This window comes from Pseudomonas monteilii NBRC 103158 = DSM 14164, assembly GCF_000730605.1.
In the GTDB taxonomy this organism is placed as follows: Bacteria; Pseudomonadota; Gammaproteobacteria; order Pseudomonadales; family Pseudomonadaceae; genus Aquipseudomonas; species Aquipseudomonas monteilii.
Window position 1 is genome coordinate 1 of record NZ_BBIS01000040.1, and the last position, 112,811, is coordinate 112,811.

110 protein-coding genes and 1 pseudogene (1 of these 111 running past the window's edge) are annotated in these 112,811 nt (G+C 62.0%); 57 read left to right on the forward strand and 54 right to left on the reverse strand.

Annotated features, from left to right (window positions below):
* Nucleotides 1-95: 95 nt before the first annotated feature.
* Nucleotides 96-1,316: a CaiB/BaiF CoA transferase family protein gene (locus tag PM2_RS20160; protein ID WP_016712876.1), complete on the reverse strand. Its 1,221-nt coding sequence runs from the start codon at nt 1,314-1,316 to the stop codon at nt 96-98.
* Between the two features lie 14 nt (nt 1,317-1,330).
* Nucleotides 1,331-2,512 (reverse strand): acyl-CoA dehydrogenase, encoded by a 1,182-nt coding sequence (locus PM2_RS20165; RefSeq protein ID WP_016712875.1) that lies wholly within the window; start codon nt 2,510-2,512, stop codon nt 1,331-1,333.
* Nucleotides 2,513-2,673: 161 nt separating this feature from the next.
* On the opposite strand from PM2_RS20165, the gene PM2_RS20170 reads away from it, so the two are divergent.
* The 10 genes from PM2_RS20170 to PM2_RS20215 all read left to right on the forward strand — a co-directional run bounded on the left by PM2_RS20170 (nt 2,674) and on the right by PM2_RS20215 (nt 12,505).
* The gene (locus tag PM2_RS20170) at nt 2,674-3,573 is read left to right on the forward strand and encodes a LysR family transcriptional regulator (protein ID WP_028699519.1); all 900 of its coding nucleotides are present in this window, start codon (nt 2,674-2,676) and stop codon (nt 3,571-3,573) included.
* Between the two features lie 434 nt (nt 3,574-4,007).
* Nucleotides 4,008-5,129 carry a Re/Si-specific NAD(P)(+) transhydrogenase subunit alpha gene (locus PM2_RS20175; RefSeq protein ID WP_028699520.1) on the forward strand — a complete coding sequence of 374 codons (1,122 nt, stop codon included), beginning with the start codon at nt 4,008-4,010 and terminating at the stop codon, nt 5,127-5,129.
* Between the two features lie 11 nt (nt 5,130-5,140).
* Complete coding sequence (locus tag PM2_RS20180; RefSeq protein WP_016484308.1) at nt 5,141-5,455, forward strand: NAD(P) transhydrogenase subunit alpha part 2; 315 nt, start codon at nt 5,141-5,143, stop codon at nt 5,453-5,455.
* Nucleotides 5,456-5,457: 2 nt separating this feature from the next.
* Nucleotides 5,458-6,894, forward strand: a complete 1,437-nt coding sequence (locus PM2_RS20185) for an NAD(P)(+) transhydrogenase (Re/Si-specific) subunit beta (protein ID WP_016712873.1) — start codon at nt 5,458-5,460, stop codon at nt 6,892-6,894.
* A 186-nt stretch (nt 6,895-7,080) separates the two neighbouring features.
* Complete coding sequence (gene scpC / locus PM2_RS20190) at nt 7,081-8,574, forward strand: succinyl-CoA:acetate CoA-transferase ScpC (protein WP_028699521.1); 1,494 nt, start codon at nt 7,081-7,083, stop codon at nt 8,572-8,574.
* A 403-nt stretch (nt 8,575-8,977) separates the two neighbouring features.
* Complete coding sequence (locus tag PM2_RS20195) at nt 8,978-9,193, forward strand: DUF1127 domain-containing protein (RefSeq protein ID WP_003256968.1); 216 nt, start codon at nt 8,978-8,980, stop codon at nt 9,191-9,193.
* 304 nt (nt 9,194-9,497) lie between these two features.
* A complete protein-coding gene (locus tag PM2_RS20200) occupies nt 9,498-9,815 on the forward strand; it encodes a DUF2388 domain-containing protein (protein WP_016712871.1) in 318 nt (105 codons plus the stop codon).
* Nucleotides 9,816-9,902: 87 nt separating this feature from the next.
* Nucleotides 9,903-10,196, forward strand: a complete 294-nt coding sequence (locus tag PM2_RS20205) for a DUF2388 domain-containing protein (protein ID WP_016712870.1) — start codon at nt 9,903-9,905, stop codon at nt 10,194-10,196.
* Between the two features lie 36 nt (nt 10,197-10,232).
* Nucleotides 10,233-10,553 carry a DUF2388 domain-containing protein gene (locus PM2_RS20210; protein ID WP_012316830.1) on the forward strand — a complete coding sequence of 107 codons (321 nt, stop codon included), beginning with the start codon at nt 10,233-10,235 and terminating at the stop codon, nt 10,551-10,553.
* Entirely contained in the window at nt 10,550-12,505 is a 1,956-nt protein-coding gene (locus tag PM2_RS20215) for a DUF7844 domain-containing protein (protein WP_016712869.1), read from the forward strand. Before PM2_RS20210 ends, PM2_RS20215 begins: the two co-directional genes overlap by 4 nt.
* Before the next feature lie 6 nt (nt 12,506-12,511).
* Here the strand turns inward: PM2_RS20215 and PM2_RS20220 are convergent, their stop codons facing one another.
* Nucleotides 12,512-12,913 (reverse strand): GFA family protein, encoded by a 402-nt coding sequence (locus PM2_RS20220; protein ID WP_016712868.1) that lies wholly within the window; start codon nt 12,911-12,913, stop codon nt 12,512-12,514.
* Nucleotides 12,914-13,180: 267 nt separating this feature from the next.
* Here PM2_RS20220 and PM2_RS20225 point away from each other — a divergent pair, with 267 nt between their 5' ends.
* From PM2_RS20225 to PM2_RS20265, 9 genes are all read left to right on the forward strand, one after another.
* On the forward strand, nt 13,181-14,488 hold the full coding sequence (locus tag PM2_RS20225) for a CitMHS family transporter (RefSeq protein ID WP_016712867.1): 1,308 nt from the start codon (nt 13,181-13,183) through the stop codon (nt 14,486-14,488).
* A 71-nt stretch (nt 14,489-14,559) separates the two neighbouring features.
* A complete protein-coding gene (locus tag PM2_RS20230; protein ID WP_016712866.1) occupies nt 14,560-15,330 on the forward strand; it encodes a TerC family protein in 771 nt (256 codons plus the stop codon).
* A 198-nt stretch (nt 15,331-15,528) separates the two neighbouring features.
* Nucleotides 15,529-17,187 carry a Na/Pi cotransporter family protein gene (locus PM2_RS20235; RefSeq protein ID WP_016712865.1) on the forward strand — a complete coding sequence of 553 codons (1,659 nt, stop codon included), beginning with the start codon at nt 15,529-15,531 and terminating at the stop codon, nt 17,185-17,187.
* 28 nt (nt 17,188-17,215) lie between these two features.
* Nucleotides 17,216-18,622 (forward strand): M16 family metallopeptidase, encoded by a 1,407-nt coding sequence (locus PM2_RS20240; protein ID WP_016712864.1) that lies wholly within the window; start codon nt 17,216-17,218, stop codon nt 18,620-18,622.
* A gap of 94 nt (nt 18,623-18,716) precedes the next feature.
* Entirely contained in the window at nt 18,717-19,739 is a 1,023-nt protein-coding gene (locus PM2_RS20245) for a DUF5924 family protein (RefSeq protein ID WP_016712863.1), read from the forward strand.
* Nucleotides 19,740-19,853: 114 nt separating this feature from the next.
* Nucleotides 19,854-20,987: an ABC transporter permease gene (locus PM2_RS20250; RefSeq protein ID WP_016712862.1), complete on the forward strand. Its 1,134-nt coding sequence runs from the start codon at nt 19,854-19,856 to the stop codon at nt 20,985-20,987.
* A complete protein-coding gene (locus PM2_RS20255; protein WP_016712861.1) occupies nt 20,984-21,775 on the forward strand; it encodes an ABC transporter ATP-binding protein in 792 nt (263 codons plus the stop codon). Before PM2_RS20250 ends, PM2_RS20255 begins: the two co-directional genes overlap by 4 nt.
* A gap of 3 nt (nt 21,776-21,778) precedes the next feature.
* Nucleotides 21,779-22,717, forward strand: coding sequence for an MlaD family protein (locus PM2_RS20260; RefSeq protein ID WP_016712860.1), 939 nt, complete (start codon nt 21,779-21,781; stop codon nt 22,715-22,717).
* On the forward strand, nt 22,714-23,349 hold the full coding sequence (locus PM2_RS20265) for an ABC-type transport auxiliary lipoprotein family protein (protein ID WP_016712859.1): 636 nt from the start codon (nt 22,714-22,716) through the stop codon (nt 23,347-23,349). The genes PM2_RS20260 and PM2_RS20265 overlap by 4 nt, the downstream gene beginning before the upstream one ends.
* Here PM2_RS20265 and PM2_RS20270 read toward each other — a convergent pair.
* From PM2_RS20270 to PM2_RS20295, 6 genes are all read right to left on the reverse strand, one after another.
* Complete coding sequence (locus PM2_RS20270; protein WP_016712858.1) at nt 23,331-24,560, reverse strand: nucleoside recognition domain-containing protein; 1,230 nt, start codon at nt 24,558-24,560, stop codon at nt 23,331-23,333. The genes PM2_RS20265 and PM2_RS20270 overlap by 19 nt on opposite strands.
* Before the next feature lie 121 nt (nt 24,561-24,681).
* The gene (gltP, locus tag PM2_RS20275) at nt 24,682-26,010 is read right to left on the reverse strand and encodes a glutamate/aspartate:proton symporter GltP (RefSeq protein ID WP_016712857.1); all 1,329 of its coding nucleotides are present in this window, start codon (nt 26,008-26,010) and stop codon (nt 24,682-24,684) included.
* A gap of 744 nt (nt 26,011-26,754) precedes the next feature.
* Nucleotides 26,755-27,225 carry an inhibitor of vertebrate lysozyme family protein gene (locus tag PM2_RS20280; protein ID WP_028699523.1) on the reverse strand — a complete coding sequence of 157 codons (471 nt, stop codon included), beginning with the start codon at nt 27,223-27,225 and terminating at the stop codon, nt 26,755-26,757.
* 2 nt (nt 27,226-27,227) lie between these two features.
* A complete protein-coding gene (locus PM2_RS30245; RefSeq protein WP_003252966.1) occupies nt 27,228-27,389 on the reverse strand; it encodes a DUF1328 domain-containing protein in 162 nt (53 codons plus the stop codon).
* Nucleotides 27,390-27,431: 42 nt separating this feature from the next.
* Nucleotides 27,432-27,722 (reverse strand): hypothetical protein, encoded by a 291-nt coding sequence (locus PM2_RS20290; protein WP_016712855.1) that lies wholly within the window; start codon nt 27,720-27,722, stop codon nt 27,432-27,434.
* 174 nt (nt 27,723-27,896) lie between these two features.
* Complete coding sequence (locus PM2_RS20295) at nt 27,897-28,718, reverse strand: BON domain-containing protein (protein ID WP_028699524.1); 822 nt, start codon at nt 28,716-28,718, stop codon at nt 27,897-27,899.
* 212 nt (nt 28,719-28,930) lie between these two features.
* On the opposite strand from PM2_RS20295, the gene algB reads away from it, so the two are divergent.
* Both algB and PM2_RS20305 read left to right on the forward strand, forming a co-directional pair.
* Entirely contained in the window at nt 28,931-30,277 is a 1,347-nt protein-coding gene (algB, locus tag PM2_RS20300; RefSeq protein WP_016712853.1) for a sigma-54-dependent response regulator transcription factor AlgB, read from the forward strand.
* Entirely contained in the window at nt 30,274-32,055 is a 1,782-nt protein-coding gene (locus PM2_RS20305; RefSeq protein ID WP_016712852.1) for a KinB sensor domain-containing domain, read from the forward strand. The genes algB and PM2_RS20305 overlap by 4 nt, the downstream gene beginning before the upstream one ends.
* A gap of 39 nt (nt 32,056-32,094) precedes the next feature.
* Here PM2_RS20305 and PM2_RS20310 read toward each other — a convergent pair whose 3' ends face one another.
* From PM2_RS20310 to PM2_RS20340, 7 genes and pseudogenes are all read right to left on the reverse strand, one after another.
* Entirely contained in the window at nt 32,095-33,699 is a 1,605-nt protein-coding gene (locus tag PM2_RS20310; protein WP_016712851.1) for an EAL domain-containing protein, read from the reverse strand.
* A 78-nt stretch (nt 33,700-33,777) separates the two neighbouring features.
* Nucleotides 33,778-34,566, reverse strand: a complete 789-nt coding sequence (locus PM2_RS20315; RefSeq protein ID WP_016712850.1) for an N-acetylmuramoyl-L-alanine amidase — start codon at nt 34,564-34,566, stop codon at nt 33,778-33,780.
* An 81-nt stretch (nt 34,567-34,647) separates the two neighbouring features.
* Nucleotides 34,648-36,576: a GGDEF domain-containing protein gene (locus PM2_RS20320; protein ID WP_028699526.1), complete on the reverse strand. Its 1,929-nt coding sequence runs from the start codon at nt 36,574-36,576 to the stop codon at nt 34,648-34,650.
* 27 nt (nt 36,577-36,603) lie between these two features.
* Nucleotides 36,604-37,436 (reverse strand): annotated as a pseudogene (locus PM2_RS20325) (endonuclease/exonuclease/phosphatase family protein).
* Between the two features lie 34 nt (nt 37,437-37,470).
* Complete coding sequence (gene dsbA / locus PM2_RS20330; protein ID WP_019099201.1) at nt 37,471-38,103, reverse strand: thiol:disulfide interchange protein DsbA; 633 nt, start codon at nt 38,101-38,103, stop codon at nt 37,471-37,473.
* A gap of 151 nt (nt 38,104-38,254) precedes the next feature.
* The gene (locus PM2_RS20335; RefSeq protein ID WP_016712846.1) at nt 38,255-38,872 is read right to left on the reverse strand and encodes a c-type cytochrome; all 618 of its coding nucleotides are present in this window, start codon (nt 38,870-38,872) and stop codon (nt 38,255-38,257) included.
* A gap of 31 nt (nt 38,873-38,903) precedes the next feature.
* Nucleotides 38,904-39,206 carry a c-type cytochrome gene (locus PM2_RS20340; RefSeq protein ID WP_016712845.1) on the reverse strand — a complete coding sequence of 101 codons (303 nt, stop codon included), beginning with the start codon at nt 39,204-39,206 and terminating at the stop codon, nt 38,904-38,906.
* Between the two features lie 201 nt (nt 39,207-39,407).
* Between PM2_RS20340 and yihA the strand changes: the two genes are divergently transcribed.
* Complete coding sequence (yihA, locus tag PM2_RS20345; protein WP_003252993.1) at nt 39,408-40,040, forward strand: ribosome biogenesis GTP-binding protein YihA/YsxC; 633 nt, start codon at nt 39,408-39,410, stop codon at nt 40,038-40,040.
* 401 nt (nt 40,041-40,441) lie between these two features.
* Here the strand turns inward: yihA and polA are convergent, their stop codons facing one another.
* On the reverse strand, nt 40,442-43,189 hold the full coding sequence (gene polA, locus PM2_RS20350; protein WP_028699528.1) for a DNA polymerase I: 2,748 nt from the start codon (nt 43,187-43,189) through the stop codon (nt 40,442-40,444).
* Between the two features lie 75 nt (nt 43,190-43,264).
* On the opposite strand from polA, the gene PM2_RS20355 reads away from it, so the two are divergent.
* Together PM2_RS20355 and PM2_RS20360 are read left to right on the forward strand one after the other, a co-directional pair.
* A complete protein-coding gene (locus tag PM2_RS20355; RefSeq protein ID WP_013970316.1) occupies nt 43,265-43,552 on the forward strand; it encodes a DUF2782 domain-containing protein in 288 nt (95 codons plus the stop codon).
* Nucleotides 43,553-43,621: 69 nt separating this feature from the next.
* Nucleotides 43,622-44,572, forward strand: a complete 951-nt coding sequence (locus PM2_RS20360; RefSeq protein WP_016712843.1) for a homoserine kinase — start codon at nt 43,622-43,624, stop codon at nt 44,570-44,572.
* 111 nt (nt 44,573-44,683) lie between these two features.
* Here the strand turns inward: PM2_RS20360 and PM2_RS20365 are convergent, their stop codons facing one another.
* Complete coding sequence (locus tag PM2_RS20365; RefSeq protein ID WP_042132349.1) at nt 44,684-45,640, reverse strand: zinc ABC transporter substrate-binding protein; 957 nt, start codon at nt 45,638-45,640, stop codon at nt 44,684-44,686.
* A gap of 18 nt (nt 45,641-45,658) precedes the next feature.
* Here PM2_RS20365 and zur point away from each other — a divergent pair, with 18 nt between their 5' ends.
* The 4 genes from zur (at nt 45,659) to PM2_RS20385 (ending at nt 48,524) form a co-directional block, all read left to right on the forward strand.
* Nucleotides 45,659-46,144, forward strand: a complete 486-nt coding sequence (gene zur / locus PM2_RS20370) for a zinc uptake transcriptional repressor Zur (protein WP_003253002.1) — start codon at nt 45,659-45,661, stop codon at nt 46,142-46,144.
* Nucleotides 46,141-46,914: a zinc ABC transporter ATP-binding protein ZnuC gene (gene znuC, locus PM2_RS20375; RefSeq protein ID WP_016712841.1), complete on the forward strand. Its 774-nt coding sequence runs from the start codon at nt 46,141-46,143 to the stop codon at nt 46,912-46,914. Before zur ends, znuC begins: the two co-directional genes overlap by 4 nt.
* Nucleotides 46,907-47,689, forward strand: a complete 783-nt coding sequence (znuB, locus tag PM2_RS20380) for a zinc ABC transporter permease subunit ZnuB (RefSeq protein WP_003253007.1) — start codon at nt 46,907-46,909, stop codon at nt 47,687-47,689. The genes znuC and znuB overlap by 8 nt, the downstream gene beginning before the upstream one ends.
* A gap of 127 nt (nt 47,690-47,816) precedes the next feature.
* A complete protein-coding gene (locus PM2_RS20385; RefSeq protein WP_016712839.1) occupies nt 47,817-48,524 on the forward strand; it encodes a PA5502 family lipoprotein in 708 nt (235 codons plus the stop codon).
* 114 nt (nt 48,525-48,638) lie between these two features.
* On the opposite strand, the gene katE is transcribed toward PM2_RS20385, so the two are convergent.
* A complete protein-coding gene (gene katE, locus PM2_RS20390; RefSeq protein WP_016712838.1) occupies nt 48,639-50,774 on the reverse strand; it encodes a catalase HPII in 2,136 nt (711 codons plus the stop codon).
* Nucleotides 50,775-51,000: 226 nt separating this feature from the next.
* Here katE and PM2_RS20395 point away from each other — a divergent pair, with 226 nt between their 5' ends.
* From PM2_RS20395 to PM2_RS20405, 3 genes are all read left to right on the forward strand, one after another.
* The gene (locus PM2_RS20395) at nt 51,001-52,008 is read left to right on the forward strand and encodes a methionine ABC transporter ATP-binding protein (RefSeq protein ID WP_016712837.1); all 1,008 of its coding nucleotides are present in this window, start codon (nt 51,001-51,003) and stop codon (nt 52,006-52,008) included.
* Entirely contained in the window at nt 52,008-52,679 is a 672-nt protein-coding gene (locus PM2_RS20400) for a methionine ABC transporter permease (RefSeq protein ID WP_010951513.1), read from the forward strand. The genes PM2_RS20395 and PM2_RS20400 overlap by 1 nt, the downstream gene beginning before the upstream one ends.
* 64 nt (nt 52,680-52,743) lie before the next feature.
* Nucleotides 52,744-53,514 (forward strand): MetQ/NlpA family ABC transporter substrate-binding protein, encoded by a 771-nt coding sequence (locus PM2_RS20405; RefSeq protein WP_016712836.1) that lies wholly within the window; start codon nt 52,744-52,746, stop codon nt 53,512-53,514.
* Nucleotides 53,515-53,571: 57 nt separating this feature from the next.
* On the opposite strand, the gene PM2_RS20410 is transcribed toward PM2_RS20405, so the two are convergent.
* From PM2_RS20410 to PM2_RS20430, 5 genes are read right to left on the reverse strand one after another with little or no spacing between them, the layout of a single operon-like run.
* Complete coding sequence (locus PM2_RS20410; RefSeq protein ID WP_016712835.1) at nt 53,572-54,204, reverse strand: SCO family protein; 633 nt, start codon at nt 54,202-54,204, stop codon at nt 53,572-53,574.
* Nucleotides 54,201-55,094 carry a heme o synthase gene (gene cyoE / locus PM2_RS20415; protein ID WP_016712834.1) on the reverse strand — a complete coding sequence of 298 codons (894 nt, stop codon included), beginning with the start codon at nt 55,092-55,094 and terminating at the stop codon, nt 54,201-54,203. The genes PM2_RS20410 and cyoE overlap by 4 nt, the downstream gene beginning before the upstream one ends.
* On the reverse strand, nt 55,079-56,158 hold the full coding sequence (locus tag PM2_RS20420) for a COX15/CtaA family protein (RefSeq protein ID WP_016712833.1): 1,080 nt from the start codon (nt 56,156-56,158) through the stop codon (nt 55,079-55,081). The genes cyoE and PM2_RS20420 overlap by 16 nt, the downstream gene beginning before the upstream one ends.
* 9 nt (nt 56,159-56,167) lie before the next feature.
* On the reverse strand, nt 56,168-56,749 hold the full coding sequence (locus PM2_RS20425) for a PA_0111/PP_0108 family redox-active disulfide protein (RefSeq protein ID WP_016712832.1): 582 nt from the start codon (nt 56,747-56,749) through the stop codon (nt 56,168-56,170).
* The gene (locus PM2_RS20430; RefSeq protein ID WP_028699530.1) at nt 56,718-57,455 is read right to left on the reverse strand and encodes an SURF1 family protein; all 738 of its coding nucleotides are present in this window, start codon (nt 57,453-57,455) and stop codon (nt 56,718-56,720) included. Before PM2_RS20430 ends, PM2_RS20425 begins: the two co-directional genes overlap by 32 nt.
* Before the next feature lie 51 nt (nt 57,456-57,506).
* On the opposite strand from PM2_RS20430, the gene PM2_RS20435 reads away from it, so the two are divergent.
* Nucleotides 57,507-57,710 (forward strand): twin transmembrane helix small protein, encoded by a 204-nt coding sequence (locus PM2_RS20435; protein WP_003253030.1) that lies wholly within the window; start codon nt 57,507-57,509, stop codon nt 57,708-57,710.
* A gap of 24 nt (nt 57,711-57,734) precedes the next feature.
* Here the strand turns inward: PM2_RS20435 and PM2_RS20440 are convergent, their stop codons facing one another.
* Genes PM2_RS20440 through coxB form a run of 4 tightly spaced genes read right to left on the reverse strand, consistent with a single transcriptional unit; the run spans nt 57,735 to nt 61,976 of the window.
* Complete coding sequence (locus tag PM2_RS20440; RefSeq protein ID WP_028699531.1) at nt 57,735-58,622, reverse strand: cytochrome c oxidase subunit 3; 888 nt, start codon at nt 58,620-58,622, stop codon at nt 57,735-57,737.
* A gap of 16 nt (nt 58,623-58,638) precedes the next feature.
* Entirely contained in the window at nt 58,639-59,205 is a 567-nt protein-coding gene (locus tag PM2_RS20445) for a cytochrome c oxidase assembly protein (RefSeq protein WP_028699532.1), read from the reverse strand.
* A 10-nt stretch (nt 59,206-59,215) separates the two neighbouring features.
* Nucleotides 59,216-60,805 (reverse strand): cytochrome c oxidase subunit I, encoded by a 1,590-nt coding sequence (gene ctaD / locus PM2_RS20450; RefSeq protein WP_016497403.1) that lies wholly within the window; start codon nt 60,803-60,805, stop codon nt 59,216-59,218.
* 43 nt (nt 60,806-60,848) lie between these two features.
* Complete coding sequence (coxB, locus tag PM2_RS20455) at nt 60,849-61,976, reverse strand: cytochrome c oxidase subunit II (RefSeq protein ID WP_016712828.1); 1,128 nt, start codon at nt 61,974-61,976, stop codon at nt 60,849-60,851.
* Nucleotides 61,977-62,345: 369 nt separating this feature from the next.
* On the opposite strand from coxB, the gene PM2_RS20460 reads away from it, so the two are divergent.
* Entirely contained in the window at nt 62,346-62,987 is a 642-nt protein-coding gene (locus PM2_RS20460; RefSeq protein WP_016712827.1) for a hypothetical protein, read from the forward strand.
* A gap of 70 nt (nt 62,988-63,057) precedes the next feature.
* On the opposite strand, the gene PM2_RS20465 is transcribed toward PM2_RS20460, so the two are convergent.
* From PM2_RS20465 to prlC, 6 genes are all read right to left on the reverse strand, one after another.
* Nucleotides 63,058-64,590 carry a SulP family inorganic anion transporter gene (locus PM2_RS20465; protein ID WP_016712826.1) on the reverse strand — a complete coding sequence of 511 codons (1,533 nt, stop codon included), beginning with the start codon at nt 64,588-64,590 and terminating at the stop codon, nt 63,058-63,060.
* Between the two features lie 190 nt (nt 64,591-64,780).
* Nucleotides 64,781-65,500, reverse strand: a complete 720-nt coding sequence (locus tag PM2_RS20470) for a carbonic anhydrase (RefSeq protein WP_016712825.1) — start codon at nt 65,498-65,500, stop codon at nt 64,781-64,783.
* 273 nt (nt 65,501-65,773) lie between these two features.
* Entirely contained in the window at nt 65,774-66,832 is a 1,059-nt protein-coding gene (locus tag PM2_RS20475) for a PA0069 family radical SAM protein (protein WP_016712824.1), read from the reverse strand.
* Nucleotides 66,833-66,902: 70 nt separating this feature from the next.
* A complete protein-coding gene (locus PM2_RS20480; RefSeq protein WP_028699533.1) occupies nt 66,903-68,897 on the reverse strand; it encodes a M3 family metallopeptidase in 1,995 nt (664 codons plus the stop codon).
* A 110-nt stretch (nt 68,898-69,007) separates the two neighbouring features.
* On the reverse strand, nt 69,008-69,289 hold the full coding sequence (locus PM2_RS20485; protein ID WP_016712822.1) for a YheV family putative zinc ribbon protein: 282 nt from the start codon (nt 69,287-69,289) through the stop codon (nt 69,008-69,010).
* Nucleotides 69,286-71,337 carry an oligopeptidase A gene (prlC, locus tag PM2_RS20490; RefSeq protein ID WP_232890132.1) on the reverse strand — a complete coding sequence of 684 codons (2,052 nt, stop codon included), beginning with the start codon at nt 71,335-71,337 and terminating at the stop codon, nt 69,286-69,288. The genes PM2_RS20485 and prlC overlap by 4 nt, the downstream gene beginning before the upstream one ends.
* A gap of 102 nt (nt 71,338-71,439) precedes the next feature.
* On the opposite strand from prlC, the gene PM2_RS20495 reads away from it, so the two are divergent.
* Together PM2_RS20495 and PM2_RS20500 are read left to right on the forward strand one after the other, a co-directional pair.
* Nucleotides 71,440-71,988 (forward strand): gamma carbonic anhydrase family protein, encoded by a 549-nt coding sequence (locus PM2_RS20495; RefSeq protein ID WP_016712820.1) that lies wholly within the window; start codon nt 71,440-71,442, stop codon nt 71,986-71,988.
* Between the two features lie 20 nt (nt 71,989-72,008).
* The gene (locus tag PM2_RS20500) at nt 72,009-72,659 is read left to right on the forward strand and encodes an HAD family hydrolase (protein WP_028699535.1); all 651 of its coding nucleotides are present in this window, start codon (nt 72,009-72,011) and stop codon (nt 72,657-72,659) included.
* A 34-nt stretch (nt 72,660-72,693) separates the two neighbouring features.
* Here the strand turns inward: PM2_RS20500 and PM2_RS20505 are convergent, their stop codons facing one another.
* Nucleotides 72,694-73,767 carry an aminopeptidase gene (locus tag PM2_RS20505; RefSeq protein WP_028699536.1) on the reverse strand — a complete coding sequence of 358 codons (1,074 nt, stop codon included), beginning with the start codon at nt 73,765-73,767 and terminating at the stop codon, nt 72,694-72,696.
* Nucleotides 73,768-73,852: 85 nt separating this feature from the next.
* On the opposite strand from PM2_RS20505, the gene PM2_RS20510 reads away from it, so the two are divergent.
* Together PM2_RS20510 and PM2_RS20515 are read left to right on the forward strand one after the other, a co-directional pair.
* Complete coding sequence (locus PM2_RS20510; RefSeq protein WP_016712817.1) at nt 73,853-74,266, forward strand: PA0061/PA0062 family lipoprotein; 414 nt, start codon at nt 73,853-73,855, stop codon at nt 74,264-74,266.
* 55 nt (nt 74,267-74,321) lie between these two features.
* Nucleotides 74,322-74,735, forward strand: coding sequence for a PA0061/PA0062 family lipoprotein (locus tag PM2_RS20515; protein ID WP_028699537.1), 414 nt, complete (start codon nt 74,322-74,324; stop codon nt 74,733-74,735).
* A 35-nt stretch (nt 74,736-74,770) separates the two neighbouring features.
* Here PM2_RS20515 and PM2_RS20520 read toward each other — a convergent pair whose 3' ends face one another.
* Together PM2_RS20520 and PM2_RS20525 are read right to left on the reverse strand one after the other, a co-directional pair.
* On the reverse strand, nt 74,771-75,004 hold the full coding sequence (locus PM2_RS20520) for a DUF1161 domain-containing protein (protein WP_016712815.1): 234 nt from the start codon (nt 75,002-75,004) through the stop codon (nt 74,771-74,773).
* Nucleotides 75,005-75,077: 73 nt separating this feature from the next.
* On the reverse strand, nt 75,078-75,503 hold the full coding sequence (locus PM2_RS20525) for an OsmC family protein (protein WP_016712814.1): 426 nt from the start codon (nt 75,501-75,503) through the stop codon (nt 75,078-75,080).
* 154 nt (nt 75,504-75,657) lie between these two features.
* Between PM2_RS20525 and PM2_RS20530 the strand changes: the two genes are divergently transcribed.
* The gene (locus tag PM2_RS20530; protein ID WP_016712813.1) at nt 75,658-76,662 is read left to right on the forward strand and encodes an LLM class flavin-dependent oxidoreductase; all 1,005 of its coding nucleotides are present in this window, start codon (nt 75,658-75,660) and stop codon (nt 76,660-76,662) included.
* 37 nt (nt 76,663-76,699) lie between these two features.
* Here PM2_RS20530 and PM2_RS20535 read toward each other — a convergent pair whose 3' ends face one another.
* Nucleotides 76,700-76,921, reverse strand: a complete 222-nt coding sequence (locus PM2_RS20535; protein ID WP_016712812.1) for a DUF1161 domain-containing protein — start codon at nt 76,919-76,921, stop codon at nt 76,700-76,702.
* A 101-nt stretch (nt 76,922-77,022) separates the two neighbouring features.
* Entirely contained in the window at nt 77,023-77,238 is a 216-nt protein-coding gene (locus PM2_RS20540) for a dodecin (protein WP_003253076.1), read from the reverse strand.
* Nucleotides 77,239-77,389: 151 nt separating this feature from the next.
* On the opposite strand from PM2_RS20540, the gene PM2_RS20545 reads away from it, so the two are divergent.
* A complete protein-coding gene (locus PM2_RS20545; protein ID WP_016712811.1) occupies nt 77,390-77,713 on the forward strand; it encodes an ElaB/YgaM/YqjD family protein in 324 nt (107 codons plus the stop codon).
* On the opposite strand, the gene PM2_RS20550 is transcribed toward PM2_RS20545, so the two are convergent.
* A complete protein-coding gene (locus PM2_RS20550) occupies nt 77,710-78,606 on the reverse strand; it encodes a LysR family transcriptional regulator (RefSeq protein ID WP_028699538.1) in 897 nt (298 codons plus the stop codon). The two genes, PM2_RS20545 and PM2_RS20550, sit on opposite strands and share 4 nt — an antisense overlap.
* A gap of 110 nt (nt 78,607-78,716) precedes the next feature.
* Between PM2_RS20550 and trpB the strand changes: the two genes are divergently transcribed.
* Nucleotides 78,717-79,934 (forward strand): tryptophan synthase subunit beta, encoded by a 1,218-nt coding sequence (trpB, locus tag PM2_RS20555; RefSeq protein ID WP_016712809.1) that lies wholly within the window; start codon nt 78,717-78,719, stop codon nt 79,932-79,934.
* Nucleotides 79,931-80,740 carry a tryptophan synthase subunit alpha gene (gene trpA / locus PM2_RS20560; RefSeq protein WP_028699539.1) on the forward strand — a complete coding sequence of 270 codons (810 nt, stop codon included), beginning with the start codon at nt 79,931-79,933 and terminating at the stop codon, nt 80,738-80,740. The genes trpB and trpA overlap by 4 nt, the downstream gene beginning before the upstream one ends.
* A gap of 43 nt (nt 80,741-80,783) precedes the next feature.
* Here the strand turns inward: trpA and PM2_RS20565 are convergent, their stop codons facing one another.
* Entirely contained in the window at nt 80,784-81,116 is a 333-nt protein-coding gene (locus tag PM2_RS20565) for a DOPA 4,5-dioxygenase family protein (RefSeq protein ID WP_016712807.1), read from the reverse strand.
* A gap of 23 nt (nt 81,117-81,139) precedes the next feature.
* The gene (locus PM2_RS20570; protein ID WP_016712806.1) at nt 81,140-82,039 is read right to left on the reverse strand and encodes a choline sulfate utilization transcriptional regulator; all 900 of its coding nucleotides are present in this window, start codon (nt 82,037-82,039) and stop codon (nt 81,140-81,142) included.
* Nucleotides 82,040-82,147: 108 nt separating this feature from the next.
* On the opposite strand from PM2_RS20570, the gene betC reads away from it, so the two are divergent.
* The 3 genes from betC to PM2_RS20585 all read left to right on the forward strand — a co-directional run bounded on the left by betC (nt 82,148) and on the right by PM2_RS20585 (nt 86,327).
* Complete coding sequence (betC, locus tag PM2_RS20575) at nt 82,148-83,665, forward strand: choline-sulfatase (RefSeq protein WP_016712805.1); 1,518 nt, start codon at nt 82,148-82,150, stop codon at nt 83,663-83,665.
* Nucleotides 83,666-83,679: 14 nt separating this feature from the next.
* Complete coding sequence (gene choX / locus PM2_RS20580) at nt 83,680-84,603, forward strand: choline ABC transporter substrate-binding protein (protein ID WP_016712804.1); 924 nt, start codon at nt 83,680-83,682, stop codon at nt 84,601-84,603.
* Nucleotides 84,604-84,761: 158 nt separating this feature from the next.
* Nucleotides 84,762-86,327, forward strand: a complete 1,566-nt coding sequence (locus PM2_RS20585; protein WP_016712803.1) for a SulP family inorganic anion transporter — start codon at nt 84,762-84,764, stop codon at nt 86,325-86,327.
* Between the two features lie 304 nt (nt 86,328-86,631).
* Here PM2_RS20585 and aroE read toward each other — a convergent pair whose 3' ends face one another.
* Together aroE and hemF are read right to left on the reverse strand one after the other, a co-directional pair.
* On the reverse strand, nt 86,632-87,456 hold the full coding sequence (aroE, locus tag PM2_RS20590; protein WP_028699540.1) for a shikimate dehydrogenase: 825 nt from the start codon (nt 87,454-87,456) through the stop codon (nt 86,632-86,634).
* A gap of 25 nt (nt 87,457-87,481) precedes the next feature.
* Nucleotides 87,482-88,393, reverse strand: coding sequence for an oxygen-dependent coproporphyrinogen oxidase (gene hemF / locus PM2_RS20595; RefSeq protein WP_016712801.1), 912 nt, complete (start codon nt 88,391-88,393; stop codon nt 87,482-87,484).
* 135 nt (nt 88,394-88,528) lie between these two features.
* Here hemF and PM2_RS20600 point away from each other — a divergent pair, with 135 nt between their 5' ends.
* Nucleotides 88,529-89,506, forward strand: coding sequence for an NADPH:quinone reductase (locus PM2_RS20600; protein WP_028699541.1), 978 nt, complete (start codon nt 88,529-88,531; stop codon nt 89,504-89,506).
* Nucleotides 89,507-89,585: 79 nt separating this feature from the next.
* On the opposite strand, the gene tsaC is transcribed toward PM2_RS20600, so the two are convergent.
* Complete coding sequence (gene tsaC, locus PM2_RS20605) at nt 89,586-90,143, reverse strand: L-threonylcarbamoyladenylate synthase type 1 TsaC (RefSeq protein ID WP_016712799.1); 558 nt, start codon at nt 90,141-90,143, stop codon at nt 89,586-89,588.
* Nucleotides 90,144-90,185: 42 nt separating this feature from the next.
* Nucleotides 90,186-91,283 carry a DNA-processing protein DprA gene (gene dprA / locus PM2_RS20610; protein WP_016712798.1) on the reverse strand — a complete coding sequence of 366 codons (1,098 nt, stop codon included), beginning with the start codon at nt 91,281-91,283 and terminating at the stop codon, nt 90,186-90,188.
* 206 nt (nt 91,284-91,489) lie between these two features.
* Here dprA and def point away from each other — a divergent pair, with 206 nt between their 5' ends.
* From def to PM2_RS20635, 5 genes are read left to right on the forward strand one after another with little or no spacing between them, the layout of a single operon-like run.
* Nucleotides 91,490-91,996, forward strand: coding sequence for a peptide deformylase (gene def / locus PM2_RS20615; RefSeq protein ID WP_016712797.1), 507 nt, complete (start codon nt 91,490-91,492; stop codon nt 91,994-91,996).
* Between the two features lie 60 nt (nt 91,997-92,056).
* A complete protein-coding gene (gene fmt / locus PM2_RS20620; RefSeq protein ID WP_028699542.1) occupies nt 92,057-92,989 on the forward strand; it encodes a methionyl-tRNA formyltransferase in 933 nt (310 codons plus the stop codon).
* The gene (gene rsmB / locus PM2_RS20625; protein WP_028699543.1) at nt 92,986-94,296 is read left to right on the forward strand and encodes a 16S rRNA (cytosine(967)-C(5))-methyltransferase RsmB; all 1,311 of its coding nucleotides are present in this window, start codon (nt 92,986-92,988) and stop codon (nt 94,294-94,296) included. Before fmt ends, rsmB begins: the two co-directional genes overlap by 4 nt.
* 23 nt (nt 94,297-94,319) lie before the next feature.
* A complete protein-coding gene (gene trkA / locus PM2_RS20630; RefSeq protein ID WP_016712794.1) occupies nt 94,320-95,693 on the forward strand; it encodes a Trk system potassium transporter TrkA in 1,374 nt (457 codons plus the stop codon).
* An 11-nt stretch (nt 95,694-95,704) separates the two neighbouring features.
* Nucleotides 95,705-96,019, forward strand: a complete 315-nt coding sequence (locus PM2_RS20635) for a tetratricopeptide repeat protein (RefSeq protein WP_016712793.1) — start codon at nt 95,705-95,707, stop codon at nt 96,017-96,019.
* Between the two features lie 97 nt (nt 96,020-96,116).
* Here the strand turns inward: PM2_RS20635 and PM2_RS20640 are convergent, their stop codons facing one another.
* Both PM2_RS20640 and PM2_RS20645 read right to left on the reverse strand, forming a co-directional pair.
* Nucleotides 96,117-97,004 (reverse strand): lysophospholipid acyltransferase, encoded by an 888-nt coding sequence (locus PM2_RS20640; protein ID WP_016712792.1) that lies wholly within the window; start codon nt 97,002-97,004, stop codon nt 96,117-96,119.
* 41 nt (nt 97,005-97,045) lie between these two features.
* Entirely contained in the window at nt 97,046-97,597 is a 552-nt protein-coding gene (locus PM2_RS20645) for a DNA-3-methyladenine glycosylase I (RefSeq protein ID WP_016712791.1), read from the reverse strand.
* An 84-nt stretch (nt 97,598-97,681) separates the two neighbouring features.
* Here PM2_RS20645 and glyQ point away from each other — a divergent pair, with 84 nt between their 5' ends.
* Genes glyQ through PM2_RS20665 form a run of 4 tightly spaced genes read left to right on the forward strand, consistent with a single transcriptional unit; the run spans nt 97,682 to nt 102,039 of the window.
* Nucleotides 97,682-98,629 (forward strand): glycine--tRNA ligase subunit alpha, encoded by a 948-nt coding sequence (gene glyQ / locus PM2_RS20650; protein ID WP_003253126.1) that lies wholly within the window; start codon nt 97,682-97,684, stop codon nt 98,627-98,629.
* Nucleotides 98,626-100,677: a glycine--tRNA ligase subunit beta gene (gene glyS, locus PM2_RS20655; RefSeq protein ID WP_016712790.1), complete on the forward strand. Its 2,052-nt coding sequence runs from the start codon at nt 98,626-98,628 to the stop codon at nt 100,675-100,677. Before glyQ ends, glyS begins: the two co-directional genes overlap by 4 nt.
* A gap of 3 nt (nt 100,678-100,680) precedes the next feature.
* Nucleotides 100,681-101,208, forward strand: coding sequence for a D-glycero-beta-D-manno-heptose 1,7-bisphosphate 7-phosphatase (gene gmhB / locus PM2_RS20660; protein ID WP_016712789.1), 528 nt, complete (start codon nt 100,681-100,683; stop codon nt 101,206-101,208).
* Between the two features lie 45 nt (nt 101,209-101,253).
* The gene (locus tag PM2_RS20665) at nt 101,254-102,039 is read left to right on the forward strand and encodes a lysophospholipid acyltransferase family protein (RefSeq protein ID WP_016712788.1); all 786 of its coding nucleotides are present in this window, start codon (nt 101,254-101,256) and stop codon (nt 102,037-102,039) included.
* A gap of 177 nt (nt 102,040-102,216) precedes the next feature.
* On the opposite strand, the gene PM2_RS20670 is transcribed toward PM2_RS20665, so the two are convergent.
* On the reverse strand, nt 102,217-103,836 hold the full coding sequence (locus PM2_RS20670) for an MFS transporter (RefSeq protein ID WP_028699544.1): 1,620 nt from the start codon (nt 103,834-103,836) through the stop codon (nt 102,217-102,219).
* 96 nt (nt 103,837-103,932) lie between these two features.
* Nucleotides 103,933-105,579: a GMC family oxidoreductase gene (locus PM2_RS20675; RefSeq protein WP_028699545.1), complete on the reverse strand. Its 1,647-nt coding sequence runs from the start codon at nt 105,577-105,579 to the stop codon at nt 103,933-103,935.
* A 170-nt stretch (nt 105,580-105,749) separates the two neighbouring features.
* On the opposite strand from PM2_RS20675, the gene PM2_RS20680 reads away from it, so the two are divergent.
* Nucleotides 105,750-106,637 carry a LysR family transcriptional regulator gene (locus PM2_RS20680; RefSeq protein ID WP_016712785.1) on the forward strand — a complete coding sequence of 296 codons (888 nt, stop codon included), beginning with the start codon at nt 105,750-105,752 and terminating at the stop codon, nt 106,635-106,637.
* Here the strand turns inward: PM2_RS20680 and PM2_RS20685 are convergent.
* From PM2_RS20685 to PM2_RS20695, 3 genes are read right to left on the reverse strand one after another with little or no spacing between them, the layout of a single operon-like run.
* Complete coding sequence (locus PM2_RS20685) at nt 106,626-107,444, reverse strand: sulfite exporter TauE/SafE family protein (protein WP_028699546.1); 819 nt, start codon at nt 107,442-107,444, stop codon at nt 106,626-106,628. The genes PM2_RS20680 and PM2_RS20685 overlap by 12 nt on opposite strands.
* Nucleotides 107,441-108,712: an NAD(P)/FAD-dependent oxidoreductase gene (locus PM2_RS20690; RefSeq protein ID WP_016712783.1), complete on the reverse strand. Its 1,272-nt coding sequence runs from the start codon at nt 108,710-108,712 to the stop codon at nt 107,441-107,443. Before PM2_RS20690 ends, PM2_RS20685 begins: the two co-directional genes overlap by 4 nt.
* Nucleotides 108,713-108,751: 39 nt before the next feature.
* Entirely contained in the window at nt 108,752-109,636 is an 885-nt protein-coding gene (locus PM2_RS20695) for an MBL fold metallo-hydrolase (RefSeq protein ID WP_016712782.1), read from the reverse strand.
* Nucleotides 109,637-109,858: 222 nt separating this feature from the next.
* On the opposite strand from PM2_RS20695, the gene PM2_RS20700 reads away from it, so the two are divergent.
* Both PM2_RS20700 and PM2_RS20705 read left to right on the forward strand, forming a co-directional pair.
* A complete protein-coding gene (locus PM2_RS20700) occupies nt 109,859-111,151 on the forward strand; it encodes a sigma-54 interaction domain-containing protein (RefSeq protein ID WP_016712781.1) in 1,293 nt (430 codons plus the stop codon).
* Nucleotides 111,152-111,280: 129 nt separating this feature from the next.
* Nucleotides 111,281-111,688, forward strand: a complete 408-nt coding sequence (locus PM2_RS20705; RefSeq protein WP_016712780.1) for an RcnB family protein — start codon at nt 111,281-111,283, stop codon at nt 111,686-111,688.
* A gap of 61 nt (nt 111,689-111,749) precedes the next feature.
* On the opposite strand, the gene gyrB is transcribed toward PM2_RS20705, so the two are convergent.
* Nucleotides 111,750-112,811, reverse strand: partial view of a DNA topoisomerase (ATP-hydrolyzing) subunit B gene (gene gyrB, locus PM2_RS20710; protein WP_016712779.1) — the final stretch only. The gene runs 1,359 nt beyond the window's last position; 1,062 of the gene's 2,421 nt are visible here — the last part of the coding sequence; its start codon lies beyond the right edge, outside the window — the gene reads right to left on this strand; its stop codon occupies nt 111,750-111,752.

A 112,811-nucleotide genomic window follows, 5' to 3' on the forward strand; every position in this document is an offset into this window, starting at 1 on the left:
GCGTCAACCGTTAATTTCAAGAAACCTTAACATCGCTGAAAAGCAAAGCGGGGAGGCCTGACGGCCTCCCCGCTTTTCAGCAACACCGGACAGCTCTACAGCACGCCCGCATCACGCAAGCGCCGCACCTCTCCCGCTTGCAGCCCCAACACCTCCCCCAGCACCAACTCAGTGTGCTCACCCAACAGTGGCGGCGCCAGGCGATACTCCACTGGCGTCTCCGACAACCGTATCGGGCTTGCCACCTGCGGAACGCTACCCGCCAAAGAATGGGGAATGCTCACCGCCAACCCCCGAGCCAGCACCTGAGGGTCCTGAAACACCTGCGCCAGGTCATTGATCGGCCCACATGGCACGCCCGCAGCTTCCAACTGGCTTACCCACTCGGCCGTGGTCTTGAACACCGTTGCCTGGCGGATCAAAGGAATCAGCTCCGCCCGGTTGGCCACCCGCAGCTTATTAGTGGCGAAACGCGGATCATCCGCCCATTGTGACTGCCCGGCCACTTCGGCGAACTTGCGGAACTGACTGTCGTTGCCCACGGTAAGAATGAAGTCACCATCCGCCGTCGGGAAATCCTGGTAGGGCACTATATTAGGATGCGCATTACCTAGCCGGCGAGGCGGGGTTCCCGTAGTCAGGTAGTTCATTGCCTGGTTCGCCAGGCAAGCCACCTGCACATCGAGCAATGCCATATCGACATGTTGCCCCACCCCGGTCTGATCCCGGTGGGCGAGGGCAGCGAGCATCGCCACCGTGGAATACAGCCCGGTAAGAATGTCGGTAAGCGCCACACCCACCTTGACCGGCCCTGCGCCTTCCTCGCCCTCCGGGCGGCCAGTCAGGCTCATCAGCCCGCCCAGCCCCTGGATCATGAAATCGTAACCCGCACGCTTGGCATAGGGTCCAGTCTGGCCAAACCCCGTAATGGAGCAATAGATAAGCCGTGGATTGACCGCCTTCAGGCTCTTGTAGTCCAACCCATAAGCAGCCAGACCGCCCACCTTGAAGTTCTCGATGACGATATCGGACTTGGCTGCCAGCTCACGCACCAGGCGCTGCCCCTCAGGCTGGGTGAAGTCGATGGTCACCGAGCGCTTGTTACGGTTGGCTGACAGGTAATAAGCCGCCTCGCTGGTATTGTCACCCGCAGCATCCTTCAGGAAGGGCGGGCCCCACGCGCGCGTATCGTCACCACTGCCCGGGCGCTCGACCTTGATCACGTCAGCGCCCAGGTCAGCGAGAATCTGGCCAGACCATGGGCCAGCCAACACGCGCGAAAGGTCCAGCACCCGCAGATGTGATAGCGCGCCCATGGGCTGGCTCCTTATTAATAGAAGGCCTGGATACCGGTTTGCGCACGCCCCAGGATCAATGCATGCACGTCGTGCGTGCCTTCGTAGGTGTTGACGACCTCCAGGTTGACCAGGTGACGGGCCACGCCGAACTCGTCGGAGATGCCATTACCACCCAGCATGTCACGCGCCATGCGGGCAATATCCAGCGCCTTGCCGCAGGAGTTGCGCTTCATGATCGAAGTGATCTCCACCGCAGCCGTCCCTTCGTCCTTCATGCGCCCCAAGCGCAGGCAACCTTGCAGTGCCAGGGTGATTTCGGTCTGCATGTCAGCCAGCTTCTTCTGGATCAGCTGATTGGCAGCCAGCGGGCGACCGAATTGCTGGCGATCCAGCGTGTACTGACGCGCAGTGTGCCAGCAGGCTTCCGCAGCACCCAGCGCCCCCCAGGAGATGCCATAACGGGCTGAGTTAAGGCAAGTGAACGGGCCTTTGAGGCCACGCACATCCGGGAAGATGTTCTCTTCTGGCACGAACACATTGTCCATGACGATTTCACCGGTGATGGAGGCGCGCAGGCCAACCTTGCCATGGATAGCCGGCGCACTCAGGCCTTCCCAGCCCTTTTCCAGCACAAAGCCGCGGATATCACCGGCATCGTCCTTAGCCCAGACCACGAATACATCAGCGATTGGGCTGTTGGTAATCCACATCTTGCTGCCGGTCAGCCGGTAGCCGCCATCTACCTTCCTGGCGCGGGTAATCATCGAACCTGGATCAGAACCGTGGTTAGGCTCAGTCAGGCCGAAACAACCGATCCACTCACCACTGGCCAGCTTGGGCAGGTATTTCTGCTTTTGTGCTTCGGTACCAAACTCATTGATCGGGACCATGACCAGCGACGACTGCACACTCATCATCGAGCGGTAGCCCGAGTCGATACGCTCCACTTCACGCGCAATCAGGCCATAGCACACGTAGTTCAGGCCGCTGCCACCGTACTGCTCAGGGATGGTGGCCCCCAGCAGGCCGACTTCACCCATCTCGCGGAAGATCGCCGGGTCAGTCTGCTCGTGGCGGAACGCTTCAAGTACACGAGGGGCCAGCTTGTCCTGGGCGAACTGATAAGCGCTGTCACGCACCATGCGCTCTTCTTCAGTGAGCTGCTGATCCAGCAGCAGCGGGTCGATCCAGTTGAAGCTTGCTTTACCGGCCATGAGCGAAATCCTCGAAATAGGGGGCAGTTTCTTGTGCCTTTGAGCCTAGGCCTGATCGGCGCCCGGGACAAACGAGGATTGCGCACCAATTAGTGATAATTTGTCACTCCGTAAATCGGCAAAACGCCTTATTGAAAGCCTTACAAGTGAGGTTGACGTACATGCGCCGCAAGATCCCCAGTACCGCTGCCCTGGTTTGCTTCGAGGCGGCAGCACGCAACGAGAGCTTTACCAAGGCCGCCCAGGAACTGGCCCTGACCCAGGGCGCCGTTTGTCGCCAAATTGGCGGCCTGGAGGCCTTTCTCAATGTGGAACTGTTTCGCCGCTCGCGCCGCGGCGTGAAGCTGACCGAAGCCGGCCTTTCCTATAGCCGTCAGGTGGCCGCCCAACTGGACGCCGTGGAGCGCGATACCTTGTCGGTGATGGGCCAGCAGGGGGCCAGCGTGATCGAACTGGCAGTGGTGCCTACCTTCGGCACTCAATGGCTGCTTCCGCGCCTCAAGGACTTCCAGCAACGCCACCCAGAGGTCACGGTCAACCTCACCAACCGAACTCGGCCATTCCTGTTCGCCGACACTTCGTTCGATGCCGCGATCTATTTCGGTGATGCCGACTGGTCCGGCACCCAGTCTCACCGGCTGATGGGGGAAAACCCTGTCCCCGTCTGCAGCCCGGCATTGCTGGCCGGGCAGGGCACGCTTGAAGCACAGTGCATCGCCCAACTACCCCTGCTGCAGCAAAGCACGCGCCCCTATGCCTGGCGGCAATGGTTCGGCAGCTTGGGGATGAATGTGGAGCGCGACATGACAGGCCCGCGTTATGAACTATTCTCGATGCTCTCCCAGGCGGCCATACATGAAATGGGGATCGCGCTGATTCCGCCGTTCCTGATCCAGCGCGAACTGGAGGAGGGTAGGCTGGTGGTCGCTAACAGGCATGCCCTCGACAGCGACAAGGCCTACTATCTGATGATTCCGGAGCGCAAGGTGGAATCGGCATCACTACGCGCCTTCCGGGACTGGCTGGTAAGCCAGGCCCACGCCTACATTGCAAGAAAATGAGTAGTGCGACAAATTGACCCTGTAGTCAATTATTTTAAACACCTACAGATATATGGATTTGTCGCATATCCGTAAACTGTTATGCAAGCCAGAAAATACCCTTTAACCCTGCTAAGCACGCGGCCTTGCGGGTTATTTTGCGACACTCAGCGTGCCGTAAGCGAAATGACCGAAAAATTTTTGTTTTTTTCTCCTAATCTGCCAATAGCCCATGCTTGACGGGCTACAGCCTTACTACTGCGACAAGCGGTCACAGGGTGACTTGTAGTTTTAACTTCGTTTCGCTCCAGAACCGGTTGAAGGCCCCTTGGTTCGTCTGCAAAATGCTTCGCCCGCCCGGGAACTGGCGGGTCGGCGCTCCACAGCCGCCCCAGTGCACCATCCGAAGTGTGCTGGCTTTTACAAAGACAAAAGGTCACCGCAGGAGAAAAGTCGTGCACATTGGTGTTCCTCTCGAGACGCAGACCGGTGAGACAAGGGTCGCTGCGACCCCGGAAACCATCAAGAAACTGATTGGCCAGGGCCATCAGGTCACCGTCCAACGGGGGGCAGGGCTAAACGCCGCCATTCCGGACAGTGCCTATGAGGCCGTGGGTGCTTCCATGGGGAATGCCGCCGACGCCTACGGCGCCCAATTGGTACTCAAAGTGGTCGCCCCCAACGACCAGGAACTGGCCCTGATCAACAGTGGCAGCCTTCTGGTGGGCATGCTCAACCCCTTCAACAGCGAACTGATCGGCAAAATGGCCGAACGCGGTATTACCGCCTTCGCCCTGGAAGCCGCACCGCGTACATCGCGGGCGCAAAGCCTGGACGTGCTGTCGTCGCAAGCCAACATCGCCGGTTACAAGGCTGTGTTGCTGGCGGCCCATCACTACCCGCGCTTCATGCCCATGCTGATGACCGCTGCCGGTACCGTTAAGGCCGCGCGCGTGTTGATTCTGGGTGCGGGCGTTGCCGGCCTGCAGGCCATCGCCACGGCCAAGCGCCTGGGCGCAGTGATCGAAGCGTCCGACGTACGCCCGGCCGTGAAAGAGCAGATCGAGTCGCTGGGCGCCAAGTTCATCGACGTGCCCTACGAGACCGATGAGGAGCGCGAATGCGCCGAAGGGGTGGGGGGTTACGCCCGCCCGATGCCTGCCAGCTGGATGCAACGCCAGGCCCAGGCCGTGCATGAGCGCGCCAAGCAGGCGGATATCGTCATCACCACCGCACTGATCCCCGGCCGCAAGGCTCCGACCTTGCTCAGCGCCGAAACCGTCGCGCAAATGAAGCCTGGCTCGGTGGTCATCGACCTCGCTGCAGCCCAGGGTGGCAACTGTCCGCTGACGGTTGCTGACCAGGTCGTGCAGGAAAACGGCGTGACCATTGTCGGCCCGACCAACCTGCCTGCCCAAGTGGGTGCCGATGCCTCGGCGCTGTATGCACGCAACCTGCTGGACTTCATGAAGCTGCTGTTCGACAAGGACGGCGCACTGGTCATTAACCTCGAAGACGACATCGTCGCGGCCTGCCTCATGTGCCGCGATGGCCAGGTCGTCCGCAAGAACGGCTAAGGAGCACGACAATGGAAGATATGCTGATTTCCCACGGCATCTACAACCTGATCATCTTCGTGCTGGCCATCTATGTGGGCTACCACGTGGTCTGGAACGTCACCCCGGCATTGCACACCCCATTGATGGCGGTCACCAATGCCATCTCGGCAATCGTAATCGTCGGCGCCATGCTGGCCGCGGCCCTAACCGTTACCCCGGCAGGCAAGCTGATGGGCACCCTGGCCGTGGCCCTGGCCGCAGTCAACGTGTTCGGTGGCTTCCTGGTCACCCGCCGCATGCTTGAGATGTTCAAAAAGAAAGCCAAGAACGAGGGGCAGAAGTAAGCATGAGCATGAATCTGGTAACACTTCTGTACCTGGTTGCGTCGATCTGCTTCATCCAGGCGCTCAAGGGCCTGTCGCACCCGACCACTTCGCGGCGCGGCAACCTGTTCGGCATGATCGGCATGGGGATCGCCATCCTCACGACCGTCGGCCTTATCTATAAGCTTGGGGCAGAGCTCGCTACTGCCGGCATCGGCTACGTGATCGTCGGCCTGCTGGTTGGTGGTACCGCCGGCTCGATCATGGCCAAGCGCGTCGAAATGACCAAGATGCCGGAGCTGGTCGCCTTCATGCACAGCATGATCGGCCTTGCTGCGGTGTTCATTGCCATCGCCGCCGTGTTGGAGCCGCAGTCGATGGGCATCGTTGCCGCCATCAGCGACCCGATCCCTACCGGCAACCGCCTGGAGCTGTTCCTGGGTGCTGCAATCGGTGCCATTACCTTCTCCGGCTCGGTAATCGCCTTCGGCAAGCTGTCGGGCAAGTACAAGTTCCGCCTGTTCCAGGGCGCACCAGTACAGTTCGCCGGCCAGCATAAGCTGAACCTGATCCTCGGCCTGACCACCATTGCCCTAGGCCTGCTGTTCACCTTCACCGGCCACTACAGTGCCTTCACCTTGATGCTGGTTTTGGCCTTCATCATGGGTGTGCTGATCATTATTCCGATCGGTGGCGCCGACATGCCGGTGGTGGTGTCGATGCTCAACAGCTACTCGGGCTGGGCTGCGGCCGGCATCGGTTTCTCGCTGAACAACTCGATGCTGATCATTGCAGGTTCGCTGGTGGGTTCGTCCGGTGCCATCCTCTCGTACATCATGTGCAAGGCGATGAACCGTTCGTTCTTCAACGTCATCCTTGGCGGCTTCGGCGCTGACACCGATACGGGTGCGGCGCAAGGCTCCAAAGAGCAGCGCCCGGTGAAGTCCGGCTCGGCCGACGACGCCACTTTCCTGCTCAGCAACGCCGACAGCGTAATCATCGTGCCGGGATATGGCCTGGCGGTGGCCCGTGCCCAGCACGCGCTGAAGGAGCTGACCGAAAAGCTGACCCACAACGGCGTAACCGTGAAGTACGCGATCCACCCAGTGGCAGGCCGCATGCCCGGGCACATGAACGTATTGCTGGCCGAGGCCGAAGTACCTTACGACCAGGTGTTCGAAATGGAAGACATCAACGCCGAATTCGGTCAGGCCGACGTGGTGTTGGTGCTGGGTGCCAACGACGTGGTCAACCCGGCGGCGAAGAACGATCCGAAATCGCCCATTGCCGGCATGCCGATCCTCGAAGCCTTCAAGGCCAAGACCATCATCGTCAACAAACGCTCCATGGCCAGCGGCTATGCCGGCCTGGACAACGAACTGTTCTACCTGGACAAGACCATGATGGTGTTCGGTGACGCCAAGAAAGTGATCGAAGACATGGTCAAGGCTGTGGACTGATATCCACTGCTGAAAACCAGCGGATATAAAGGAAGCCCCGGTCAGAATCTGCCGGGGCTTTTCTTTTATTGATCCGGATCAACGGCTCTACTTCAGGGCTTCTCATACGACCATGGTCGTGGGACGGCAATGGGCGAAATCTCTAGACTGCGCTGCAGTAGTTTCAGTAGCCCGAGATAACAATCCATGTACCGTGATCGTATCCGCTTGTCCTCCCTGCACAGCAAGGTAATGAGTGCGGCTGATGCCGCTGGTCTGATCGAGGACGGCATGACCGTCGGCATGAGCGGTTTCACCCGCGCCGGTGAAGCCAAAGCCGTACCGCATGCACTGGCCGAACGTGCCAAGCAGTCGCCACTGAAAATCAGCCTGATGACCGGCGCCAGCCTGGGCAACGACCTGGACAAGCAACTGACCGAGGCCGGCGTGCTGGCTCGCCGCATGCCATTCCAGGTCGACAGCACTCTGCGCAAGGCCATCAACGACGGCCAGGTGATGTTCATCGACCAGCACCTGTCGGAAACCGTCGAGCAACTGCGCAACCAGCAGCTGAAACTGCCGGACATCGCCGTCATCGAAGCCGTGGCCATTACCGATCAAGGCCACATCGTGCCAACCACGTCGGTAGGCAACTCGGCCAGCTTCGCGATCTTCGCCAAGCAGGTGATTGTCGAGATCAACCTCTCGCACAACCCCAACCTGGAAGGCCTGCACGACATCTATATCCCGACCTACCGCCCGACCCGCACGCCAATCCCGCTGGTCAAGGTCGATGACCGTATCGGCAGCACCGCCATCCCGATCGACCCGGCCAAGATCGTCGGCATCGTCATCAGCGACCAGCCGGACTCCCCATCCACCGTGCTGCCGCCGGATGACGAAACCCAAGGCATTGCCGACCACCTGATCAACTTCCTCAAGAAAGAAGTTGAAGCTGGTCGCATGACCAACAAGCTCGGCCCGCTGCAGGCCGGTATCGGCAGCATTGCCAACGCCGTGATGTGCGGCCTGATCGAATCGCCGTTCGAAGACCTGACCATGTACTCCGAAGTACTGCAGGACTCCACCTTCGATCTGATCGATGCCGGCAAGCTGAGCTTCGCTTCGGGCAGCTCGATCACCTTGTCCACTCGCCGTAATGCCGACGTATTCGGCAACCTTGAGCGCTACAAGGACAAGCTGGTGCTGCGCCCGCAAGAGATCTCCAACCACCCGGAAGTGGTGCGTCGCCTGGGCATCATTGGTATCAACACCGCACTGGAGTTCGATATCTACGGCAACGTCAACTCCACCCACGTGTGCGGCACCAAAATGATGAACGGCATTGGTGGCTCGGGTGACTTCGCCCGTAACGCCCACCTGGCTGTGTTCGTCACCAAGTCGATTGCCAAAGGCGGCGCGATTTCCAGTGTGGTGCCGATGGTCAGCCATGTCGACCACACCGAGCACGACGTGGACATCCTGGTGACCGAGCAAGGCCTGGCCGACCTGCGTGGCTTGGCACCACGCGAGCGGGCACGGGCGATTATCGACAACTGTGTGCACCCAGACTACCGCGCTGCGCTGAACGATTACTTCGATCGTGCCTGCCAGCGTGGCGGCCATACCCCGCACATTCTGCGTGAAGCGCTGAGCTGGCACGAAAACCTGGAAGAAACCGGGCGCATGCTGGCTAGCTGATCAATTCGTGATCCGGAACAGCGTGTGCTGTTCCGGTCACGCGCTCTGCAGGAGCGGCTTTAGCCGGGAATACCGGCACAGCCGGTGCCATCCTCCGTGTCGCCTGTTCCGCGGGCAAGCCCGCTTCCGCAACACCCTTACAATCTCCATTAAAAACTGTTCTACTGTACTGGTATTTCTGCCAGTCCCTTCCTCCTGAAATCCCCCCATCAGTCGAAAACGCACCAATAGCGTGCAGACCAGTACAGTTGCGCTTGTTTCGGGTGCAACAGTAGGGTTACACAGTTAACTGAGTCATCGTCTTTCAACTGAACTGTATCTACTGTTATGGACGACAGAGGAGGATCATTGGCATCAGTTAAATCACTACCTAATCCCGCCATAAGCGGAAGGATGAAGCATCATGGAACGTACCCTCAGTTCCGGTCTGGTTTTTGAAAGCAACGCCCAGCAATCCAACGCCTCGCTGCCGCTGCGCGCACTGTCCACCCTGCTGCTGTGGCAGCGCCGTATGGCTAGCCGCCGTCAACTGGCTCGCCTGGACGCCCGTCTGCTGGCCGACGCCGGTATCAGCGAGTCGCAGCGTTACGAAGAGCTGAGCAAGCCTTTCTGGCGCTAAGCACCGGCTTGCCGGCTTCGGCCGGCACCGCGAATTCCCGAAACCCGTTGCAGGTAACTGCAACGGGTTTTTTGCATTCAGGCCGCATGCTAGAGCCTCTCGCAAACAAATATGTACAGTTTTGATAATCCAAAAAAACATAGATACAGTTTGTTGGCGCGCTTTTCATTAACATCCAGAAACACCGGCGCGTGATACGCTTGGCTTCACAGTCTGGTAGAACCCACTGTTAAAAGTACCGTGACGAGCTGTGCGAGCGTCCGATAAGCAGAACCACCCGACCCTAGTCCAGGAGTCCACGATCATGTCCCGTAAATACCTGATTGGCGCCGCCCTGATGCTGAGCCTGGCCGGCACCGCAAACGCCACCAGCTTCGTTGTCACCACCGACGCCGTCGTTGGCGCGGTAGCCGCGTCCACCGATGCCACTTCCGATATCTCCTCCTCGTTCAAAGACGACAAGATCGTCAAGGCCGCCCGCGACGACGCCGCTGCCTTTGTTGGCAGCCAGGGCGACATCCGCGGTGCCAAACTGGAAAGCGCCTTCTTGCACATCCGCTCGCAAGCACCCGCGTTGCAGGCCAGCGATGCGCAACTGGCCCAGGCCATCCTGGCACTCTGACGCCAGCTGAGCCCTCTAGCTGTGCTGGTGGCTACCAGCACAGCCATCCAACCTTTGCGCCCCACCTTTCCAGCTGTTGTAGAGCCCATGCGTTATCTGTTGCCGCTGCTGTTTTCCGTTGCAGGCATGGCCAGCGCCCATGCCATGGATACCACCACGCAAAGCCTGGTCATTACCGGCTATGTCACCAGCCAGGTCACCACTGCACCCTTCGATCGCAAACTGGTCCGCCAGGCGCGCGACGATGCGGCGGCCTTCGTGGCCAGCGACGGCCAGATCCGCGGTGTGCGGCTGGAAGCTGCGCTGGAATCATTACGCCACAATTGTGCACGGCACGCCGTCGGCGACCTGGAACTGGCGCAGGCAATTCTCGTCCAATAACTACATCTGACTCCCTGTATTTTTCGGAGATGCTCCATGCGTAAACCGCTGATTGCCGCTACCCTCGGCATGCTGCTGCTGGCCGACCTGGCCCAGGCACAGACCCTGGTGGCCACCAGCAATATCATCGTGCGTGCCTTTGGCCGCTCGATCGACTTCACCTCGGACACCACCACCTCGATTCGCGACTCCAAAGTGGTGCGCGAAGCCCATGACGACGCTGCCAGCTTCGTCGCCAGCAACGGTGACATTCGCGGCGCCCAGCTTGAGGCGGCCTTCAACACCCTGCGCGAGCGCGTGCCAGAAGCGCGTGGCGCCAGCGATCAGGTATTGGCCGAAGCCATTCTCGCACTGTGAAACGCGTGCGTGCCTGGCTGCTCGGCTGCGCCCTGACGCTGCCCGGCACGCCCGTATTGGCCGACCTGCAGCTTCAGCTGCAGGCAACCGGCCTGGACCCGCAGCAAACCCAGGCCACCCAGGCCCTGCTCGATGAGGCCTTGGGCAAGCTGCCCCCCCGATTCAAGCAGCAGCTGGACCGCCGCGTGCGGGTCAGCTGGAGCGACAGCATGCCGGCAGATGCCTACGGCCAGGCATCGCTGGTGTCCACCCTTGAGCTCAATCGACGCCTGCTGCCCGGTCTCACCGACGGCAGCGCTGCTACCGAACGCACCAACCGCCCCCATGGCACGGTGCGCGAAGAATTGCTGGCCACCGTGCTGCACGAGCTTACCCATATCTACGACCGTGCCCGGCTGTGGCCCGCTGCCGAGCATTCGCTGATTACCCGCTGCAAGCGCCAGCAAGGCACGCTGGGCAAAATCGGCCTGCCCGAAGCGTGCCGGGGCCAGGCCGAACGCCGCTTCACCCTCAGCGACGACCCGCGTTTGCTCGACCTGGCGGGTTGGCAACAGTACGTAGGCCGTCGTGGCGAGCGCGAGCAGCACAATGGTCAGTTCGTGCGCAGCCCCGACAGTTATGAACTGAGCAGCCCCAAGGAGTACATCGCGGTCAACATGGAGTACTTCCTCCTCGACCCGAGCTACGGTTGCCGCCGCCCGGCGCTGAACCAGTACCTGCGCGAGCACTTCGGCTGGGCACCGCAACAGGACACCTGCGCCAAGGGCCTGCCGTTCATCAATGCCGGCAGCGACTTTGCCCGCCAGCCGCTGGGTGAAATCGACCCTGAGCGGGTCTATGAAGTGGACTACCTGCTGGCCGAAGCCAACCAGAATCTGGTCAGCCGCTGGGGCCACAGCATGCTGCGTCTGGTGATCTGCAAGCCGGGCCGCCCACGCGGGCCGGACTGCCGCCTGGACCTCGACCAGAGCCTGGTGCTGTCGTATCGCGCTTTCGTCAACGATGTGCAGCTGTCCAGCTGGGACGGCCTGGTCGGCAACTACCCCTCGCGGCTATTCGTGTTGCCGCTGGGCCAGGTAATCGACGAGTACACCAAGACCGAGCTGCGCAGCCTGGCTTCCGTGCCCTTGAGGCTAAACCGCGACGAAATCGAGCGCCTCGTACGCCAGGCCGCCGAAATGCACTGGAGCTACGACGGCAATTACTGGTTCCTGTCCAACAACTGTGCCGTGGAGTCGTTGAAATTGCTGCGCAGCGGTACCGCCAACCCACGCCTCAACGACCTCGACAGCATCATGCCCAACGGCTTGCTGGCAGTACTCAAGGGCAGGGGGCTGGCAGACACCAGCGTGCTGGATGACCCGCGTGAGGCGCTGCGCCTGGGCTACCGGTTCGATTCCTATCGCGACCGCTACCAGGCCATGTTCGAGGTGCTACGCAAACAGCTGCCGATCAAGCAGGCCCTGGTCGAAGACTGGCTGGCACTGGATGCCGAGCAACGCCGTCCATGGTTTGCCAAGGCCGACCTGCGCACCAGCGCCGCGTTACTGCTGCTCGAACAGGCCAGCTTGCGCCGGCAACTGCTGCTAGCCCAGGACGAGGTCAAGCAGCGCTACCTGAATGCCGCTGCCTTGAAAGATGGCAGCGTCAGCAAGGCCGATGCGACCCTCAAGCAGATGCTCGCCAACAGCGGTTTTCTCAGCCGCCCGGCAGAACTGCTCGATGCCAAGGGCTACGGGCTGCCGCAGCCCGAGGAGCGCATGCACCTTGAGCAGGTCAGCAGCGAACGCCAGGCACAGTTGTTGCGTTTGAGCACCAGCCTGGACAAAGAGGTGAGGGCGCTGCTGGAGCCGTCTCGGGCCAAGGAAATTGCGGCTGTCGAGGCCAATGTGAAGCAGATTGGCGAACATTTGCGGGCACTGCACAAGGCAGCGGGAGGCCTGCAGTTGTGATGTTGCCTACAGTTTCTCTTCTGCCTGCGAAGGCAAATCCTCATCCAGGTGCAACCAAGGCAACCGGCTACCCACCCAGATATGCCGGTTGGCCCTGACCCGCTCCGGGTGATCCAGCGTCGCCACCGTCACATCGACCGTTTCCGGGCTATGGGTAGTCATCAGCGCCACATGCGCCCCGCACTGCCCACAGAAGTACCGGCTGCAACTGGCCGGCGCCACATAGCAGTTCGGCTCACCCGCCAACCACTGAAACCCCGCGCGGGGCAGGGTGAGCCAGGTCACCACCAACCCACCGCTTACCCGCCGGCAAATCGAACAATGGCAGTGGGCGATGTCTGTCAGGTCACCCACCAGCCGGTAACGCAAGGCGCCACAATGGCAGCCCCCTTCGGTCACATCCTGCATCACCTACCTCTCGTCGCCTTTGCTTCGGCGAAAGCTGGCTGAAAGCTTGCGCTCATAGGATAGCCCCCACTACCGGCACAAGACCGGTCAGCCAGGGCACCCGGTAATTACCGAGCCCGGCCCAATCAACAACAACAATGGTGATTCTGATGTATTCCTGTGCCCGCCTTTCTGTAGTCCCCCTCCGCATGCTCCCTGCGCAGCGCCCGACGCGCTGATCCGCCCGAATCGACATTCCTTTCGCCGCGCCACGCCTGGAGTATTGCCATGCTGACCTTCCTCGGCTTTGCCATGGTCATCACCTTCATGTACCTGATCATGACCAAGCGCCTGTCGGCCTTGATCGCGCTGATTCTGGTACCGATCCTGTTCGCCCTGTTCGGCGGTTTCTCCGCCAAGATCGGCCCCATGATGCTCGAAGGCATCAGCAAGCTCGCGCCTACCGGTGTGATGCTGATGTTCGCCATCCTCTATTTTGCCTTGATGATCGACTCCGGCCTGTTCGATCCGGCCGTGCGCAAGATCCTCAAACTGGTCAAGGGCGACCCGCTTAAAGTCTCTGTCGGTACCGCCGTGCTGGCCCTGGTGGTCTCGCTCGACGGTGACGGCGCCACCACCTACATGATCTGCTGCGCCGCCATGCTGCCGATGTACAGCCGCCTGGGCATGAGCCCGCGGATCATGGCCGGCCTGATCATCCTGGCCGGCGGGGTGATGAACATGACGCCGTGGGGTGGCCCGACCGCCCGCGCCGCCAGTGCCCTGCACGTAGACCCGTCGGACATTTTCGTACCGATGATCCCGGCCATGCTGTTCGGCGTGCTGGCAATTCTGGCCATCGCCTACATGTACGGTAAACGTGAACGTGCCCGCCTGGGTGAACTGCACCTGCCGACTGACGACATCGACCACAGCGAAATCACCGTTTCGCAGTACCCTGACGCGCGACGGCCCAAACTGCTGTACTTCAACGGTGCCCTGACAGCCGCCCTGATGGTCGCGCTGATTGCTGGTGTGCTGCCGCTGCCCGTGCTGTTCATGATTGCCTTCAGCATCGCCATGATCGTCAACTACCCGTGCCTGCAGCAGCAAAAGGATCGCATCGCCGCCCACGCTGGCAGCGTGCTGGCCGTGACCGGGCTGATCTTCGCCGCCGGTATCTTTACTGGTATCCTGTCGGGTACCGGCATGGTCGATGCCATGTCCAAAAGCCTGCTGGCCGTCATCCCCGAAGCACTGGGCCCTTACCTGGCGGTGATCACCGCGATCGTGAGCATGCCGTTCACCTTCTTCATGTCCAACGATGCCTTCTACTACGGCGTGCTGCCGGTACTGGCCGAAGCCGCCAGCCACTACGGCATCACCCCGGTGGAAATGGCCCGTGCATCGATCGTCGGGCAACCGGTTCACCTGCTTAGCCCGTTGGTGCCGTCGACCTACCTGCTGGTGGCCCTGGCCGGAATCGAGTTTGGCGATCATCAGCGCTTCACGCTCAAGTGGGCAGTGCTGGTATGCCTGTGCATAATGTTCGCCGCGCTGCTGATGGGCATTTTCCCGCTGTTCAGTAGTCTTTAATAAACACGTATTAGTCTGACGCGACGCGCCTCGACCGAGGCGCGTTGCCATTACCGCTCGAAGGAAAATACATGGAATGGCTGACCAGCCCGGAAATCTGGGTTGCCTTTTTCACCCTTACCGCGCTTGAGATTGTCCTCGGTATCGACAACATCATCATGATCTCGATCCTGGTCAGCCGCATGCCCAAGCACATGCAGCCACGCACCCGGATCTTCGGCCTGGCCCTGGCCATGGTCACCCGTATCATGCTGCTGCTATCGATTACCTGGGTCATGCGCCTTACCGCCGACCTGTTCGTGGTATTTGGCCAAGGCATCTCCGGACGTGACCTGATCCTGTTCTTCGGTGGCCTGTTCCTGCTGTGGAAAAGCTCGCAAGAGATCTACCACGGCCTGGAAGGCGAGGACGAAAACGCCGAAGAGCCGAAAGGTGCTGGCGGCAAGTTCTTCTACACCATCATCCAGATCGCCATCATCGACATCGTGTTCTCGCTGGACTCGGTAATTACTGCGGTGGGTATGGTTTCCCACGTACCGGTGATGATTGCCGCTATCGTCGTTGCCGTGCTGGTGATGATGTTGTGCGCCGGCGCCATCAGCAATTTCATCGACAAGCACCCGTCGCTGAAGATGCTCGCGCTGTCGTTCCTGATCGTGGTAGGTACCGTGCTGATCGCCGAAGCGTTCGAGGTGCATGTGCCGAAGGGCTACGTCTACTTCGCCATGGCCTTCTCGCTGGCGGTGGAAGCCATCAACATCCGCATGCGCACCGCCCTGGCCCGCAAGGAAGGCAAAGAGCATGAGCCGGTGAAACTGCGCAAGGACATTCCGGGTCAGTAAGACCAGGAAGCGCAAAACACAAAGGGTCCTTCGCAGGGCCCTTTTTCATGTCTGATCGGTTTCAAACACATGACAGCCATGCGAAGCTGGCGACAGCTGCGCAAAACAACTAAAGCTTTGAGTGAGCACCGAAAATTCTTCAAACGCTCACGTTTCTTTTCTTGGCCCGCTGGGCCAGTGCAACAGGGGGCTTTCGCCATGCTGACCCTGCTCAACCTGCTCTCGGCCGTGACGCTTCTGGTCTGGGGCACCCACATCGTACGTACCGGCATTCTCCGCGTGTTCGGCTCGAACCTGCGGCGCATCATCAGCCAGAACATGGACAAGCGCCCGCTGGCGTTCATTGCCGGCATACTGGTCACGGCCATGGTGCAGAGCAGTAACGCCACGGCCATGCTGGTCACGTCCTTCGTCGGCCAGGGCCTGATGGCCATGACCCCGGCCCTGGCGATCATGCTGGGTGCCGATGTGGGTACCGCGCTGATGGCCCGGGTACTCACTTTCGACCTGTCCTGGCTATCACCCCTGCTGATATTCCTGGGCGTGATCTTCTTCCTCTCACGTAAGCAGACACGGGCTGGCCAACTGGGCCGTGTCGGTATCGGGCTTGGCCTGATCATCCTGGCACTGGAGCTGATCGTGCAGGCAGCTGCGCCGATCACCCACGCCCAAGGCGTGAAAGTGCTGTTTGCTTCGCTGACCGGCGACATCATGCTCGACGCCTTGGTCGGCGCCATGTTCGCCATGATTTCCTATTCCAGCCTCGCCGCCGTGCTGCTTACCGCAACATTGGCCGGTGCCGAGGTCATCAGCCTGCCGGTGGCCATTGGCCTTGTGGTCGGTGCCAACATCGGTAGCGGCTTACTGGCCTTCATCAGCACCAGCATGCAGAACACTGCCGGGCGCCGTGTGGCGTTGGGCAGCTTGCTCTACAAGCTGATCGGCCTGCTGCTGATCATCCCTGTGCTGCACCCATTGGTGGAGTGGATGGACTCGCTCAGCTTCAGCCCGCAAGAGCTGGTCATCGGCTTCCACCTGCTCTACAACACCCTGCGCTGCCTGCTCATGCTGCCCACGGTCAAACTCATGGGCCGGCTGTGCAACAGCCTGCTGCCCGAGCGGGAAAACGGCAACGGCCAGATCCGACCGCGCCACCTCGACGCCTCGGCGCTGGAAACACCCAGCCTGGCGCTTGCCAACGCTGCCCGCGAAACCCTGCGTCTGGGCGATATCGTCGACAGCCTGCTTGAAGCCATGCTGGGGGCCCTGCGCGGCACCCAGACCGCCCTACCACAGCAGGTTCGCGCCCTGGGTGAGGATGCCGAGGCCCTGTACAGCGCCATCAAGCTATACCTTGCGCAGATGTCGCGCGAAGACCTCAGCGTGCAGGACAACCGCCGCTGGGCCGAGATCATCGAGCTGGCCATCAACCTCAAGCTCGCCTGCGACCTCATCGAGCGCATGTTGCGCAAGGTCCAGCAGCAGAAAACCAGCCAGCGCCGGGAGTTTTCCCAGGTGGGGCTGGAAGAACTGACCGGGCTGCAAGAGCAATTGTTAGCCAACCTGCGCCTTGGCCTGTCAGTATTCCTTAGCGCCGATCCGGAAAGCGCCCGCTTGCTACTCAAGGAAAAACGCCGTTTTCGCGCCCAGGAACGGCGCCTGGCGCATGCCCACGTCAGCCGCTTGCAGCGTAAGGTGGTGCAAAGCATCGAAACCAGTTCGCTACACTTGGAGCTGATCGCCGACATGAAGCGGTTGAACTCTTTGTTCTGCAGCAGTGCCTATGTGGTACTGGGCGGCTCCGACACCGGCGGGCTGATGCTCGACAGTGTGCCGGACGAAGCTCGCCTGCCGTGAATGCCTACCTGAGGACCGAAGCTCGCCCATGCGTTGCCTGATGTTCATTTGCCTGCTGATCTGCAGCCTGCCCTCATTGGCCCTCGACCGCTCGCGGGTTGAGGGCTACCTGCTACCCAACGGCCTGCAGGTCATTCTGAAAAACGGCTACGAGCGCGACCATGTGGCGATTCGCCTGGTGGTCGGGGTGGGCCTGGACGACTTCGATTGCGAACAGAAAGAGCTGCCGCACCTGCTTGAGCACCTGCTGTTCAGCGGCATCGACGAAACCGGCGAGGGCGGCCTGGAAGAGCGCATGCAATCGCTCGGCGGCGAGTGGAATGCCTACACCAGCAGCGCCGACACCACGTTTGTCATCGAAGCCCCCGCACGCAACCAGCGCAAAGTGCTCGACCTGCTGCTGGCGATAATCCGCGACACCCGTATCGATGCCAAAGCCCTGGCCACCGCCAAGCGCATCATCGAGCGAGAAGATGGCGGCCACTATGGGCACCTGCAGCGCTGGCTCGACCGCCAGGATATCGGCCACCCTGCCAGTGACCAGCTGGCGACCGAGCTGGGCCTGAAATGCCCCGAGCGCTCCAACATCGACGACATGACCCAGGAGCAGGTACAAGCCTTGCGTGACCGCTGGTACGCCGCCAACAACATGACCCTGATCATGGTCGGCGGCCTTGATCGCTTGCTGCCAGCCTACCTGGAACGCACCTTTGGCGAACTGCCAGCCACCGAGCCGGAAGAACGCCGCAACCTGGAAAGCATCACCCATCAGGCCGAGCAGCGCCGCGACCTGACCCGGGGCTGGTTGGGCGATAGTGTCAAGCTGCATTGGCTGTTCATCGAGCCGGTGCTGGACAACGACCATCAGGCCACCCTCGACCTGCTGTCGCGTTACCTGGACTGGGCGCTGTACGACCAGCTACGCCTGCGCAACGGGCTGTCCTACGGGCCATCGGTGCAGCGTGAAAGCTTTGGCGATACCGGCCTGCTCAGCCTCAATGCCGACCTGGAACGCGACGACATCGACAAGGCGGTGAAGGTGATGCAGGCGTTGTTCGAGCAGCTGCGCAAGGAAGGCCTCGACCCGGACACCTTCGCCCGCATCAAGGACGCCAGCGTTGCCAAGGAAAGCTGGAGCACCCAGGGCAATAGTGCCTTGGCCGACTACTACTGGGGGGCGCTGAACGACTACACCGACGGACGCTTTGCCAACCCGGTGCGCAAGTTGCGACAGGTTAGCCTGGAGCAGGCCAATGAGGCGCTAAAGGCATTGCTGAAGGAAGAGGGTTACCTGCGTATCGAGAAGCCATTGCTCGGCTATGACGAGCTGTACGGGCTGGCCGCCTTGCTGATGGGCCTGGTCCTGGCGGCGGGGCTGCTGCGTTGGCGACGGCATGGCCCTGAACGGCCCAGTGGTGCTACACGACAGCGGTGAATCGGCGGTATCCTTTTGCCAGTACCGGCCCTTTCGCGGGTAAACCCGCGAAGAGGCCGGCACAGCCACCTAATCCTCTCCTGTTGCAGACCCAATGCCCCAAATCCCCCATATCGTCCTACGCATCATCGAACTGCTCAAACGCTACCCCGGCATCATCGCGCTCTGTGGTTTCCTCTCTGGTATCGGCAGCTTCATCCTGGTCGACCGCCAGGCCGGCCTGGCCAGTTGGGTAGCTGTGCTTATGCTGGTCAGCTGGGTCTGGCTGATGCTGGAGAACACCCTGACCGGCCTCTTCGCCCGCACCTTCAATCGCGAAATCCCGCAGCCGCTGCTGCGCTACGCGACGCAGATGATCCACCAGGAAACGCTGTTCTTCGTGCTGCCGTTCTTCTTCATCACCACCACCTGGAACAGCGGCCAGCTGGTGTTTACCGGTTTGCTCGGCGCCGCAGGCCTGATTTCGATCACCGACCCGCTGTACTACAAGTGGCTGGCGCCCCGGCGCTGGCTGTTCCTGGCGCTGCATACCCTGACATTGTTCGCCGCCCTGCTGACCGCGTTGCCGATCATCCTGCACCTGACCACCGCGCAAAGCTTCAAGCTGGCCCTGATCGCCGCCATGGCCCTGTCGTTCCCCAGCCTGGCCAGCAGCTTCCCGATTAACACCTGGCGGCGCGGCGTCGCCTTGGTGCTGGTTACCCTGTCGGTGGGTGCCGGGGGCTGGCTGCTGCGTTCCTGGGTACCGCCGGCTACCCTGTGGATGACCGAAGTGGCGGTGAGCACCGAAGTGCTTAATCGCCAACCGGGCGATTCGCTGGACGAGATTGCCGCCAGCCGCATTCGCAGCAGCGGCCTGTATGCCTACACCGCCATCAACGCACCACGCGGCCTGAACGAGCGGATTTACCACGTGTGGCAGAAGGACGGCAAAGAGGTCGACCGCATCGCTCTGGACATCCACGGCGGGCGCAAGGAAGGCTACCGGGCCTGGACCCACAAGCAGAACTTCCCGCCAAACCCGGTGGGCAAATGGCAGGTGCGGGTGTTGACCGAGGATGGCCAGGTGATTGGCGTGCTGCGCTTCAAGGTGGTCGATGACGCACCGGCACAGTGATTGAAAGGGGGCCGCTTTGCGGCCTCCAAACCCAACAGACAGCACATAATCACCAAACAGCCCATGCCTGCTGCGCTATGATCAGCCCCAAAGCCTTAGCGCCGAGTCAGTAGCATGGAGCCAATGACCACCCCCAGTGCCACCCTGGACACCAGCAGCCAACCGGCCTGCCTGCGTATAACCGGTGACTGGACCCTGGCGCACTACGCCAGCCTCAAGCGCGAGAGCGAACGCCTGCGAGCGCAGTCCACCCCCGACACAGTCGCCGACCTCAGCCAGCTGGGCCGCCTGGACACCGCGGGCGCCTCGTTGCTGGCCGAACTGCTGGGTTCCGAGCGCCTGTCCCACTGCACCCAAGACCTGCCCGAAGCCAGCCGTGCGCTGCTCAAGAACGTTTACTGTTCGGTGCAGGACTACTGCATCCCGGTCAAGGAACCCGAGCGCAATGTGCTGATCTTGCTGCTGGAACGCATCGGCCGCGCCGTCGGCACGTTGTGGCAGGACAGCATGCAATTGCTGGGCTTTGTCGGCGTGATCCTCGAAACCTTGCTGCGTCGAGCCCTGCAACCACACCGCTGGCGCATTACCCCGGTTGTGGCCCACATCGAGCAGACCGGCCTGGACGCCGCCCCTATCGTCGCCTTGCTGACCTTTCTGGTGGGTGCGGTGGTGGCCTTTCTCGGCGCCACGGTGCTGGCCGACTTCGGGGCAACGGTCTTCACGGTCGACCTGGTGGCATTCTCGTTTCTGCGCGAGTTCGCCGTGCTGCTCACCGCCATCCTAATGGCCGGCCGCACCGCCAGCGCGTTCACCGCGCAGATCGGCTCGATGAAAGCCAACGAGGAAATCGACGCCATCCGCACCCTGGGCCTGAACCCGATGGAACTGCTGGTGGTTCCACGGGTACTTGCACTGCTGATCTCACTGCCACTGCTCACCTTCGTCGCGATGATTTGCGGCATTGTCGGTGGCGCAGTGGTATGCGCCCTGACGCTGGATATTTCACCGGCCATGTTCCTTTCACTGCTGCAAAGCGACATCGGCGTGCAGCACTTCCTGGTGGGCCTGGCCAAGGCGCCGTTCTTCGCCTTCCTTATCGCGGCCATCGGCTGCTTGGAAGGCTTCAAGGTCAGTGGCAGCGCCGAGTCGGTAGGCGCGCATACAACATCGGCAGTGGTGCAATCGATTTTCGTGGTCATCGTGCTGGACGCGGTGGCTGCCCTGTTCTTCATGGAGATGGGCTGGTGAGTGGCCAGGAAACCGTTATCGAGGCGCGCGGCATCTGCAACCGCTTCGGCCGCCAGGTGGTGCATGAAAACCTCGACCTGGACTTGTACCGCGGCGAAATCCTCGCCGTGGTAGGCGGTTCGGGCAGCGGCAAGTCGGTGCTGCTGCGCAGCATCATTGGCCTGCGCCGGCCCAACGAAGGGCAGATCAAGGTGTTTGGCCAGGACCTCGCCGGCCTGCGTGAAGCGCAGCGCTCCCTGGTCGAGCGGCGCTTTGGCGTGTTGTTCCAGAAGGGCGCGCTGTTCTCTTCGCTGACCGTTACCGAGAACGTGGCCTTGCCGCTGATCGAACACGCCGGGCTGTCCCGCGCCGACGCCGAACACCTGGCCGGCGTGAAGCTGGCCCTGGCCGGGCTGCCGATATCCGCCGCCGACAAGTACCCGTCTTCGCTGTCGGGGGGCATGATCAAACGTGCCGCGCTGGCCCGAGCCCTGGCACTGGACCCTGACATACTGTTCCTCGATGAACCCACCGCAGGCCTGGACCCGATCGGCGCTGCCGCGTTCGACCAGCTGATCCTTACCCTGCGCGATGCCCTTGGCCTGTCGGTGTTCCTCATCACCCACGACCTCGACACCCTGTACACCATCACCGACCGCATCGCGGTGCTGTCACAAAAGAAGGTTTTGGTGGCCGGCCCGCTGGCTGAAGTCGAGCAGACCAACGACGCCTGGATTCAAGAATATTTTCATGGCCCCCGCGGGCGTGCAGCCGAGCAGGCCGCCACCCGTGCCGGGCAGGAGCGCTGAGCAATGGAAACGCGAGCCCATCACGTATTAATCGGCCTGGTCACCGTCCTGGTGGTGGCCGGCGCCATGTTGTTTGGCCTGTGGCTGACCAAGTCCAGTGTCGATGACGCGTTCAAGGACTACGAAGTGGTGTTCAACGAGGCCGTTTCCGGCCTGTCCCGTGGCAGCCCGGTGCAGTACAACGGCATCAAGGTGGGCGATGTGTCCACCTTGCGCCTGGACCCGAAAGACCCGCGCCGGGTACTGGCCCGCGTTCGTCTGAGCGGCGATACCCCGGTGAAGGAAGACACCCAGGCCAAGCTGACCCTGGCCGGCGTGACCGGCAACGCGTTCATCCAGCTCAGCGGCGGCACGCCACAGAGCCCCGAGCTGAAGGGCAAGGACGGCAAGCTGCCGGTCATCATCGCCTCGCCGTCGCCTATCTCACGCCTGCTCAATGACAGCAGCGACCTGGTCACCAACATCAACATGCTGCTGCACAACGCCAACCAGATGTTCTCCGAAGACAATATCGGCCACCTCAGCAGCACCTTGGCCAACCTCGACAAGACCACCGGCGCCTTCGCCGGCCAGCACGGCAGCATCGCCGAGGCCATCGAGCAACTGGTGCAGGTAGGCAAGCAGGCCAGCGCCACCCTGGCCGAAACCCAAACGCTGATGCGCAATGCCAACGGGCTGCTGGGCAGCGAAGGCAAACAGGCGATCGGCAGCGCCGAGCAGGCCATGCAGTCGCTGGCCGAAAGCACTGCCACCATCAACAATCTGCTGAAAAACAACAGCGAGGCCATCGGCGACGGCGCCCAGGGCCTGAACCAGCTCACACCTGCCATTCGCGAACTGCGCGAAACCCTTAACGCACTCAAAGGTATTTCCCGGCAACTGGAGGCCGACCCCAGCGGCTATCTGCTCGGCCGCGACAACAACAAGGAGTTCCAGCCATGAAACCGTCGCTGCGCCTGCTGGCCCTGGCGGCCGCGCTGAGCCTGGCCAGTGCCTGCTCGATCCTGCCCAAGAGCGAGCCCGTCGACCTCTATCGCTTACCGGTTAACCAGCCCAGCCGCACCGCAGCGCCGATGGACTGGTCATTGCGGCTGAACAAGCCGCTGGCCAGTGAAGTGCTGGCCGGCCCGCGCATTGCCGTGATTCCACAGGGCGATGTGGTCAGCAGCTACAAAGGTGCACGCTGGAGCGATGCCGCCCCGGTGCTGCTGCGCAATCGCCTGCTCGATGGCTTCCAGCGTGATGGCCAGGTACAGCGCCTGAGCGCCGACGACAGCAACCTGCAGGCCGACTACGAGCTGGCTGGCGAGCTGCAGGCATTCCAGAGTGAGTACCGCCCGGGCGGCGCGGTGGAGGTGGTGATTCGCTATGACGCTCGGCTGGTTCAGGGCCGTAACCAGCGCATCCTCGCCAGCAAGCGTTTCGAGGTCCGCCAGCCGCTGGCCGACAAGCAGGTGTCAGCGGTGGTCGCCGGTTTCGGCCAGGCCAGCGACCAGCTGGTGGGGCAAGTTGTGACCTGGACCGTCGACCAGGCCAGCCAGGCACAGCGCAAGGTTCAGGCGAAGAACCAGTAGCAGACGAAGATCGCTGCGACCACGCCAGAGAACTCGGCCAGCAGTGCGCAACCGACCGCGTGGCGCACGCGCTGGATACCCACCGCGCCAAAGTACACGGCCAGCACGTAGAAGGTCGTTTCAGTACTGCCCTGGATGGTCGCCGCTACCAGGGCCGGGAAGCTGTCTACACCCTGCGTCTGCATGGTCTCGATCAGCATGGCCCGCGCTGCGCTGCCGGAGAACGGCTTGACCAGCGCTGTGGGCAGGCCCTCGACGAAGCGGGTGTCCAGGCCCAGCCAGTTCACCGCATGGCGGATACCGTCCAGGGCCAGCTCCAGCGCGCCTGAAGCACGCAGTACACCCACCGCTACCAGCATCGCCACCAGGTAGGGCAGCAGGTTCTTGGCCACATCGAAGCCTTCCTTGGCCCCATCGACAAAGGCTTCATACACCTTGACCCGCCTCAGGGCGCCAATCACCAGGAACAGCATGATCACGCCAAACAGTGTGAGGTTGCCCAGGACCGACGACAGGCTGGCCAGCGCGGCGGCCGACAGGGTGCCGAGAAACGCCATGAAGCCTCCCAGCAGCAACGCGCCGGGAATGAAGTAGGCGAGCACCACCGGGTCCCACAGACGCAGGCGCTGCATCACCGCCACCGACAGCAGGCCAACCAGGGTCGAGACACTGGTGGCCAGCAGGATGGGCAGGAACACCATGGTCGGGTCTGGTGCGCCTTGCTGGGCCCGGTACATGAAGATGGTCACCGGCAGCAGCGTTAGCGACGAGGCGTTGAGCACCAGGAACAGGATCTGCGCGTTGCTGGCTGTGGTGCTGCTGGGGTTGAGCTCCTGCAGCGCACGCATGGCCTTCAGGCCAATCGGCGTGGCGGCGTTGTCCAGCCCCAGGCCGTTGGCCGCGAAGTTCATGGTGATCAGGCCCAGGGCAGGGTGGCCGGGCGGCACTTCCGGCATCAGGCGGGCGAACAGCGGGCCTAATACCTTGGCCAGCCATTCGACGATACCGGCCTTTTCGGCGATCTTGAGAAAGCCCAGCCACAGGGTCAGTGTGCCGAACAGCAGCACCATCACCTCGACCGACAGCTTGGCCATGGCGAAAATGCTTTCGACCATTGCCGCGAAGATCCCGGCATTACCACCCACCAGCCATTGGGCCAGGGCGGACACTGCCGCCACCAGGAAAAAGCCAAGCCAAAGGCCGTTGAGCATCCGCGTATTCCCCCTGAAAAATGCCCGAATGATAGCGGAAGTTGCTTGTACCGGGGCCTGCGATCCAGACAGACAACAAAAAGCCCCGACAAGGCGGGGCTTTTTAGGACAGCACTCAGGTTCAGCGCTTGGCGGCTTCGCCAACCACTGCGGCTTCCTGCTTGTCGGCCATCAGCGAGGCGTAGTACTTCTCGCCCTTGGCGGCATCGTACATGCCTTCCCAACGCGCGATGACCAGTGCTGCCAGGGCGTTGCCTACAACGTTCAGCGCGGTACGGGCCATGTCCATGATGCGGTCGACACCGGCGATGAAGGCCAGACCTTCCAGCGGGATACCCACGCTGCCCAGGGTGGCCAGCAGCACCACGAACGATACGCCCGGCACACCAGCGATGCCTTTGGAGGTGACCATCAGGGTCAGCACCAGCAGCAGCTGCTGGCTCCACGACAGGTCAATACCGTAGAGCTGGGCGATGAAGATGGCCGCGATGCTCTGGTACAGGGTCGAACCGTCGAGGTTGAAGGAGTAGCCGGTCGGTACCACGAACGAACAGATCGACTTCGGCGCGCCGTACTTCTCCATCTTCTCGATCACGCGCGGCAGCACGGTTTCGGAGCTGGAGGTGGAGTAGGCCAGAATCAGCTCATCTTTCATGATGCGCATGATCTTGATCACCGAGAAGCCGAACACGCGGGCAACCAGGCCCAGCACCATGAAGGCGAAGAAGGCGATGGCGAAGTACACCAGCAGTACCAGCTTGGCCAGCGGCAGCAGCGAGCTGAAGCCGAAGTTGGCCACGGTCACGGCGATCAGGGCGAACACACCGATCGGGGCGTAGTTCATGATCATGTGGGTGACCTTGAACATGGTTTCCGATACGGCCTGGAAGGTGCGTACCAGCGGGTCGCGCAGCTCGGCCTGCAGGCTCGACAGGCCCAGGCCGAACATGACCGAGAAGAAGATGATCGGCAGCATTTCGCCACGCATCAGCGCTGCGAAGATGTTCGACGGGATCAGGTTCAGCAGGGTTTCGATGAACGCGTGCTCATGCTGTACCTCGGCCGCAGTAGCCTGGTACTTGGAGATGTCCACGGTACCCAGGGTGCTCATGTCGATGCCGGCGCCCGGGTGGAACAGGTTGGCCAACACCAGGCCCACGACAATGGCGATGGTGGTCACCACTTCGAAGTAGATGATGGTCTTCAGGCCGATGCTGCCCAGTTTCTTCGCATCGCCAACCCCGGCGATACCCACGATCAACGACGAAATCACGATCGGGACGACGATCATCTTGATCAGGCGAATGAAGATGTCACCGGCGGGCTGGAGGACGTTGCTGATCCACCATGCCTTTTCTGCACTGAAATGATTCAGTAGCGCGCCGATTGCAACGCCCAGGACCAGACCGATGACGATCTGCCAGGCGAGGCTCAGTTTTGCCTTCTTCATGTCTTTACCCTTTGTTCTAGTGGTCATGGCACCCGACGAAACACGCGTAACAGAGCCATCGGCAAAGCCTCTGGCTTCAAGCGCACCCGTCTGGCGACTTCATGTAAGGACACCGCAGGCGAGCGACAGGGCGCTCTGACCAGCGAAAAAGGCGGCAACTATTGCGATGGGAAAGGGGGAAATCTAATGCCGGAAGCGCATGACCCATACCAATTATGCATAATGTTTCATGCCAAAACAGGGGGTTCGCAAGTGCTTGATTTATAACGTTCGGAATCCCGAACAAGACCAAACCGCCATATTTCGGCAGATTTGACGGTACACAAAGGGCATGAAAGATGGCTTGTTCGACAATCCGAATGGCCGAAATACCACTTGAAGAAGGGCTCGCAAGGCGGAAAAAAATTTGATGTACGGTCGAGACAAAATGTGTCTTAGGGATGAAATCGCGCAAGGAAGAGGGCGATGCCTACATGGCTCCTCGGAAGTCAGGTCTGGTCAGGTATCCCTGTGACACCGCCGACCTGATACTTCCGATTCCGCCTTTCCTGACCCGGCCCATCGCTGGAGGCACTCCCTGTACCCCTAGGCCACTCCGATCCTGCAACAATCAGAACAGCCCGGCCCCTTGGTCATGTGCTGCCCCTCCTCGGGGCGGCGCATCATAGAAGGCTGAAATATAGAAAGGTTCAGCTTCTATTACGTGACAGTCGATGACCATTCATCCGTACCGGCAATAAATGCTCAGTACCAGTTCGGGTCACGCTTTAGCTGCTCCTGCAGCATTGCCTTCATGCCGTCGTCAGGGTCGCCCAGCCAGCGATATTGCGCATGGCGTGTAGGCGACTTGTCGCTCGGCAAGCCTTCAGGTACCTCCACGAGCATCCCGTAGGCATCCTCCTTGTCCCAGCTGAACGCAACGATCAGCCGCTTGTAGGTGCAGTTGTCCTGTGCTTCGCACAACGCACCGACCAGGTACTTGTCGCCATCTTCGGTAGTGGCGGACATCTGCTGCTGGGAACTGCCGGTCAGATTGACCACCCAATCGGGCAGGCGTTCCTCGCCTTTGATCGTGTCCTGCCAGGTTTCCCGGTACTCCGGGTCCGAGCCGAGCAACTGGTCGACCCGGACCTGGCCGTCATTGGCCGCCATCGCCGCCGCGCTGCCACCCAGCAGCAGGGCGGCAGCCAGGGCTGTACAAAGCTTCCTGCCCATCTTTAACCTCGTCCACGTCCAAAGAAGAAGGAGGCTACGAACAACACAAGGAAGACAATGAACAGGATCTTCGCGATACCCGTCGCAGCGCCCGCGATACCACCGAAGCCCAGTACGGCAGCGACAATGGCGATGATGAGGAAAGTGATAGCCCAGCTCAGCATGGTGGTTCTCCTTTCTTTTTCAGAATCGGTGCGGCCGGCAGGTCAGAAGACCCAACGGTCCTGGGGTACGACATGTTCCAGGGTGGCCGGTGAGGCAGAGGCCTGGCCGGCAGGCAATGAGTCAGCTGCCTTGACCAGGGTATTGGCACGGGTTGCCTGAATCTGCGTCAACAGCGCAGTCTGCGCTGCCACTTGCTCAGCCAGACGCGCGGTCTGCCAGCTGTAATAAAAGAGGCCAGCGGCCAAGGTCAGCAGCAGCGCCATGCCGACAGACAACATCTGGCGCAGGGACAGGGCGACGTTCTGCGAGCGGTTGACGGATTGGCGGTTCATGCCGGCTCCTCCTGCTGTAATTTTTGTTCAAACCTGAACAGGTAATTGCAGCCTGCATGCCAGCCTTTTGATTTTTAAAAATACCTTTAAAATCAATAATTTAGCTTTTACATAAACGTTCAACAGGGACGTATCCTGCACGATGCCGTCTGTGTAGTCGTGCGAATTGCACGATCAGCCTTCCGCTTTCGTCGCCACTTTGAGCAGGTCGGCATCCACCCCGCGCACGCCAATGATCTGCCGGGCGATCTCCACGGCGATGGTTTTCTGCTCAGCGCTGACCACCTCGCCCGACAGCCGCACCATGCCCGCTTCACTGGCAACTTTCAGCTTCAGGCCATCGAGGTTGCGGCTGAAGCGGTAGCTGTTCTGGATCTTGTCGATGATCCAGCTGTCGCCTGGCTGCGGACCCGTTGGTGCCCCTACCGGTGTCTCGCGGGGCTTGGCCATGGCGGCGGTATCGAGGCTGACCAGGTTGTTGACCAGGTACACACCGTCGGTGGTACGCGCTATCACGCCGGCCAGCTCCTTGGCTTCGGCGCTGTCGACCTTGCCGCGCAAGGTCACCACGCCTTCGCTACTTTGTACCTCTATAGGCGCCTTCTCGGTGGTTCGGCTCCACAACAGCCGGGCACGGATCACCGCCGCCAGGGTGGCGTCCTCCAGGCGTTGGGCGTAGGCACGTAGCTCCAACGGGCGGTCAACCAGTCGGGCGTTGACCTGCAGCTGGTTTTCCACGTGTTCGATGCCCCGTGTGGCACGGGCCACATCTTCGGCCAGCTGCCGCTCTACCTCGTTCTCCACCTCGCCGGAAAGCCGTGCATGCTTGCCGTCTACATCAACCCTGATACGGAACGGGTCAAGCATGCGGTTCAAAGACAGGGCGGTTTGCAGGGCGCCTTCCAGGCGCGCGTCCCGCACAGGGTCGGCGATAGCCGGGGTGAAAACGGGCAGCAGGGCGGCTGTCAACACGGCTGTACGCAAGGAAAAGAGCATGGCAGTGCCTCCTGTTTTTAGGCAAAAGGTAAAAACCTTCGCAACCAATGTGCCACTGAGTACCTCTAAGCAAATCAATGGAATTTCACGGCCTGCAGTAAGCATCAGGCCATTGGCTAGCATGCAAAGGGCAGAATCCTTCAGAATTGACCATGCAACTTGCCCGATTTTTCCCACACTAAATGAAGATCTATCCCTAAGGAGCGCAGGAAATGGAATCAGCCCAGGACAACCAAGGCCGCATTCTGCTGGTGGATGACGAGTCCGCGATCCTGCGCACCTTCCGCTACTGCCTTGAAGACGAAGGCTATAGCGTGGCCACAGCCAACAGCGCGGCCCAGGCCGAAACGCTGTTGCAGCGCCAGGTGTTCGACCTTTGCTTCCTGGATTTGCGCCTGGGCGAGGACAACGGCCTGGACGTACTGGCGCAGATGCGCATCCAGGCACCCTGGATGCGTGTGGTGATCGTGACCGCGCACTCGGCAATCGATACAGCGGTAGATGCCATCCAGGCAGGCGCCGCCGACTACCTGGTCAAGCCATGCAGCCCCGATCAGTTGCGCCTGGCCACCGCCAAGCAGCTGGAAGTGCGCCAGCTTTCAGCACGCCTGGAGGCCCTGGAAGGCGAAATGCGCAAACCCAAGGACGGCCTGGACTCGCACAGCCCAGCCATGATGGCGGTGCTGGAAACTGCCCGCCAGGTCGCCACCACCGACGCCAACATCCTCATTCTTGGCGAGTCCGGTACGGGTAAAGGCGAGTTGGCCCGGGCCATCCATGGCTGGAGCAAACGTGCCCGCAAAGCCTGCGTGACCATCAACTGCCCGTCGCTGAACGCCGAGCTGATGGAAAGCGAACTGTTCGGCCACACCCGCGGCGCCTTTACCGGTGCCAGCGAAAGCACGTTGGGGCGGGTCAGCCAGGCTGATGGGGGTACGTTGTTCCTCGACGAGATCGGCGACTTCCCGCTGACCCTGCAACCCAAGTTGCTGCGGTTCATTCAGGACAAGGAATACGAGCGCGTGGGCGACCCCGTGACACGGCGTGCAGATGTACGCATCCTGGCCGCCACCAACCTCAACCTCGAAGAGATGGTGCGCGAAAGCCGCTTCCGCGAAGACCTGCTATACCGCCTGAACGTCATCACCCTGCACCTGCCGCCCCTGCGCGAGCGCAGTGAAGACATCCTGACCCTGGCCGACCGCTTCCTTGCCCGCTTCGTCAAGGAATACTCCCGCCCCGCCCGGGGCTTCAGCGACGAAGCGCGCACCGCCCTGCTCAACTACCGCTGGCCCGGCAACATTCGCGAACTGCGTAACGTGGTAGAGCGGGCCAGTATCATCTGCCCGCAGGAGCGCGTGGAAGTCAGCCACCTCGGGATGGGCGAACAACCGGCTGGCAATGCCCCGCGCGTGGGTGCCGCGCTGAGCCTGGACGAGCTGGAGCGCGCCCACATCGGCGCGGTGCTGGCTGCCAGCGACACCCTCGACCAGGCCGCCAAAACCTTGGGCATCGACGCCTCCACCCTGTACCGCAAGCGCAAGCAGTACAACCTATGAAGTGGCCGCCCATGAAGCTGCGCACGCGGCTTTTCCTGAGTATCTCGGCACTGGTCACGGTGGCCTTGCTCGGGCTGCTGCTGGGCCTGGTCAGCGTGCTGCAGATGGCTAGCGCGCAACAGCAGCTGGTGCGTGACACCACCCACGTCCTGGAAGTGGGGCTGAAGTTGCGGCAGAACCTTGGCGAACAGTTGACCCTGATCCTTGATGAAGGCACGGCCCCGGAAAACCTGCGGCTGCTGCAAGAAAACTTTCAGGCCTTGCTGAACCAAGGCCTGGAGCAAGGCGGAGAGCGCAACGGCTTCAGCAAGGCCAGCAGTAACTACCAGACGTTCCTGCAAGCCTACCGTGACAGCCCCGCGCCCGCTCGTAGCATGGGTGTCGACCAACCCTTGGGGGCCGCCTTCAACCAAGTGCGTACCGACCTGATCGATTCCCACAAACAGGCGCTGGACCTCATCACCCGCAGCGAGGAATACAGCCGTGACCACGCCCTGCTGGTCAGCGGTGTGCTTGGCCTGATGGGCCTGGTGGTGCTGGTGCTGGGCTTCATTACTGCGCACAACATCGCCCGACGTTTTGGCCAACCGATCGAAGCCTTGGCCAAAGCAGCCGACCAGCTGGGCAAGGGCAACTTTGACGTCACCCTGCCGGTCACCCAGGCCACCGAGCTGAACCAGCTGACCCGCCGCTTTGGCCTCATGGCCGATGCCTTGCGCAAGCACCAGGCCACCAACGTCGACGAACTGCTGGCCGGGCAGCAGCGCCTGCAGGCCGTGCTCGACAGCATCGACGATGGCCTGCTGATCATCGACCGCCAGGGCCGCCTGGAACACCTCAATCCGGTGGCGCAGCGCCAGCTGGGCTGGAATGATAGCCGCGTGGGCAGCAGCCTGGCCGAGGCCCTCCGACGGCCGGAGCTGGAGCAGCAGCTGCGTCAGGTGCTGCGCGGTGGCAATCTGGACCGCCCGCCGGAAGACCTGACCATGGAGGTGGATGAAGAAACGCGCTTGCTGACCTACAGCCTGACCCCGGTGAGCCACCCGCAAGGGCCGATTCTTGGCGCGGTGATGGTGCTGCACGATGTAACCGAGCAACGGGCCTTCGAACGCGTGCGCAGTGAGTTCGTGCTACGCGCGTCCCACGAACTGCGCACCCCGGTAACCGGCATGCACATGGCCTTCGGGCTGTTGCGCGAGCGGGTCAAGTTTCCGCCTGAGGCACGCGAGAATGACTTGCTGGAAACCATCGGTGAAGAAATGCAGCGGCTTACCCAGCTGATCAACGACCTGCTCAACTTCTCGCGTTACCAGAGCGGGCTGCAGAAACTCGACCTGGCTCCCTGTGCCATCGACGAATTGCTGGAGCGCGCACAACTGCGTTTTGCCGAGCAGGCGGCAAACAAGCAGGTTGAACTGGTCAAGGCACTTGAGCCACCGCTCCCGCGTATTCAGGCCGACGTTGCGCAACTTGATCGGGTTCTGGACAACCTGCTGCACAACGCCATCCGCCATACCGCCAACGGCGGGCGTATCCGCCTGCATGCGCGGCGGCATGCGGAGCGGGTGATCATCAGCGTCGAGGACACAGGCGAAGGGATTGCCTATGGGCAGCAGGGGCGCATTTTCGAGCCGTTTGTGCAGGTAGGGCGCAAGAAGGGTGGTGCAGGGCTTGGATTGGCACTGTGCAAGGAAATCGTGCAGCTGCATGGCGGGCGCATGGGCGTGTTTTCCCGGCCAGGGCAGGGGACACAGTTCTACATGGCGCTGCCGGTTTGAGTATTGTCTGTGCCGGCCTCTTCGCGGGCGCAGGACTTCTCAATGTTCAACCCGACGCGGCAGCTGCCCGCGGGTCACCAGCTCGGCAAACTGCCGGGCGTTTAGCGGTCGGGCAAACAGCCAGCCCTGGCCGTAATTGACCCCTTCACTGTTCAGCAACACCGCCTGGTCCTCGCATTCGATGCCTTCGGCAATCACCCGCAGGTGCAGGTCATGGGCCATGCGAATGATATGCGGGGCAACCCCGCTGCTGGCGGCATCGTGGCCCAGCGCATCGATGAAGGCCTTGTCGATCTTCAGGCAGTCCACCGGCAGGGTTTGCAGATAGGCCAGGCTGCAATAGCCGGTACCGAAGTCGTCGATCAGCACCTGATGCCCCACGGCGCGTAGCGCCTGCAGATTGTCACGTGCCACCACCACGTCGATCAAGCCGCGCTCGGTCACCTCAAACGCAATCTGGCTAGCGGCCACCCGGTGCAGGGCCAGCAGGCGTGCCGCCACTCGGCCAATACGCGGCACCATCACATCGCAGGCGGCCAGGTTCACCGATATGTACAGTTTGGGGTGCGAGCGCAGCAACTGCCCCAGCTGTTCGAGGACGCGCTGCAGGACAAAATCCGTGATCTGGCGTATCTGCCCGGTGTTTTCCGCCAACGGGATAAACAGGTCCGGGCTGGTCAGCGTGCCATCCGGGCGGCGCCAGCGCACCAGGGCCTCGGCGCCTACACAGCGCCGTGTGTCGAGTTCGAAGATCGGCTGGTAGAGCACCTGCAGCTCTCCCCGGCGCAAGGCATTCTGCAACTCCGAACTCATCGACCGCCGTTGCAGGATCAACTGCAGCACCAGCCAGCCGATGCAGCAGGCAGCCAACACGCTGCCAGGGAACAGCAGCCAGAGCATGCCATTCATTCTCAACGGCAGGCTGGCCCGTGGGGCAATCAGCACCAATTGGTAATCCGGCGACTTGGTGGGCATGCGGTAGATCAGCCGGTCACTGAGTTCGAGCAACGACTTGTGGCTGGTCGACCAGGCCGAGGGCGGCGGCCACACCTGTGGCGGGCCGAGCACGGGTATGGCCCGGGCACCGTTGTCCAACACCACCACCAGGCTGCCGCCCGGTGGCAGGTCGACCACGTCGGTCAGGTGCCCACGCGAGGTGGAGACCACGAACTTGCCCCGGCCCAGCATCAACGCAGCCAGGTTCTCGTTCGGCTCGGTCGTGGTGTTCAACCAGTAGCTGTAGGTCGGCCCCTGGATGTCGGGTGCCCGCAAAGGCTCGAATGCCCGCTCATCGCCACGGTTGGAGCAGGCGACTTCACCATCCACATAGGCCGCTTCATAAATGAACCGCGAACTCAGGCCAACCTGCTGCAACGCCGCCAACATCGCCGGGCTGCAGCCACGCAAGGGCTGGGCTTGCAGCAGGTCGACCCCTTCGCGCAACTGGCCGAATACCTGTTCGAGGCGGTCGAGAAAACGCTCGCCCTGGGCGTTCATCTGTTCGCTCTCGCTTTGCTTCATCTGCTGCAGGGCAATGCCGATGCTGGCAGTAAGCAAAAGTGCTGCGCTGGCCAATGCTGCCAAGGTGGCCAGCATCCAGGGACGGTAAAAAAATTGGCGCAGCGTAGAAATGAGAGCTGACATCGAAGGCATCCAGTTGATTACCAAGGTATAGCAACTGGATCAAGAATCATCCTCGCCGTTTAGCGCCTCGCTGCAGGCTCAACGCATCCGGTTGAGCACCTGCAGCATCGCCGCCGTCTGTGCATCGGGCATGCCGTCGAAACGCTGCGGACGGAAGCGCATCTGGAACGCAGCAATCACGTGGCGGGTGGCGACATCCAGCACCCCAGTCTGCTCGACTTGATAGCCAAACCGCGCCAGTTCCTGCTGGTACCAGCCAACGCTTGGCGGGTTGACGCTGAAGTAGGCCTGTTGGCGTGCCACGGCATTGGCATCAGGCCAGATACCCAGCCCGGCATCGGCCAGGCGTTTCCACGGGAACAGCGGGCCCGGGTCCAGCTTGCGTGATGGTGCGATATCACTGTGACCAATGATGTGCCGAGGCTCGATGTTGTTACGTTTGACGATGTCCTTGAGCAGCGCGATCAGCGACTGAACCTGCGCTTCGCTATAAGGATGCCAGACCCGGCCATTCGGCGTGTCGGTGAAGCCCGGGTTGACGATCTCGATCCCGATGGACGACGAGTTCAGCCAGGTGCGCCCTTGCCACTGGCTGTCGCCGGCATGCCAGGCACGACGGTTTTCATCCACCAGTTGATACACCGTGGCCGGGCCGTCGCCGATCAGGTAATGGCTGCTGACCTCGCCCTGGGTAAGCAACGCCAGGGAGCGCTCCAGGGACGCATTGGTGTAATGCAGTACAACGAACTGGATGCGGTTGTCCTGGTTGGACGAGGGGTGGCTGCGGTCGATGCGCAACCCCGTCGAACATCCGGCAACAGACAACAGCAAAAAGGAAATCAGCGTTTTTTTAAGCGTGGAAAGCACGTCAGTGGCCTCAGCGAATGAGCGCTACAGTATAACGTGCTCCCCATGGCCGCGCTTACCGTGGGTCAGTGTTAGCAAACGCTAGCTCTGCTCGACGCGGTTACGCCCCAGCTCCTTGGCCCGGTACAGCGCCGCGTCGGCGCGCTTGAGCACCTGGTCGCCACGCTCGCCAGAGCGAAACGCCCCCAGACCGATAGAAGTGGTGATCACCACCCGCTCGCCCTTGAAGTGGAACGGGCAGGCCTCCACCGTGGCGCGCAGTACTTCCGCCATCTGGGCCGCTGCCGCGGGTGACGTCTGCGGCAGCAACAGGACAAACTCCTCGCCCCCGAAACGGGCAATGAAGTCACGACCACGCAGGCGTTTGCGCAGCTGGTCAGCAACAATCTTGAGTACCTTGTCCCCGGCCAGGTGCCCATAGCTATCGTTTATGCGCTTGAAGTGGTCCAGGTCGAGAATCGCCATGGCCAGATGGCCGCCGGCCTCTTGCCATTCGAGTATTTCGCGCTCTACCCGCTCGCTCCAGGCCGCACGATTGGGCAAGCCGGTGAGCGGGTCGAGCAGGGCTTTCTGCCGTTGCTCTTCCAGGTGTTCACGGTAGCCGAGCGCTTCATGCTCCATGTTCGCCACCCGCTCCGACAAGCCTTGCAGGCGGCCTGCCAGTTCCTGCTCGCGGCGATCACGCTCAAGCTTATGCTCGTCCATGGTGACCAACAGGCCTTCCAGCCGGTTTTCCAGGATGTGCTTGAGGCTGTCCACATCGGCGGCGCCTTGCACACTGCTTTGCAAGCCGTCGACGTGCTCGCGCAGCTGGGTATCCAGTTCGCGGGCAGCGCTGCTGTTGTCGGCATGGCCGGCGCTGGCCTCCTGCAGGTGGCTCTGGAAGCCTTCCAGGCGTTCGTTGAGCTGTTGCAGGTAGGTTTCGAATTCGTGCTGGCCACTGTCGGTTATTGCCAGCATCAGCACAGCCAGGTCATCCAGCACCGGGATCAGCTCGTACCAGTTCAGGCCACGGGCAACGCGCTCGCGCATTTCCAGCGCCTGGGCCTTGTGCCGCTCGGGCAGGCTGAGGTCGTCGAGCAGGCCGATCAGGGTCTGCTCGATGTGCGCGGCAACCTGGCTGTAGGGTGGCTCGACGGCATAAGGCAGGGCATAGGGGCCGTCTTCGCCGAACGTCTCTTCGAGCGTGGGTGCCGGTTGTGCTGCAGCCACAGGTTCGCTGGCGGTCGCGTCGGGCTCCAGCACGTCCTCCTGCAGCGGTTGCTGGACGGCGGGTGTTTCAGCCGTTTCGATCAGCGATGGGCCCTGTAGCTCCGGCTCGGATTCGGCCGCTGCGCTCGCTTCGGGGACAAGTGCCGGCAACGGTTGCAGCGCATCCACATCGTCGGGCTGCGGGGCTTCAATAGGGGGCTGCGCAACCTGAGGCGGCGCTTCGGCAGCAGACACTGCCACCGGTTCAGGTACTGGCTCGCCTTGTGGGTCATCCTCGCGGCTACCGAACAAGCGCTGCAAGAAACCAGGCCGGGCTTCATCCTCCGGTTTACCAAGCGCCGACAGGGCACGGCCCTGCAAGCCACTCAACTCGCCCAGCAGCGGCGGCAGATCGCGGGACTGGGCAACTCCACCCTCGAGCTTCTTCGCCAGTTTTTTCAGCGGACGCGAGATATCGCTGGGCAGCGACAGGCCTTGCAATTGGCCAACCAGCGCGGCAAGCGCATCGCTGACCTGGTTCATGCGGGTTTCACGGCGCTGTTCGGAGTCCAGCACCGCCTTTTCAAGGCGCGGGATCAAACCGGCGAGGCCGGCGTCCATGTTGTCACCGCGGATGACTTCGCGCATTTCCTTCATGCACGCGTCTACCACCTTGTCACTGCCTTCTGCAGCCAGGCTGCTGCGCACCAGGCCACGACGAAGCAGGTCGAGACGGGCGTCCCACCGGCGTTCGAGCTTTTCTTGCTGCTCGATGCTTTTAAGGTATTTTTCTTTCCAGCGCTCAGCGTCTTCAGTCATGCCCGGGTCCGCAAACGGTGATGGCAATTAGCTCAAGACCGGCAGCGTATCCACAGTCAATGCATCAGGCAATCGAATCTCGACTGCAACGGGAAGGTGGTCGGAAATTGGTCGCGCCAGCACCTCGACACGCTCCAGCGTGAGGCTTGGGCTGAGCAGGATATGGTCCAGGCAACGCTGTGGTCGCCAGCTGGGGAAGGTGGCCTCGACTTGCGGGGCAATCAGGCCCAGGTCGCGCAGCGGCGAGTGCTCCAGCAGGTCGGTGGCATGGGTGTTCATGTCGCCCATCAGCACCTGATGACGATAACCACCAATCAGCTCGCGGATATAACCCAGTTGCAGGGCACGCGTCTTGGCGCCAAGCGCCAGGTGCATCATCACCACGATCAACGCATCCTCGCCCTCACCAAAACGCACCAGGATCGCCCCACGGCCGGCTGGGCCTGGCAACGGGTGGTCTTCGAGCAACTGCGGCTTCAGGCGACTGAGCACGCCATTGCTGTGCTGGGCGAAACGCCCGAGGTTGCGGTTGAGTTGCTGGTACCAGTAGGGGAAGGCCCCCAATTGAGCCAGGTGCTCGACCTGGTTGATGTAACCCGAGCGCAGGCTGCCACCGTCGGCCTCCTGCAAGGCCACCAGGTCGAAGTCGCCCAGCAGTTCGCCGATTTTCTGCAGGTTGCCGGCCCGACCGTTGTGCGGCAGCAAGTGCTGCCAGCTGCGGGTCAGGTAATGCCGGTAGCGCTCGGTGCTGATGCCGACCTGAATATTGAAACTGAGCAGCCGCAGCCGACCATCCTCGGGCAGGCCAGAGGCCTGCAGGTGATGCTCGTTGACCTGCGGCTGGTGCAGGCCAATGCCACGCGTGGGTCGGAAGCGGGGCATGGGTTACGCCGCTTACTTAGCGGCGCGCTCCTTGTCGATCAGCTGGTCGGCAACGTTCAGCACGCCTTCCGGCCCGCCAGCGGTGCCCAGATCGAAGCGGTACTTGCCGTTGACCACCATGCTGGGTACGCCGGTGATTTCGTACTTTTTCGCCAGCTCTTTGGCCTGGTTGACCTGGCCCTTGATGGCGAATGAGTCGAAGGTAGCGAGGAACTTGTCCTTGTCCACGCCTTGGGTGGCGAGGAAGTCGGCCATGTCGTTCTTGTCGGTCAGGCGTTTGTGTTGGTTCTGGATGGCATCGAACACTGCCGCGTGAACCTTGTGCTCGACGCCCATGGCTTCGAGGGTGAGGAACATCTGGCCGTGGGCGTCCCATGGGCCGCCGAACATGGCCGGTACGCGCTTGAAGTTTACGTCCTTGGGCAGTTTTTCGACCCATGGGTTGATGACCGGTTCGAAGTGGTAGCAATGTGGGCAGCCGTACCAGAACAGCTCGACCACTTCGACTTTGCCAGGCACGGAAACCGGAACAGGGTTGCTCAGCTCGATGTATTCCTTGCCGGCGACAGGCTCGGCGGCCTGGACGGCAGTCATACCGAACACGCTGGCGGCGACCAGCGCAGCGCTGAGAATCAGTTTACGCATGCTTTACTCCTGAGCAGTCATGGGTCGCCACGACGCGACCTGCACTAGGACAGGCCGGGAAGGGCTCGAGTTCTGTAGTGTAACGGCTGCGGACTGAAAAAAGGGCGGCCCGGCCGCCCTTTCATCATTGGCCTACAACATTAACTGAAAGTTAATGCAGGCCCTGGATATAGCTGGCCAACGCTTCGATGTCGTGGTTGCTCAGCTTGCCGGCGATGGTGCGCATGGTCATCGCATCGCCATCGTTGGTGCGGTTGCCTTCGCGGAAGTCCGTGAGCTGCTTGGTCACGTACTGCGAATGCTGCCCGCCCAGGTGCGGGAAGCCAGCCAGGGCGATGCCCGCGCCATTCGGTGAGTGGCAGCCTGTGCAGGCCGGCATGCCTTTTTCCAGGTCGCCGCCGTTGAACAGCGCACGGCCACGCTCGACCAGCTTGGGATCGGCGGCCCCCACGCTGCCTTTCTGGCTGGCGAAGTAGGCGGCAATGTCAGCCAGGTCCTGGTCGCTGAACGCGGCCAACATGCCGGTCATTTCCAGCACGGTGCGCTTGCCCGACTTGATGTCGTGCAGTTGTTTTTCCAAGTAACGCTGGCCTTGGCCGGCCAATTTAGGGAAGTTCGGTGCCAGGCTGTTGCCGTCGGGGTTGTGGCAGGCGCCACAAACGGCCGTCTTGGCCTGGCCGGCGGCGGCATCGCCTTTGATAGGTTGCGCAGCAGTGGCCGCACCTGCGACACCCAGGGTCAACAGCAGACTCACGACTAGTTTGTTCATCAGCTAATCCAACACGGCTAAGGGTGAAATGTTATGTATCGGGACTGCCGCTCATCCAAAGGATGACCAAACGGTAGTCCTCGGCACTGCAGTCCATGCACAATCCACGCGGCGGCATAGCCTTGAAACCCTGGGTCACGTGCTTCACCAGTACCTCCATGCCTTGCGCCAGCCTTGGCTCCCATGCTGCCCGGTCACCCCGTCTGGGTGCCTGTGGCAACTGCCCGGTGTGACAGGCCGCACACGTGCGGTTGTACAACACCTCGGGATCCTGTGTAGCCTGTGCGCTGAAAACCGGCAGGAACATACCGACAGCAAGCAGCCATTTCGCCATGCGGAACGACCTTCAGGGTTGGGGGCCGCGCTGCGTTCTGTTGCGCGAGCTATTGTTCGACACCCCATGCTCCTTCCCCTTCGCTGGGAGAATGAGCACACAAAAACTGGGGCATTATATACTTCCGCCATCCAAACGGAAACGACACCGCTTGCCAGGCTCGGGCCTTCAGAGTCAGGCAACACCCACATCGGATATCCCATGCAAGTCAAGAACCCCATCCTCGGCCTCTGCCAGAAAGCCAAATTCGCCCTCAGCGCAGCCAAGGTCGAACAATGCCCGGACGACCAGGGTTACGAGGTGGCTTTCGCCGGCCGCTCCAACGCCGGCAAATCCAGCGCCCTCAACACCCTGACTCATGCCAGCCTGGCGCGTACCTCGAAAACCCCTGGGCGCACCCAGCTGTTGAATTTCTTCAGTCTGGACGATGAACGGCGTTTGGTCGACCTGCCGGGCTACGGTTATGCAAAAGTGCCGATTCCGCTCAAGCAGCATTGGCAGAAACACTTGGAAGCCTACCTGGGCAGCCGTGAGTGCCTGCGTGGCGTGATCCTGATGATGGACGTGCGCCACCCGATGACCGACTTCGACAAAATGATGCTCGACTGGGCCAAGGCCAGCAGCATGCCGATGCACATCCTGCTGACAAAGGCTGACAAGCTGACCCACGGCGCGGGCAAGAACACCCTGCTCAAAGTGCAGTCGGAAATCCGCAAGGGCTGGGGTGATGGCGTGACCATCCAGCTGTTCTCGGCGCCCAAGCGCCTGGGCGTGGAAGACGCCTACCGGGTGCTGGCTGACTGGATGGAGCTGGAAGACAAGCCAGTTATTTGAAGGCTTACTCGTAACCTGTGGGAGCGGGATTACCCGCGAATGCGGCGGTGCATCTGGCATCGCATTCCGGGGTAAACCCGCTCCCACAGGATTCTCTACAACCCATAAGGCAAATTCCGGGCAAAAAAAACCCCGGACTTCGTATGGGGAGGGGGAAGTTCGGGGTCCAAGTCCGGACCGCTAGGGCGGGGTCCAGATATCTGCCAACACTTAACACAACATAGGAGCATCGAAGGGCTTCACCAGCCATTCAGTTACTCTGAGTTCCACTTCACCGGTTTAGTTCCAAAGCCCTCAAAACTATTTGCGATAGTTTCATGAAACTCCAGTACCCATGGCACTGAGCGGTGCCAGGATCCGCGTCACTACGTCGCAGATCCTACACAGCTTTCCCCGCTCAATCAGTGAGCTTCGTCCCAATTCGCGCCAATTCCTGCTTCCACCAGCAGCGGCACATCCAGTTCCGCCGCCTTGCTCATGTGCTGGCGAATTTCATCTTTCACCTGCTGAACCAGGTCTTCACGCACCTCAAGCACCAATTCGTCGTGCACCTGCAGGATCACCCGGGCATCCAGCCCGCTCTCGGTCAGCCAGTTGTCCACGTTGACCATGGCCCGCTTGATGATGTCGGCCGCCGTGCCCTGCATTGGCGCGTTGATCGCCGTGCGCTCGGCGCCTTTGCGCAGGGCCGGGTTCTTGGCGTTGATGTCCGGCAGGTACAGCCTGCGGCCGAACAGGGTTTCGACAAAGCCTTGCTCGGCGGCCTGGGCGCGGGTGCGCTCCATGTAGGCCAGCACGCCCGGGTAGCGGGCGAAGTAACGGTCGATGTAATCCTGCGACTGTTTGCGGTCGACACCGATCTGCTTGGCCAGGCCGAAGGCGCTCATGCCATAGATCAGGCCGAAGTTGATGGCCTTGGCCTTGCGGCGTTGGTCGGTTGTGACGTCTTCCAGGGCCACACCGAACACTTCCGCCGCCGTGGCGCGGTGAACGTCCAGGTCATTGCGGAAGGCGTGCAACAAGCCTTCGTCCTTGGCCAGGTGGGCCATGATGCGCAGCTCGATCTGCGAATAGTCCGCCGCCAGCAGCTTGTAGCCGGGGCTGGCAATGAAGGCCTGACGGATGCGGCGGCCTTCGGCAGTGCGGATCGGGATATTCTGCAGGTTCGGGTCGCTGGACGACAGCCGGCCGGTCGCAGCCACCGCCTGCTGGTAAGAGGTGTGGATACGCCCGGTGCGCGGGTTGATCTGGCCCGGCAGCTTGTCGGTGTAGGTGCTCTTGAGCTTGCTCAGGCTGCGGTACTGCATCAGCACCTCAGGCAGCGGGTAGCCTTGCTCGGCCAGCTCGTCGAGCACGGCTTCGGCAGTGGATGGCTGGCCTTTGGCCGTCTTGCTCAGTACCGGCATGCCCAGTTTGTCGTAGAGGATCGAACCCAGCTGCTTGGGCGAGCCGAGGTTGAATTCCTCACCGGCCAGCTCATAGGCGCGCTGTTCCAGCTCGGCCATCTTCACGCCCAGTTCACCACTCTGTACCTGCAGCAGTGCGGCATCGACCAACGCACCCTGGCGCTCGATCTTGGCCAGCACCGGCACCAACGGCATTTCGATGTCCATCAGCACCGGCTGCACACTCGGCGTCTGCGCCAGGCGCGCTTGCAGGGCGTGATGCAGGCGCAGGGTGATGTCGGCATCTTCGGCGGCATACGGGCCGGCCTTGTCCAGGTGGATCTGGTTGAAGGTGAGCTGCTTGGCGCCCTTGCCGGCGATGTCCTCGAAGGCGATGGTGGTGTGGTCGAGGTACTTCTGCGCCAGGCTGTCCATGTCGTGGCGGGTAGCCGTGGAGTTCAGCACATACGACTCGAGCATGGTGTCGTACGCCACGCCGCGCATGTCGATGGCAGGCGAGCCGTTGGCCAGGATGTTGATGTCGTACTTGGCGTTCTGCCCGACCTTGGCCTTGGCCGGGTCTTCCAGCAGCGGCTTCAGGGCCAGCAGCACGGCCTCGCGGTCCAGCTGGGCCGGCGCGCCTTCGTAATCGTGGGCCAAGGGCACATAGGCTGCTTCGTGTGGCTCTACGGCGAACGACAGGCCAACCAGCTGTGCCTGCTGGGCGTCCAGGCCGGTGGTCTCGGTGTCGAAGGCAAACAACGGCGCCTGGCGCAGCTTCTCCAGCCAGGCATCGAAACGGACCTGGTCGAGGATGGTTTCGTACTTGGGTTCGGCCTTGGCGGCTGGCGCCTCTACCGGTGCCACGTCATCACCGGCCTTGGCCGCGTCACGCTGCACCTCGGCGACCCAGCTCTTGAACTCCATCTCGGTGTACAGCGCCAGCAGCGCTTCACGGTCCGGCTCACCGCACACCAGTGCATCCACTTCGACATCCAGCGGCACGTCGACTTTGATGGTGGCCAGCTCATAGGACAGGAACGCCGCATCGCGGTGCTCTTCGAGCTTGGCCGGCAAGGTCTTGGCGCCCCGAATGGCCAGCGCCGGGACCTTGTCCAGGTTGGCGTACAAGTCGCTGAGGCCGCCGCCGATGCCGGTCAGCAGGCCCACGGCGGTCTTTTCGCCCACACCCGGCACGCCTGGAATGTTGTCGACCTTGTCGCCCATCAGGGCGAGGAAGTCGATGATGTGTTCCGGGCCGACGCCAAATTTCTCGTGCACGCCAGCCACGTCCAGCACACTTCCGGTCATGGTATTGACCAAGGTAATGTGCCCGTCCACCAGCTGTGCCATGTCCTTGTCACCGGTCGAGATGATCACCGGGCGCCCTTGGGCGGCGCTGCTGCGGGCCAGGGTGCCGATGACGTCGTCAGCCTCGACACCCTCGACGCACAGCAACGGGTAGCCCAGCGCCCTCACGCTGGCATGCAGCGGCTCGACCTGCACGCGCAGGTCGTCCGGCATGCTGGGGCGGTTGGCCTTGTACTCGGCGAACATGGCATCGCGGAAAGTGCCGCCTTTTGCGTCGAACACCACTGCGAACAGGCTGTCGGGGTATTGCTTGCGCAGGCTCTTGAGCATGTTCAGCACACCCTTCACCGCACCGGTCGGCATGCCCTTGGACGTGGTCAGCGGCGGCAGCGCGTGGAAGGCGCGGTACAGGTAGGAGGAACCGTCCACCAGGACGAGGGGCGCTTGGCTCATGAGCAGAATCAACCTTTTCGACGGGTCCGGCGCTAGAATAGCCAGAATCATTGACGACAAAGGGACTAGGTTATCATGCGTACACTCAATCGCCTGTTACTGCTCGGCCTGTTGGCAACCATGCCTGTCGTTACCCTGGCGGCGGACGACGCCCCCTCGGCCGATCCCGAGGTGACCATTCGCACGGAAGGCGACAAAACCATCCAGGAATACCGGCAGAACGGCTTCCTGTATGCGATCAAGATCACGCCGAAAAACGGCAAGCCTTATTTCCTGGTACGCGCCGATGGCTCTGATGGCAATTTCATTCGTTCCGACCAGCCGGACATGCTGATTCCGTCCTGGAAGATCTTCGAGTGGTAATCTGACGCGCACCGTTCACATCAACCCGGCACTTCCCGGCGGAAGTGCCCGTATGGGCAATTTTTCATCATGTCAGTCTTCACCCCCGTGACCCGGCCTGAGCTGGAAACCTTTCTGGCGCCGTACGAGCTGGGCCGTTTGCTCGACTTCCAGGGCATTGCCGCCGGCACCGAGAACAGCAATTTCTTCGTCAGCCTCGAACAGGGGGAGTTCGTCCTGACGCTGATCGAGCGTGGGCCGAGCGAAGACATGCCGTTCTTCATCGAGCTGCTCGACACCCTGCACGCTGCCGACATGCCGGTGCCCTATGCCATTCGTGACCGCGACGGCAATGGCCTGCGCGAACTTTGCGGCAAGCCTGCGCTGTTGCAACCACGCCTGTCGGGCAAGCACATCAAAGCGCCGAACAACCAGCACTGCGCCCAGGTCGGCGAGCTGCTGGCGCACATCCACCTGGCCACCCGCGAGCACATCATCGAGCGCCGCACCGACCGTGGCCTGGACTGGATGCTGGCCTCGGGTGCCGAGCTGCTGCCACGCCTGACTGCCGGGCAAGCCGCACTGCTGCAGCCGGCGCTCGATGAAATCACCGCGCACAAGGCGCAGATCCTGGCCTTGCCACGGGCCAACCTGCATGCCGACCTGTTCCGCGACAACGTGATGTTCGAAGGCACCCACCTGACCGGTGTGATCGACTTCTACAACGCCTGCTCGGGGCCGATGCTGTATGACATCGCCATCACCGTGAACGACTGGTGCCTGGATGAACACGGCGCGATCGATGTGCCACGCGCCCAGGCGCTGCTGGCAGCCTATGCGGCGCTGCGGCCGTTCACGGCGGCCGAGGCCGAGCTGTGGCCGGAAATGTTGCGGGTAGGGTGCGTGCGCTTCTGGCTGTCGCGCCTGATTGCGGCGGAATCGTTTGCCGGGATGGATGTGATGATCCATGACCCGAGCGAGTTCGAGGTGCGTCTGGCGCAGCGCCAGCAGGTGGCTTTGCACCTGCCGTTCGCCCTCTAGACCGCGCCTGCTTCTTCGCGAGCAAGCTCGCTCCTACAGGTACAGCGACAGCCCTTTCGGTTTGCGCTATCCCTGTAGGAGCGAGCTTGCTCGCGAAGGGCCGGAACAGGCTTACAACTGCTCCAGGCACCCAGCCAGGTCACCACCCAGCCTCTCCAGCAAACGCTCATACCCTTTGCCATCCACCGGGTCTGTCCCGCCCAGTGCATCCAGCTCGGCCAGGCGCACCGGCAGCCCGGCGGTCAGGGTCTCGGCCAGTCGCGGCCGCAGCGGCGGTTCGCTGAACACACAGGTTTTCCCCACTTCCTGCAAGCGCTTGCGCATGGCAGCAACATGCTGCGCGCCCGGCTGCACCTCGGAGGCCACGCTGAACACGCCCGTGTGTTTCAGGCCGTACTCGGCCTCGAAGTAGTCGAACGCTTCGTGGAACACGAAGTACGGCTTGTCGGCAATACCGGCCACACGCGCCTTGATTCGCCCATCCAGCGCATCCAGGCGCTCATCGAACGCCTTGAGGTTGCTCTGGTAGCGGGCAGCGTTGGCCGGGTCAACCTGAGCCAGGTCAGCGGCCATTTTCGCCGCGATTACCCGCGCATTGACCGACGACAGCCACAAATGTGCATCGAGGCTGCCCGGGCGGTGATCGTGGTCATGGTCATCGTGATCCTCTTCCTCATGGGAATGGCTGTCCTCGCCAAAATGACGCAACTTCATGCCCGTCAGCGACTGCACGGCCACCGTGGGCTTGCTGCGGCTGCCCAGCACTCGTGGCAGGAAGTTCTCCATGTCCGGGCCGATCCAGTACAACAAGTCGGCATCGCCTACCCGCCGCACGTCGGAAGGGCGCAGCGCGTAGTGGTGGGGTGAAGCACCTGGCGGCAACAGCACGTCAGGGCTGCCAACGCCATCCTGCACGGCGGCGGCAATCTGCTGCAGGGGTTTGATACTGGTGAGCACACGCACATCGGCCTGGGCAGAAAATGCGATGAAAGCGACAAACAGGGCTAGGAATCGGGACACGGTGGATACTCGAGTCGTCAGAAACAGGTAACATAATAACGTCTCCATCCAGAACCGTCGCTGCCCATGTCCATCACGCCGCTGGCCAACCGTCCTCACGATCACTCCCATTGCGTACACAGCGCACTGGCTGAAGCCGACGCCTTGTGTACCCGCCAGGGCCTGCGCCTGACCGCGCTGCGCCGCCGTGTGCTGGAACTGGTGTGGCAAAGCCACAAGCCGCTGGGCGCCTACGACATCCTCGCCGTGCTCAGCGAGCAGGACGGCCGCCGCGCCGCCCCGCCTACGGTGTACCGCGCGCTGGACTTCCTGCTGGAAAACGGCCTGGTGCACCGCATCGCCTCGCTCAACGCCTTCATCGGCTGCAGCCACCCCGAGCACGTGCACCAAGGCCAGTTCCTGATCTGCCGGGCCTGCCATGTGGCCATCGAGCTGGAGCAAAGCAGCATCAGCGAGGCCATCATCAACAGCGCCAAGGGCGTGGGCTTCACGGTCGAGACCCAGACCGTGGAAGTGGTCGGCCTGTGCGGCAACTGCCGGAGCGCGGCATGAGCGATGCGCTGATCCGCCTGGAACAGGTGGGCGTTACCTTTGGCGGTGAGGCGGTGCTCGACAGCATCGACCTGTCGGTCGCACCGGGGCAGATCGTCACCCTGATCGGCCCCAACGGGGCGGGCAAAACCACCCTGGTGCGCGCCGTGCTCGGGTTGCTCAAGCCGCATCGCGGCAAGGTGTGGCGCAAGCCGAAACTGCGTATTGGCTACATGCCGCAGAAGATCCAGGTCGATGCCACACTGCCGCTGTCGGTGCTGCGCTTCTTGCGCTTGGTGCCCGGCGTAGACCGCGCGGCAGCCTTGTCGGCGTTGCAGGAAGTGGGTGCCGAGCAGGTCATCGACAGCCCGATCCAGACTATTTCCGGCGGCGAGATGCAGCGCGTGCTGCTGGCCCGTGCGCTGCTGCGCGAACCTCAGTTGCTGGTGCTCGACGAGCCGGTGCAGGGCGTGGACGTGGTCGGCCAGACCGAGCTGTACAACCTCATCACTCGCCTGCGCGACCGCCACGGCTGCGGCGTGCTGATGGTGTCCCACGACCTGCACCTGGTGATGAGCGCCACCGACCAGGTGGTGTGCCTGAACCGCCACGTGTGCTGCTCGGGCCACCCGGAGCAAGTCAGCAACGACCCGGCCTTCGTCGAACTGTTCGGCCAGAACGCCCCGAGCCTGGCCGTTTACCACCACCATCACGACCACAGCCACGACCTGCACGGCTCGGTCGTCGCCCCCGGCACCCATGTTCACGGAGAGCACTGCAAGCATGGCTGATTTTCTTCTCTACGCCCTGCTTGCCGGTTTGTCCCTGGCGCTGGTCGCCGGCCCACTGGGTTCCTTCGTGGTGTGGCGGCGCATGGCCTACTTTGGCGACACCCTGTCCCATGCTGCCTTGCTTGGCGTGGCCCTGGGCTTCGCCCTGGACGTCAGCCCGGCACTGGCGGTAACCGTGGGCTGCCTGCTGCTGGCGATCCTGCTGGTGACGCTGCAGCAACGCCAACCGCTGGCCTCCGACACCCTGCTCGGCATTCTCGCCCCCAGCACCCTGTCGCTGGGCCTGGTGGTGCTGAGCTTCATGCACGATGTGCGCATCGACCTGATGGCCTACCTGTTCGGCGACCTGCTGGCCATCAGCACCACCGACCTGGCCTGGATCCTCGGCGGCAGTGCCTTGGTGCTGCTGCTGCTGGCTGCGCTGTGGCGGCCGCTGCTGGCCGTCACCGTGCACGAGGAACTGGCCATGGTCGAAGGCCTGCCCGTTGCCGGCCTGCGCATGGCATTGATGCTGCTGATTGCAGTGGTCATTGCCGTCGCCATGAAGATCGTCGGCGTATTGCTGATCACCTCGCTGCTGATCATCCCCGCCGCTGCGGCGCAACGTCACGCCCGCTCCCCCGAGCAGATGGCCCTGGGCGCCAGCCTGCTCGGTGTTACCGCCGTCTGTGGCGGCCTGGCCATGTCCTGGTTCAAGGACACACCCGCCGGCCCGTCGATCGTGGTCTGCGCGGCGGTGCTATTCTTGCTGAGCCTGGCCCTGCCAAAACGCTGAAAGACAGGGCGTGTGATGGCACGCCTTGCAACCTTTTGCCGGGTAAAGGGTCTGTAAGACCTGTTTTCGAGCGTGCGCACCTGGGTGTAGACTTGCTCGCTTTTTGCGCAAATAGAGAGTCGCAGGAATGAAGCCGTTCGCCTCCCGTTATCTGCTTGTTGCCGCGTTTTCCCTGTTCCTGGCTGCTTGCTCCAGCGCGCCGGTCGAACAGGCCGCTGTACCTGCCCAAGCCGATGCCTGGCAGCAGTTGCAACAAAACATCGCCAGCAATGAGCTGGCCACCGCCGAAGACCAGCTGGCAGCCCTGCAGGCCCAGTCGCCGGATGACGCGCGCCTGGAGCAATACCAGCGTCAGTTGGCCGAAGCCTATCTGCAACGCAGTCAGATCGTCCTGCAAAAGGGCGATGTGAACGCAGCAGCTACCGCCCTGGCCCGTGCCCGTGCACTGATGCCGCAAGCCCCGGCGGTGACCGGTGGCGATCCCCTGTCCCAGGCACGCAAGGCCGAGCTGGAGAAGGCAGAAGCTGCCTTGAAAGCAGCTGAAGCGAAGCCCAAGGCACGCATCATCGACCCGACAGCGCCAAGCACGGTGGTGGCCTTGAAGACCACCGACAGCCGTGCCATGCGCCGCCAGCTCGATGACATTGCCGCCGATGTGGTGAGCTATGACTGCGAAGTGGTTTTCCAGGTGCCGCGTACTAACGATGCCCCTTGGCTGAAGACCTTGCTGGAGAAACGCGTGCGCAAGATCGACAGTGGGTTTGAGCTGAAGCAGAAGCATGAGATTCAGCGCTCACTGCCGGCCCAAGTGGTTTTGGTGCCGCACCAGCAATAAAACTCTAGGGCCCTATCGCCGGCAAGCCAGCTCCCACAGGTAGTGCATAACGCCCAAGGCCTGCGCAGTACCTGTGGAAGCTGGCTTGCCGGCGATGGGCTGCAAAGCAGCCCCTTAGGCCGGCACAGCCTCCGCAGCAGCTTCCCGCTCCCACACCCGATGCCCCTCAACCGCTTTGACAAAGGCATCCACGGCTTTTTGGTCATCCGCCAGCAGCAAGCCCTTGTCTTCCTTAAGTCCCAGGCCGGCCGCCAGTTCCTTGGTCAACACCATAGCCTTCAGGTGCTTGTAGCCTTCAAGCAAGAAGTGTTTGGCTAGCCCGCTGGCTGCCAAGGCATCCGTCGAAGCCTTACCTGATGGCACGACAATCCCGTCGAACATGATCGATGGCATCCCCTCCATCGATGCCTCCACCGGCAGTTGCTTGCCATCCGTCGCCTTTACCGGCGCCGAGGTCGGCCCCAACAGCATCGGCCGGGCACTGTGCGCCTCCAGGGCCTTGATCAGTTTGTCCACGCTTGCAGCGTCCACGCCATTGGCCACCAGCACGGCAATCTTGCGCCCCTTGATACCCACCGAACCTGGGTGGTTCATCTGGCTCAAGGCCGGTGATTGAGCCAGCTGGCTGCCCTTCACCTGCACCGTACCCGCTTTCGGCGCAGGCAGGCCCAGGTTGGCTGCAACTGCCGCCGCCAGCTTCAAATCGATATTGGCGAGAATTTCATTCACTTCCCGGGCGCGGATATGTTCGCGCTCCACTTTGCCCAACTCGAAGCTGTAAGCCTTGATGATGTGCTGCTGCTCGGTCGGGCTCATGCTCTGGAAGAACAGCCGGGCTTGCGAGAAGTGATCACCGAACGACTCGCTGCGCTGACGAATCTTGTGCGCATCGATACGCTCCTGGTAGCTCTCGAAACCACCGTCCTGCGCCGCTGCCGGGGTTTCCTTTGGCCAACCACCGTCGATCGAGTTTGGCTCGTAGGACGCCCGCCCCTTATGCACGACGTGCTGGTGCAGGGCATCACGCTGGTTGTTGTGGTTAGGCGCTACCGGGCGGTTGATCGGGATCTGGTGGAAGTTCGGCCCGCCCAGGCGGCTGATCTGGGTATCGGTGTACGAGAACAGCCGGCCCTGTAGCAGTGGGTCATTGGTAAAGTCGATTCCAGGCACGATATGGCCTGGGCAGAACGCCACCTGTTCGACCTCGGCAAAGAAATTGTCCGGGTTACGGTTCAGCACCATCTTGCCCAAGGGCGTTACGGGCACCAGCTCTTCCGGGATGATCTTGGTCGGGTCCAACAAGTCGAAGTCGAACTTGTGCTCGTCGGCCTCCGGCACGATCTGCACGCCGAGTTCCCATTCTGGGTAATCGCCGGTCTCGATCGCCTCCCACAAGTCACGGCGCTGGAAGTCAGTGTCCTTGCCCGCCAGTTTCTGCGCCTCGTCCCACAGCAGCGAATGCACGCCCTGGCGCGGCTTCCAGTGGAACTTGACGAAACTGGCCACGCCCTCGGCGTTGATCAGGCGGAAGGTATGCACGCCAAAGCCTTCCATCATGCGCAAGCTGCGCGGGATAGCCCGGTCGGACATGGCCCACATCACCATGTGGGCCGACTCCGGCACCAGCGAAACGAAATCCCAGAACGTATCGTGGGCCGAGCCACCGGTAGGAATCTCGTTATGCGGCTCGGGTTTGACCGCATGCACAAAATCGGGGAACTTGATGGCATCCTGGATGAAGAAGACCGGCATGTTGTTGCCGACCAGGTCGAAGTTACCTTCGTCGGTATAGAACTTGACCGCGAAACCGCGCACATCACGCACGGTATCCCCCGAACCACGGGGACCCTGCACGGTGGAAAAGCGTACAAACACCGGTGTGATCTTGTCCGGGTCTTGCAGGAAACCGGCTTTGGTCAGATCCGCATGGTTGCCATAACTCTGAAAGTAGCCGTGCGCCCCGGTACCACGGGCATGCACGATGCGCTCCGGAATGCGCTCATGGTCGAAGTGGGTGATCTTCTCGCGCATGATGAAGTCTTCGAGCAGCGACGGCCCGCGTGCGCCAGCCTTGAGGCTGTTCTGGTTGTCGGCAATCTTCACGCCCTGGTTGGTGCGCAGGGCCTGGCCGGTAGCGTCGCTGCGGAAGGTTTCCAGGCTCTGCAACTTGGCATTGGTATTGGCCCGGTCCGGGGTCTGGGTGCCAGCGGCTTCACTCTGCTTGGGCGCGTCCGTTTTCTTGCTGGGCATGGTCGTCTCTCCTCATCAGTCTTCAGGCGTGCCCGTTGCGGGCTTGTTCAACTAGTGACTGGGAGGCTTTGCCGAGCGTTCAATCAGGATTACCGGTTGTCGCGATATGCCCGATGGATTGGTGCATTACGAAATAAATGCTAAGAACAGCTATGGGAAAAGGCTAAAATGCGCGACCCCAGCTAACCGCTGACCCAAATTTCATGCGCCCCACAAGGTTCGCTACGTGATCGAGTTCCAACAGGTACATAAAACCTACCGCGTTGCCGGTAGGGAAATCCCCGCACTGAATCCGACCAGCCTGACCATCGAAGATGGCCAGGTGTTCGGCCTGATCGGCCATTCCGGCGCCGGCAAAAGCACCATGCTGCGCCTGATCAACCGCCTGGAAGAGCCCTCCGGCGGCAAGATCATCGTCGACGGCGAAGACGTCACCGCGTTCAACGCCAGCCAGTTGCGCGGTTTCCGCCAGCAGGTCGGGATGATCTTCCAGCACTTCAACCTGCTGGCCTCCAAGACCGTCGCCGACAACGTCGCCCTGCCACTGACCCTGGCCGGCGAGCTGTCGCGCAGCGAAATCGACAAGCGTGTCACCGAGCTGCTGGCCCGTGTCGGCCTGCAAGACCACGCCAAAAAGTACCCGGCTCAGCTGTCCGGTGGCCAGAAGCAGCGCGTCGGCATCGCCCGCGCATTGTCCACCAACCCGAAGATCCTGCTGTGCGACGAGGCCACCAGTGCCCTCGACCCGCAAACCACGGCTTCGGTCCTGCAATTGCTGGCCGAGATCAACCGTGAGCTGAAGCTGACCATCGTGCTGATCACCCATGAAATGGACGTGATCCGCCGTGTCTGCGACCGCGTGGCAGTGATGGACGCCGGCCAGATCGTCGAGCAAGGCTCGGTGGCCGATGTGTTCCTGCACCCGCAGCACCCCACCACCAAGCGCTTTGTCCAGGAAGACGAGCAAGTCGACGAAGGCGAACAGCGCGACGATTTCGCCCATGTACCAGGCCGCATCGTGCGCCTGACCTTCCAGGGCGACGCCACCTACGCGCCGCTGCTGGGCACCGTGGCCCGCGAAACCGGTGTGGACTACAGCATCCTCGCCGGGCGTATCGACCGCATCAAGGATGTCCCCTATGGCCAGCTCACCCTCGCCCTGATCGGCGGTGACATGGAAGCGGCATTCGCCCGCTTCAAGGCAGCTGACGTACATATGGAGGTACTGCGTTGATGGACGCCCTGAATTTCTTTGCAAACGTCGACTGGGCCGAAATCTGGCTGGCCACCGTCGATACCATGATCATGTTGTTCGGCTCGTTGTTCTTCACCGTGCTGCTGGGCCTGCCGCTGGGCGTGCTGCTGTTCCTCTGCGGGCCTAAGCAGATGTTCGAGCAAAAGGGCGTGTATGCGCTGCTGTCGCTGGTGGTGAACATCCTGCGCTCGCTGCCGTTCATCATCCTGCTGATCGTGATGATCCCGTTCACCGTGCTGATCACCGGCACCTCGCTGGGCGTTGCCGGCGCCATTCCGCCGCTGGTGGTAGGTGCCACGCCGTTCTTCGCGCGCCTGGTGGAAACCGCCCTGCGTGAAGTGGACCGCGGCATCATCGAAGCTACCCAGTCGATGGGCGCCACCACCCGCCAGATCATCACCAGTGCGCTACTGCCGGAAGCCCGCCCGGGCATCTTCGCGGCCATCACCGTAACGGCCATCACCCTGGTGTCGTACACCGCCATGGCCGGTGTGGTCGGTGCCGGTGGCCTGGGCGACCTGGCGATTCGCTTCGGTTACCAGCGCTTCCAGACCGATGTAATGGTAGTGACCGTGGTACTGCTGCTGGTACTGGTTCAAGTACTGCAGAGCGTGGGCGACAAACTGGTCGTGCATTTTTCCCGTAAGTAACCCCAATGGGGTCGGCCTGGCCGACCCGTTCGGGGGCCGTCGCGGCCCTCACAAGGAGTGATTGATGAAGAAGCTGCTTGCTGTTGCTGCCGCTGTCGCGGCCTTCTCGGCCCACGCCGATACCCTGACCGTTGCCGCCACCCCGGTGCCGCACGCCGAGATCCTCAACTTCGTCAAACCACAGCTGGCGAAAGAGGGCGTGGAGCTGAAGGTGAAGGAGTTCACCGACTACATCCAGCCGAACGTGCAGGTGGCCGAAAAGCGCCTGGACGCCAACTTCTTCCAGCACCAGCCGTACCTGGATGAGTTCAACAAGGCCAAGGGCACCCAACTGGTGAGCGTAGCCGGCGTGCACATCGAGCCGCTGGGCGTGTACTCGACCAAGATCAAGAAGCTGGACGAGCTGTCTTCCGGCGCCACCGTGGTCATCCCCAACGACGCCACCAACGGCGGCCGCGCCCTGTTGCTGCTGGACAAGGCCGGTGTGATCAAGCTGAAGGACAACAAGAACATCCTGTCCACCGTGAAGGATGTTGCCGAGAACCCGAAAAGCATCAAGTTCCGTGAGCTGGAAGCGGCCACCATCCCGCGCGTGCTGACCCAGGTCGATGCCGCCCTGATCAACACCAACTACGCGCTGGAAGCCAAGCTGAACCCGGAGAAGGACGCGCTGGCCATCGAAGGCAGTGACTCGCCTTACGTGAATATCCTGGTTGCCCGCCCGGACAACAAAGACTCGGAAGACATGAAGAAGCTGGCCGCTGCGCTGCACTCGCCTGAGGTGAAGCAGTTCATCGTCGAGAAGTACAAGGGCGCCGTCGTTCCGGCGTTCTAAGCCGTCACATCGCGCTGGATTCTTCGCGGGCTTGCCCGCGAAGCTTTTAAAGCCTCATCAATCTCGCTTGACCAGCCCGGGCAACTGCGCCACCAGCTTCTGGTTGTTGAACGGCGCACGAATAAACCCACGCTGACGCCCATCCGGCCCCACAACCGCCAGGTTACCACTGTGATCCACGGTATACCCCGGCTTGCTGGTATCGGCCGGAATGAACGGAATGCTCAAGGCATTGGCCAACTTCTGGGTATCCTCGATCGATCCCGCCACCCCGACAAAATCCTTGTCGAAATAGCCCAGGTACTGCTTCAGCTGGTTCGGCGTGTCGCGGTTCGGGTCCACACTCACCAACACCACCTGCAGCCGGTCAACGGTTTCCTTGGGCAACTCGCTCTTCACCTGGCGCAACTGGGCCAAGGTAGTCGGGCAGATGTCCGGGCAGTAGGTGTAGCCGAAGAACAGCAGCGACCATTTGCCCTTCAGGTCATCCAGTTGCACTGGCTGGCCATCCTGGTTGGTCATGGTCACGTCAGCCACGGTACGGCTCTGCGGCAGCAGGATGATGCCGGCGTCGATCAGCTCGGTAGGATTGGGCTGGTCGCGGCCATTGAGCACCTTGTTGACAGTCAGGCCCATGATCAGCGCGACCAAGGCAACGAGGATAAAGACGGTTTTCTGGGTTCGGGTCATAGGTTCAGCAACAGGTAGTGGTCGAGGAGCAACGCGATGAACAGCGCAAACAGGTAACCGATAGAGTACTTGAAGGTGCCGATCGCCGCGTGCGGCCGGCTGCCACGGTACAACACCCAGGCCCATTGCAGGAAGCGCAGGCCCAGCGCCAGGGCACAGGCCAGGTACAGCGGGCCGCTCATGTGGATGGCATACGGCAACAGGCTGACCGCCAGCAATACCAGGGTGTACAGCAGGATATGCAGCTTGGTGTAGCGCTCGCCGTGGGTCACCGGCAGCATCGGGATATCGGCTTTGGCGTATTCTTCCTTGCGGTGGATGGCCAAGGCCCAGAAGTGCGGTGGCGTCCAGGCGAAGATGATCAGCACCAGCAGCAAGGGTTCGGCGCTGACATGGCCGCTCACGGCCACCCAGCCAAGCAGCGGCGGGGCGGCGCCGGCCAAGCCACCGATGACGATGTTCTGTGGCGTGGCACGCTTGAGAAAGCCGGTGTAGAGCACCGCATAGCCGAGCAAGGACGCCAGGGTAAGCCAGGCGGTCAGGGCGTTGGTGAACACCAGCAGCAGCGCCATGCCCAACAGTGCGAGCGCCAAGGCGAACGACAGTGCGGGCAGTGGCTCGACCCGGCCCTGGGCCAGGGGCCGCTTGTGGGTACGGGCCATCAGCGCATCGATGCGCCGATCCACCACATGGTTGACCACCGCCGCACCACCTGCACACAAGCCGATGCCCAGGTTGCCGAACAGCAGCACGCTCCAGCTCACGCCGGCCCGGGTGGCGAGGAACATGCCTGCCAGCGAGGTAATCAGCATCAGCACCACCACCTTGGGCTTGGTCAGCTCCAGGTAATCGCGCCAGCTGGCCCGCCGTGCGCTCAGAAGCGTCGCCACGAATCGTTCCTCATGTGATGGGAAGTGCCCACGCCGGCCACCGGCCGCAGGCGCCAGCCGTGGCCGACACCCACGCGCACCTTGTCGACCACGCGAATGCGATAGTTCACCAGCACCATGCTCAGCAGCAACATCGCCCCACCCGCGTTGTGCGCCACAGCCACCGCCAGCGGCAGGTGGAACAACACATTGCTGATGCCCAGGCCCACTTGCAGGGCCAGCGCCAACAGTACCAGCCGCGCCAGACCGGGGAGGCCACAGCGGTGCAGCTTCCAGCTCAGCATCAAAAGCACGCAAGTCACCAACAATGCCCCCAGCCGATGGCTGATGTGGATGGCCGTGCGTGCATCACTGTCCAGTTGCCCGCCGAGGTAGTTGGGGCCCACGTGCTGGGTCAGGTGAAAGCCGTTGCTGAAGTCCGCCGCCGGCCACCACTGGCCATGGCAAGTGGGCAGGTCAATGCAGGCGACCGCTGCGTAGTTGGCACTGACCCAACCGCCCAGGGCGATCTGACCGATCACCACCAGCAGGGCCAATGCAGCGATCCGGCGCAAGCTCAACGGCAACTTGGGCAATGGCGCAAAAGCCCGGGATAGACGCAGGGATAGCAGGAACAGCAGGCTCAACGTAGTGAACCCGCCGAGCAAGTGCGCGGTGACCACCTGTGGCCACAGCTTCAGGGTAACCGTCCACATGCCGAAAGCCGCCTGGGCCAGCACCACACCCAGTAACAACACAGGCAGGCGATAGGGCTGGCCATCGCGAGCATGCCGGCGCACCGCCTGAAAGGCGAGCAGGGCAATCACCACGGCCAGCGTGCCGGCGAAGTAGCGATGGACCATCTCGGCCCAGCCCTTGGCCTCTTCCACGGGGTGATCGGGGAAGTGCAGCTCGGCATGGGCCAACTGGGCCTCGCTCTTGGGCACGCTGATGAAGCCGTAGCAACCCGGCCAGTCCGGGCAGCCCAGGCCGGCGTGGGTCAGGCGGGTATAGGCGCCAAGCAGGACGACCAGCAGTGCCAGCAGGGTGGCGAATACAGCCAAGCGGAATCCAGGTCTGGCCATGGCAGGCTCCTAGCCGATGTTGGACAGCTTGAGCAGGTGGCGCAGGTCGTCCAGCACATGCTTGCCGTTGACCTTGCCGTCGTAACGCAGCACCAGGTTGCCGTGCGGGTCGACGATCCACAGCTGCGGGCCAGGCTCGCCAACCTTCTGCAGGTAGTGCTGGGCATCCAGCGGGTAACGTTGCAGTTGCGGGTACTCACGGCCAAGCAGCGCCTGGTAGTCGTCGCTCAGCGGCTGGGCGGCGGCCAGCGCATGGCTGGCGCGGCTGGCATCGCGGCCCAGGCCGACTTGGATCTGCCGGGCCAGGTACACCAGGCGCTGGCAATCCTCTGCACAGGCTTCGGGGGCGCTGACCAAGAGTTGCCAACGCGCGTCCTCGCCCGCCACGCCGATATCGGCACGGCTCTCACCGTTACCGATCATCGCGCCGTGGTAGCTGCGGCCTTCCGGCACCCAGAACTTGAGCTTGTACATGCTGGTGGCCAGGATCATCGGCCCGAGTACCACCAGCAAGATCAACAGCAGCTGCAAACGCCCGCGGGCTCTGGGTTTGCCACGTTCAGGCACGTCCAGTGGAGTGGCGGTGGCCATGGCGTTTCTCCTTGTTGTGGTGCCAGCCAAAGTAGAGGTAGAGCAGAACCAATGCGGCAGAAAGGGCAAACCACTGCACGGCGTACCCCAGGTGTTTTTCCGGGCCCATGGCGACTACTGGCCAATCCAGGCGATAGGCTGCCGGGCCTGGTTCCAGACGCAGCTCATGGGCGTAGCCTTCGCGGTCCAGTTGCAGCCAGAGCTGTGCGGCATCAACGGCCGTGAGCAGATGCGGCCATTGGCCGCCTTCCGGGTCGGGATGCAGCTGGAACGTGCTGCCGGGTGATATGTACACTGAAGCGTCCAGCGCCATGGCCTGGGAAGGGGTATCGAAATGCACGGGCACGCGGCGGTCTGGCCAGGGCAGCCAGCCGCGGTTCACCAGCAGCCACAGGCCGCTGGCCTGGTCATGGAAGGGTTGCAGCAGTTCGACACCGGCCTGGCCGTCGCGCATGCGGTTATCCAGCAACAGGCTGTGCCCGGCGTCGAAGCGGCCATAGAGGTGAACGCGGCGCAAGGCGTTGTCTTCGTTCGCTGCCAGCTGGGCCGTGGCGATTGGCGCGTCGACCCGCCGCTCGGCATAGGTGGCCAACAGGGTGCGCTTTTCCTCGGCACGGCCGAGTTGCCAGCAGCCAAGCGCTATCAGGCCCGGTAGCAGTGCAAGCACCACCAGGGTCGGTACCCAGCCTGGGCGAAACGGCCTCATGGGCGCCTCGCTATACTTATCCACATCACCGCATCCCCCCGGAGTAGCGCCATGCTCAAGGCCGCGATTGTCCTGATGCTGTTGGCCACGATTGCCAGCCTGTTCAGTGGCCTGGTGTTTCTGGTCAAGGACGATGAAAACTCGACCCGCCTGCTCAAGGCGCTGACCGTGCGGGTGACCCTGGCGGCCCTGACCATTGGCCTAGTTGCCTGGGGCTTGATCAGCGGTCAGCTGGTTTCCCATGCTCCCTTCTGAATCTCTGAGTACCTGGCCTCGCTCCTACAGCACGTATACAAAGATGAACAACCCAACCCACACCACATCGACGAAGTGCCAGTACCAACTGGCCGCCTCGAAGCCGAAATGTTTCTCCGGGTTGAAATGCCCACGCACAATGCGCACGAACATCACGATCAGGATGATCGTCCCCAACGTCACGTGGGCGCCGTGGAAGCCGGTCAGCATGAAGAACGTCGCCCCGTAGATCCCCGAACCCAGCGTCAGGCCCAGCTTGGTATAGGCCTCGTGGTACTCGTAGGCCTGCAACGTAATGAAGCTGATACCCAGAAGAATGGTCAGCGCCATCCAGAACTTCAGTGGTCCACGGTGATCACGGCGCAACGCATGGTGCGCAATGGTGATGGTCACACTGGAACTGACCAGTAGGATGGTGTTGATCAGCGGCAGGTGCCACGGGTCGATCACTTCCTTGGGCGGCGGGAACAGTTTTGGGTCGGGCGTGTGCAGCAGCGGCCAGTTGAACTCGAAAGTCGGCCACAACATGTGCGCAACCCCTTTGGCCCCTTCGCCCCCCAGCCACGGCCCAGCCAGCACACGCACGTAGAACAGCGCACCGAAAAAGGCGAGGAAGAACATCACCTCGGAGAAGATGAACCAGCTCATGCCCCAGCGGAACGAGCGGTCCAGCTGCGGGCTGTACAACCCCGCGCGGCTCTCCTTCACCACGGCGCCGAACCAGCCAAACAGCATGTAGGCCAGGAACAATGCACCCACGAAGAAAATCAGCGGCCCGTGCGATTCCGGGTGGCCGGCCTTCATGTCATTGAACCAGGTGCCCAGGCCAAACACCGTGATGAACATGCCGATGGTGGCGATGATCGGCCACTTGCTCTGCGCCGGGACGTAGTAGTGCTCATGACTTGCCATTGCTGTTCTCCTTCCCTTAACGGGCGCCCTGGACGTCCTGGGCCGCAACATGCGCGACCGGCGGGTGGCGAGCGGTGATGTCGAACAAGGTGTAGGCCAGTGTCAGGTGCTTCACGCTGGCCGGCAGGTCGCGGTCGACGATGAAGCGCACCGGCATCTCGATGCGTTCGCCGGGCTGCAGCACCTGCTGGGTAAAGCAGAAGCACTCGGTCTTGTGGAAATACGCGGCGGCCTCGGCCGGGGTAATACTGGGTATCGCCTGCGCACTCATCGGCCGGTCGGTCGGGTTGTAGGCAATGAAAATCATCTGGTTCACCGCACCCGGGTTGACCTCCAACTGGTCAGCCGTGGAGTAGAAATCCCAGACCATGTCGCTGGCATTGGTCGACATGAACTGTACGCGCACCGAACGCGACGGGTCGCTGACCTGGCTGCCTTCGTATTGCCCGCCAGTCTTGCCGTTGATGCCAAAGGCCTTGCACATCACGTCGTAGATCGGCACCAGGGCGAAGCCGAAGGCGAACATCACCACCGTCAGCATCAGCAGGCGCGTTACCAGGCGTTTGAGCGACAGGCCGTTCATGGCGGGCTTCCTATTTCACTTCCGGTGGTGTCTGGAAGGTGTGGTAGGGCGCAGGCGAGGGGATCGACCACTCCAGGCCCTCGGCGCCATCCCAAGGCTTGGCCGGTGCCGGCGCACCGCCACGGATGCACTTGATGACGATGAACAGGAAGAAGATTTGCGTGGCACCGAACATGAAGGCCCCGATCGACGACACCATGTTGAAGTCGGCGAACTGCAGGTTGTAGTCCGGAATGCGCCGTGGCATGCCGGCCAGCCCCACGAAGTGCATGGGGAAGAAGGCCATGTTCATACCGATGAACGACAGCCAGAAGTGCAGCTTGCCGAGGGTTTCGTCGTACATGTGGCCGGTCCATTTCGGCAGCCAGTAGTAGGCCGAGGCGAAGATGCCGAAGATCGCCCCGGGCACCAGCACGTAGTGGAAGTGTGCGACCACGAAGTAGGTGTCGTGGTATTGGAAGTCCGCCGGGGCGATGGCCAGCATCAAGCCGGAGAAGCCGCCGATGGTGAACAGGATGACGAAGGCGATGGCAAACAGCATCGGCGTCTCGAAGGTGAGCGAGCCTTCCCACATGGTGCTGACCCAGTTGAACACCTTCACCCCGGTGGGCACGGCGATCAGCATGGTGGCGTACATGAAGAACAACTCGCCCACCACCGGGATGCCGACCACGAACATGTGGTGGGCCCAGACGATGAACGACAGGAAGGCAATCGCGCCGGTGGCGTACACCATCGAGGTGTAGCCGAACAGCGGCTTGCGCGAGAACGCCGGGATGATCGAGCTGACCGCACCGAAGGCGGGCAGGATCATGATGTACACCTCGGGGTGGCCGAAGAACCAGAACACATGCTGGAACAGCACCGGGTCACCGCCACCGGCAGCGCTGAAGAAGCTGGTACCGAAGTGGATGTCCATCAGCATCATGGTCACCACACCGGCAAGCACCGGCATCACCGCAATCAGCAGGAACGCGGTAATCAGCCAGGTCCAGACGAACAGTGGCATTTTCATCAGGGTCATGCCGGGGGCACGCAGGTTGAGGATGGTGGCGATCACGTTGATCGCGCCCATGATCGAGCTGATGCCCATCAGGTGGATGGCGAAGATGAAGAAGGTGACGCTGGCCGGGGCGTAGGTGGTGGACAGCGGGGCGTAGAAGGTCCAGCCAAAATTCGGCCCGCCGCCGGGGCTGAACAGGGTCGACACCAGCAACAGAAACGCCGCCGGCAACAACCAGAAGCTGAAGTTGTTCATGCGCGGCAGGGCCATGTCGGGCGCGCCGATCATCAACGGGATCATCCAGTTGGCCAGGCCGACGAAGGCCGGCATCACCGCGCCGAACACCATGATCAGGCCGTGCATGGTGGTCATCTGGTTGAAGAACGCCGGCTCCACGATTTGCAGCCCGGGCTGGAACAGCTCAGCCCGGATTACCATGGCGAACGAGCCGCCGAGCAGGAACATGATGAAGCTGAACCACAGGTACATCGTGCCGATGTCTTTATGGTTGGTGGTCAGCACCCAGCGCATCAGGCCCTTGGCCGGGCCGTGGGCGTGCTCATGGCCGTGGGCGTGGTCGTCGATCACTGTGCTCATGTCCTGTCTCCTGCAACCCATTGATTGCCGCGAGTAACCCGGTTCATTGCGCTTCTGCCTGCTTCAGCGCCAGCACGTCCTTCGGCGTGACCATGTCGCCTTTGTTGTTGCCCCAGGCGTTGCGTTCGTAGGTGACAACGGCGGCAATGTCGACTTCCGAGAGCTGCTTGCCGAACGCCGCCATGGCAGTGCCGGGCTTGCCGTGGAAGACGATGCCCAAGTGGCCTTCCTTCGGCCCGGTGGCAATCTTCGAACCCTTCAGTGCCGGGAACATCGGCGGCAGGCCCTGGCCTTCGGCCTGGTGACAGGCCACGCAGGTGGTGTGGTAAACCTTGTCGCCACGCGCCACCAGCTCTTCCAGGGTCCATTCCTTGCTGGTCAACTCTTTGAGCTTGGCGGCTTCAGCCTTGCGCTCGCCCAGCCAGGTGTCGTAGTCGGCCTTGGACTTGACCTCCACCACCACCGGCATGAAGCCATGATCCTTGCCGCACAGCTCGGTGCACTGGCCACGGTAGATGCCGGGCTTTTCGATACGGGTCCAGGCTTCGTTGACGAAGCCGGGGATGGCATCGCGCTTGACCGCAAAAGCCGGCACCCACCAGGAATGGATCACGTCGGCGGCCGTTACCAGGAAGCGCACTTTGGCACCCACCGGCAGCACCAGCGGCTGGTCGACTTCGAGCAGGTAGTGCTCGTCCTTGGGGGCCTTGTTGTGAATCTGGTCGGCGGGGGTGGCCAGGTTGCTGAAGAACTCCACGTCCTGGCCCAGGTATTTGTAGTGCCACTTCCACTGGTAACCGGTGACCTGAATGTCGATGTCCGACTCGCTGGCGTCGTAGATGTCGATCAGGGTCTTGGTGGCCGGGATGGCCATGGCCACCAGAATCAGGAAGGGCACCACGGTCCAGAGGATTTCCACCCAGGTATGCTCGTGGAAATGCGCGGCCTGCTGACCGGTGGAACGGCGGTGGATGACCATCGACCAGAACATCGCGCCGAAAACCACGATGCCGATGATCACGCAGATCCAGAAGATGGTCATGTGCAGGTCGAAGACGGCGTTGGAGACTTCCGTCGCCCCCGGGTGCATGTTCACGGTCCAGGCCGCGTTGGCCTGACCAAAAACCGACCACAACAGGAGGCCCATCCAGACATGTGGATGTCGCATCATTGCGGGTTCCCCTTCTAATTCTTGTTGTCCCGGAGGCGTGGCCTGCGGCAAGAGGGAACGGCGGTCAAGACTGCCTGGCTTCGACGACCGAGCCCCTGCTAAAAGCAGTCGGGCCTCATCAACGAATCACGTTCACCGGGAGTATAGACAGCGACCAATGGCACGCAATGAAGCCTGTGAAATGAACTTCACGAAATGGCCAAATTGCCTGAAAACCGCACGCTTGAGGGGGTATGGCGCAATAATGGCACCTTGATATGCCGGAGAGCGCACACGTTTGCGAGATTTATAACAAATAGGTCTTAGGTATTCTGTATACCGAGCTAATTTAGTGTCTTCCGTTTGAAACGTAATGTCCCTGGAGTTGTCATGAACATCGCTGCTGTACGCGAGCAGGTAAGCCAAGCCCATCAACATGAAGGCCAGACGGGCCAATTGAAACAGCGTCTCGAGCTGCAACTGCCCCACCTGCACCCCTCGATCCAACTGCCTGAGCAGGACGCCCAGGGTACTTTGGCGCGCTTCGTCAGCGCCTACATCGATCAGGTTCCGGAACTGCTGGAGGCCGCCCACGAGGTCGCCCGCGAAGCCGGGATCGAATCGCAGATCAAACCTGTACTGAAAATTGCCGAGGCCTACTTCCTGCAGCCGCCCAGCGTGATGCAAGGGCATGTAGGCCTGGACTGCCTGCTGGATGAGGCCTATCTGGCGCACCGCCTGGTGGAAGAGGTGAACGACCTGTATATCCGTCACTTCCAGCAGCCGCTGATCCCGGTCGATACCACCGTCGCCAATCTGATTGCCCACCAGCTGATTGGCGAGGAGTTTGCCAACCAGCTGGATGAGGTGGTGCATCACTCGGTTGACGAAATGCTCAATGACGAGAGCTTTGCGGTGGAGTCTGTTGAGGCTTATCGCGAGAAACTGAGCAGCCCGGCAACTGGCGAGGCCTGGAAGCGCTGGCCGTGCCTGTCGCGGCAGCTGGGTGTCGAGCTGGGTCAGCCCGCCTGATTATCCTGTCCCGGCCTCTTCGCGAGTAAACCCGCGAAGAGGCCAGTTCAGGCAATAGAGATGTTCAGTTTCAGGCCCCAACCCCCGCCGTAGTCCGCAACCGCCCCTCGATCCGCCGCTTCAACCGCCGCTGTTCTATCAGCAACCGCGACCCATTCGCCGCATTGCTGCGGCCCCAGTCTTCAAGCAGCTCAAGGCACGAGTGGTCGATGTAGCTCAGGTTACCCAACGGCACATGCAGCGTGGTTCCCGCCGGTACAGTATCCAGCACCTGAGTCAGCGCCGGTACCTTGAGGAACGTCGCCGCACCGCTAAGCCGCAGCTCCATGTGCCCAGCCTTCTCCAGGCTCACCAGATTGATCTTCAGCCGCGCCGCCTTGAACGCCAGCTTCAGCAAGGTCAGGGCAAAGCCAAGCAGCACGCCGGTCAGCAGGTCGGTAAAGATGATCGCCAGCGCTGTCGCCGCATAGGTGAACATCGGCATGCGGCCATAACGGCCCAATCCGCGAAACGCCTTGAAGTCCACAAGCTTTACCCCGGTATACACCAGCACACCCGCCAGGCTCGCCACCGGAATCTGTTGCAGCACGCTACTCAGCGCCACTACGAACGCCAGCAGCCAAAGGCCATGGAAGATCGCCGAAGCCCGGGTTTGCGCACCCGCTTGCACATTCGCCGAACTGCGCACGATCACGCCAGTCATCGGCAAAGCACCCAACACACCGCAGAGCATGTTGCCGATCCCCTGGGCCGACAACTCACGGTCGAAGTCCGAGCGCTGGCCGCTGTGCATGCGGTCTACCGCCGCAGCCGACAGCAGGGTTTCAGCGCTGGCAATGAACGCCAGGGCGAAGGCTGCGACCAGCAGGGTAGGGTCGGCCAACTGCATCAGATCTTCCGGGCGGATCCAGTCGATGGCCTCGGACAAGTCTGCCGGCACCTGCACCCGGTTGACCGGCAAGGCCAGCCACATGCTGATGCCGGTCATCGCCGCAACACCCAGCAGGGCACCCGGGACGAAGCGCAGCCGCTGCGGCCGCAAGCGCTCCCAGCCCCACATGATGGCGATGGTACCCAGGCCCAGCGCACCGGCCATCCAGCCGGTACCGGCGCTTTCCCGTGGCAGGGCTGCGGCCACGGTTGCCGGGAACTCCAGCAGGTTCTGCATACCTGAAGGCTGGGGCGCGGTGTCGAACATGACATGCACTTGCGACAACACGATCAGCACGCCAATCCCCGCCAGCATGCCGTACACCACCGCTGGCGCAGTGACGCGGAACCAGCATCCCAGACGCAGGCGCCCGGCCAGCAACTGCAGCACCCCGGCCAACAGCAAAATCGGCCCAAGCATGGCCATGCCATGCTGGCGCACCAGCTCGAACACCAGCACCGCCAGGCCGGCGGCCGGGCCGCTGACCTGTAGCGGCGAACCGGCGAGAAAACCTACGACAATGCCGCCGATAATGCCAGTAATCAGCCCTTTGGCCGGCGGCATGCCCGAGGCGATCGCAATGCCCATGCACAACGGCAAGGCCACCAGAAAGACCACCACCGACGCCAACAACTCACGCGGCAGGGCCGCTTTCAACTGTGTAATGTTCACCGTGTTTCTCCATTCTCAGTCACACAGCCATTCCCCTGGCCGTGGGCACGTTTGCCCCTGACGAGCGCGCAGGCGCGGGCCGCCAGCGGGCGTGCCGGCAGGGCAGTCAGGGAATTCAAGGCAGCAGAAGGCCGCGCCACACCCTGAAGGGTGCAGCCGGCTATCAAGGTTCTAGCGGTGGATGGGTCGCTTAGTAGCGGCCTCTCGGGGTAGCGCAGGGGACCGGCTCGCCAGCAGCCAGGGGCAGGAAGCTGTCGCTGGCGGCATCGTAGGCTTCGATCTTGCTGGTCTCGATGTCGTAGACCCAGCCATGGATGTACAGCTCACCGGCTGCCAGGCGCGAGGCAACCGAAGGATGGGTACGCAAGTGATGCAGTTGGGCGATTACGTTTTCCTTGGTCAGCACCTGCATCGTCTCGTGTTCGCTACCGCACGAGCAGTTGTTTTCGACCACGGTGCGCGCCACTTCAGCGTGACGCAACCAGGCGGAAACGGTTGGCATCTTGGTCAGCGATTGCGGGTTGAGTACCGCACGCATGGCGCCGCAGTCGGAGTGGCCACACACAATGATGTGATGCACCTTCAGAGCAAGTACGGCGTACTCGATCGCGCTGGAAACACCGCCATTCATCTGGCCATAAGGCGGTACCACGTTACCCACGTTACGGGTCACGAACAGGTCGCCTGGCGAGCTTTGGGTGATCAGCTCGGGGACGATGCGCGAGTCGGCGCAGGTAATGAACATGGCACGCGGCGTCTGCGCAGTGGCGAGCTTCTTGAACAGCTCTTGCTGCTCGGGGAAGACGTCATGGTGAAAGCGCAGGAAGCCGTCGACGATGTGCTTCAGGGCTGCATCGGCGCCCTCGGCGGGTACATCCGGAACGACCTTGGATGGGTCCTTGACGGGCATGATTCATCCTCTTGACGGTGTGTAGGTAAATCCATTTTACCGGTGAAAGATTCTGGCTATGCAGGGATTTAGATGACACGCACGGGCCATTGATCACAGTCGGTGTGGACTGATTTCCTACGCTAGCGGGGAAAACTTAACTGAAACTTAATTCGACGGCTCTAGAACGGGCGTTCCAGACAGGAAAGGCGGGATCTGGATAATAGCAAAAAAGCATCAGTTGCCAATATAGATTAGCAAAATTATTGGGTGTTATTAGCTGAGTTACAGGCTTCAGAACAACACCATCTGGCCCCCGGGTGGGCAGAATGCCGAGCAATCCAGTGCCTGCGCTTCCCGCCCCTCAAAGTTCAGCCGCTTCATGGCCTTGGCAAAACGCTGGGCCAACAGCTCGGCAAACACGCCTTCACCGCGCATGCGCGCACCAAACCGGCTGTCGTACAGCTCGCCGCCCCGGCTCTGGCGGATCAGGCTCAGTACATGCGCAGCCCGTTGCGGGTAATGGTCTTGCAGCCACTGCTCGAACAGTGGCGCCACTTCCAGCGGCAGGCGCAGCATCATGTAGGCCGCGCTCTGTGCGCCGGCTTCCCTGGCAGCCTCCAACAGGCGTTCCAGTTCACTGTCATTGATCATCGGGATCATCGGCGAACACAACACACCCACTGGCACACCCGCTTCGCGCAATACCCGGATAGCCCTCAACCGTGCGCCGGGAGAGGCCGCGCGTGGCTCCAGCACCCGCTTGAGATCATCGTCCAGCGTGGTCAGGCTGATCATTACCCGCGCCAGGCGCTGGCGGGCCATCTCGGCCAGCAGGTCGAGATCACGCAACACCAGCGAACCCTTGGTGACAATGGTCACCGGATGGCGAAAACGCAGCAAAACCTCAAGCAGCCGCCGGGTGAGCATGTGCTCCCGCTCGATCGGTTGGTAAGGGTCGGTGTTGGAGCCCAGGTTGATCGGCGCGCACACGTAGCCCGGTTTGCTCAATTGTTGCGCAAGCACGTCGGCGGCGTTGGTCTTGGCAATCAGCTTGGTCTCGAAATCGAGGCCGGGGGAAAGGTCCCAATAGGCGTGCGAGGGGCGGGCATAGCAGTAGATGCAACCATGCTCGCAGCCACGGTAAGGGTTGATGGAGCGGTCGAAGGGCAGATCGGGCGAGGTGTTACGACTGATCACCGACTTGGCGGTCTCGACCCGCACTTCAGTGCCTTGCGTCTGTGGCACTTCTTGGTACCAGCCATCATCCACTGCCACCGAATGGCTCGGGGCAAAGCGGTTATGTGGGTTGTACGCCGTGCCACGGCCCTTTTGCGGTGCTGGAGGAATCATGGCTCACCTCTATACTGTATACACATACAGTATAATGCACGCCAGAATCTTTCCAGCACCTCTGGTCTGGCTACTTCAGGCCATGCCAGCTCAGGTAAGCTGCCTGTTCAGATTGCCGCCCCAGAAACACCTCGATGCCTTCGCGCAGTGGGCGCGATGCACCTGGGGCGAACAACGCGTCCTGCAGGGCCTGGCCCGTGGCCCGGTTCAACAGGCCCTCGGCCTCGAAGCGCGTGAACACGTCAAAGGCCTGCACATCCGACCACAGGTAGGCGTAATAACCCGCATCGTAGCCACTCACCAGGTGGTCGAAGGCATGCGCCGGGTGCTCGAAATCAGCGAGTGGCCAGTAGCCACAGCGCTCACGGGCCTCATTCAGGCGCTGCTCAAAGGACCTGCCATCGTTCGGTGCGGCATGCAGGTCCATGTCGAACAGCGCCAGGCTCAGATGACGCGCGATTTCCTCCACGCCCTCCTGCCGCAGCGCCTTCAGGCATTCATCGGCTTGCCGCCGGGTCAGCGGGCTGCCATCGCTTGCATGAGCCGAAATCGACACCAGGTAATCAGCATCCCAGACCCAACGCTCGAACAGCTTGCCAAACAGCTCCACACCATCGGTGCCCAGTTCGGTCACGTTGGACATCACGTGGTTCGTCGTACGCACCAGTAAATGGTGCAGGGCATGGCCGAACTCATGGAACAACTTGCGCAGTGACAAGTGGTCGAGCAATGGCTGGCTGCCTGGCGGTGCTTGCGGCACATCGCTGAAAACCACCACCGACGCGGCCTGGTAGATACCCTCGGCATCGACCCGGCGGTTGCGTATGTATGTGGTGAACACGGAGTCTGGCTGCTTTCCGGCATGCTGCACGGCATCCAGATACAGAAAACCGATGAAGGCATTGTCCTGCCACACCTCGAACGGCTGCACGCTTTCATCCCAGGTCCCGAGCGGCTTAGGCTGCAGCACCATACCAAACAGCCTCTGCGCCAGCGCCTGTAACGCGCTGACAACCGTGTTCAGCGGGAAGTAGTCACGCAGGATTTCGCTGGACAACTCGCCGCGCGAAGACGCCTGCAAGTAGTCGTAGTCCCAAGGTTGCGGATTCTCCAGCCCGTGATCGGCAGCCTGACGCGCCACCTGTGAGCGCCAGCGCAACATGGCCGGGCGCACATCATCGGCCAAGGCATGAAGAAAGCCGCGCACCTGAGCCACCGAACCCGCACTCTTCACATGCAGGCTCTGCTCCAGATGGCCGGAAAAACCGAGCAGAAGGGCCTTTTCCTCGCGCAGTTGGGCCAGGTGCTGCAGATATGAGCGGTTGTCCAGTTGCGGATCCTGGCTGACGCCACGGGTGTGGAATGCCCGGTAAACACGCTCACGTAGCTGGCGGTTGGTGGCATGCTTGAGCACCTCATCAGTGGTCACGCTGTCACAGGCTATCAACCAGATCCGCTCACCGCTTTCCTGCGCCCGTGCAGCCAGTGTGTCGCGTATCCGCTGTGGGATGCCGCTCAACTCGGACTCATCGGTAATACTCAGCCCTGGCCGGTTGATGTTGCTGCGAAATGCGTTGCAGGCGACAACGATCTGCGCCTGAAGGTCTGCCAGACGCGCCTTGCCAGGGGCATCGAGCAACGCCCCGCTGGAGACAAATTTGTCCAGATGCCAACACAAGGTGGCGCGTTTCTGGGCATCCAGCTGCTTGCCAATGTCACTGTTGGCCAAACGCTTATAGAGTGCATGCAAACCCATGTTGACGAACTTCTGTTCGAAACGTGCCGTCGCTTTACCGTCAAACTCGATGATGGCGTTGGCCCAGGCTTCATCCCGGCCAACCAATGGCGAGGCGGCATACAACACCGCCAGTAGCTGGCTGTCCAGGCCGTCCACGGCCAGCACCATGTCATCCCAGGTGGGCATGGCCTGCTGATCACGGATGATGCGCTCGATCCCTTGCTCGTGCGCCAGTAGCACATGATCGAAAGCCGCACGCATGCTTTCAAGGGTGATGGAAGGGAAATCGATAGGGATGTGGCTAGCTTGCAGCAGAGGGTTGTCCATGGCGTGTCACTTTGCTCGTGGAAAGGAGCAAGAGAGCGTGCATGGCCAGCGTATGCCAGAGGGCCTGACTATCTACCACCCGGGCTTTGCACCCGGGTGGCATGACAGCATTACTCAGCCGGTTTCTTCAGCTTCGGATTCGGGAAGAACTGCACCGTCTGCACCTTGGCCGGCGCGGCCTTGGGTGCCAGGTGGTTGACCCGGGTGCCAAGCTCCTTGGGCACCGAAAGCCCCTGCTCGTTGAGGGTATCGGTGAAGCCACAGGCCACACACTCGCGGTGCGGGGTGTCGTCTTCGCTCCACATCATCAGCTTGTCAGGCTCGCTGCACGCTGGGCATACCGCCCCGGCAATGAAGCGTTTCTTGGTCTTGTTCACAGCAACCTCGCTCATGCTGCAGCGCTCTCGGTGAGGCCACTGTGGCGCAGCAACGCATCGATGGAAGGCTCACGCCCACGGAAGTCGACAAACAGCTCCATTGGCTCGCGCGAACCACCACGGGCCAGGATCGCCTCACGGAACGCGCGGCCAGTTTCGGCATTCAGCACGCCTTCTTCCTCGAAACGCGAGAAGGCGTCGGCCGACAGCACTTCGGCCCACTTGTAGCTGTAGTAGCCGGCGGCGTAACCGCCCGCGAAAATGTGCGCAAAGCTGTTGGGGAAGCGGTTGTACGCCGGTGGGCGCATCACCGACACCTCGTCGCGCACGCCTTCGAGCACCTGCAACACGCTGCGGCCGTCGCCATGGGTGGCATGCAATTCGAAGTCGAACAGCGAGAACTCCAGCTGGCGCACCATCATCATGCCCGACTGGAAGTTCTTCGCCGCCAGCATCTTGTCCAGCAGGTCCTGGGGCAGGGGGGCGCCAGTTTCGTAGTGGGCGGAGATCAGCGCCAGGCCTTCCGGCTCCCAGCACCAGTTTTCCATGAACTGGCTCGGCAGCTCGACCGCGTCCCAGGCCACGCCGTTGATGCCGGATACACCGGCATGCTCGATGCGGGTCAGCATGTGGTGCAGGCCGTGGCCGAACTCGTGGAACAGGGTGGTGACTTCATCGTGCGTCAGCAGCGCCGGCTTGCCGGGTGCGGCCGGGGTGAAGTTGCACACCAGGTTGGCCACCGGGCTCTGCAGCTCGCCAGCGGCAGTGCGACGACGGTCGCGGGCGCCGTCCATCCAGGCACCGCCGCGCTTGTTGGCGCGGGCGTACAGGTCGAAGAAGAAGCGGCCGACGTGCTGGCCGTTTTCTTTGATTTCGAACAGACGCACGTCCGGGTGCCAGCTGTCGAAGCCCTTGAGCTCAGCGATTTCGATGCCGTACAGGCGCTGCACGATGCTGAACAGGCCGCTCAGCACCTTGTCGATCGGGAAGTAAGCACGCAGGGCTTCCTGCGAAACGCTGTAGCGTTGCTCGCGCAGTTTCTCGCCAAAGTAGCCGGCGTCCCAGCTGGCCAGCTCAGGGCAGCCTTGTTCGGCGGCGTAGGCTTTCAGTTGCTCCAGGTCCTGGGCGGCAAATGGCTTGGAACGCTTGGCCAGGTCACGCAGGAAGTTCAGCACCTGGTCGCTGGACTCGGCCATCTTGGTGGCCAGGCTCAGCTCGGCGTAGTTCTTGTAGCCCAACAGTTCGGCCAGCTCCTGGCGCAGGCCGAGGATTTCCTGCATCACCGGGCCGTTGTCGAACTGGCCGGCGTTCGGGCCCTGGTCCGAGGCGCGGGTGCAGTAGGCGGCGTACAGCTCTTCGCGCAGGGCGCGATCACTGGCGTAGGTCATGACTGCGTAGTAGCTGGGGAATTCCAGGGTGATCAGCCAGCCGTCGAGGCCCTTGGCCTGGGCAGCGGCGGCCATTTGCGCCTTGGCCGAGTCGGTCAGGCCAGCCAGCGCGGCTTCGTCGGTGACGTGCTTGGTCCAGGCCTGGGTCGCATCGAGCAGCTGGTTGGAGAAGCGGCTACCCAGCTCGCTGAGCTTGCTCTGCACTTCGGCGTAACGCTGCTGCTTGTCTGCCGGCAGGTCGATGCCCGACAGGCGGAAGTCACGCAGGGCATGCTCGAGGATAGTCTTTTGCGCCACGTCGAAACCGGCGGCTTCGGGGCTGTTGATCAAAGCCTGGTAGGCGTCGAACAGCGCACGGTTCTGACCCAGTTCGGTAGAGTAGGCGCTCAACGCCGGCAGGCACGACTCATAGGCCTCGCGCAGTTCAGCGCTGTTGCACACCGCATTCAGGTGGCTGACCGGGCTCCAGGCAGCACCCAGGCGGTCGTTCAGTTCATCCATGGCCAGCACCAGGCCAGCCCAGGAGGGGTTCTTGCGCTGCTTGTCGAGGATCTCGGCAATGGCTTTACGGTTGTCGGCCAGGATCGCTTCGATCGCCGGCAACACGTGTTCGGCACGGATTTGCGAGAAGGGCGGCAGATCGTGGGATTGCAGAAGCGGGTTGTTCGCAGTCACGGTTTGGATACCTTGGCAGAAGAAACACTGCCCCATCTTAATTACAATCGACGCCGACCGCAGCAGGCAGCCTGCCTATCGGCACAGATGAGAGACGCTATCATGGCCATCCGAAGCTTCCAGCAACACACTCCGAAAGTTGGATCACGGGCCTTTATCGACCGTTCGGCGGTAGTGCTGGGCGATGTGGAGATTGGCGAAGACAGCTCGGTCTGGCCGTTGACCGTGGTGCGCGGCGACATGCACCGCATTCGTATCGGCGCACGCACCAGCGTGCAGGATGGCAGCGTGCTGCACATCACCCATGCCGGCCCTTTCAACCCGGACGGCTTCCCGCTGATCATCGGCGACGAAGTGACCATCGGCCACAAAGTGATGCTGCACGGCTGCACCCTGGGCAACCGCATTCTGGTCGGCATGGGCAGCACCATCATGGACGGCGCCATCGTCGAGGACGAAGTGATCATCGGCGCCGGCAGCCTGGTGCCGCCCGGCAAACGCCTGGTCAGTGGCTACCTGTACATGGGCAGCCCGGTGAAACAGGCCCGGCTGCTGAACGACAACGAGCGCGCATTCTTCTCCTACAGCGCCGGCAACTACGTGAAGCTCAAGGACCAGCACCTGGCCGAAGGCTACGACCAACCGGAATGATCCCGATTACCGAGACGAACATGCACCAGCAAAACATCCTCTTCGACCTCGACGGCACCCTGACCGACCCACGCCTGGGCATCACCCGCTCGATCCAGTACGCCCTGGCCAAGCTGGGTATCGATGAACCGGACCTGGCCCGCTTGGAACACTTCATTGGCCCGCCCTTGCTGCAAGCCTTCATGCAGTTCTACAGCTTCGACCAAGCCAAGGCCTGGGAGGCGGTGAACTTCTACCGGGAGCGCTTCCGTGTAACCGGCCTGTACGAAAACCTGGTGTTCCAGGGTGTGCCGGAGTTGCTTGAAGCCCTGAACGGGCAAGGCCGCACGCTGTACATCGCCACCTCCAAACCCTGGGAGTTCGCCCGTGAAATCGCCCGGCACTTCGCCTTCGACCACCACTTCAAGGTGATCTACGGCAGCGAACTGGACGGCACCCGAACCAACAAGGTCGAGCTGATTCGCCACCTGCTGGACGAAGAAGGGCTGGACCCGGCACAGACGCTGATGATCGGCGACCGCAAGCATGACCTGATTGGCGCACGCAGCAATGGCTTGCAGGCCGTGGCGGTGGGGTATGGGTTTGGTAGCCAGGAGGAGTTGATGGCGGAAGAACCGGCCTATCATTTTGCGACCTTGGCCGAGATGCATCAGGCATTTCTCAAGGCTTGATGGCCTTGGGGGGCTGCTTCGCAGCCCCAAAATCTCACTGGCTAACCATCAACCCCTGTAACGCCGCCTTCCTTTCAGTAATCGGCAACCGTCCCAGTTGCTCGACCCGCTCATAAAACCGCCCCCAATCCCCACCCACCTCGCGGAACAGCGCCTCAAACGCAGGCACCCATTGGTCATAAAGCCCGAACGGCAACAATTTGGCATTGTTCAGCGGCCCATACACCCAGGCGTCATAGCGTTTGTCACCCCCCCACTGGCCATCACGCACCTGCCGGTACTCGCGCCTCAAGCGCTCGAACTCGGCCCGCTTGGCCTGCCGCTTGTGCGCTTCGTCCAGTGTGCCTGAATAGATCGCCTGCAGCCGTTCACGGCTGGCCAGCACCAGCCGGATGAACTGCTCACGCTGCTGTCCCTGATCCCCGCCAATGGCGGCAAGCCCACGCGCCACGCGCCATTGCCGCGTGCCTTCCTGCTCGACGAAGGAGGCAAACGACTCGTTGAACTCGGTGTCGTTCTGCACATAAAAGCGCTGGTGAGCCAGTTCATGGAAGATCAGCGTGGCCAGGCGCTCGTCGCCCCAGCCCACCATCGAAGAGAGAATCGGGTCATCGAACCAACCCAGCGTCGAATACGCCTCCACACCGCCAACGTACACATCCAGCCCGTCTTGCCGCATCAGCGCCGCCGCCCCACGGGCCGCGCCTTGCTGGTAGTAGCCGCGATACGCCACGCACCCCGCGATCGGGAAGCAGTGCGTAACAGGCTGCAACGACAACTCGGGCGTGGCGAAGACATTCCACACCACATAAGGCCGGCCAATGTCGGCGTAAACCCGGTAGCTGTGGTTATCCGGCAGTTTCATCTGCTGGCTGGCGAAGACCCGCGCCTGTTCAGCGTGTGCCAGGTGCGATCGTAACTGCGGGGGTGTCGCCGGGTCGGCTATCACCTGCGCGACAGGCTGCCGAGCACGCAGCAATTGCCACTGGCCCTCAGCCAACTGCCCATAGTAGGCAACGCTGCTGCAACCGTTCAGCAGGAGCGCGGCCAGCAGGGGAACCAAACGGATGAAAACGCGGTCGAGTGCCCCAGGGCCTGAGCGCTGCATAAGAAAAAGTCGAAGCATCCGGGACTGTCTGACTCGCTCAAGGCCGATTCACTCCAAGACTATCTCGCCAAGGGGGAGTTTCGCCATGCGTGCATTGTTGGTCGCCGGTTCACTGTCGCTACTTTGTGCCTGTTCAACGTTGCCAGACCCGGACCCGAACCAGGCCTGGATCGACCTCACCCCCTACGACAACACGTCGCTGCACGCCGTGCAGGTCGACGAACGAGAGTGGGTCGACAGCCGCTATTTTGAGGTACCGCCTGGCAGCCACGAGCTGACCGTGCGCTACCAGTTTCCGGTTACCCCCAGCAATATCGGCCCGGTCGATGAGCCGCTGTGGCGCGATTGCCAGGTCAAGCTGACCTTCAAGGACTTCAGCGCCGGGCAGCGCTACCAGCTGCAAGCCGGCAGCATTGGCTTCCGCCCCTGGATCAAGCTCTACGACCAGCAGCAAAAACTGCTCGGCCAAGGCCTGCCTGCAGGCTGCCAACGCACCTGAACCCCGCAAACGGCGCTATGCTTGTACCTTGTACATCGCAAGTGGGAGTCTTGCCATGCGCCAGCCCATGATGCTGATCGCCCTCAGTGCGCTGGGGGCTTGCGCCAGCCCCTTGCCCCCCGTCGACCCCAAGCAGGCCTGGGTCGACCTCTACACCATGACCCCCGGCCGGGTGATCATGGCCGACCGCCTTGACGGGAAACGCCTGGAGGATGGCCGTTACTTCCAGGTAACGCCCGGCAAGCACGAACTGGTGGTGCGATTCGATTATGAAATCTACTCCGGCGGCATCATGAGCGAGCCCCGGGACCGCTCCTGCTACCTGACCGTGCGTTTTGACAACTTCAAGGCCGGCGAGCGCTATCGCCTGGAGGCACGGGCTCCGGTGATGGAGCCGCAAGTGCTGCTGTACGACGCCAGCCGCAAGGTGCTGGTGAACGAGCCTAGCGATGTGTTCTGTATTCCGTGAAATCCGGGGCTGCCACGCAGCCCCGGGTCTCATGGCTACCGGTCATTCTTTTGGTAGATTATCTTCTTCGTCCCGCCATCGCAGGTCCCGACCACCATATTCTGGTCCTTGACCTCGCTGTTGGGCACGATCTCCAAGGTGTAGGAAGGCACGCCCTGCGCCTGGATCTTGGCCTCGATCTCGGCTTTCAGCTCCTCGCACGGTTTCACTGCCGCCAACGTGGAGGTGGCGGCCAGGGAAGCCAACACGGCGATTGCTACGCGAATCATGGAACGGCTCCTGAAGAGGCAGCGTGCTGCCGACGCTGTTTAGACTACAGCAAACCGCCACCGTTGCGCCGCTTCAGCCAACCAGCGCGGCATCCAGGCTGATCTTCGCGTTCAGCACCTTGGACACCGGGCAACCTTCCTTGGCCTTGTTGGCTATCTCCAGAAACTGCGCTTCGCTTGCACCAGGCACCTTGGCCCTGAGCACCAGGTGCACGGCTGTAATGGCAAAGCCATCAGGCAGCTTGTCTAGCGTCACCTCGGCAGCAGTGTCGATCCGGTCCGCCGTGAGCCCCGCTTCACCAAGCATCATCGACAGCGCCATCGAAAAACAGCCCGCATGGGCTGCACCGATCAACTCTTCCGGATTGGTCCCCGGCGAGCCCTCAAAGCGGGTGTTGAAGCCATAAGGGTTCTGCTTGAGCGCGCCGCTTTCTGTGGAAAGCAGGCCAGTGCCGTCCTTCAGGCCACCTTGCCAGATCGCCGATGCTGTCTTTTTCATGCTGCCTCCTTGTCTTTCGGTTACGTGCTTATGGGTTCAGAGGCCAGCCGCCTACAGCAAGTTCAGACCAATCTCACAGCAAGCATTGAATCCCCCGAATATGCCCATACAGAGATCAAAAGGCCTCTGGCCAACCAACTTTGCGGAGGCTCCAATGACGCAACTGCGCGACCTGAAAATTTCCACCCTCGATCTGGTGCCGGTACGCGCCGACGCCGGCCCCGCGCAGTCGCTGCGCAATTCGCTGGACCTGGCACAACACGTCGAGCGCTTTGGCTACAACCGCTTCTGGGTGGCCGAGCACCACAACATGGACGGCATCGCCAGTTCGGCCACCTCGGTGCTGATCGGTTACCTGGCCGGGGGGACGTCGACCATTCGCGTGGGCTCAGGAGGGGTGATGCTGCCCAACCATGCGCCACTGGTGATCGCCGAGCAATTTGGCACCCTGGCCAGCCTGTACCCCGGGCGAATCGACCTGGGCCTGGGCCGTGCGCCAGGTTCAGACCAGATGACGGCTTACGCCTTGCGCCGAGACCGCGCCGGTGGCCCGGACGACTTCCCGGACGATGTCGAGGAGCTTTCGCGCTACCTCGGCCCACGCACCGATGATCAAAAAGTGATCGCCGTACCGGGGCATGACACCGACGTACCCATGTGGTTGCTGGGTTCCAGCCTGTTCAGCGCCCAGCTGGCCGGGATGCGCGGCATGCCCTACGCCTTCGCCTCGCACTTCGCACCGCGCTACATGCACGAAGCCATCCGCGTTTACCGCAACCACTTCAAACCATCGACCACGCTGGACAAGCCGTATGTGATGCTGGGCATTCCCATGGTGGTGGCCGAAACCGATGAAAAGGCCGAGTACCTGGCTACCTCGGTGTACCAGCGCATCCTGGCGCTGATTCGCGGGCAGAGCCTGATGCAAAAGCCGCCAGTGGAAAGCATGGATGGGCTATGGCTGGCGCATGAGCGGGATGCTGTGGGTAGCTTCCTGGGCCTGGCGATGATCGGTAGCCCGCAGAAAGTACGGGCCAAGGTGGAGGTGCTGCTGGAGCAAACCGGGGCGGATGAGCTGATCTTTACTTGCGACCTGTATGAACATGCAGACCGGGTGAGGTCCTATGAGCTGTTGGCGCAGGCCTTGAAAACCGAGTGACCTCCTTCGCGGGCTTGCCCGCGAAGGAGCCAACACTTCAACCGCGGCGGTACACAATCTCCTTGGTACCGGCCTCACAGCTGCCAATCACCTTGCCGGCCGGCTCGCCTTTGTTGACGATCTCCAGCTTGTATCCGGTGACGCCCTTGGCATCCAGCTTGGCCGCAATCTCCGCCTTCAGCTCCTCGCACGGCTTGCCCGCCGCCATGGCGCTGCCAGCCAGGGTCATAAGGCCCAGGGCCAGAATCAGTTTGTTCATCGATCGCTTTCCTTGTGCAGATGAAATCAGAAAGGGCGCCCGCCAAGGCGCCCCCTTCCTAAATACCCCATCAAGCCGGGATCATCTACCCCGGCGCAGCATCAGCTGTTGGCGATACGGAAACCGACTTTCAGCGTGACCTGGAAGTGCGCGGCCTTGTTATCGCGGATATGACCACGGGTATCGACCACTTCGAACCACTCCAGGTGCTTGATGCTCTTGCCCGCTTCGGCCAGGGCGTTGTTGATCGCCTCTTCGATGCTGGTGGGCGAAGACCCCACCAGTTCGATCTTCTTGTACGTGTGATGATCGGTCATGAGCGTTCTCCTTGGGTGACGGTGATTTTTTAGACTAGCAGCGCAGGCCTGGTTTATCTGCGAGCCGTCACCCATGGCCAAAGTTCGATCGCACTTTCACGCATACCAACGGTCGCACTCCTTACAGCCCATACTGCAAAGGAGAGTCAACATGCACCGTAACTCGCTGCGTAAAACGTCCCTGGAAAGCATGGAAGCAGAGATCGAGAGCCTTCTGAAAAGCCTGGAGAACCTCAAGCACGATGCGTCGGAAGAGTCCCAGAAGTCGGTGAAGGCAATCCGCAGCAACGCTGAGAGTGCCCTCCGTCATTCGCGCAGCCTGCTGAGCGATGCCTATGAAGAAGTGAAGCAACGCACACGTCAGACCGGCATCGCCACCCGCGACTACGCCCAGGAACACCCGTACACCACCGCTGGCGTGGCCATTGGCGCACTGGGCCTGCTGGCGGCCTACCTGATGTGCAAACGCAACTAGGCGCTCTGCCGCGCCAATTCGGCACGTAGCCACTGCGCCAACTGCTCGGCGCGCCCATCTGCGGCGCGCCTGGGCACCCACAATGCCAACGCGGCAGGGGTAGGGGAAAAGCCCCACGGCGCACTCAAGCGGCCCGCACGCAGGTCATCAGCGACCAATGGCTGTGGCGCAATCGCCACACCCAAGCCCGCCACAGCGGCTTCCAGCAAGTAATACAGGTGCTCGAACGCCTGGCCATAGTGAATGGCTGCAGGGTCCAGACTCTGCTCCAGCGCCCAGGTAGGCCAGGCCTGCGGGCGCGAGGTGGTGTGCAGCAGGGCTTCACCCAGCAACGCCTTGGCAGGTGCCCCCTGCAAGCGTTCAAAGCCGGCGTAATGGGGGCTCACCACTGGCCCGATACGTTCCTCGGCCAGTACATACACCTGCATGTCCGCAGGCCACGGGGGTTCGGCATACACCAGCAGCGCGTCCAGCCCAGGCCGCCGCGGGTCGAGGTCACCTTCACCCGCCGACAGGTGCAAGCGCAGCTCGGGCAAATCCGCCTGTAGCCGCCCCAGCCGTGGGATGAACCAGCGCGCCAACAGGCTACCGGAGCAGCCCAACACGAACGGCGCTTCGCTGACATCACGGCTGAGCTCGGCACACACGCTGCGCAGCCGGTCGAAGGCTTCGCCACTGGCATCGCGCAGGCGCACCCCGGCATCTGTGAGTTTGATGCCGCGCCCGTCCTTGACGAACAGGGCCACGCCCAAGTGCTCTTCAAGCACTTTGATCTGCCGGCTGACGGCACCGTGGGTCACATGAAGGGCCTCGGCCGCCTGGCTGACGCTGTTAAGCCGGGCAGCGGCTTCAAAGGCTCGCAGTGCATTGAGGGGAGGGAGGTCGTGGGCCATTTTACCTGTGAGTTTTTCTGACAAGTTTGCGCAATCTTATCGGTTTTCAGCCGGGCTTGCCGTGGTTAGAGTAAAGCCCATCACTCATTCATTACGCCCTGGAGCGCCCCATGACCCAGTCCCAATACCGCCCCGGCCCCGACGCCAACGGCCTGTTCGGCTCGTTCGGCGGCCGCTACGTGGCCGAAACCCTGATGCCACTGGTGCTGGACCTGGCCCGCGAATACGAAGCGGCCAAGGCAGACCCCAAGTTCCTCGAAGAACTGGCCTACTTCCAGCGCGACTACATCGGCCGCCCGAACCCGCTGTATTTCGCCGAGCGCCTGACCGAACACTGTGGCGGCGCCAAGATCTTCTTCAAACGTGAAGAGCTCAACCACACCGGCGCGCACAAGGTGAACAACTGCATCGGCCAAGTGCTGCTGGCCAAGCGCATGGGCAAGAAGCGCCTGATCGCCGAAACCGGCGCCGGCATGCATGGCGTGGCCACCGCCACCGTCGCTGCCCGCTTCGGCCTGCCTTGCGTGATCTACATGGGCGCCACCGACATCGAGCGCCAGCAGGCCAACGTGTTCCGCATGAAGCTGCTGGGCGCCGAGATCGTCCCGGTCACTGCCGGCACCGGCACCCTGAAAGACGCCATGAACGAAGCCCTGCGCGACTGGGTGACCAACGTCGAAGATACCTTCTACCTGATCGGTACCGTGGCCGGCCCACACCCGTACCCGGCCATGGTCCGTGACTTCCAGTCGATCATCGGCAAGGAAACCCGCGCCCAGCTGCAAGAAAAGGAAGGCCGCCTGCCAGACAGCCTGGTTGCCTGCGTGGGGGGTGGCTCCAACGCCATGGGCCTGTTCCATGAGTTCCTCGAAGAACCAAGCGTGCAGATCATCGGCGTCGAAGCCGGTGGCCACGGCGTACACACCGACAAGCACGCCGCCAGCCTGAACGGCGGTGTACCGGGCGTGCTCCACGGCAACCGCACCTACCTGCTGCAGGATGGAGACGGCCAGATCACCGACGCCCACTCGATTTCCGCAGGCCTGGACTACCCCGGCATCGGCCCTGAGCACGCCTACCTGCACGAAGTGAAGCGCGTCGAGTACGTCAGCATCACCGACGACGAAGCGCTGGATGCGTTCCACGCCACCTGCCGCCTGGAAGGCATCATTCCGGCCCTGGAAAGCTCCCACGCCCTGGCCGAAGCGATCAAGCGCGCACCGAAGCTGCCCAAGGACCACCTGATGGTCGTGTGCCTGTCGGGCCGCGGCGACAAAGACATGCAAACCGTCATGAACCACATGGCCGCCCAGGAGAAACAGGCATGAGCCGTCTTGAACAACGCTTCGCCGAACTGAAGGCCGAAGGCCGTTCGGCACTGGTCACCTTCGTCACCGCAGGCGACCCGGGCTACGACGCTTCGCTGCAGATCCTCAAGGGCCTGTCGGCCGCTGGCGCCGACGTGATCGAACTGGGCATGCCGTTCACCGACCCGATGGCCGACGGCGTGGCCATCCAGCTGGCCACCCTGCGCGCCCTGGAGGCTGGCCAGACGCTGGCCAAGACCCTGCAGATGGTTCGCGAATTCCGTGTGGATAACCACAATACGCCAATCGTGCTGATGGGCTACTACAACCCGATCCACCGCTTTGGCGTGGAAAAGTTCGTGGCTGAAGCCAAGCAAGCCGGGGTCGATGGCCTGATCATCGTCGACCTGCCGCCCGAGCACGACGCCGAACTGGCGACCCCGGCCCAGGCTGCGGGTATCGACTTCATCCGCCTGACCACCCCGACCACCGACGATGCGCGGCTGCCGCGCGTTCTGGAGCGCAGCTCCGGGTTCGTCTACTACGTGTCGGTGGCCGGTGTGACCGGTGCCGGCTCGGCGACCACCGAGCACGTGACCGAGGCCATTGCCCGCCTGCGTCGGCATACCGATCTGCCGATCAGCGTTGGTTTCGGCATTCGCACCCCGGAGCAGGCCGCGAACATCGCCCGCTTGGCGGATGGTGTGGTGGTGGGGTCGGCGCTGGTCGACAAGATTGCCCAGGCCACTAGTGCGGACCAGGCAGTGAATGATGTGTTGAGCTTGTGCTCGGCACTGGCTGAAGGGGTACGCTCGGCTCGCCATTGATTGCGAGGGCTCAGCCCTCGATCGCGGCACAGGCAATACAAATCTACCCACCAAAAATCGACAGTTTCAAAGGCCGCACAGCACCCATCCAGATCGCATGGTCCCGGTGGTCCGCCAGCTCATCCCCGGTCAGCGGGTGCATGAACACCACCAACCCCTTGCGGTACAGCGCCAACCAAGGCAACACCACCCCGACAAATTCCGGCTCGAACGCCAGCTGGCAACTCCAGTCCGGGTGCGGCCCCACCGGCTTCTGGTGCATACGCCCCATGGTCACAGGGAACAGCCGCGCCGCCTCCTCACACAGCTCACGTGCCTGTTCCATCGTTGCCGCGTCGTAATAAACGTGTGCGTGGTAACCCTTGATTCTTTGCACGATAACTCCCGATTACACCGCCATCAGCCACTGCGCTCCTGCTCCAGCCAGCTGACGAACCGCTCGATCAACGCCCCGCGCCGCTTGCGCGGCGGCAAAACCAGATAATAGCCCCGACTCGACGTCAGGCTCCCCTCTAATGGCCGACATAGCAAGCCTTGATCCACCAGGCCATCCACCAGGTGCCGCCAACCAATCGCCACACCCTGACCAGCAATCGCCGCTTGGATCAGCAGGGTGTAGTTGTCAAAGCGCAACTGCCCCGCAGGTGGCGGGCTGGCCACGCCAAATCCGCGAAACACCCCCGCCCAATCAAACCAGCGGCTGGCCTGCTCGCCCTTCAAATGCAACAGGGGTAACTGTTGCAAAGCCACGGCTGACAAGGGTTTGCCATGAGTCAGCCGGGGGCTGCACACCGGGAACACTTCCTCATCGAACAGCCAGCGGCTTTCGCCCTGGTGAAAGCGCCCATCGCCAAACAGGACCGCCACATCGATGTCCGGCCGCAACATGCCCTGACTGCGCTCACCGGTCACCAGGCTCACATCCACCTGTGGATAAGCATCGTGAAAGCGCTGCAACCGGGGCATCAGCCAGAACGCGGCAAAGGCAAAGTCAGTGGCCACCTGCAGCACCTCGCGCTGGCCACGCCCGCTGGCTTGGGCAATGCCGTCATCCATCGCCTGCAATCCCTGATGCACCTGCTCGAACAGTACCTGTCCGGCTTCGGTCAGCTCGATGCCCCGGTAAATACGGTCGAACAGGCGCGTGCCCAGCTGGGCTTCCAGGCGTTTCACCTGCTGGCTCACGGCCGGTTGTGTGGTACCCAGCTCCAGCGCCGCGGCAGTAAAGCTGCGCAGACGCGCTGCCGCCTCGAACACGCGCAAGGTATCCAGTGACAGCTCGGCGAGGTGATCAAACATAAGCGCAGCTAATCCCAGTCATTGCCCGCCATGGGCTTTACCCATGTTAGCCACAGTCGCATCTTGGTAGGCAAGCGGTTCGCATAACCCTCAACGATGGAAGCCACCATGACGCGCCCGAATATCCTGTTCATCATGGCCGACCAGATGGCCGCACCTTTGCTGCCGATCTACGCCCCCTCGCCGATCCAGATGCCGCACCTGGGCCGCTTGGCCGAGCAGGCGGTGGTGTTCGACTCGGCTTACTGCAACAGCCCACTGTGCGCGCCGTCGCGCTTTACCCTGGTCAGCGGCCAGCTGCCCAGCCGCATAGGCGCCTACGACAACGCCGCCGATTTCCCCGCTGACGTGCCAACCTATGCCCACTACCTGCGCCGGCTGGGCTACCGCACAGCACTGTCGGGCAAGATGCACTTCTGCGGCCCGGACCAGCTGCACGGCTACGAAGAACGCCTGACCAGCGATATCTACCCCGCCGACTACGGCTGGGCGGTGAACTGGGACGAACCGGATGTGCGCCCCAGCTGGTACCACAACATGTCCTCGGTGCTGCAGGCCGGCCCATGCGTACGCACCAACCAGCTGGATTTCGACGAAGAAGTGGTGTTCAAGGCGCGCCAGTACCTGTACGACCATGTGCGCGGGAACGATGGCCGGCCGTTCTGCCTGACCGTGTCCATGACCCACCCGCACGACCCGTACACCATCCCCAAGCGCTACTGGGATCGCTACGAGGGTGTGGATATCCCCATGCCTCGCGCCGAGTTCAGCCAGTCGGAACTCGACCCACACTCTCAGCGCCTGCTCAAGGTCTACGACCTGTGGAACAAGCCGCTACCTGTGGAAAAGATCCGCGATGCCCGCCGCGCCTACTTCGGCGCCTGCAGCTATATCGACGACAACATCGGCCAGCTGCTGCAAACCCTGGAGGAATGCAACCTGGCACACGATACCGTGATCGTGTTCTCCGGCGACCACGGCGACATGCTCGGCGAGCGTGGCCTCTGGTACAAAATGCACTGGTTCGAGATGTCGGCACGGGTGCCGTTGCTGGTTCATGCACCAAAGCGCTTCGCTGCAAGCCGGGTCAGCGCCTCGGTCTCCACCTGCGACCTGTTGCCAACCCTGGTCGAACTCGCTGGCGGCGCTGTGGATAACCACCTGCACCTGGACGGCCGCTCACTGGTAAGTCACCTGCAAGGGCAGGGCGGCCACGACGAAGTGATCGGCGAATACATGGCCGAAGGCACCGTCGGCCCGTTGATGATGATCCGCCGTGGGCCGTACAAGTTCGTGTACAGCGAAGACGACCCATGCCTACTCTATGACCTGAGCCGCGACCCGCACGAGCGGGAGAACCTCACCGGCAGCCCGGACCATCAGGCGCTGCTGCAGGCATTGGTCGATGAAGCACAGCAGCGTTGGGACATCCCCAGCCTGCGCCAGCAGGTGCTGGCCAGCCAGCGCCGCCGCCGCCTGGTGGCCGAAGCGCTGGCCATCGGCAAGCTGAAAAGCTGGGACCACCAACCGCTGGTGGACGCCAGTCAACAGTACATGCGCAACCACATCGATCTCGACGACCTCGAGCGCAAGGCACGTTATCCACAGCCCGCACCCATGGATTGAGAAGAGAGGCCGCCATGCACAAGTTCTCCGCCGCCGTGTTCGCCCTGGCCATGGGCACCGCCACGGCCCACGCCGCCGACAGCGACGCGCAATGCAGCACCGTGAAAATGGCCGACCCCGGCTGGAGCGATATCGCTTCGACCAACGCCGTGGCCCGCCTGCTACTGGAAAGCCTGGGCTACCAGGTGAAAATCGACAGCCTGGCCGTACCGATCATCTACGGTGGCCTGAAGGACGGCCGTGTCGATGCCTTCCTCGGCAACTGGATGCCGGCGCAGCAAGGCTTCCATGACAAGTTCATCGCCAACGGCGATGTGCAGCAACTGTCGCGCAACCTGGAAGGCACCGAGTTCACCCTGGCCGTGCCCGACTATGTGTGGAATGCCGGGGTGAAGGACTTTGCCGACCTGCAAAAGCATGCCGACCAGTTCGACAAGAAGCTATACGGCATCGGCTCCGGCGCACCGGCCAATCTGTCGCTGAAGGAAATCATCGACAAGAATGATTTCAACCTCGGCCAGTGGAAGCTGGTGGAATCCAGCGAACAGGCCATGCTGGCGCAGGTCGACCGGGCAGTGAAGAAGCAGCAGTTCATCACCTTCCTTGGCTGGACACCGCACCCGATGAACGTGAAGCTGAAGATGCATTACCTGACCGGCGGGGAGAAGTGGTTCGGCAGCAAAGGCGAGGTGTATACGCTGACCCGCAAGGGTTATCCACAGGCCTGCCCGAATGCGGCGAAGCTGCTGGGTAACCTTAGGTTCACGCTGGACATGGAAAACAGCATCATGGCCGAGGTTGTGGACAAGAAGATCAGCTTTGATGAAGCAGCCAAGGGCTGGGTGAAGGCGCATCCCAAGTTGCTGGATGAGTGGTTGGCTGGGGTGACCACCAAATCTGACGGCAATGCCCTGGAGGCCGTCAAAGCCAAACTGTAATCTCGCAAGCAACACACCTCCCCTGTGGGAGCGGGCAAGCCCGCGAAGAGGCCACCGCGGTGGATGGCACCGGCTTTGCCGGTGTTCGCGGCGGTTCGACGCCTCGACATGCCCGCTCCCGCAGGGTTTGGCGAAACCTTAAGGATTGTGGATAAACCATGCATCGCCTTACTCACCTGCTGCCCTTCCTCACCTGGCTCCCCCGCCAATCGGGCCGCAGCCTGCGCCAGGACCTGCTGGTGGGCCTGAGCGGTGCCATCCTTGCCCTGCCGCAATCCATCGCCTACGCCCTGATCGCCGGCCTGCCCGCCGAATATGGCCTGTACGCCGCCATCGTGCCGGTGCTGATCGCTTGCCTATGGGGTTCATCCTGGCACCTGATCTGCGGCCCGACCGCTGCCATTTCCATCGTCCTCTACGCCAGCATCAGCCCGCTGGCCATGGCGGGCAGCGCCGATTACATCACCCTGGTGCTGCTATTGACGTTCCTCGGCGGCATCTTCCAGCTACTGCTGGGGCTTTTGCGGTTTGGCGCGCTGGTCAATTTCGTCTCCCATTCCGTGGTGCTCGGTTTCACCCTGGGCGCCGCCATCGTCATCGCCTTGGGCCAACTGCCCAACCTGCTGGGCATGGACCTGCCCAGCCAGGCTACTGCGCTGAAGACCGTGCAGGATCTGGCCAGCCATGCCGGAGAAGTCGACCTGCCTTCACTGATGCTTGGCCTGGCCACCGTGCTGATCGGCGTGACCTTGAAACTCTGGCGCCCACGCTGGCCGAGCCTGTTGATAAGCCTGATCCTGGTCAGCCTGCTGGCGTGGCTGTTGCCAGGCTTCTTTGATCATGTACCACGAGTAGCAGCCTTCACCGGGCAACTTCCCCCTTTTAGCCCGCTGCCCCTGCTAGACGTGGAACTGATGCTGCGCCTGCTGCCCAGCGCCGTGGCAGTAGGCATGCTGGGGCTGGTAACCAGCCTGTCGATTGCCCGCTCTCTCTCGGCACGCTCAGAACAACTGATCGACCCGGATCAGGAAATACGTGCCCAGGGCCTGTCGAACATCGCGGGGGCGTTTTTCTCTGGTTACCTGTCTGCCGGCTCCTTCACCCGCTCGGGCCTGAGCTATGAAGCGGGTGCCCGTTCGCCCATGGCCGGGGTGTTCTCGGCGCTGTGGGTAGCGTTGTTCGCCGTTACCGGCGCCAGGTTGATCGCACACCTGCCGATACCCGCCATGGCCGGCAGCATTTTGCTGATCTGTTGGGGGTTGGTGGACCATCGGGGGATTCGCGCGCTGTTCCGGGTCAGCCGCTCGGAGTTTCTGGTAATGGCACTGACGGCAGCGGCGACCTTGTTGCTGGAATTGCAGACGGCGATCTATGCCGGGGTGCTAGCGTCGCTGTTCTTCTATTTGAAGCGCACTTCACGGCCACGGGTACAGCAGACCCGTGAAGGTGATGCGGATGTATTGCGGGTGGGCGGGTCGATCTTCTTTGGTGCGGCGCATTACCTGCAGGTGCGCTTGCAGCGTTGCCAGGGGCCACATGTGGTGATCGATGCGCGGCAGGTGAATTTTATCGATTACTCGGGTGTGGATATGTTGCACCGCGAGGCCCGGCGCTTGATGCGAATGGGGGGGAGTTTGACTTTGCACCGGGCCAGGCCGCAGGTGGTCGAGGAGTTGCAAAAGCTGGAGGGTGTTGAATTGTGCCCGATCCGGTTTGAGGAATGACCTGACAATTTTGCCAGTTGTGCCAAAAACAAGGCTGCGGAAAATCAGAGGTATCAACAGCGCAAGGACTGCCTCATGGCGTCTTACACAGGGTTCATGGCCTTGATCCTTTTGTCATCCACTGCCTTCGGCGCAACCAGTGACGAATGCATCACCCAGGCGGAGCAGCGAATTTCCCGGCTCGAGTTGCTGATGAACGAACGGGAGGCCTACACGGGCAAGAAGCAATCGGCCGAGAAAATTGCTCACTATGACGAGCAGATCCGCCTGGAGAAATCTCGCCTCCAGGCGAATGGAGGTCGAGTCAGTTGCGCATCAGTTGACGCCGCAGCTCAGCCAGCACCGGCGCCGTGTCCGGACGCACTCCCCGCCAGATGAAGAAGGCTTCAGCCGCCTGCTCAGCCAGCATCCCCAGCCCATCCAGCACCTTGGCCGCCCCCAGCTTGGTAGCCCACTGGCAAAACGGCGTCGGCTCCTTGCCATACATCATGTCGTAGCAAACCGTGCGCCCGGCCTCGACCAGACTGTCGGCAATCGGCGGCAATTCCCCGGCCAGGCTCGCCGAGGTGGCGTTGATGATCACATCCACCGGCTCCTGCAACCAGGCAAACCCGCTGGCCACCACCGGCCCCAATTCATCGAACTCACGCGCCAGCTGCTCGGCCTTTTCCACTGTGCGGTTGGCGATTACCAGCGACTGCGGCTTGTGCGCCAGAATCGGCTCCAGCACGCCGCGCACGGCGCCGCCGGCACCGAGGATGAGAATGCGTTTACCAGCCAGTTCGACGCCGGCATTCACCGTCAGGTCGCGCACCAGGCCAGCGCCATCGGTGTTGTCGCCCTGCAAGGTACCGTCGGCCAGCTTGCTCAGCGTGTTCACTGCCCCAGCGCGCTGTGCACGAGGGGTCAGGCTGTCGCACAGGCGATAGGCCTCTTCCTTGAACGGCACCGTGACGTTGCCGCCACTGCCTTGCTTGAAGAAGCCGCGCGCGCAATCGCTGAACTCGTCCAGCGGCGACAGCAGGGTGGTGTATTCCAGGTCCTGGCCGGTCTGCTCGGCGAACAGGCGGTGGATCAGCGGCGACTTGCTGTGGCCGATGGGGTTACCGAAAACGACGTACTGGTCCATGGCGGTTCCTTGGTTGTCCACAGGCTTACTGGCCAAGCCAGTCGCGGTCTTGCAAGAAGTACTCGGTCAGGCGCGCTTCTTCGCTGCCGGGCGCAGCCTTCCAGTCGTAGCCCCAACGTACCTGCGGCGGCAGCGACATGAGGATGGACTCGGTACGGCCACCAGACTGCAGGCCGAACAGGGTGCCACGGTCGTAGACCAGGTTGAACTCCACGTAACGGCCGCGCCGGTATTCCTGGAACTCGCGCTGCTGCGGGGTGTAGGGCGTGTCCTTACGACGCTGGATGATCGGCAGGTAGGCGTTGACGTAGGCATCGCCGATGGCGCGGATGAAGGCAAAGCAGGTGTCGAAATCCCACTCGTTCAAGTCATCGAAGAACAGCCCGCCAATGCCACGTGGCTCACCCCGGTGCTTGAGGTGGAAGTAGCGGTCGCACCAGGCCTTGTAGCGCGGGTACACGTCGGCGCCGAACGGAGCGCAGGCCTGCTCGGCCACGCGGTGCCAGTGGATGCAGTCGTCTTCATTGCCGTAGTACGGGGTCAGGTCGAAGCCACCACCGAACCACCACACAGCTTCTTCACCTTCCTTTTCGGCGATAAAGAAGCGCACGTTGGCGTGGGAGGTAGGCACATGCGGGTTGTGCGGGTGAATCACCAGCGACACGCCCAAGGCCTCGAAACCACGGCCCGCCAGCTCAGGGCGGTGGGCACTGGCCGAGGGCGGCAGACCCGCACCGAACACATGGGAAAAGTTGACCCCGCCTTTCTCGATCACCTTGCCGTCGCCGATCACCCGCGTGCGGCCCCCGCCACCGGCTTCGCGCACCCAGGCGTCCTCGACGAAGCGGGCGCCGCCGTCTTCTGTTTCGAGGGCAGAGCAGATGCGGTCTTGCAGGTCGAGCAGGTAGGCTTTCACGGCCTCGGTGCGGCTAGTCATCGGGTCACCAGGAACGGGCAGGGAAGAATTCGCCGCGTAGCATACCACCGCCAGCGCGCGCGCCGCAGTTGACGGCGATCAAGCAAAGGCGTCCGATAGAAGGCCTTTACCCGATCCCGACGACAGGAGTGCGAGATGGCCAAGCGTATCCAGTTCAGCCAGCATGGCGGCCCGGAAGTGCTGCAGTTTGTGGAGTTCGAACCCGCCCCACCGGGGCCGCAGCAGGTGCGCGTGCGTAACCATGCCATCGGCCTGAACTTCATCGATACCTACTTCCGCAGTGGGTTGTATGCGCCGCCGTCCCTGCCTTCAGGCCTGGGCACCGAGGCTGCCGGTGTCGTCGAGGCCGTGGGCGAAGGCGTCACGCGGCTGAAGGTAGGTGACCGTGTGGCCCATGCCGGTGGCCCCCTGGGGGCGTACAGCGAGGTGCATACGTTGCCGGAGGCCAACCTGGTCAAGCTGCCCGACAGCATCAGCTTCGAGCAGGCAGCGGCGGTGATGCTCAAGGGTTTGACCGTGCAGTACCTGCTGAAACAGACCTATGAGGTGAAGGCGGGTGACGTGATTCTGTTCCACGCGGCGGCTGGCGGTGTGGGTTCGCTGGCGTGCCAGTGGGCCAAGGCCTTGGGCGCCAAACTGATCGGTACCGTGAGTTCTGCCGAAAAGGCCGAGCGGGCCAAGGCGCTGGGGGCGTGGGAAACCATCGACTACAGCCGTGAAGATGTCGCCAAGCGCGTGCTGGAGCTGACCGATGGCAAGAAATGCCCGGTGGTGTACGACGGCGTGGGCGCCGATACCTGGCTGACTTCGCTGGACTGCCTGCAACCGCGTGGATTGATGGTGAGCTTCGGCAATGCCTCGGGCGCGGTGAGCGGGGTGAACCTGGGTATTCTGGCGCAGAAGGGCTCGCTGTATGTCACACGCCCAACGTTGGCGAGCTATGCCAACAATGCCGAGAACACTCAGGCCATGGCCGATGACCTGTTTGCGATGATTGCGAGTGGCAAGCTGGTTGTGGATATCCAGCAGCGGTATCCATTAAGTGAGGCGGCCAAGGCGCAGGCGGAGCTGTCGGCGCGCAGGACCGTGGGGTCGACTGTACTGATCCCCTGAGCCGGGCACTTCACCTGTGGGAGCGGGCATGCCCGCTCCCACAGGGGCCCGAGCCCACCCGCAAGCGCTGTGGATAGATTCAGCCTGGTCGCACCACTTCGCCAGTAGCCAGATTACGAATCACACTCGGATTCTTCCGCCCGCCCAGCGCCCCGCCGAGCACCAGGTCCAACTGGCCATGGAAGTACTGCTCCACCCGCAACCGGGTCTTCGCCGCCGGGCGCCCGCCGGGGTTGCACGAGGTGGAAATCAGCGGCCCCACCAACGCACACAACTCACGCACCACCGGGTGGTCGCTGACCCGCAGCGCCACGGTGTCATGCTGCCCGGTCACCCATTCAGGCAACAGGTCCTGATGCGGCACCAACCAGGTGTTCGGCCCCGGCCAGGTGCTGCCCATGCGGTCGATCCAGTCTTCTGGGAAGTCCTCGAACAGAAAATCGAACTGGCGGATGTTGTCGGCGATCAGGATCAGCCCTTTATCCACAGGCCGCGATTTCAGCGCCAGCAGGCGATACACCGCGTCCTCGTTCCACGGGTCGCAGCCCAGGCCCCAGACCGCTTCCGTCGGGTAGGCGATCACCGCGCCCGCCCGTACCTCACGTGCGGCTTGTTGCACACGAAAACTGCTCACCATTGCTGTCTCTCCGCCTATATACCTTGCTTGTGTGCAGTGTACTTAGCCCGCACGGGCAAACCAACGCCCGGCTTCATTGCTGACCCGGCCTTCCAGCTCCAGCTCGGTCAGTTGCGCCAGCACTTCGGCGAGCGGCAGCTCGCTGCAATGCGCCAGGCTTTCGCTGGTTTGCGGCGCGGCATGCAGCAGGGCAAGCAGGGGATGGTCGAATTTGTCCACAACGGCGGGCGGCAGGTTTTGCCAGCCCTGCAAGCTTTCGAGGATCTGATCCACGCTTTCCACCAGCAGCGCGCCATCGCGGATCAACTGGTGGCAGCCCTTCGAACCCGGGTGGTGAATGGAGCCCGGAATCGCATACACCTCGCGGCCTTGCTCAGCCGCCAGGCGGGCGGTGATCAGCGAACCACTGGCCAGGCTGGCTTCGACCACCAGCACGCCCAGCGACAGCCCACTGATGATGCGATTGCGCCGTGGGAAGTTGCCGGGCAATGGCCCGGCATTCAGCGGGTACTCGGAAACCAGTGCGCCGCCATGGTCGATCATCGCCTGTGCAAGCTCCAGGTGCCGCTGTGGATAAAGTTTTTGCAACCCCGTGCCAAGCACGCCAATCGTACCCCCACCAGCCTGCAACGCAGCCCGATGAGCGGCACCATCGATACCCACAGCCAAGCCGCTGGTGATAATAAAACCGGCCTGCACCAGGTAGCGGGAAAATGCCGCAGCGGTGTCGAGCGCCGGTGGTGTGGCACGCCTGCTGCCCACAATAGCCAACTGTGGACGTTCGAGCAACGCAGGTTCGCCAGCCACGAAAAGCAGCGGTGGCGCATCGTCGATTTCCGCCAGCAATGCAGGGTAATCGGGGCCGTCCCACATCAGTAAATGCTGGCCAGGTCGCTCTAGCCAGGCCATTGCGGCCAGTGCGCCATCGCGCACTTCGGCACTGCGTCGCGCGTCAATGGTGATCTGTGGGATGCCCAGTGCACGCCAGGCCGAACCCGGTGCACTGAGTGCAGAGGAGGCACTGCCAAAGGCATCGAACAACGTGCGAAAACGTCGCAGTCCCATCCCGGTCAGGCAGTGCAGGCGTAATCGTGCATCCAGTTCGGCAGGCGAACAGAGCGACGAATGGTGAATTGGCATAGGGATCATCCTTGATCGAAATAGGGCCATTTACGTGGCACAACCTGTGGATAACTCTGTGAGTAACACTTTGAAAAGCTGTCCATTGATTGAAGGCTATCAAGCCCATAAACACCCTAGACGAGCTTGCCAGGTGCCGAAATCCTCGTTTCCCTTTATTATGTGTGCTCAGTTTTCAACCGAACGCACAGTGACTGCCTGACCTTATGGCCATCTTGAACATTCTCGAATTCCCGGACCCGCGCCTGCGCACCATCGCCAAGCCGGTGACGGTGTTCGACGACGCCCTGCGTCAGCTGATCGACGACATGTTTGAAACCATGTACGAAGCCCCTGGCATCGGCCTGGCCGCCACCCAGGTGAACGTGCACCTGCAGGTCGTGGTCATGGACCTCAGCGAAGACCGCAGCGAGCCGCGCGTCTTCATCAACCCCACGGTCGAAGAGCTGACCCATGACATGGGCCAATATCAGGAAGGCTGCCTGTCGGTACCGGGCTTCTACGAGAACGTCGACCGCCCGCTGCGCGTACGGGTCAAGGCCCAGGACCGGGACGGCAAGCCGTACGAGCTGGAATGCGAAGGCCTGCTGGCGGTGTGCGTGCAGCACGAATTCGATCACCTCAACGGCAAGCTGTTCGTTGACTACCTGTCGCAGCTCAAGCGCGACCGGATCAAGAAGAAGCTGGAAAAGCAGCACCGCCAGCAAGCCTGATCCCCACCTTCCAGAAGGCTTGCTCCGGCAAGCCTTTTTCTTTTTTGAAGCGAGAACTCCATGCGCATCGTCTTTGCAGGCACTCCAGAGTTTGCCGCCGAACACCTCAAGGCCCTGCTCGACAGCCCGTACGAAATCGTGGCTGTCTACACCCAGCCTGACCGCCCTGCCGGCCGTGGCCAGAAGCTGATGCCAAGTGCGGTCAAGGCGCTGGCCGTGGCCCATGACATCCCAGTGTTCCAGCCGCAAACCCTGCGCAACGCCGACGCACAGGCTGAACTGGCCGCACTGAAGCCGGACCTGATGGTGGTGGTCGCCTATGGCCTGATCCTGCCGCAGGTGGTGCTGGATATCCCCCGCCTGGGCTGCATCAACAGCCATGCCTCCCTGCTGCCACGCTGGCGCGGTGCCGCACCGATCCAGCGCGCCGTGGAAGCCGGCGACGCCGAGAGCGGTGTGACCGTGATGCGTATGGAAGCAGGCCTGGACACCGGCCCGATGCTGCTCAAGGTAGTCACCCCGATCAGCGCCGAAGACACCGGCGGCAGCCTGCACGACCGCTTGGCCGAGATGGGCCCGCCAGCAGTCGTCCAGGCCATTGCCGGCCTGGCCGACGGTTCGCTGCAAGGCGAAGTTCAGAACGACGCCCTGGCCACCTACGCGCACAAGCTGAACAAGGACGAAGCACGCATCGACTGGAGCCGCCCGGCCGTCGAGCTGGAACGCCTGATCCGTGCCTTCAACCCGTGGCCGGTTTGCCACAGCTCCCTCGATGGCGAAAGCGTGAAAGTGCTGACCGCCAACTTGTCCACAGCGACAGGCACCCCCGGCGAGATCCTCTCCGCCAGCAAGGACGGCCTGGTGGTCGCCTGCGGTGACCAGGCCCTGAGCCTGACCCGCCTGCAACTGCCCGGCGGCAAGCCGCTGAACTTCAGCGACCTGTTCAACAGCCGTCGCGAGAAATTCGCCAGCGGCAAGGTGCTGGGCCAATGAACCCACGCCTCGCCGCCGCCCGTGCCCTTGCCGCTGTACTTAGCGGCAAGGCTTCGCTGAACAGCTCGCTGCCGGCGCAGCTGGACAAGGTCGACGAGCGCGACCGTGGCCTGACCCAGGACCTGGCGTTCGGCACCGCACGCTGGCAGCCTCGCCTCGACCTGCTGGCCGCGCAACTGCTGCAAAAGCCGTTCAAGGCCGCCGATGCCGATGTGCAGGCGCTGCTGCTGGTCGGCCTGTATCAGTTGTTCTACACCCGTATTCCCGCCCACGCCGCCATCGGCGAAACCGTCGGCTGTGCCGACAAGCTGAAGAAACCGTGGGCCAAAGGGCTGCTCAATGCCGTACTGCGCCGCGCCCAGCGCGAAGGCGAGGAGCTGTTGGCAAGCATGGAGCGCGACCCGGTGGTACGCACCGCCCACCCGCGCTGGCTGCAGAAATCGCTGAAAGCGTTCTGGCCGGAGCAGTGGGAAGCCATCTGCGCCGCCAATAACGCCCACCCACCGATGATTTTGCGAGTAAACCGCCGTCATCACAGCCGCGATGCCTATTTGGCCCTGCTGGCCGAAGCTAGCGTGGCCGCCAGTGCCTGCCAGTTCAGCCGTGACGGCATCGTGCTGGCCGAAGCCTGCGACGTACGTGGCCTGCCAGGCTTTGCTGAAGGCTGGGTGAGCGTGCAGGACGAAGCCGCGCAACTGTCTGCCGACCTGCTTGAACTGGCCCCCGGCCAACGCGTGCTGGACGCCTGCTGTGCACCCGGAGGCAAAACCTGCCACCTGCTCGAAGCCGAATCTGACCTGGCCCACGTAGTGGCCATCGACCTTGAAGCCAAGCGCCTGACCCGCGTACGCGAGAACCTCGACCGCCTCAAACTCGACGCCGAGCTGATCGCCTGCGATGCCCGCGACACCGCCAGCTGGTGGGACGGCAAGCCGTTCCAGCGCATCCTGCTCGACGCCCCGTGCTCGGCCACTGGCGTGATCCGCCGCCACCCGGACATCAAGCTGACCCGTCAGGCCGACGACATTCCGGCCCTGGCTTCGCTGCAAGGCGAGCTGCTGGATGCCCTGTGGCCGACCCTGGAAGTGGGCGGCATGCTGCTGTACGCCACCTGCTCCAGCCTGCCGACCGAGAACACCGAAGTGATCGACGCCTTCCTGGCCCGCACCCCGGGCGCCCGTGAGCTGGACCTGGCAACCGAGGCCGGGCTGCGCCAGCCCCACGGTCGCCAGCTGCTTGCCCAGGAAGGCGGCCACGACGGTTTCTACTATGCCAAGCTGATCAAGATCGCCGCCTCGCGCGGATAAGAACAAAAGGTAGGGAGTAGCGGATGAAGATCATCATCCTCGGCGCAGGCCAGGTAGGCGGTACGCTGGCAGAGCACCTGGCCAGCGAAGCCAACGACATCACCGTGGTCGACACCGATGGCGACCGCCTGCGCGACCTGGGCGACCGCCTGGACATCCGCACCGTGCAAGGCCGCGGCTCGCTGCCGACGGTGCTGCGCCAGGCAGGCGCTGACGACGCCGACATGCTGGTAGCGGTGACCAACAGCGATGAAACCAACATGGTCGCCTGCCAGGTAGCCTATTCGCTGTTCCACACCCCGACCAAGATCGCCCGGGTACGCGAGTCGGCCTACCTCACCCGCGAAGAGCTGTTCGACAACGACCATATCCCGGTCGACGTGCTGATCAGCCCCGAGCAGGTGGTGACCAACTACATCAAGCGCCTGATCGAACACCCAGGCTCGCTGCAGGTGATCGATTTCGCCGAAGGCAAGGCCCAGTTGGTGGCGGTAAAGGCTTACTACGGTGGCCCGCTGGTCGGCCAGCAACTGCGCCAGATTCGTGCGCACATGCCCAACGTCGATACCCGCGTGGCGGCCATCTTCCGCCGCGACCGGCCGATCACCCCACGGGGCGACACGGTAATCGAAGCTGACGACGAAGTGTTCTTCATTGCCGCGAAGAAGGACATTCGCGCCGTGATGGGCGAGCTGCGCCGCATCGACGAAACCAACAAGCGCATTGTCATCGCCGGGGGCGGGCAGATCGGCGAACGCTTGGCCGAGGCCATCGAAAGCCGCTACCAGGTGAAGATCATCGAGATGAGCCCGGCCCGTTGCAGGCACCTCTCCGATACCCTGGAAAGCACTGTGGTGCTGCAGGGCAGCGCGTCGGACAAGGACCTGATGCTCGAAGAGAACATCGCCGACGCCGATATTTTCCTGGCCCTGACCAACGACGACGAAGCCAACATCATGTCGTCGCTGCTGGCCAAGCGCCTGGGCGCGGGCAAAGTGATGACCATCATCAACAACCCGGCCTATGTCGACCTGGTGCAGGGCGGCGATATCGACATTGCCATCAGCCCGCAGCTGGCCACCATCGGCACCCTGCTCGCGCACGTGCGCCGTGGCGACATTGTCAGTGTGCACTCGCTGCGCCGTGGCGCAGCCGAGGCCATCGAAGCGGTGGCGCACGGGGATTCGAAGTCGAGCAAGGTGGTGGGCAAGGCGATCGAGGATATTGCCCTGCCGCCGGGCACCACCATTGGCGCGATCATTCGTGACGAAGAGGTGATGATTGCCCACGACGACACCATGATCGAGTCGGGTGACCATGTGATCCTGTTCGTTGTGGATAAAAAGCATATTCGGGATGTGGAAAAGCTGTTCCACGTCGGCTTGAGTTTCTTCTAGGAGAAGAGGGCATGCGCGAATCGCTGGAGAAGATGCTGGCCAAGGGTGTGGATAACCCGCTGCTGAGGTTTGGCTTGGGCAAGGCCTGGCTGGATGAAGGCAACGGCGCTGAAGCGGCGGAGCACCTAGCTCGGTGTGTTGAGCAGGATCCGAAGTACTCCGCAGCCTGGAAGCTGCTGGGCAAGGCGCATCAGTTGCAGGGTGACCTGGCAGCGGCGCGCAAAGCCTGGGAGGAGGGGATCGAGGCAGCTCTTGCCCATGGGGACAAGCAGGCCGAGAAAGAGATGACCGTTTTCCTCAAGAAGCTCAACAAAGCATCGGGTTGACGCGGTCCCTGTAGGAGCGGGTTCACCCGCGAATGCGATGTTGGATTTAGCGACGCATTCGCGGGTAAACCCGCTCCTACAGGGGACGGTGAAAGGCTTAATACCAGCGTGGCTCGCCCGCCGGGCGCTTCTTGAAGCGCTTCATGCTCCACATGTACTGGCTCGGGTACTCGCGCACATAGCGCTCGACCACCTTGCTCATCGCCGCCGCCGACTCGGTCACGTCAGTGCTATACATCGCCTCCGGCGCCGCCTCCAGGAACACCTTGAAGCCCGAGCCATCCGGCAGCCGCAGCGCATGCAGGAACACCCCTACCGCCTTGCCACCGGCCAGCATGTTCGGCACGAACTTGCTGGTCAGCGCCTGGGTACCGAGAAACGGCACGAACACGCCCGCCGATTCCGCCGGCTCCGGGTCGGCAGGGATGCCCACCTGGCCACCCCGGCGCACTTCCTTGATCACGCTGAGAATGCCTTCCTTGGTCGAAGGCGCCACGCGGTTGCCCATCTGCACGCGCTGCTCGCGCAGCAGGTCATCCACCGCCTTGAGCTTGGGTGGGCGGTAAAAGATGATTGGTTTGCACTGGTTGCAGTAGAAGTGGTTCAGCACTTCCCAGTTACCCAGGTGGCTGGTAATGCCCACCACACCCTTGCCCGAAGCCAGGGCCTGTTCCAGCACTTCCAGGCCGTGCACTTCCTTGACCAGCTCCAGCGAGCGCTGTGGCGGCCAGATCCAGGCACAGGCACTTTCGACAAAGGACTTACCAATATCCCGTAGTGCCTGGCCAACCAGTTGCTCACGGGCAACCGGGTCCATCTCCGGGAAACACTTGGCCAGGTTGATGCGCACCACGTTGCGCGAACTGTTGGGGATCTTCCACATCAGCCAGCCAATACCCGCGCCGACGCGCTGTACAGCGCCCCAGGGCAGCTTGGCAAACAGGCGCAGCACCCCGACCATCAGGGCGCCCTTGAACTTTTCCACAGGCGAATTCCTTATTTCAGCAAGGCGCGCATTGTAACCCCTCAGCGCAACAAGGCGGCGTAGCGATCGCAATCGGTGGTGTGGTCCATGACCATGCCGGTGGCCTGCATGAAGGCGTAGCAGATGGTCGGGCCGACGAAAGTGAAGCCGGCTTTCTGCAGGGCCTTGCTCATGGCCTTGGCTTCATCGGTGACCGCCGGCACATCGCTACGGCCCGCGAAATGGTTGACCTTCGGCTCCCCGCCAACGAACGACCATAACCACTCGGCAGGGTTATCCACAGCCAGCCAGGCCTGCGCGTTGCGCCGGGCGGCCTTGAGTTTGAGCCGGTTGCGGATGATGCCGGCATCCTGCATCAGTTCTTCGATGCGTTCGTCGCTCATGGCGGCCAACTGCACAGGGTCGAAGCCGTACATCACCTCGCGATAACGCTCGCGTTTGCGCAAAACAGTGATCCACGAAAGCCCCGCCTGGAACCCTTCAAGCAAAAGCATCTCGAAGAGCAACGCCGGGTCGCGCTGTGGCGTTCCCCATTCCTGGTCATGGTAGGCCTGGTACAACGGATCGTCGGTACACCAAAAGCAGCGTGGCATTAAGGCTCCAATGAGTAGAGGGCGAGGCGAATCAGGTTATACTCCCGCTCTTTACATCCGCATCCCCAGATACAGGTGAATTTCGTGAGCCAGCCTACGCCAGCCGTGCGTACCTTCCAAGACCTGATCCTCGCCCTGCAAAACTACTGGGCAGCTCAAGGTTGTGTGGTGCTTCAGCCCTACGATATGGAAGTAGGCGCCGGCACTTTCCACACCGCAACATTCCTGCGCGCCGTGGGTCCAGAAACCTGGAACGCCGCCTACGTGCAGCCCAGCCGTCGCCCTGCCGACGGGCGGTATGGCGAGAACCCCAACCGCCTGCAGCACTACTACCAGTTCCAGGTGGTGCTCAAGCCAAACCCGGCCAACTTCCAGGAGCTGTACCTCGGCTCGCTGAAAGCCATCGGCCTGGACCCGCTGGTGCACGACATCCGCTTCGTCGAAGACAACTGGGAATCGCCAACCCTCGGCGCCTGGGGCCTGGGCTGGGAAATCTGGCTGAATGGCATGGAAGTCACCCAGTTCACCTACTTCCAGCAGGTAGGCGGCATCGAGTGCTACCCGGTCACCGGTGAAATCACCTATGGCCTGGAGCGCCTGGCCATGTACATCCAGGGCGTCGACTCGGTGTACGACCTGGTGTGGGCCGATGGCCCGTTCGGAAAGGTCACCTATGGCGACGTGTTCCACCAGAACGAAGTGGAGCAGTCGACCTACAACTTCGAACACGCCAACGTCGACAAGCTGTTCGAACTGTTCGACTTCTACGAAAGCGAAGCCAACCGCCTGATCAAGCTGGAGCTGCCGCTGCCGACCTACGAAATGGTCCTGAAGGCCTCGCACACCTTCAACCTGCTGGACGCCCGCCGCGCCATCTCGGTAACCGAGCGCCAGCGTTACATCCTGCGTGTACGTACCCTGGCCCGGGACGTGGCGCAAAGCTATCTGCAAGCCCGCGCACGCCTGGGCTTCCCGATGGCCACCCCTGAACTGCGTGACGAAGTGTTGGCTAAGCTGGAGGCTGCACAATGAGTGCTCAAGATTTCCTGGTAGAACTGGGCACCGAAGAGCTGCCACCGAAAGCCCTCGCCAGCCTCGGCGAAGCCTTCCTGGCCGGTATCGAGAAGGGCCTGCAAGCTGCTGGCCTGAACTACACCGGCAAGCAGGTTTATGCCGCACCGCGTCGCCTGGCCGTGCTGATTCGCCAACTGGACGTGCAGCAGCCTGACCGCAGCATCAATATCGACGGCCCACCCCTGCAGGCTGCTTTCAAAGACGGCGAGCCGACCCAGGCTGCCCTGGGCTTCGCCAAGAAGTGTGGCGTGGAGCTGGCCGAAATCGACCAGAGCGGCCCCAAGCTGCGCTTCTCCCAGCACATACCAGGCAAGGCCACTGCCGGCCTGCTGCCGACCATCGTCGAAGATTCGCTCAACGACCTGCCCATTCCCAAGCGCATGCGCTGGGCGGCCAGCCGTGAAGAGTTCGTGCGCCCGACCCAATGGCTGGTAATGCTGCTGGGCGACCAGGTGGTCGACTGCACCATCCTGTCGCAGAAGGCCGGCCGTGAATCCCGTGGTCACCGCTTCCACCACCCGGAGAACGTGGTCATCACCACCCCGGCCAACTACGTCGAAGACCTGCGCAAAGCCTACGTGCTGGCCGACTTCGCCGAGCGTCGCGAGCTGATCAGCAAGCGTACCGCCGAGCTGGCCATGCAGCAGGAAGGCACTGCCATCGTGCCACCGGCGCTGCTGGACGAAGTGACTGCCTTGGTCGAGTGGCCAGTGCCGCTGGTGTGCTCGTTCGAGGAGCGCTTCCTCGAAGTGCCGCAGGAAGCCCTGATCACCACCATGCAGGACAACCAGAAGTACTTCTGCCTGCTGGACAGCGAAGGCAAGCTGCTGCCGCGCTTCATCACCGTGGCCAACGTTGAAAGCCGCGACCCGAAGCAGATCGTGCAAGGCAACGAGAAGGTCGTGCGCCCACGCTTGACCGACGCCGAGTTCTTCTTCAAGCAAGACAAGAAGCAGCCGCTGGAAACCTTCAACGAGCGCCTGAAGAACGTGGTGTTCCAGGCCCAGCTGGGCACTGTGTACGACAAGGCCGAGCGCGTTTCCAAACTGGCTGCCTTCATCGCCCCGCTGATCGGCGGCGACGCCCAGCGTGCTGGCCGTGCCGGCCTGCTGTCCAAGTGCGACCTGGCCACCGAGATGGTTGGCGAGTTCCCTGAAATGCAGGGTGTTGCCGGTTACTACTACGCGCTCAACGACGGTGAGCCGGAAGATGTGGCCCTGGCCCTGAACGAGCAGTACATGCCGCGCGGGGCTGGCGCCGAGCTGCCGCAGACCCTTACCGGGGCTGCCGTGGCCATCGCCGACAAGCTCGATACCCTGGTGGGTATCTTCGGTATCGGCATGCTGCCAACCGGCAGCAAAGACCCGTACGCCCTGCGCCGTGCTGCCTTGGGTGTGCTGCGTATCCTGATCGAGAAGCAGCTGGACCTGAACCTGACCGGTGCGGTCGAGTTCGCGGTCAAGCAGTTCGGTGCCAAGGTCAAGGCTGCCGGCCTGTCGGAGCAGGTGCTGGAATTCATCTTCGACCGCCTGCGTGCACGTTACGAAGACGAAGGTATCGATGTGGCCACCTACCTGTCGGTGCGTGCCCTGCAGCCTGGTTCTGCCCTGGACTTCGACCAGCGCGTACAGGCCGTGCAGGCCTTCCGCAAGCTGCCGGAAGCCGAAGCCCTGGCTGCGGTGAACAAGCGTGTGTCGAACCTGCTGAGCAAGGCCGAAGGCGCCATCGCCGAACAGGTCGAGCCGAAGTACTTCGACAATGCCAACGAGTTCTCCCTGTACTCGGCCATTCAGCAGGCCGACCAGGCCGTGCAACCGATGGCTGCTGCACGCCAGTACAGCGAATCGCTGGCCCGCCTGGCGGCCCTGCGTGACCCGGTCGACGCCTTCTTCGAGGCGGTGATGGTCAACGCCGAAGACGCCAAGGTACGCGCCAACCGTTATGCCCTGCTCAGCCGCCTGCGCGGTCTGTTCCTGGGTGTGGCCGACATTTCGCTGCTGGGGTAAGCCTTGAAACTGCTGATTCTCGACCGTGACGGGGTGATCAACCATGACTCCGACGCCTATATCAAGACGCTGGAAGAGTGGGTACCGATCCCAGGTTCGGTCGAAGCGATCGCGCAGTTGAGCAAGGCGGGCTGGACGGTGGCAGTGGCCACCAACCAGTCCGGTATTGCCCGTGGCTATTACACACTGGCAACCCTCGAAGCGATGCACGCGCGCCTGCGCGCGCTGGTGGCCGAGCAGGGCGGCGAAGTGGGCCATATCGTGTATTGCCCGCACGGGCCGGACGAGGGCTGCGATTGCCGCAAGCCCAAGCCTGGCATGCTGCGGGCCATCGCCGAGCATTATCAGGTCGGCCTTGAGGGCATCTGGTTTGTTGGCGACAGCAAAGGTGACCTGGAGGCCGCCCTGGCCGTCGGTGCACAACCCGTGTTGGTGAAAACCGGCAAGGGCGAGCGGACCCTGGAAAAAGGTGTCCCTGAAACTACACTGATTTTCGACGATCTGGCAGCTATCGCCAGAGAACTAATTTAATCAGTGCGCCTTCGGGCGCACTTTTCTCAGGCGGGCATGCCCGCAATGGTACAAGCCACTATGTCGATCCTGCAGGCGATCAGAATCTTTCTTTTTTACCTGCTGCTGGGCACCAGTTCGCTGCTGTGGTGCTCGCTGAGCTTTTTCGTCGCGCCGTTCCTGTCGTTCCCCAAGCGCTACAAGTTCATCAACGTATATTGGTGCCGCTGCGCGCTGTTCCTGGTGCGCACCATCCTCGGCATCGACTACAAGATCACCGGCGCCGAGAACGTGCCCAATGAGCCTTGCGTGATCCTGTCGAACCACCAGAGCACTTGGGAAACCTTTTTCCTGTCCCAGTACTTCTCGCCGTTGAGCCAAGTGCTCAAGCGCGAGCTGCTGTATGTGCCGTTCTTCGGCTGGGCCATGGCCATGCTGCGACCGATCGCGATCAACCGCGACAACCCCAAGGAAGCCCTGCGCCAGGTGGCGAGCAAGGGTGACGAACTGCTCAAGCAGAAGACCTGGGTGCTGATTTTCCCGGAAGGCACCCGCGTGCCCTTCGGCACTGTGGGCAAGTTTTCCCGTGGCGGTACCGCTCTGGCGGTAAATGCCGGGCTGCCGGTACTGCCGATTGCCCACAACGCGGGCAAGTTCTGGCCAAAGACGGGTTGGGGCAAACGCTCTGGCACCATCGAGGTGGTCATTGGCGAACCCATGTACGCCAATGGCAGCGGGCCACGTGCCATTGCAGAGCTCAACGACCGCGCCGCAGCGTGGAACGAGGCGACTCAGCGGGCCATGGGTTCGCTGCCGCCAGCAGAGGAAAAACCCCAGGAACAGACAGCTTGATTTTCTGTGGATAACTTGTGAGCAGTTTTTCGATAAAATGCTTAAAGTGATCTCTAAGTAATTGAATTATCTGTTTATTTCTACGTATGACATTTTTCTTAAAATCGTGCATAAGTTTTTTCGGGGCATAAAAAAACCGGCTTTTACAGCCGGTTTTTTTATGCCCTGTGGACAGCATCAGACCTTGTCGATATCCACATCCTTGGTTTCTTTGAGGCAGAAGATCCCCACCACCAGGCTCACCCCGGTCACCAGAATCGGGTACCACAACCCGTAGAAGATATCCCCGGTGTACACCACCAGCGCGAACGAAACCGTCGGTAGGAAGCCGCCGAACCAGCCGTTGCCAATGTGGTAGGGCAGTGACATCGAGGTGTAGCGGATACGGGTCGGGAACAGTTCGACCATTACCGCCGCCAAGGGGCCGTAGGTCATGGTCGCGATCAGAATCATCGCCACGATCAGCACCACCACCATCACCTGGTTGACCTGCGCAGGGTCGGCCTTGGCTGGGTAGCCCGCCTGCTCGATTGCCGCGCGCATGGCGGTTTCGTCGAAGCCATTGATGGCCTTGTCGCCAATATTCACCACTACATCACTGCCCGCCACGCTCACCGATTTGTACGGCAAGCCCTGCTTGACCAGGAACGTCTTGACCTTGTCGCACGGGCTGTCGAAACGCGCCTTGCCCACCGGGTCGAACTGGAAGGTGCAGCCTTGCGGGTCGGCGGTTACCACGATCGGCGCCTGACGGCTGGCAGCATCAATCTGCGGGTTGGCGTAGTGGCTCAGCGCCTTGAACAGCGGGAAGTACAGCACGGTGGCCAGCAACAGGCCGAGCATCAGGATCGGCTTGCGGCCGATACGGTCGGACAACCAGCCGAAGAACACGAAGAACGGCGCACCAATCACCACACTGATGATCAGCAGGGTGTTGGCCTGGGCCGGGTCCATCTTCAACATCTGGGTCATGAAGAACAGCACATAGAACTGTGCCGTGTAGAAGGTCACGGCTTGCCCGGCGTTGATGCTGAACAGGGCGGTAAGTACCACCTTCAGGTTTGGCCAGGAGGTGAACGACTCACGGATCGGCGATTTGCTGACCTTGCCCTGGGCCTTCATTTTCACGAACGCCGGCGATTCGTGCATGCTCATACGAATCCAGGTCGAGATGGCCAGCAGCACGATCGACAGCAGGAACGGCAGGCGCCAGCCCCAGGTTTCGAACTGGTCGCCGCTGATGTAGCGGCTGCCCAGTACCACCAGAAGCGAAAGCAGCAGCCCAAGGGTGGCGGTGGACTGGATGAAACCGGTGTGGAAGCCACGTTTACCAGGTGGCGCATGCTCAGCCACATAGGTGGCAGCACCACCATACTCACCGCCCAGCGCCAGCCCCTGCAGCATGCGCAGGATCACGAGGATGATAGGTGCGGCGATGCCGATGCTGGCATAAGTGGGCAGCAAGCCTACCGCAAAGGTGGACAGCCCCATCAGCACAATGGTGACCAGGAAGGTGTACTTGCGCCCGATCATGTCGCCCAGGCGGCCGAACACCAGCGCACCGAAGGGCCGCACCAGGAAGCCAGCAGCAAAGGCCATGAGGGCGAAGATAAAGGCGGTGGTGTCGTTCACCCCAGCGAAGAACTGCTTGCTGATGACCGCTGCCAACGCGCCATAGAGAAAAAAGTCATACCACTCGAAAACCGTCCCGAGGGATGACGCGAAAATGATCTTGCGTTCTTCACGGCGGCTGGAGCTGCTGGCCGCCGCACCCTGCTCTTGGATGTAATCCGACATCGTTGCTGTCCTCGGCCCGCAGGCCACAGTGATTATTCTTGTTGTTCCACTGTCGGCAGCCTCTGACCGCAAGCCGCCGGTACTGCACGCACCCGGTCAGGGCGTCGGTAACGCGTCTTCATTCAGATAGGTTTGGGTCGCAGCTCCTTTGAGAATCAGTTGCGCCGCCTTTTCGGCGATCATGAGGGTGGGTGAGCAGGTATTGCCGGAAGTGATCTGCGGCATGATGGAAGCATCCGCTACGCGCAGGCCGGGAATGCCGTGTACGCGCAGCTGGTTATCCACAACATCCAGTGCGCCGGAGCCCATGCGGCAGGTACCGACCGGGTGGAAGATGGTGGTGCCGATTTTGCCAGCGGCCTCGAACAGTTCTTCCTCGGTTTGCAGGCCCGGGCCCGGCAGGTATTCCTTAGGCTCGAACGCCGCGAGGGCAGGGGCCTGGACGATACGCCGGGTAAGGCGAATGGCATCGGCAGCGACGCGCAGGTCCTGTGGGTCGCTGAGGTAATTGGGGTCGATCAGCGGCGTGCTGTTCATGTCGGTGCTGCGGATGTCGATACGCCCGCGGCTGGCCGGGCGCAGGTTGCACACCGAAGCGGTGAAAGCCGGAAACTGATGCAACGGCTCACCGAAGCGCTCCAGTGACAGCGGTTGCACATGGTACTGCAGGTTGGCAGTGGCCTGATCCGGGCTTGAACGTACAAATGCACCCAGTTGACTCGGCGCCATGGCCAGCGGGCCACTGCGGTCATAGAGGTAGCGCAGGCCCATACCCATCTTGCCCCACAGGCTGTTGGCCATCTGGTTCAAGGTGCGGGTGTTGCGGATCTGGTAGATCAGACGCAGTTGCAGGTGGTCCTGAAGGTTGCCGCCCACCCCCGGCATATCGTGGCGTACACCGATACCCAGGCCTTCCAGCAGCTGACGCGGGCCGATGCCTGAGCGCTGCAAAATGCCAGGTGAACCGACGGCGCCAGCACACAGGATGATCTCGCGACGCGCCGCAAACTCGTGCCAGGCGCCTCGCCAAAACGCTTTCACGGCGCGCGCCCGGGTATTGTTGAGCAGTACCTGGTCAGCCTGTACGCCCGTCAGCACGGTAAGGTTGGCGCGGTCCCTGATCGGTCGCAGGAAGGCTTTGGAGGCGTTCCAGCGCACGCCGCTGCGCTGGTTGACCTGAAAGTATCCACAGCCTTGGTTGTCGCCGGTGTTGAAGTCGTCGACTTTACCGATGCCACTTTGCTCGGCAGCATCACGGAAGGCATCGAGGATCGGCCAGCTGTAGCGCTGGCGTTCGACCCGCCACTCACCTCCACCGCCATGGTGCTCGCTGGCGCCGGCAAAGTGGTTTTCGCTGGCCTTGAACAGCGGCAGCACATCCTTCCAGGCCCAGCCGTCATTGCCTTGCTCGGCCCAGCGGTCATAGTCAGCGGCCTGGCCACGCATGTAGATCATGCCGTTGATCGAAGAACAACCACCGAGAACCTTGCCACGCGGGTAGCCCAGGGCGCGACCGCCAAGGCCAGGCTGGGCCTCGGTCTTGAAGCACCAGTCGGTGCGCGGGTTGCCGATGCAATAGAGATAGCCGACGGGAATGTGAATCCAGGGATAATTGTCGCGACCACCCGCTTCCAGCAGCAGAACGCGGCAGGAAGGGTCGGCGGACAAACGATTGGCCAGCAGGCAACCGGCGGGACCGGCCCCTACGACCACGTAGTCGAAGACAGAATCGGCTGATGGCATGTGCAACCTCGGGCCTGTTTTTTTATTCTTGTCCCGATCCATCTTAGTGAGTAATTTCGCGGAGGAAACACGAGATTTCGCGCAGCCGCTGTGCGTTTTAGCACAGCGATCATCACTGCAACGGCGTGCGCCTGCAAAGGTTCTCGCCGTCTGGATGCATAGGGACAAGCATGTTCGACTGGAACGATCTGCGGTTTTTCCTCGAGTTGCAGCGCAGCGGCCGCTTACTCACTGCCGCCAAGCGCCTCAACACCACCCACAGCACCGTGGCTCGGCACATCGAGAGCATCGAGCAAAGCCTGGGCACCGCGCTGTTCGTGCAGCATGCCCAAGGCTACGAGCTGACCCCCTCGGGCCAGGCCTTGCTCAAACACGCCGAAGCCATGGAAAACGTCGCGCTGTTGGCGCAGGAAGAAATCACCCAGGCCATCACGCCGTTGGGCAAGATTCGCCTGGGGGTGACCGAAGGCATCGGCATCATGTTCTTCACCCCGCGCATGAATGCGCTGTTCGAGCGCTACCCCGGCCTGGAAGTGGAGCTGGTCGCCGTACCGCGTTTCGTCAGCATCCTCAATCGCGAAGCAGAAATCAGCATCCACCTGGAACGACCCAATGCCGATCTGCTGATCACCCGCAAGCTCACCGACTATCGCTTGGCGCTGTACGCCAGCGAAGACTATCTTGACCGCGCACCACCACTGCGCAACCGCGAAGACCTGGCCCGGCACAACTGGATCGGCTACGTCGACGACCTGCTGTTCAGCCAGGAGCTGCTGTTTCTCAACAGTTTCTGCCGAGCCCCGAACGTGGTGTTTCGCAGCACCAGCGTCATCGCCCAACAGGCCGCTGCCCGTGCCGGCCTGGGCATCGCCGTATTGCCCAACTACATGGCTCGCCACGACCCGACGCTGCTGCGCGTGCTGCCTGGCGAGACCATCCAGCGCAGCTACTGGATCTGCACCCGCCGCGAGCTGCACAAATCGGTGCGCCTGCGGGTGGTGTGGGACTACCTGCTGGCGCTATGTGCGGCAGAACAGCACGAATTGCTAGCCCAGTAGTGCCTTACCGGCCAGCAGCAAGGCCGCCACCCAACCAGCCACTGCAAACATCTGCTGCAAACGCGGCCCGGCCAGCCTGGCCGTCAATGGCCGTGCCAGCAGCAAACCCAGCACCGCGCCGGCGGCGAATGGGGCGCCTACCTGCCAATGCATGACCCCCGCCAGGCTGGCGCTGACCACACTGCCGGTGGATACCAGGGCGATTACTGCCAGCGAAGTGGAAACGATGCTGGCCATGCGTAAGTTGGTATAGCGGTTCAGCGCAGGGATGATGACGAACCCTCCACCCACACCCAACAGGCCGGACAGTAACCCGGACAACGCCCCGGTGAATGCCAGGGCACGCGCACAGGGAAGGGTCCAGCGCAAGCGGCCCTGCAACGGGTTCAACACACAGGGTTCGATATAGCGATGGGCGTCATTGGCCTCACCGCGCAGCTCCTTGGCAGCCTTGCGCCAGATACGCAGGCAGGCGTACACCAACACACCCGCGAACACCAACTGCAAGGGTGTATTCGGCAAGCGGTGCGCCAGCATCAGCCCGAACGGCGCGGCAACCACACCCACCATCGCAATGAACAGCGCCGCACGATAACGCACCAGCCCCTGTCGTAAGCCCAGCACCGCGCCAACCGCTGCAGCCAGACCTACGGCCAGCAGGCCAACCGGAGCGGCCTCGACCATCGACAGCCCCAGCCCGAACACCAACAAAGGCACTGCGAGAATGCCTCCGCCTGCGCCGGTCAATGCCAGGACCGCGCCGATGATCGCGCCCAGGCCCGCCCCCAACAATTGATGTTCGATCACTTCCCACCCTCTGCACCCAACGGCTGCGGCCGAGCCAGCCACTCGCGGCCCTTCAGCATGCCTTGCCAGTACAACGGTGGCAGCGCTTGCGCCTTCAGCAACCAGGCCAGGCGCGTTGGTTTGCGGCCATCCAGCAACCAGCTGGGGAAGCTCGGCGCCAGCTTGCCGCCATAGGTAAACTCGGCCAGGACGATTTTGCCGCGCTCTACAGTCAGCGGGCACGAGCCATAGCCGTCGTACTGGGCGAGGGTAGGCAACCTGCCCAATGCCACCAACACGTTGTTGGCCACGACCGGCGCTTGCTTACGGGCAGCCGCAGCAGTCTTGGCATTGCTGGTGTTGGCCACATCACCCAGGGCATGGATGTTGATGTACTTGCGGTGGCGCAGGGTATGCGGGTCGACATCGACCCAGCCAGCGTTATCGGCCAACGGGCTTTCACGAATGAAGGCCGGCGCCACCTGGGGAGGGACCACATGGAGCATGTCAAAGGCCTCGATGTGCGTTTCGCTGCTGCCGTCGGGCAGGGTGCACACGAAGGTGGCGCGCTTGTTCGGGCCATCCACGGCCACCAGTCGGTGGGAGAAATGGAGGTCCACGGCGTATTTGTCTATGTACTTCATCAGCGCGGGCACATAGTCCGCCACACCGAACAACACAGCACCAGCATTGAAGAAACTGGCTTTCACCGCCCCCAGATGGCCGTGGCGTAACCAGTGGTCGCAAGACAAGTACAACGCCTTCTGCGGCGCGCCCGCACATTTGATCGGCATGGGCGGCTGGCTGAAGATGGCACGGCCTCGCTTGAGCTTCTGCACCAGCTCCCAGGTATAGGGCGCCAGGTCGTAGCGGTAGTTGGAGGTGACACCGTTGCGGCCCAGGGTTTCGCTGAGCCCGTCAATGGCCGCCCAGTCCAGTGTAAGGCCGGGGCAGACTACCAGCTGCTCATAGCTGATGGCGCGACCGTCCTCGAGGACGACCAACTGGCCCAACGGATCGAAAGCCTGCACCCGCGCCTTGACCCAGCGTACCCCGCGCGGAATGGTCGAGGCCATGGTGCGGGCAGTGCTCGGTGCCTTGAACACACCGGCACCGACCATGGTCCAGCCGGGTTGGTAGTAATGCACTTCGGCGGGGTCGATCAAGGCAACGTCCAGCGACGGGTCACGGCTGATAAGGCTGGAAGCGGTAGCGATACCGGCGGCACCGGCACCGACGATGACCACCTTGTGATGGTCGGTATTGGCAGGGGACAACAAGGCAGGCATGGCGGTAAATCCTGGAAATCTGATTATGGGGTAGGGCAGTTACAGCTTGTTCAGCGGAATCTTCAGGTAGCTCACGCCATTCTCTTCCGGCGTGGGGAACTGGCCGCTGCGCATGTTCACCTGCACCGAAGGCAGGATCAGCACCGGCATATCGAGGGTCTTGTCGCGCGCTTCACGCATGGCGACAAAACTGTCTTCGTCGATGCCCTGATGAATGTGGATGTTGCTGGCGCGCTGCTCAGCCACGGTAGTGACGTACTGCATGTCGCGGCCACCCGGTAGGTAGTCGTGACACATGAACAGCCGTGTCTGGTCGGGGAAAGCCAGCAATCGACGGATCGAGCGGTACAGGGTGCGGGCATCGGCACCCGGAAAGTCACAGCGGGCAGTACCGTAGTCGGGCATGAACAGGGTATCGCCGACAAACACCGCAATTTCGCCAGCGTCTTCGATCATGAAGCTCATGCACGCGGGCGTGTGCCCCGGAGTGTGCAGGGCACGGGCATGCAGGTTGCCAATGCGGAAACCTTCCTCGTCTACGAACAGTACATCGAACTGGCTGCCATCCCGGGCAAAGCCGGGCTCAGCGTTGAATAACGCACCGAATACTTTCTGCACCTGAGTGATGTGAGCACCGATAGCGGTGTGGCCGCCCAGCTTTTGCTTCAGGTAGGCAGCCGCCGAGAGGTGGTCGGCATGCACATGGGTTTCCAGCACCCACTGAACGTCAGCGCCCAGCGCCTTCACCCGGTCGATCAACTGGTCCGCCGAGACGGTGCAGGTACGCCCTGATTTGGGATCATAGTCGAGGACGCTGTCGATCAATGCACACTTGCGCGTTTCGCCATCCATGACCAGGTAACTAATGGTTGAGGTCGCCTTGTCGAAGAAGGCTTCCACGTGAAGGTTGTTGCCGATGATCATCACGTTCTCCAGATTATCCACCGCACCTTTTACAGGCGTAGGCAGTGACAGGAGGTTTATCAAGATGCATGCCAGGCTTTTTACTGCGTATGGACCAATGAAATCGGCCAGGTGCCGATAACTGACAGCAATACTGACACCCCTTTTGACAGTCGACTGACAGCCAATGGCAGTGTTTGGCAGTCCTTGTTACCCTGCGCCGGTACTCCATACGGTGCCGTCATGCCTCAAACCCATCCCCTCATCCTAGCGCTGGTTTCCTACCTTGAGCACGATGCCCTGCCGACCATTGTGCTGGACACCGACTACAACATCCTGGCCGCCAACGCCGCCTATCGCCGCCAGTTCGGCCACCACGAGCAAGCCCCGCTGGGCGAAAAATGCCACAAGGTCTCGCATCACTACGCCGTGCCCTGCGACCAGGCCGGCGAGCATTGCCCGATGCGCAAAGCCTGGGACAGCAAGGTGCCGGAGCGGGTATTGCACATTCATCACACGCCACGTGGCCCTGAGCATGTCGATGTCGAACTGCGCCCGATCCTGGATGAGCAGGGAAGGGTGGTGGCCTTTGTTGAGCGCCTGACTACCATCGCCCTCGCATCGGCTCAGCCCCAAGAACAAGGCCTGGTCGGCCGGGCCCCCTCATTCAAGGTTGCCTTGTCCAGCCTGCAGCGCGCAGCCCCGGCGCAGATCCCGGTTTTATTGCAGGGTGAGTCAGGTACCGGTAAAGAGCTGTTCGCGCGCGCGCTGCACATGGGCAGCCCCAGGGCCAACGGCCCATTGGTGGTCGTCGATTGCACCGGCTTGACCGAGTCGTTGTTCGAGAGTGAGTTGTTCGGCTATGAGAAGGGCGCATTCACCGGCGCCAATCAGCGCAAGATCGGCCTGGCTGAGGCCGCGCATGGCGGTACCCTGTTCCTCGATGAAATTGGCGAAGTACCGTTAGCGATGCAGGTGAAACTGTTACGCCTTATCGAGTCCGGCAGCTTCCGCCCGGTGGGCAGCCTGCGCACGGTGCACTCGGACTTCCGCCTGGTTTCGGCCACACACAAACCGCTCAAGCAAATGGTTGCGCAGGGCACCTTCCGTGAAGACCTGTATTACCGCATCAGCGGTTTCCCCATTCGCCTGCCTGCGCTGCGCGAACGTGTAGAAGATCTGCCGCTGCTCGCGCAAAGCCTGTTACAGCGAATGGCTGGCAAGCCTACGCCCAGCCTGAGTGAGGATGCCTTGCAGCAGCTTAGGTTACATCCATTTCCGGGCAACATCCGCGAGTTGCGTAACATTCTGGAGCGCGCCCGTTTGTTTGCCGATGACGGGCTGATTCGGCCAGAGCATTTGCCGGAAGATATCGGGCCTACGGAGGTGGTCAAGGGACGCGGCCGTCGCACTGACCTGGGTGAACTGGCGCAGGCGCTGGAGCAGTTCAAGGGCTCACGCAGTGAGCTGGCCAGTCAGCTTGGCATGAGTGAGCGCACGCTGTATCGCCGCTTGAAGTCGCTCGGGCTGAACTAAGCGTGCGTCAGACTTTACCGGACCTTTACCTGCGCCCTGACATAAAAGGGCAAAAATCGTGGTCTGATCAGTTATCCGAATCTGGCAGTCAGTGAACGCCAGGCGTTAACAGGCAGAGGCCCCTCTCAAATGAAGAAAACCCTAACCGTGATCTGCGCCGCGCTCATGCTCAGCGCACCGTTGGCCAGCTTCGCACAACCGGGCCCACCCGACCGGCATGATGATGGCCCATCGCACCAAGGCAACCCGCCGCATGGCCAGCCAAAGCAGCAAGGCCGCCATGACAACGGCCGTGCACCTGAGTACCGCAACCCGAACTTCCGCCCGCAGCAGGGCATGCCTGTGCCTCACCAGCAGTGGCAACGAGGGCATGTGGTTGACCCACACTACCGTGGCGACCGCTACTGGGTGACTGACTGGAAAGCACGCCACTTGTATGCGCCACCACGTGACCATCGTTGGTTGTATGTGAATGGCGACTACGTGCTGGTGGCTATTGCCAGTGGTGTGATCGTTAACATTCTCAGCGGTTACTGATTTTCAGGCACTAAAAAGCCCGCATCAGCGGGCTTTTTAGTGCATGGCGGATCACACCTGATCAGAAGTCCAGGTTCGATACCGACAGCGCGTTGCTTTCGATGAAGTCACGGCGCGGCTCGACCGCATCACCCATCAGGGTGTTGAAGATCTGGTCGGCTGCGATCGCATCCTCGATGGTGACCTTGAGCATGCGGCGCACGGTCGGGTCCATGGTGGTTTCCCACAGCTGCTCAGGGTTCATCTCACCCAGCCCTTTGTAGCGCTGGATGGTGTGGCGCTTGGTGGTTTCGTTCATTAGCCAGTCCAGGCCTTCCTTGAACTCGACGATTGCCTTACGGCGCTCACCGCGCTGAACGTAAGCACCTTCGCCCAACAAGCTGGACAGCTTGGCACCAACGTTGACTACGGTACGGTAGTCATTGCTGCCGAAGAAGTCCCGGTTGAAGGTGACATAGCTAGCCAGGCCGTGGGAGGTAACTTCCACTTCTGGCAACCATACGTTGCGCTCTTTATCTTCGCGCAGGCTGGCTTTGTAAACCAGGCCGGACTTCTGGCTGTTGCTCAGGCGCTCTTGGAACTTGACCAGCCAGGCTTGCATCACAGCGTGGTCACCCAACTGCTCCACAGTCACTTCCGGCAGGTAGATGAAGTGCTCGGTGATGTCTTCCGGATACAAGCGCGACAGGCGCTTGAGGGTTTTCATCACGCTGCGGAACTCATTCACCAGGCTTTCCAGCTGCACACCGGAAACCGCCGGCGCCGACTCGTCCAAGTGCAGGCTGGCATCTTCCAGGGCCGACTGGGTCATGTACTCTTCCATGGCCTCGTCGTCCTTGATGTACTGCTCCTGCTTGCCTTTCTTCACCTTGTACAGCGGTGGCTGGGCAATATAGATGTAGCCGCGCTCGACCAGCTCCGGCAGCTGACGGAAGAAGAAGGTCAGCAGCAGGGTACGGATGTGCGAACCGTCAACGTCAGCATCGGTCATGATGATGATGTTGTGATAACGCAGCTTGTCGATGTTGTACTCTTCGCGGCCGATACCACAGCCCAGCGCGGTGATCAGCGTGCCCACTTCCTGGGACGAGATCATCTTGTCGAAACGTGCTTTCTCAACGTT

Coding starts and splice junctions, on each gene's coding strand:
- PM2_RS20160 (WP_016712876.1), bottom strand. CDS start 1,316: ATGGGCGCGCTATCACATCTGCGGGTGCTGGACCTTTCGCGCGTGTTG.
- PM2_RS20165 (WP_016712875.1), bottom strand. CDS start 2,512: ATGGCCGGTAAAGCAAGCTTCAACTGGATCGACCCGCTGCTGCTGGAT.
- PM2_RS20170 (WP_028699519.1), top strand. CDS start 2,674: ATGCGCCGCAAGATCCCCAGTACCGCTGCCCTGGTTTGCTTCGAGGCG.
- PM2_RS20180 (WP_016484308.1), top strand. CDS start 5,141: ATGGAAGATATGCTGATTTCCCACGGCATCTACAACCTGATCATCTTC.
- PM2_RS20185 (WP_016712873.1), top strand. CDS start 5,458: ATGAGCATGAATCTGGTAACACTTCTGTACCTGGTTGCGTCGATCTGC.
- scpC (WP_028699521.1), top strand. CDS start 7,081: ATGTACCGTGATCGTATCCGCTTGTCCTCCCTGCACAGCAAGGTAATG.
- PM2_RS20195 (WP_003256968.1), top strand. CDS start 8,978: ATGGAACGTACCCTCAGTTCCGGTCTGGTTTTTGAAAGCAACGCCCAG.
- PM2_RS20200 (WP_016712871.1), top strand. CDS start 9,498: ATGTCCCGTAAATACCTGATTGGCGCCGCCCTGATGCTGAGCCTGGCC.
- PM2_RS20205 (WP_016712870.1), top strand. CDS start 9,903: ATGCGTTATCTGTTGCCGCTGCTGTTTTCCGTTGCAGGCATGGCCAGC.
- PM2_RS20210 (WP_012316830.1), top strand. CDS start 10,233: ATGCGTAAACCGCTGATTGCCGCTACCCTCGGCATGCTGCTGCTGGCC.
- PM2_RS20220 (WP_016712868.1), bottom strand. CDS start 12,913: ATGCAGGATGTGACCGAAGGGGGCTGCCATTGTGGCGCCTTGCGTTAC.
- PM2_RS20225 (WP_016712867.1), top strand. CDS start 13,181: ATGCTGACCTTCCTCGGCTTTGCCATGGTCATCACCTTCATGTACCTG.
- PM2_RS20230 (WP_016712866.1), top strand. CDS start 14,560: ATGGAATGGCTGACCAGCCCGGAAATCTGGGTTGCCTTTTTCACCCTT.
- PM2_RS20235 (WP_016712865.1), top strand. CDS start 15,529: ATGCTGACCCTGCTCAACCTGCTCTCGGCCGTGACGCTTCTGGTCTGG.
- PM2_RS20240 (WP_016712864.1), top strand. CDS start 17,216: ATGCGTTGCCTGATGTTCATTTGCCTGCTGATCTGCAGCCTGCCCTCA.
- PM2_RS20245 (WP_016712863.1), top strand. CDS start 18,717: ATGCCCCAAATCCCCCATATCGTCCTACGCATCATCGAACTGCTCAAA.
- PM2_RS20250 (WP_016712862.1), top strand. CDS start 19,854: ATGGAGCCAATGACCACCCCCAGTGCCACCCTGGACACCAGCAGCCAA.
- PM2_RS20260 (WP_016712860.1), top strand. CDS start 21,779: ATGGAAACGCGAGCCCATCACGTATTAATCGGCCTGGTCACCGTCCTG.
- PM2_RS20265 (WP_016712859.1), top strand. CDS start 22,714: ATGAAACCGTCGCTGCGCCTGCTGGCCCTGGCGGCCGCGCTGAGCCTG.
- PM2_RS20270 (WP_016712858.1), bottom strand. CDS start 24,560: ATGCTCAACGGCCTTTGGCTTGGCTTTTTCCTGGTGGCGGCAGTGTCC.
- gltP (WP_016712857.1), bottom strand. CDS start 26,010: ATGAAGAAGGCAAAACTGAGCCTCGCCTGGCAGATCGTCATCGGTCTG.
- PM2_RS20280 (WP_028699523.1), bottom strand. CDS start 27,225: ATGGGCAGGAAGCTTTGTACAGCCCTGGCTGCCGCCCTGCTGCTGGGT.
- PM2_RS30245 (WP_003252966.1), bottom strand. CDS start 27,389: ATGCTGAGCTGGGCTATCACTTTCCTCATCATCGCCATTGTCGCTGCC.
- PM2_RS20290 (WP_016712855.1), bottom strand. CDS start 27,722: ATGAACCGCCAATCCGTCAACCGCTCGCAGAACGTCGCCCTGTCCCTG.
- PM2_RS20295 (WP_028699524.1), bottom strand. CDS start 28,718: ATGCTCTTTTCCTTGCGTACAGCCGTGTTGACAGCCGCCCTGCTGCCC.
- algB (WP_016712853.1), top strand. CDS start 28,931: ATGGAATCAGCCCAGGACAACCAAGGCCGCATTCTGCTGGTGGATGAC.
- PM2_RS20305 (WP_016712852.1), top strand. CDS start 30,274: ATGAAGTGGCCGCCCATGAAGCTGCGCACGCGGCTTTTCCTGAGTATC.
- PM2_RS20310 (WP_016712851.1), bottom strand. CDS start 33,699: ATGTCAGCTCTCATTTCTACGCTGCGCCAATTTTTTTACCGTCCCTGG.
- PM2_RS20320 (WP_028699526.1), bottom strand. CDS start 36,576: ATGACTGAAGACGCTGAGCGCTGGAAAGAAAAATACCTTAAAAGCATC.
- dsbA (WP_019099201.1), bottom strand. CDS start 38,103: ATGCGTAAACTGATTCTCAGCGCTGCGCTGGTCGCCGCCAGCGTGTTC.
- PM2_RS20335 (WP_016712846.1), bottom strand. CDS start 38,872: ATGAACAAACTAGTCGTGAGTCTGCTGTTGACCCTGGGTGTCGCAGGT.
- PM2_RS20340 (WP_016712845.1), bottom strand. CDS start 39,206: ATGGCGAAATGGCTGCTTGCTGTCGGTATGTTCCTGCCGGTTTTCAGC.
- yihA (WP_003252993.1), top strand. CDS start 39,408: ATGCAAGTCAAGAACCCCATCCTCGGCCTCTGCCAGAAAGCCAAATTC.
- polA (WP_028699528.1), bottom strand. CDS start 43,189: ATGAGCCAAGCGCCCCTCGTCCTGGTGGACGGTTCCTCCTACCTGTAC.
- PM2_RS20355 (WP_013970316.1), top strand. CDS start 43,265: ATGCGTACACTCAATCGCCTGTTACTGCTCGGCCTGTTGGCAACCATG.
- PM2_RS20360 (WP_016712843.1), top strand. CDS start 43,622: ATGTCAGTCTTCACCCCCGTGACCCGGCCTGAGCTGGAAACCTTTCTG.
- PM2_RS20365 (WP_042132349.1), bottom strand. CDS start 45,640: ATGGAGACGTTATTATGTTACCTGTTTCTGACGACTCGAGTATCCACC.
- zur (WP_003253002.1), top strand. CDS start 45,659: ATGTCCATCACGCCGCTGGCCAACCGTCCTCACGATCACTCCCATTGC.
- znuC (WP_016712841.1), top strand. CDS start 46,141: ATGAGCGATGCGCTGATCCGCCTGGAACAGGTGGGCGTTACCTTTGGC.
- znuB (WP_003253007.1), top strand. CDS start 46,907: ATGGCTGATTTTCTTCTCTACGCCCTGCTTGCCGGTTTGTCCCTGGCG.
- PM2_RS20385 (WP_016712839.1), top strand. CDS start 47,817: ATGAAGCCGTTCGCCTCCCGTTATCTGCTTGTTGCCGCGTTTTCCCTG.
- katE (WP_016712838.1), bottom strand. CDS start 50,774: ATGCCCAGCAAGAAAACGGACGCGCCCAAGCAGAGTGAAGCCGCTGGC.
- PM2_RS20400 (WP_010951513.1), top strand. CDS start 52,008: ATGGACGCCCTGAATTTCTTTGCAAACGTCGACTGGGCCGAAATCTGG.
- PM2_RS20405 (WP_016712836.1), top strand. CDS start 52,744: ATGAAGAAGCTGCTTGCTGTTGCTGCCGCTGTCGCGGCCTTCTCGGCC.
- PM2_RS20410 (WP_016712835.1), bottom strand. CDS start 54,204: ATGACCCGAACCCAGAAAACCGTCTTTATCCTCGTTGCCTTGGTCGCG.
- PM2_RS20420 (WP_016712833.1), bottom strand. CDS start 56,158: ATGGCCAGACCTGGATTCCGCTTGGCTGTATTCGCCACCCTGCTGGCA.
- PM2_RS20425 (WP_016712832.1), bottom strand. CDS start 56,749: ATGGCCACCGCCACTCCACTGGACGTGCCTGAACGTGGCAAACCCAGA.
- PM2_RS20430 (WP_028699530.1), bottom strand. CDS start 57,455: ATGAGGCCGTTTCGCCCAGGCTGGGTACCGACCCTGGTGGTGCTTGCA.
- PM2_RS20435 (WP_003253030.1), top strand. CDS start 57,507: ATGCTCAAGGCCGCGATTGTCCTGATGCTGTTGGCCACGATTGCCAGC.
- PM2_RS20440 (WP_028699531.1), bottom strand. CDS start 58,622: ATGGCAAGTCATGAGCACTACTACGTCCCGGCGCAGAGCAAGTGGCCG.
- PM2_RS20445 (WP_028699532.1), bottom strand. CDS start 59,205: ATGAACGGCCTGTCGCTCAAACGCCTGGTAACGCGCCTGCTGATGCTG.
- ctaD (WP_016497403.1), bottom strand. CDS start 60,805: ATGAGCACAGTGATCGACGACCACGCCCACGGCCATGAGCACGCCCAC.
- coxB (WP_016712828.1), bottom strand. CDS start 61,976: ATGATGCGACATCCACATGTCTGGATGGGCCTCCTGTTGTGGTCGGTT.
- PM2_RS20460 (WP_016712827.1), top strand. CDS start 62,346: ATGAACATCGCTGCTGTACGCGAGCAGGTAAGCCAAGCCCATCAACAT.
- PM2_RS20470 (WP_016712825.1), bottom strand. CDS start 65,500: ATGCCCGTCAAGGACCCATCCAAGGTCGTTCCGGATGTACCCGCCGAG.
- PM2_RS20475 (WP_016712824.1), bottom strand. CDS start 66,832: ATGATTCCTCCAGCACCGCAAAAGGGCCGTGGCACGGCGTACAACCCA.
- PM2_RS20480 (WP_028699533.1), bottom strand. CDS start 68,897: ATGGACAACCCTCTGCTGCAAGCTAGCCACATCCCTATCGATTTCCCT.
- PM2_RS20485 (WP_016712822.1), bottom strand. CDS start 69,289: ATGAGCGAGGTTGCTGTGAACAAGACCAAGAAACGCTTCATTGCCGGG.
- PM2_RS20495 (WP_016712820.1), top strand. CDS start 71,440: ATGGCCATCCGAAGCTTCCAGCAACACACTCCGAAAGTTGGATCACGG.
- PM2_RS20500 (WP_028699535.1), top strand. CDS start 72,009: ATGCACCAGCAAAACATCCTCTTCGACCTCGACGGCACCCTGACCGAC.
- PM2_RS20505 (WP_028699536.1), bottom strand. CDS start 73,767: ATGCAGCGCTCAGGCCCTGGGGCACTCGACCGCGTTTTCATCCGTTTG.
- PM2_RS20510 (WP_016712817.1), top strand. CDS start 73,853: ATGCGTGCATTGTTGGTCGCCGGTTCACTGTCGCTACTTTGTGCCTGT.
- PM2_RS20515 (WP_028699537.1), top strand. CDS start 74,322: ATGCGCCAGCCCATGATGCTGATCGCCCTCAGTGCGCTGGGGGCTTGC.
- PM2_RS20520 (WP_016712815.1), bottom strand. CDS start 75,004: ATGATTCGCGTAGCAATCGCCGTGTTGGCTTCCCTGGCCGCCACCTCC.
- PM2_RS20525 (WP_016712814.1), bottom strand. CDS start 75,503: ATGAAAAAGACAGCATCGGCGATCTGGCAAGGTGGCCTGAAGGACGGC.
- PM2_RS20530 (WP_016712813.1), top strand. CDS start 75,658: ATGACGCAACTGCGCGACCTGAAAATTTCCACCCTCGATCTGGTGCCG.
- PM2_RS20535 (WP_016712812.1), bottom strand. CDS start 76,921: ATGAACAAACTGATTCTGGCCCTGGGCCTTATGACCCTGGCTGGCAGC.
- PM2_RS20540 (WP_003253076.1), bottom strand. CDS start 77,238: ATGACCGATCATCACACGTACAAGAAGATCGAACTGGTGGGGTCTTCG.
- PM2_RS20545 (WP_016712811.1), top strand. CDS start 77,390: ATGCACCGTAACTCGCTGCGTAAAACGTCCCTGGAAAGCATGGAAGCA.
- PM2_RS20550 (WP_028699538.1), bottom strand. CDS start 78,606: ATGGCCCACGACCTCCCTCCCCTCAATGCACTGCGAGCCTTTGAAGCC.
- trpB (WP_016712809.1), top strand. CDS start 78,717: ATGACCCAGTCCCAATACCGCCCCGGCCCCGACGCCAACGGCCTGTTC.
- trpA (WP_028699539.1), top strand. CDS start 79,931: ATGAGCCGTCTTGAACAACGCTTCGCCGAACTGAAGGCCGAAGGCCGT.
- PM2_RS20570 (WP_016712806.1), bottom strand. CDS start 82,039: ATGTTTGATCACCTCGCCGAGCTGTCACTGGATACCTTGCGCGTGTTC.
- betC (WP_016712805.1), top strand. CDS start 82,148: ATGACGCGCCCGAATATCCTGTTCATCATGGCCGACCAGATGGCCGCA.
- choX (WP_016712804.1), top strand. CDS start 83,680: ATGCACAAGTTCTCCGCCGCCGTGTTCGCCCTGGCCATGGGCACCGCC.
- PM2_RS20585 (WP_016712803.1), top strand. CDS start 84,762: ATGCATCGCCTTACTCACCTGCTGCCCTTCCTCACCTGGCTCCCCCGC.
- aroE (WP_028699540.1), bottom strand. CDS start 87,456: ATGGACCAGTACGTCGTTTTCGGTAACCCCATCGGCCACAGCAAGTCG.
- hemF (WP_016712801.1), bottom strand. CDS start 88,393: ATGACTAGCCGCACCGAGGCCGTGAAAGCCTACCTGCTCGACCTGCAA.
- PM2_RS20600 (WP_028699541.1), top strand. CDS start 88,529: ATGGCCAAGCGTATCCAGTTCAGCCAGCATGGCGGCCCGGAAGTGCTG.
- tsaC (WP_016712799.1), bottom strand. CDS start 90,143: ATGGTGAGCAGTTTTCGTGTGCAACAAGCCGCACGTGAGGTACGGGCG.
- dprA (WP_016712798.1), bottom strand. CDS start 91,283: ATGCCAATTCACCATTCGTCGCTCTGTTCGCCTGCCGAACTGGATGCA.
- def (WP_016712797.1), top strand. CDS start 91,490: ATGGCCATCTTGAACATTCTCGAATTCCCGGACCCGCGCCTGCGCACC.
- fmt (WP_028699542.1), top strand. CDS start 92,057: ATGCGCATCGTCTTTGCAGGCACTCCAGAGTTTGCCGCCGAACACCTC.
- rsmB (WP_028699543.1), top strand. CDS start 92,986: ATGAACCCACGCCTCGCCGCCGCCCGTGCCCTTGCCGCTGTACTTAGC.
- trkA (WP_016712794.1), top strand. CDS start 94,320: ATGAAGATCATCATCCTCGGCGCAGGCCAGGTAGGCGGTACGCTGGCA.
- PM2_RS20635 (WP_016712793.1), top strand. CDS start 95,705: ATGCGCGAATCGCTGGAGAAGATGCTGGCCAAGGGTGTGGATAACCCG.
- PM2_RS20645 (WP_016712791.1), bottom strand. CDS start 97,597: ATGCCACGCTGCTTTTGGTGTACCGACGATCCGTTGTACCAGGCCTAC.
- glyS (WP_016712790.1), top strand. CDS start 98,626: ATGAGTGCTCAAGATTTCCTGGTAGAACTGGGCACCGAAGAGCTGCCA.
- PM2_RS20665 (WP_016712788.1), top strand. CDS start 101,254: ATGGTACAAGCCACTATGTCGATCCTGCAGGCGATCAGAATCTTTCTT.
- PM2_RS20670 (WP_028699544.1), bottom strand. CDS start 103,836: ATGTCGGATTACATCCAAGAGCAGGGTGCGGCGGCCAGCAGCTCCAGC.
- PM2_RS20675 (WP_028699545.1), bottom strand. CDS start 105,579: ATGCCATCAGCCGATTCTGTCTTCGACTACGTGGTCGTAGGGGCCGGT.
- PM2_RS20680 (WP_016712785.1), top strand. CDS start 105,750: ATGTTCGACTGGAACGATCTGCGGTTTTTCCTCGAGTTGCAGCGCAGC.
- PM2_RS20690 (WP_016712783.1), bottom strand. CDS start 108,712: ATGCCTGCCTTGTTGTCCCCTGCCAATACCGACCATCACAAGGTGGTC.
- PM2_RS20695 (WP_016712782.1), bottom strand. CDS start 109,636: ATGATCATCGGCAACAACCTTCACGTGGAAGCCTTCTTCGACAAGGCG.
- PM2_RS20700 (WP_016712781.1), top strand. CDS start 109,859: ATGCCTCAAACCCATCCCCTCATCCTAGCGCTGGTTTCCTACCTTGAG.
- PM2_RS20705 (WP_016712780.1), top strand. CDS start 111,281: ATGAAGAAAACCCTAACCGTGATCTGCGCCGCGCTCATGCTCAGCGCA.